The 104,836-nt window shown below is 47.7% G+C and carries 87 protein-coding genes and 2 tRNA genes; 41 read left to right on the top strand and 48 right to left on the bottom strand.

What is annotated here, in order from left to right; genetic code table 11:
• The 3 genes from ACR6Z4_RS18485 to ACR6Z4_RS18475 all read left to right on the top strand — a co-directional run.
• Positions 1–1,101, top strand: a 1,101-nt coding sequence (locus tag ACR6Z4_RS18485) for an ATP-binding protein (protein ID WP_479718781.1), incomplete at its 5' end; no start/stop codon positions are given.
• 194 nt (positions 1,102–1,295) lie between these two features.
• Positions 1,296–1,673 carry a response regulator gene (locus tag ACR6Z4_RS18480; protein WP_479718780.1) on the top strand — a complete coding sequence of 126 codons (378 nt, stop codon included), beginning with the start codon at positions 1,296–1,298 and terminating at the stop codon, positions 1,671–1,673.
• A complete protein-coding gene (locus ACR6Z4_RS18475) occupies positions 1,670–2,758 on the top strand; it encodes an adenylate/guanylate cyclase domain-containing protein (protein WP_479718779.1) in 1,089 nt (362 codons plus the stop codon). The genes ACR6Z4_RS18480 and ACR6Z4_RS18475 overlap by 4 nt, the downstream gene beginning before the upstream one ends.
• Positions 2,759–2,980: 222 nt before the next feature.
• Here the strand turns inward: ACR6Z4_RS18475 and ACR6Z4_RS18470 are convergent, their stop codons facing one another.
• The 10 genes from ACR6Z4_RS18470 to ACR6Z4_RS18425 form a co-directional block, all read right to left on the bottom strand.
• Positions 2,981–4,333, bottom strand: coding sequence for a sensor histidine kinase (locus ACR6Z4_RS18470; protein WP_479718778.1), 1,353 nt, complete (start codon positions 4,331–4,333; stop codon positions 2,981–2,983).
• Positions 4,334–4,355: 22 nt separating this feature from the next.
• Complete coding sequence (locus ACR6Z4_RS18465; RefSeq protein ID WP_479718777.1) at positions 4,356–7,010, bottom strand: ATP-binding protein; 2,655 nt, start codon at positions 7,008–7,010, stop codon at positions 4,356–4,358.
• Between the two features lie 504 nt (positions 7,011–7,514).
• On the bottom strand, positions 7,515–8,540 hold the full coding sequence (locus ACR6Z4_RS18460) for a BMP family protein (protein WP_479718776.1): 1,026 nt from the start codon (positions 8,538–8,540) through the stop codon (positions 7,515–7,517).
• Positions 8,541–8,765: 225 nt separating this feature from the next.
• On the bottom strand, positions 8,766–9,848 hold the full coding sequence (locus tag ACR6Z4_RS18455; RefSeq protein ID WP_479718775.1) for a class I fructose-bisphosphate aldolase: 1,083 nt from the start codon (positions 9,846–9,848) through the stop codon (positions 8,766–8,768).
• A gap of 390 nt (positions 9,849–10,238) precedes the next feature.
• Complete coding sequence (locus ACR6Z4_RS18450; RefSeq protein WP_479718774.1) at positions 10,239–10,919, bottom strand: GNAT family N-acetyltransferase; 681 nt, start codon at positions 10,917–10,919, stop codon at positions 10,239–10,241.
• A gap of 160 nt (positions 10,920–11,079) precedes the next feature.
• Positions 11,080–12,153, bottom strand: coding sequence for a class I SAM-dependent methyltransferase (locus ACR6Z4_RS18445; protein ID WP_479718773.1), 1,074 nt, complete (start codon positions 12,151–12,153; stop codon positions 11,080–11,082).
• A gap of 138 nt (positions 12,154–12,291) precedes the next feature.
• On the bottom strand, positions 12,292–12,822 hold the full coding sequence (locus ACR6Z4_RS18440) for a DUF4242 domain-containing protein (RefSeq protein WP_479718772.1): 531 nt from the start codon (positions 12,820–12,822) through the stop codon (positions 12,292–12,294).
• Positions 12,819–15,905 carry an ATP-binding protein gene (locus ACR6Z4_RS18435; protein ID WP_479718771.1) on the bottom strand — a complete coding sequence of 1,029 codons (3,087 nt, stop codon included), beginning with the start codon at positions 15,903–15,905 and terminating at the stop codon, positions 12,819–12,821. Before ACR6Z4_RS18435 ends, ACR6Z4_RS18440 begins: the two co-directional genes overlap by 4 nt.
• Before the next feature lie 340 nt (positions 15,906–16,245).
• Positions 16,246–16,345 (bottom strand) — tRNA-Arg (locus ACR6Z4_RS18430).
• A 52-nt stretch (positions 16,346–16,397) separates the two neighbouring features.
• The gene (locus ACR6Z4_RS18425; protein WP_479718770.1) at positions 16,398–16,616 is read right to left on the bottom strand and encodes a helix-turn-helix domain-containing protein; all 219 of its coding nucleotides are present in this window, start codon (positions 16,614–16,616) and stop codon (positions 16,398–16,400) included.
• A 187-nt stretch (positions 16,617–16,803) separates the two neighbouring features.
• On the opposite strand from ACR6Z4_RS18425, the gene ACR6Z4_RS18420 reads away from it, so the two are divergent.
• Both ACR6Z4_RS18420 and ACR6Z4_RS18415 read left to right on the top strand, forming a co-directional pair.
• Positions 16,804–17,088: a hypothetical protein gene (locus ACR6Z4_RS18420; RefSeq protein ID WP_479718769.1), complete on the top strand. Its 285-nt coding sequence runs from the start codon at positions 16,804–16,806 to the stop codon at positions 17,086–17,088.
• A gap of 15 nt (positions 17,089–17,103) precedes the next feature.
• Positions 17,104–17,331 (top strand): hypothetical protein, encoded by a 228-nt coding sequence (locus ACR6Z4_RS18415; protein ID WP_479718768.1) that lies wholly within the window; start codon positions 17,104–17,106, stop codon positions 17,329–17,331.
• A 165-nt stretch (positions 17,332–17,496) separates the two neighbouring features.
• On the opposite strand, the gene ACR6Z4_RS18410 is transcribed toward ACR6Z4_RS18415, so the two are convergent.
• From ACR6Z4_RS18410 to ACR6Z4_RS18390, 5 genes are all read right to left on the bottom strand, one after another.
• Positions 17,497–20,661 carry a type I restriction endonuclease subunit R gene (locus tag ACR6Z4_RS18410; RefSeq protein ID WP_479718767.1) on the bottom strand — a complete coding sequence of 1,055 codons (3,165 nt, stop codon included), beginning with the start codon at positions 20,659–20,661 and terminating at the stop codon, positions 17,497–17,499.
• A gap of 137 nt (positions 20,662–20,798) precedes the next feature.
• Positions 20,799–21,257, bottom strand: a complete 459-nt coding sequence (locus tag ACR6Z4_RS18405; RefSeq protein WP_479718766.1) for a hypothetical protein — start codon at positions 21,255–21,257, stop codon at positions 20,799–20,801.
• 12 nt (positions 21,258–21,269) lie between these two features.
• Positions 21,270–22,607: a DUF3696 domain-containing protein gene (locus ACR6Z4_RS18400; RefSeq protein WP_479718765.1), complete on the bottom strand. Its 1,338-nt coding sequence runs from the start codon at positions 22,605–22,607 to the stop codon at positions 21,270–21,272.
• A 69-nt stretch (positions 22,608–22,676) separates the two neighbouring features.
• Positions 22,677–23,978 carry a restriction endonuclease subunit S gene (locus ACR6Z4_RS18395; RefSeq protein WP_479718764.1) on the bottom strand — a complete coding sequence of 434 codons (1,302 nt, stop codon included), beginning with the start codon at positions 23,976–23,978 and terminating at the stop codon, positions 22,677–22,679.
• Positions 23,979–23,981: 3 nt separating this feature from the next.
• Positions 23,982–25,556 (bottom strand): type I restriction-modification system subunit M, encoded by a 1,575-nt coding sequence (locus ACR6Z4_RS18390; protein WP_479718763.1) that lies wholly within the window; start codon positions 25,554–25,556, stop codon positions 23,982–23,984.
• Between the two features lie 441 nt (positions 25,557–25,997).
• Between ACR6Z4_RS18390 and ACR6Z4_RS18385 the strand changes: the two genes are divergently transcribed.
• Positions 25,998–26,249 (top strand): hypothetical protein, encoded by a 252-nt coding sequence (locus ACR6Z4_RS18385; protein ID WP_479718762.1) that lies wholly within the window; start codon positions 25,998–26,000, stop codon positions 26,247–26,249.
• Positions 26,250–26,264: 15 nt separating this feature from the next.
• Here the strand turns inward: ACR6Z4_RS18385 and ACR6Z4_RS18380 are convergent, their stop codons facing one another.
• The 3 genes from ACR6Z4_RS18380 to ACR6Z4_RS18370 all read right to left on the bottom strand — a co-directional run bounded on the left by ACR6Z4_RS18380 (position 26,265) and on the right by ACR6Z4_RS18370 (position 27,750).
• Complete coding sequence (locus ACR6Z4_RS18380; protein WP_479718761.1) at positions 26,265–27,128, bottom strand: hypothetical protein; 864 nt, start codon at positions 27,126–27,128, stop codon at positions 26,265–26,267.
• Positions 27,129–27,389: 261 nt separating this feature from the next.
• The gene (locus ACR6Z4_RS18375; RefSeq protein WP_479718760.1) at positions 27,390–27,518 is read right to left on the bottom strand and encodes a hypothetical protein; all 129 of its coding nucleotides are present in this window, start codon (positions 27,516–27,518) and stop codon (positions 27,390–27,392) included.
• Positions 27,519–27,570: 52 nt separating this feature from the next.
• Positions 27,571–27,750 (bottom strand): hypothetical protein, encoded by a 180-nt coding sequence (locus ACR6Z4_RS18370; RefSeq protein WP_479718759.1) that lies wholly within the window; start codon positions 27,748–27,750, stop codon positions 27,571–27,573.
• 224 nt (positions 27,751–27,974) lie between these two features.
• On the opposite strand from ACR6Z4_RS18370, the gene ACR6Z4_RS18365 reads away from it, so the two are divergent.
• The 3 genes from ACR6Z4_RS18365 (at position 27,975) to ACR6Z4_RS18355 (ending at position 29,949) form a co-directional block, all read left to right on the top strand.
• Positions 27,975–28,181, top strand: coding sequence for a DUF2934 domain-containing protein (locus ACR6Z4_RS18365; protein ID WP_479718758.1), 207 nt, complete (start codon positions 27,975–27,977; stop codon positions 28,179–28,181).
• A 389-nt stretch (positions 28,182–28,570) separates the two neighbouring features.
• Positions 28,571–29,302, top strand: a complete 732-nt coding sequence (locus ACR6Z4_RS18360; RefSeq protein ID WP_479718757.1) for a pentapeptide repeat-containing protein — start codon at positions 28,571–28,573, stop codon at positions 29,300–29,302.
• 356 nt (positions 29,303–29,658) lie between these two features.
• Positions 29,659–29,949, top strand: a complete 291-nt coding sequence (locus ACR6Z4_RS18355; protein WP_479718756.1) for a hypothetical protein — start codon at positions 29,659–29,661, stop codon at positions 29,947–29,949.
• An 11-nt stretch (positions 29,950–29,960) separates the two neighbouring features.
• Here ACR6Z4_RS18355 and ACR6Z4_RS18350 read toward each other — a convergent pair whose 3' ends face one another.
• The 8 genes from ACR6Z4_RS18350 to ACR6Z4_RS18315 all read right to left on the bottom strand — a co-directional run bounded on the left by ACR6Z4_RS18350 (position 29,961) and on the right by ACR6Z4_RS18315 (position 38,020).
• A complete protein-coding gene (locus ACR6Z4_RS18350) occupies positions 29,961–30,899 on the bottom strand; it encodes a hypothetical protein (RefSeq protein WP_479718755.1) in 939 nt (312 codons plus the stop codon).
• Positions 30,900–30,999: 100 nt separating this feature from the next.
• A complete protein-coding gene (locus ACR6Z4_RS18345) occupies positions 31,000–31,221 on the bottom strand; it encodes a hypothetical protein (protein WP_479718754.1) in 222 nt (73 codons plus the stop codon).
• A 51-nt stretch (positions 31,222–31,272) separates the two neighbouring features.
• On the bottom strand, positions 31,273–34,119 hold the full coding sequence (locus tag ACR6Z4_RS18340; protein ID WP_479718753.1) for a DUF3987 domain-containing protein: 2,847 nt from the start codon (positions 34,117–34,119) through the stop codon (positions 31,273–31,275).
• Positions 34,116–34,514 carry a hypothetical protein gene (locus ACR6Z4_RS18335; RefSeq protein WP_479718752.1) on the bottom strand — a complete coding sequence of 133 codons (399 nt, stop codon included), beginning with the start codon at positions 34,512–34,514 and terminating at the stop codon, positions 34,116–34,118. The genes ACR6Z4_RS18340 and ACR6Z4_RS18335 overlap by 4 nt, the downstream gene beginning before the upstream one ends.
• A gap of 15 nt (positions 34,515–34,529) precedes the next feature.
• Entirely contained in the window at positions 34,530–34,898 is a 369-nt protein-coding gene (locus tag ACR6Z4_RS18330) for a hypothetical protein (protein WP_479718751.1), read from the bottom strand.
• 453 nt (positions 34,899–35,351) lie between these two features.
• Positions 35,352–36,539 (bottom strand): Arm DNA-binding domain-containing protein, encoded by a 1,188-nt coding sequence (locus ACR6Z4_RS18325; RefSeq protein ID WP_479718750.1) that lies wholly within the window; start codon positions 36,537–36,539, stop codon positions 35,352–35,354.
• 178 nt (positions 36,540–36,717) lie between these two features.
• Positions 36,718–36,791 (bottom strand) — tRNA-Arg (locus tag ACR6Z4_RS18320).
• A gap of 98 nt (positions 36,792–36,889) precedes the next feature.
• Positions 36,890–38,020, bottom strand: coding sequence for a tocopherol cyclase family protein (locus tag ACR6Z4_RS18315; RefSeq protein ID WP_479718749.1), 1,131 nt, complete (start codon positions 38,018–38,020; stop codon positions 36,890–36,892).
• 421 nt (positions 38,021–38,441) lie between these two features.
• On the opposite strand from ACR6Z4_RS18315, the gene ACR6Z4_RS18310 reads away from it, so the two are divergent.
• Together ACR6Z4_RS18310 and ACR6Z4_RS18305 are read left to right on the top strand one after the other, a co-directional pair.
• Complete coding sequence (locus ACR6Z4_RS18310; RefSeq protein ID WP_479718748.1) at positions 38,442–39,917, top strand: alpha-amylase; 1,476 nt, start codon at positions 38,442–38,444, stop codon at positions 39,915–39,917.
• Positions 39,918–40,038: 121 nt separating this feature from the next.
• Positions 40,039–41,217 (top strand): alpha/beta hydrolase, encoded by a 1,179-nt coding sequence (locus tag ACR6Z4_RS18305; protein ID WP_479718747.1) that lies wholly within the window; start codon positions 40,039–40,041, stop codon positions 41,215–41,217.
• Positions 41,218–41,532: 315 nt separating this feature from the next.
• On the opposite strand, the gene ACR6Z4_RS18300 is transcribed toward ACR6Z4_RS18305, so the two are convergent.
• Positions 41,533–42,405: an aldose epimerase family protein gene (locus ACR6Z4_RS18300; RefSeq protein ID WP_479718746.1), complete on the bottom strand. Its 873-nt coding sequence runs from the start codon at positions 42,403–42,405 to the stop codon at positions 41,533–41,535.
• Positions 42,406–42,698: 293 nt separating this feature from the next.
• On the opposite strand from ACR6Z4_RS18300, the gene ACR6Z4_RS18295 reads away from it, so the two are divergent.
• The 14 genes from ACR6Z4_RS18295 (at position 42,699) to ACR6Z4_RS18230 (ending at position 54,248) form a co-directional block, all read left to right on the top strand.
• Positions 42,699–42,917, top strand: coding sequence for a hypothetical protein (locus ACR6Z4_RS18295; protein ID WP_479718745.1), 219 nt, complete (start codon positions 42,699–42,701; stop codon positions 42,915–42,917).
• A gap of 22 nt (positions 42,918–42,939) precedes the next feature.
• Positions 42,940–43,080 (top strand): hypothetical protein, encoded by a 141-nt coding sequence (locus ACR6Z4_RS18290; protein ID WP_479718744.1) that lies wholly within the window; start codon positions 42,940–42,942, stop codon positions 43,078–43,080.
• 312 nt (positions 43,081–43,392) lie between these two features.
• Positions 43,393–44,070, top strand: coding sequence for a hypothetical protein (locus tag ACR6Z4_RS18285; RefSeq protein WP_479718743.1), 678 nt, complete (start codon positions 43,393–43,395; stop codon positions 44,068–44,070).
• 120 nt (positions 44,071–44,190) lie between these two features.
• Positions 44,191–44,727, top strand: coding sequence for a hypothetical protein (locus ACR6Z4_RS18280; protein WP_479718742.1), 537 nt, complete (start codon positions 44,191–44,193; stop codon positions 44,725–44,727).
• Positions 44,728–44,853: 126 nt separating this feature from the next.
• Positions 44,854–45,522 (top strand): hypothetical protein, encoded by a 669-nt coding sequence (locus ACR6Z4_RS18275; RefSeq protein WP_479718741.1) that lies wholly within the window; start codon positions 44,854–44,856, stop codon positions 45,520–45,522.
• Positions 45,523–45,766: 244 nt separating this feature from the next.
• Positions 45,767–46,939 (top strand): hypothetical protein, encoded by a 1,173-nt coding sequence (locus ACR6Z4_RS18270; protein WP_479718740.1) that lies wholly within the window; start codon positions 45,767–45,769, stop codon positions 46,937–46,939.
• A 273-nt stretch (positions 46,940–47,212) separates the two neighbouring features.
• Complete coding sequence (locus ACR6Z4_RS18265; protein WP_479718739.1) at positions 47,213–47,341, top strand: hypothetical protein; 129 nt, start codon at positions 47,213–47,215, stop codon at positions 47,339–47,341.
• 99 nt (positions 47,342–47,440) lie between these two features.
• Positions 47,441–48,529, top strand: coding sequence for a methyltransferase domain-containing protein (locus tag ACR6Z4_RS18260; protein WP_479718738.1), 1,089 nt, complete (start codon positions 47,441–47,443; stop codon positions 48,527–48,529).
• Between the two features lie 100 nt (positions 48,530–48,629).
• Positions 48,630–49,460 (top strand): nucleoside triphosphate pyrophosphohydrolase, encoded by an 831-nt coding sequence (mazG, locus tag ACR6Z4_RS18255; RefSeq protein WP_479718737.1) that lies wholly within the window; start codon positions 48,630–48,632, stop codon positions 49,458–49,460.
• 174 nt (positions 49,461–49,634) lie between these two features.
• Positions 49,635–50,375 carry a dienelactone hydrolase family protein gene (locus ACR6Z4_RS18250; protein ID WP_479718736.1) on the top strand — a complete coding sequence of 247 codons (741 nt, stop codon included), beginning with the start codon at positions 49,635–49,637 and terminating at the stop codon, positions 50,373–50,375.
• 201 nt (positions 50,376–50,576) lie between these two features.
• Positions 50,577–51,569, top strand: coding sequence for an RnfABCDGE type electron transport complex subunit D (locus ACR6Z4_RS18245; protein WP_479718735.1), 993 nt, complete (start codon positions 50,577–50,579; stop codon positions 51,567–51,569).
• A gap of 180 nt (positions 51,570–51,749) precedes the next feature.
• A complete protein-coding gene (locus ACR6Z4_RS18240; protein WP_479718734.1) occupies positions 51,750–53,114 on the top strand; it encodes a DUF2330 domain-containing protein in 1,365 nt (454 codons plus the stop codon).
• Positions 53,098–53,235, top strand: coding sequence for a hypothetical protein (locus tag ACR6Z4_RS18235; protein WP_479718733.1), 138 nt, complete (start codon positions 53,098–53,100; stop codon positions 53,233–53,235). The genes ACR6Z4_RS18240 and ACR6Z4_RS18235 overlap by 17 nt, the downstream gene beginning before the upstream one ends.
• 452 nt (positions 53,236–53,687) lie before the next feature.
• Positions 53,688–54,248: a hypothetical protein gene (locus ACR6Z4_RS18230; protein WP_479718732.1), complete on the top strand. Its 561-nt coding sequence runs from the start codon at positions 53,688–53,690 to the stop codon at positions 54,246–54,248.
• Between the two features lie 70 nt (positions 54,249–54,318).
• On the opposite strand, the gene ACR6Z4_RS18225 is transcribed toward ACR6Z4_RS18230, so the two are convergent.
• From ACR6Z4_RS18225 to ACR6Z4_RS18195, 7 genes are all read right to left on the bottom strand, one after another.
• A complete protein-coding gene (locus ACR6Z4_RS18225) occupies positions 54,319–55,332 on the bottom strand; it encodes a glycosyltransferase family 2 protein (protein WP_479718731.1) in 1,014 nt (337 codons plus the stop codon).
• A gap of 87 nt (positions 55,333–55,419) precedes the next feature.
• On the bottom strand, positions 55,420–56,370 hold the full coding sequence (locus ACR6Z4_RS18220; RefSeq protein WP_479718730.1) for a UPF0104 family protein: 951 nt from the start codon (positions 56,368–56,370) through the stop codon (positions 55,420–55,422).
• Between the two features lie 319 nt (positions 56,371–56,689).
• Positions 56,690–57,838 (bottom strand): sensor histidine kinase, encoded by a 1,149-nt coding sequence (locus ACR6Z4_RS18215; RefSeq protein ID WP_479718729.1) that lies wholly within the window; start codon positions 57,836–57,838, stop codon positions 56,690–56,692.
• Between the two features lie 1,250 nt (positions 57,839–59,088).
• Positions 59,089–60,357 carry a sensor histidine kinase gene (locus ACR6Z4_RS18210; RefSeq protein ID WP_479718728.1) on the bottom strand — a complete coding sequence of 423 codons (1,269 nt, stop codon included), beginning with the start codon at positions 60,355–60,357 and terminating at the stop codon, positions 59,089–59,091.
• 129 nt (positions 60,358–60,486) lie between these two features.
• Complete coding sequence (locus tag ACR6Z4_RS18205) at positions 60,487–60,918, bottom strand: response regulator (protein ID WP_479718727.1); 432 nt, start codon at positions 60,916–60,918, stop codon at positions 60,487–60,489.
• Between the two features lie 588 nt (positions 60,919–61,506).
• A complete protein-coding gene (locus ACR6Z4_RS18200) occupies positions 61,507–63,345 on the bottom strand; it encodes a sensor histidine kinase (protein ID WP_479718726.1) in 1,839 nt (612 codons plus the stop codon).
• 165 nt (positions 63,346–63,510) lie between these two features.
• Complete coding sequence (locus ACR6Z4_RS18195) at positions 63,511–65,634, bottom strand: PAS domain-containing sensor histidine kinase (RefSeq protein WP_479718725.1); 2,124 nt, start codon at positions 65,632–65,634, stop codon at positions 63,511–63,513.
• A gap of 155 nt (positions 65,635–65,789) precedes the next feature.
• On the opposite strand from ACR6Z4_RS18195, the gene ACR6Z4_RS18190 reads away from it, so the two are divergent.
• The 6 genes from ACR6Z4_RS18190 (at position 65,790) to ACR6Z4_RS18165 (ending at position 72,544) form a co-directional block, all read left to right on the top strand.
• A complete protein-coding gene (locus tag ACR6Z4_RS18190) occupies positions 65,790–65,915 on the top strand; it encodes a hypothetical protein (RefSeq protein WP_479718724.1) in 126 nt (41 codons plus the stop codon).
• Positions 65,916–66,445: 530 nt separating this feature from the next.
• Entirely contained in the window at positions 66,446–67,195 is a 750-nt protein-coding gene (locus ACR6Z4_RS18185; RefSeq protein WP_479718723.1) for a response regulator, read from the top strand.
• Positions 67,196–67,560: 365 nt separating this feature from the next.
• On the top strand, positions 67,561–68,640 hold the full coding sequence (locus ACR6Z4_RS18180) for a DUF3616 domain-containing protein (protein WP_479718722.1): 1,080 nt from the start codon (positions 67,561–67,563) through the stop codon (positions 68,638–68,640).
• A gap of 660 nt (positions 68,641–69,300) precedes the next feature.
• Positions 69,301–70,098, top strand: a complete 798-nt coding sequence (locus ACR6Z4_RS18175) for an SDR family NAD(P)-dependent oxidoreductase (RefSeq protein ID WP_479718721.1) — start codon at positions 69,301–69,303, stop codon at positions 70,096–70,098.
• Between the two features lie 10 nt (positions 70,099–70,108).
• Positions 70,109–71,689 carry a GMC oxidoreductase gene (locus ACR6Z4_RS18170; RefSeq protein WP_479718720.1) on the top strand — a complete coding sequence of 527 codons (1,581 nt, stop codon included), beginning with the start codon at positions 70,109–70,111 and terminating at the stop codon, positions 71,687–71,689.
• Between the two features lie 18 nt (positions 71,690–71,707).
• Complete coding sequence (locus tag ACR6Z4_RS18165) at positions 71,708–72,544, top strand: hypothetical protein (protein ID WP_479718719.1); 837 nt, start codon at positions 71,708–71,710, stop codon at positions 72,542–72,544.
• Positions 72,545–72,826: 282 nt separating this feature from the next.
• Here the strand turns inward: ACR6Z4_RS18165 and ACR6Z4_RS18160 are convergent, their stop codons facing one another.
• On the bottom strand, positions 72,827–74,509 hold the full coding sequence (locus ACR6Z4_RS18160; RefSeq protein WP_479718718.1) for an NAD(P)H-quinone oxidoreductase subunit 4: 1,683 nt from the start codon (positions 74,507–74,509) through the stop codon (positions 72,827–72,829).
• Between the two features lie 354 nt (positions 74,510–74,863).
• Between ACR6Z4_RS18160 and ACR6Z4_RS18155 the strand changes: the two genes are divergently transcribed.
• Together ACR6Z4_RS18155 and ACR6Z4_RS18150 are read left to right on the top strand one after the other, a co-directional pair.
• Complete coding sequence (locus ACR6Z4_RS18155) at positions 74,864–75,238, top strand: hypothetical protein (RefSeq protein ID WP_479718717.1); 375 nt, start codon at positions 74,864–74,866, stop codon at positions 75,236–75,238.
• A 204-nt stretch (positions 75,239–75,442) separates the two neighbouring features.
• Entirely contained in the window at positions 75,443–78,292 is a 2,850-nt protein-coding gene (locus tag ACR6Z4_RS18150; protein WP_479718716.1) for a GAF domain-containing protein, read from the top strand.
• A 263-nt stretch (positions 78,293–78,555) separates the two neighbouring features.
• Here the strand turns inward: ACR6Z4_RS18150 and purD are convergent, their stop codons facing one another.
• Positions 78,556–79,863, bottom strand: coding sequence for a phosphoribosylamine--glycine ligase (purD, locus tag ACR6Z4_RS18145; RefSeq protein ID WP_479718715.1), 1,308 nt, complete (start codon positions 79,861–79,863; stop codon positions 78,556–78,558).
• A gap of 709 nt (positions 79,864–80,572) precedes the next feature.
• On the opposite strand from purD, the gene ACR6Z4_RS18140 reads away from it, so the two are divergent.
• On the top strand, positions 80,573–81,832 hold the full coding sequence (locus ACR6Z4_RS18140) for a tetratricopeptide repeat protein (protein WP_479718714.1): 1,260 nt from the start codon (positions 80,573–80,575) through the stop codon (positions 81,830–81,832).
• Between the two features lie 394 nt (positions 81,833–82,226).
• Here the strand turns inward: ACR6Z4_RS18140 and ACR6Z4_RS18135 are convergent, their stop codons facing one another.
• A complete protein-coding gene (locus ACR6Z4_RS18135; RefSeq protein WP_479718713.1) occupies positions 82,227–83,726 on the bottom strand; it encodes a glycosyl hydrolase family 57 in 1,500 nt (499 codons plus the stop codon).
• A 541-nt stretch (positions 83,727–84,267) separates the two neighbouring features.
• Here ACR6Z4_RS18135 and ACR6Z4_RS18130 point away from each other — a divergent pair.
• The 4 genes from ACR6Z4_RS18130 to ACR6Z4_RS18115 all read left to right on the top strand — a co-directional run bounded on the left by ACR6Z4_RS18130 (position 84,268) and on the right by ACR6Z4_RS18115 (position 88,762).
• Positions 84,268–85,575, top strand: coding sequence for an iron uptake porin (locus ACR6Z4_RS18130; RefSeq protein WP_479718712.1), 1,308 nt, complete (start codon positions 84,268–84,270; stop codon positions 85,573–85,575).
• Between the two features lie 101 nt (positions 85,576–85,676).
• Entirely contained in the window at positions 85,677–86,375 is a 699-nt protein-coding gene (locus ACR6Z4_RS18125) for a response regulator transcription factor (RefSeq protein ID WP_479718711.1), read from the top strand.
• A 382-nt stretch (positions 86,376–86,757) separates the two neighbouring features.
• Positions 86,758–87,987, top strand: a complete 1,230-nt coding sequence (locus tag ACR6Z4_RS18120) for a sensor histidine kinase (protein WP_479718710.1) — start codon at positions 86,758–86,760, stop codon at positions 87,985–87,987.
• 91 nt (positions 87,988–88,078) lie between these two features.
• Positions 88,079–88,762 (top strand): PepSY domain-containing protein, encoded by a 684-nt coding sequence (locus ACR6Z4_RS18115; RefSeq protein ID WP_479718709.1) that lies wholly within the window; start codon positions 88,079–88,081, stop codon positions 88,760–88,762.
• 234 nt (positions 88,763–88,996) lie between these two features.
• On the opposite strand, the gene ACR6Z4_RS18110 is transcribed toward ACR6Z4_RS18115, so the two are convergent.
• The 3 genes from ACR6Z4_RS18110 to ACR6Z4_RS18100 all read right to left on the bottom strand — a co-directional run bounded on the left by ACR6Z4_RS18110 (position 88,997) and on the right by ACR6Z4_RS18100 (position 93,225).
• On the bottom strand, positions 88,997–89,557 hold the full coding sequence (locus ACR6Z4_RS18110; RefSeq protein WP_479718708.1) for a peroxiredoxin: 561 nt from the start codon (positions 89,555–89,557) through the stop codon (positions 88,997–88,999).
• A 277-nt stretch (positions 89,558–89,834) separates the two neighbouring features.
• Positions 89,835–91,064 carry an N-acetylglucosamine-6-phosphate deacetylase gene (gene nagA, locus ACR6Z4_RS18105; protein ID WP_479718783.1) on the bottom strand — a complete coding sequence of 410 codons (1,230 nt, stop codon included), beginning with the start codon at positions 91,062–91,064 and terminating at the stop codon, positions 89,835–89,837.
• A gap of 259 nt (positions 91,065–91,323) precedes the next feature.
• On the bottom strand, positions 91,324–93,225 hold the full coding sequence (locus ACR6Z4_RS18100) for a S9 family peptidase (protein WP_479718707.1): 1,902 nt from the start codon (positions 93,223–93,225) through the stop codon (positions 91,324–91,326).
• Between the two features lie 187 nt (positions 93,226–93,412).
• Here ACR6Z4_RS18100 and ACR6Z4_RS18095 point away from each other — a divergent pair, with 187 nt between their 5' ends.
• A complete protein-coding gene (locus ACR6Z4_RS18095) occupies positions 93,413–94,042 on the top strand; it encodes a pentapeptide repeat-containing protein (RefSeq protein WP_479718706.1) in 630 nt (209 codons plus the stop codon).
• Between the two features lie 167 nt (positions 94,043–94,209).
• Here ACR6Z4_RS18095 and ACR6Z4_RS18090 read toward each other — a convergent pair whose 3' ends face one another.
• Together ACR6Z4_RS18090 and psb28 are read right to left on the bottom strand one after the other, a co-directional pair.
• Entirely contained in the window at positions 94,210–94,716 is a 507-nt protein-coding gene (locus ACR6Z4_RS18090; protein WP_479718705.1) for a MogA/MoaB family molybdenum cofactor biosynthesis protein, read from the bottom strand.
• A gap of 178 nt (positions 94,717–94,894) precedes the next feature.
• The gene (gene psb28 / locus ACR6Z4_RS18085; protein ID WP_479718704.1) at positions 94,895–95,230 is read right to left on the bottom strand and encodes a photosystem II reaction center protein Psb28; all 336 of its coding nucleotides are present in this window, start codon (positions 95,228–95,230) and stop codon (positions 94,895–94,897) included.
• Positions 95,231–95,796: 566 nt separating this feature from the next.
• Between psb28 and ACR6Z4_RS18080 the strand changes: the two genes are divergently transcribed.
• Positions 95,797–96,981 carry an FtsW/RodA/SpoVE family cell cycle protein gene (locus ACR6Z4_RS18080; protein ID WP_479718782.1) on the top strand — a complete coding sequence of 395 codons (1,185 nt, stop codon included), beginning with the start codon at positions 95,797–95,799 and terminating at the stop codon, positions 96,979–96,981.
• Positions 96,982–97,158: 177 nt separating this feature from the next.
• On the opposite strand, the gene ACR6Z4_RS18075 is transcribed toward ACR6Z4_RS18080, so the two are convergent.
• The 4 genes from ACR6Z4_RS18075 to ACR6Z4_RS18060 form a co-directional block, all read right to left on the bottom strand.
• Positions 97,159–98,085, bottom strand: coding sequence for a bestrophin family protein (locus tag ACR6Z4_RS18075; protein ID WP_479718703.1), 927 nt, complete (start codon positions 98,083–98,085; stop codon positions 97,159–97,161).
• A gap of 319 nt (positions 98,086–98,404) precedes the next feature.
• Positions 98,405–98,851, bottom strand: coding sequence for a ferredoxin (locus ACR6Z4_RS18070; RefSeq protein WP_479718702.1), 447 nt, complete (start codon positions 98,849–98,851; stop codon positions 98,405–98,407).
• Positions 98,852–98,974: 123 nt separating this feature from the next.
• Positions 98,975–99,361, bottom strand: coding sequence for a DUF1257 domain-containing protein (locus ACR6Z4_RS18065; protein WP_479718701.1), 387 nt, complete (start codon positions 99,359–99,361; stop codon positions 98,975–98,977).
• A 131-nt stretch (positions 99,362–99,492) separates the two neighbouring features.
• On the bottom strand, positions 99,493–99,702 hold the full coding sequence (locus ACR6Z4_RS18060) for a DUF2997 domain-containing protein (RefSeq protein WP_479718700.1): 210 nt from the start codon (positions 99,700–99,702) through the stop codon (positions 99,493–99,495).
• Positions 99,703–100,264: 562 nt separating this feature from the next.
• Between ACR6Z4_RS18060 and ACR6Z4_RS18055 the strand changes: the two genes are divergently transcribed.
• On the top strand, positions 100,265–100,810 hold the full coding sequence (locus ACR6Z4_RS18055) for a hypothetical protein (protein ID WP_479718699.1): 546 nt from the start codon (positions 100,265–100,267) through the stop codon (positions 100,808–100,810).
• A 248-nt stretch (positions 100,811–101,058) separates the two neighbouring features.
• On the opposite strand, the gene carB is transcribed toward ACR6Z4_RS18055, so the two are convergent.
• The gene (gene carB, locus ACR6Z4_RS18050; RefSeq protein WP_479718698.1) at positions 101,059–104,367 is read right to left on the bottom strand and encodes a carbamoyl-phosphate synthase large subunit; all 3,309 of its coding nucleotides are present in this window, start codon (positions 104,365–104,367) and stop codon (positions 101,059–101,061) included.
• A 164-nt stretch (positions 104,368–104,531) separates the two neighbouring features.
• The coding region (locus tag ACR6Z4_RS18045; RefSeq protein ID WP_479718697.1) for a hypothetical protein at positions 104,532–104,836 on the bottom strand (305 nt) is incomplete at its 5' end.

The raw sequence follows: 104,836 nt of genomic DNA, 5'->3' as shown, positions 1-104,836 counted from the left end.
TCCCTCCACCCCTCTACCCCTTCATCCCCTCACTCCTCCATCCTTTTCCAGGTCTCCGATACGGGCATTGGGATGACGCCTGAACAAATGGAGAAAGTGTTTCAGGCATTTATTCAGGCAGATGCTTCGACCACTCGTAAATATGGGGGAACGGGTCTGGGGTTAGCCATTTCCCAAAAGTTCTGTCAGATGATGGGGGGCAGCATTACGGTAGAGAGTGAGGTGGCTCAAGGCTCGACGTTTAAGATGGTGCTGCCCACTGAGGTCACCCCTCCGACAACAGATGTGGCAGAAGCAGAGTCGTTACCGTGGGATGCGGCTGAACTGTCGGCCATTCCTACCCAAGGTAGCTCTTTACTGGTGATTGATGATGATATAACGGTGCATGATTTACTCCGCCGATTTTTATCTAAAGAAGGTTTTCGAATTCATAGTGCTTTTAATGCTGAGGAAGGGTTAAAACTGGCGAAAGAATTGCACCCCGACGCGATCGCCCTGGATGTGATGATGCCCGGTTTAGATGGTTGGGCAACTCTTTCTGCCCTCAAAAATGATCCGATGTTGTCAGATATTCCGGTAATTATGCTGACGATGGTGGATAACAAAAATATGGGCTATGCCCTGGGCGCATCCGATTATTTAACAAAACCCATTGATCGGGGGCGGTTGAGGGGAATTTTGCAGAAATATCAATGCGATCGCCCACCATGCTCGATTTTAGTAGTAGATGACGATCCGGTTAACCGGGATGTGTTGCGGCAGATGTTAGAAAAAGAAGGTTGGGTGGTGATCGAAGCAGAAAATGGCGTAGTTGCGTTGGAACGATTGGCAGAAAACCGTCCAGCATTAATGTTGTTGGATCTGATGATGCCGGAGCTAGATGGGTTTGGTGTGGTGGATGAGTTGCAGAAGCGAGAAGATTGGCGATCGCTTCCTGTGGTGGTGTTAACGGCAAAAGACATTACCCCAGACGATCGGCTGTGCTTAAATGGGCATGTCGAACGCATTCTTCAAAAAAGTGCTTACACCCGTGAGCAATTAATGGCAGAAATCCGCAATCTAATAACCGTTGCGTCTAGTGGTAATGTTTGTAAACATTAAAAATCAGGTATTGCTCAATATCGAGATGAATGTGAACGTGAAACCTTCGGTTTCACGTTCACATTCATCCCCAAAATCAGCAACGCCAAAAATCGCATAATTTTTTGAATCCTGCGCGCAGCCTCGGAGTCAAAAAATAACGGGATTTGATCCAACCGCAACGCACTGTATCTTTAAGGTCAGGGAAGAGGTCGATGCCTAAAATACTCTTAGTTGAAGATAACGAGATGAATCGAGACATGCTCTCTCGTCGTTTGGAACGCAAAGGGATGCAGGTCATTGTCGCGTTGGATGGGCAACAAGGGATTGACATCGCTCGCACAGAAGCCCCCGATTTAATTTTGATGGATATGAGTTTGCCCGTATTAGATGGTTGGGCGGCAACCCGCCAACTTAAATCTCAGGCGGAAACCCAAACCATTCCAATTATTGCGCTGACAGCTCATGCGATGGCAGGCGATCGCGAAAAGTGCATAGAGGCAGGCTGTGACGACTACGATACCAAGCCAATTGAATTTCCCCGTCTGCTGGGCAAAATTCAGGCGCTGTTGGGTGAAGGTGTAGCAACATGAAATCTGACGAAGGTCTTGTATTGGTGGTGGACGATAATGAAGTTAACCGCGACCTCCTATCTCGACGACTGCAACGCCAGGGGTTGGTGGTTGAGGTTGCCGAAAATGGACGAGAAGCTTTAGATAAGGCGCGATCGCAAGAATATGATTTGATTTTGCTCGATATTATGATGCCGGAAATGAACGGCTATGAAGTCCTGGAAGCGATCAAATTGGATGCCGACCTGCGCCATATTCCTATTATTATGATTTCTGCACTGGATGATATGGACAGCGTTGTGCGCTGCATTGAACTGGGTGCAGAGGATTATTTATCTAAACCATTTAATCCAACGTTATTAAAAGCCAGAATTGGGGCTTGTTTAGAAAAAAAAAGATTGCGCGATCAAGAAAAGGCATATCTAAAAAAATTACAAGAAGAACAAGAAAAATCAGAACGGCTTTTGCTGAATATTTTGCCAAAACCGATTGCAGAAAAACTGAAGCAAGAACAACAAATCATTGCCGATAACTTTGCGGATGTCACTGTTTTATTTGCCGATATTGTCAACTTCACAGCTCTGGCAGCCAGTTTATCGCCCTCTGGGTTAGTGGAATTGCTCAACACCATTTTTTCCACCTTCGACCAGCTGGCAGACCAACACCAGTTAGAGAAAATTAAAACCATTGGCGATTCCTATATGGTCGTCGGTGGGCTACCCTTGCCCCAGCCCAACCATGTTGAGGCGATCGCTGATATGGCACTGGATATGCAAGAGGCGATCGGCAAAATCGATTTAGCTCAGTTTCATATTGACGCCAGCCCTTTACAAATGCGGATCGGCATTAATACGGGTCCTGTAGGTGCAGGTGTTATTGGCACGAAAAAGTTTACCTACGACCTCTGGGGAGATACGGTGAATACCGCCAGCCGTATGGAGTCTTTGGGCTTACCCGGTACCATTCAAGTAACGTCGATTACCTACGAACGCCTCAAAGATAAATATCAATTTGAACAACGAGGTGCGATCGATGTCAAAGGTAAAGGCGAAATGGTGACGTATTTTCTTAAAGACAGATCTTATAGCGGTGTGCAAGTTTGTTAAGTACAGCAACGGTGTTGTGAGGCGCTCCGCGCCCCACAACACCGTACTGCATCAACCCGCACAGCGCTATATAGCAGTACATATTAAGGTTAGGACAGGGTGCAGGGTGAAACCCTTGTCCAGCGGCGGCACAGTCCCAGCGTCCCTGTCCTAACCAGCTCTTCGGTTGCTATACAAGTTGATGAGAGAGCCGCACTCTGTGCGGCTCTCTCATCAAACGTATTACTCGCGACTACTGGCAACTACTGCTTGATGGACGGGTAACTCAATCACAAACTGAGTGCCTTGATCGGGTTTAGAGTGGCAGGTGAGCATGCCATTGTGCTTTTCAACCAGAAGCTGATAGCTAATTGACAACCCTAAACCTGTTCCTTTACCCGCAGATTTGGTTGTAAAAAAAGCATCAAACACTTTGGCTTGAAGTGCTTCAGGAATACCCGAACCATTATCTGAAATGCGAATGGTGACCCAGTTTGGGCGTTGCTGTAACGTCTGAATTTGAATCGTGGGTGGATAGTCGGCGCTGTAGCGTGTGGGTTTAGAGGGCATTGCCCATTGATCGCGTTGGAGTTGTTCTTCCAGGGCATCAATTGCATTACTCAACAGGTTCATAAATACTTGATTGAGCTGACTGGGATAGCATTCAACCTGGGGCAATGTCCCATAGTCTTTGATGATTGTGATAGGCAGATTGCTGCTATCGTGTCGTTTGAGCCGATGTTGTAAAATCAGCAACGTGCTGTCCAGCCCTTCGTGAAGATCGACTGTTTTGAACTCTGACTCATCCAATCGGGAGAAATTGCGGAGCGATAATACAATCTGTCGGATGCGATCGGCTCCTATTTTCATAGACCGAATGAGTTGGGGCAAATCTTTTCGCAAAAATTCTAAGTCAATTCGTTCCATGCAATCTTGCACAGGCACGGGTACCTCGGGACTGTGGGTTTGATAGCAATCAATAAACTCCAGCAAATCCTTAACGTATTCTTCCGCCGGGTGCAAGTTGCCATAGATAAAATTGATTGGGTTATTGATTTCATGAGCAACGCCCGCAACCAGTTGCCCCAAACTCGCCATTTTTTCCCCCTGCACCAACTGAATTTGGGCAGCTTTTAGCTGGGTGATAGAGGCGGTTAATTCGGCAGTTCTTTCAGCAACTTGGGCTTCTAGAGTTTGGTTGAGATGACGTAATTGCAAATGAACATTGATCCGAGCCAGTACTTCTTCATGCTGAATGGGCTTGGTAATGTAATCGACGGCACCTAACTTGAGACCTTTGACCTTATCGACTGTATCGGATAATGCGGTCATAAAGATAATTGGAATATCGCGAAGATCGTCGCTAGCCTTGATCTGACGGCATGTTTCAAAGCCATCAATACCGGGCATCATGACATCCAGCAAAATCAGGTCAGGAATGCTGGTTTGCAAGCGTTTGAGAGCAACTTCACCACTTTTGGCGATCGCCACGCGATAGCCAACCGCATTCAATACGTCAAACAATACTTCAATATTGGTTGGGTTATCATCAACAATCAAGATCGTGCGTTGATACTCTTGTAAATGCATATCCATGCTTGTTTCCACCTGGTTTGAGCTAAATATATTGTTCGACTAATCGCAAAATGGCTTCATCATCAAACTGTTGAGTCAGTGTTAAGAGTTGATCGGCAAATGCGCCATAGTCGGGAGACAACGTACGAATTCGGTCTGCTTCCTGTTGAATGTCTTGGATAAAGCCACCCTGAGCTGCCCGATGCAGAATGCTAAGCTCTGCCGCAGGGGGTGCTGTCAATTGGGCAAGGCGGATGGGGGATGCTGCATTAGGCACTGTGGGGATGGACTGATCGGTGTTGTAGATCCACTCCACGGCTAAGAAGCGGGCAATCTCTGCCAGCAGTGCATCAATCTGAATCGGTTTTGGAAAAAAGCTGTTGCAACCTGCCTCCAGGCTGTCCTGTCGATCAACTTGAGACAAACTTGCTGGAGACGCAATGATTGGAGTATTGGCAAAGACGTTCATCTGCCGCAGTTTGCGGGTCATATCTAGCCCGTTGAGGGTGGGCATCACCACATCCGTAATGACCAGGTCGGGATGAACCTGGCAGGCTAGATCGTAGCCTTCTTGCCCGTTACTGGCTTCAATCACCGTAAACCCCAGCGGCTCTAGCATATTGACCAGCACCAGCCGATTTTCGGCATGATCGTCAACCGCCAGAATGGTATAAGGTTTGCCAAGATAGCCCACAATCATAGGAGCGCGATCGCGGGTGTTTGCCACCCAATCCCGAGCCAGAGGCAGGTCTAGTTCAAACCAAAATGTACTGCCTTGACCCACCCGGCTTTCTATATAAATTTCGCCGCCCATCATCTGCACAATTTGTCGGCTAATGGCTAAGCCTAACCCGGTGCCTTCTGCATTGCGATCGCGTCCAGCGGCTTGCTCAAATGCATTAAATATGGTTTCTAACCGCTCAGGGGGAATGCCAATTCCCGTGTCATCAATCGTAAACCGAATGCGCTGATAGGGCAGCGTTTCGTCTGGTGGAGCGAGTAAGGTTGAGTGTGGCGAACTCAACACATCCACTCGAAAGATTACCTGACCACAATCTGTAAACTTAATCGCATTGCTGATGAGGTTTAGCAAAACCTGGCGCAACCGTTTGTCATCCACATAAACAGCTGTGGGTAGCCCTTGTGGCTCAATGTATTCAAACGCGATTCCCTTTTGTTGAGCTTTGACGGCACAAATTTCCGCGGTACCCAGCAGAAAATTGGGGAAATGGAAATCTTGAGGATACAAGTCCATCTTGCGCGCCTCAATTTTTGCCAGATCTAAAATGTCGTTAATCAACGTCAACAGATGAGAACTGCACTGGTAGATGACTTCAATGCCTTTCATCTGTTTGGGCGTCAGCGTCGGATCGCGATCCAAAATTTGGGCGTAGCCCAAAATTCCATTCAGGGGAGTCCGCAACTCATGATTCATATTCGCCAAAAATTCGCTTTTGGCACGATTGGCTGTATCAGCAGCTTCCTTGGCGATTTGCAGTTCGGCGGTGCGGTGCGCCACTCGTTTTTCCAGGTCTTCGTTCGCCTCTGCCAGGGTGCGCACCGATGCCTGAACCTGAGCAGCCATGCGGTTAAATGTTTGCGCTAAAATTCCTAACTCGTTTTTATCCGTAATCGTGACGCGAGTGTTGAGGTTACCGTCGCTGAGCTGGATGGCGGCATCTGTCAGATGTTGCAGGGGTGACGACAACCGCCGAGAAAATGCCCAACCCATGGCGATCGCCACTGCCAACAACCCCAGTGTGCTACTGCCCATCACCAGCATGATACGATAGAGCGGTGCATAGGCTTCACGGGTCGGCAACTCGACGACGGCTTTCCAATTGACACTTATGATGGGCGATACGGCTCCCAACACAGGCACCTCGTCCAATCCGGGATATTGGAACACCTGCCCCGATCGCGCTTGTGCCAGAGAGCTTAGTAACGAGGTTTGACTGACGTTCTCAAATTCACGCCTGCGTACTGTTGTACCAGAGCGAGCAATTAAGTAGTTGCGCTCGTCTAGCACATACACGTAGCCCGTTTTGCCCACTACCGTTTGCGAAATCACATAGCTCAAAAAGTTGAGATTGATGCGTGCCAGCAGAACGCCGTCTACCTGGTCGGCATCATTTCGAATCGGCACTGCCAGCATCACCATGGGGATTTGTGTTTGGGCATCCAGTACGACAGGTCCCACATAGTCTTCTTGTTGCTTGTAGGTGTGTCGAAACAATGCTGAATCAGACCAATTAATTATTTTTGCATCTCCATAGGGCGAAGCAACGCTCACCATCTTGCCCTGGTTATCGAGGATTGCCACCATTTCGTAGGCATCATTATGGCGAGTGAGTCCTTCGATTAAATTTCTCTGAGCCTCTGGACTGAGGCTGCTCAGACCCCGCACCCGAGCAAGGTAGCTCAGTTTTCGCTGCAAATCATCTAAATAATTAGCAACGCGATTGGCAACAACCGAGCTACGCTCTTGTTGAAGTTCCAACAGTTGTGTTGCATTATTGCGGGCGCTCCAATATAACAGTGCAGACCCAATCGGCAGCGCACTCACGATCACTGCCAATACCAAGCCCCAACGAACCTGGTTGACAATGGATTGTAGTTGTAGCCAACGAGACGAAGGGCGATCGCTATGTTTTTGTAACTGAGAATCGCCTTGATTAGGGGGTGTAGCGTCTGTCATCTGTTTCCTAACGTTATACAATGCAGCACAAACCTAACGATTGAGAACGGACTGGATCTATGCCAACTTTTTTGCACCGGAGGCTGCGGATAGGGTCAAGCCGATCTGTTAGTCAACCCATGAAAAGTAAGGCAACCCGATGCCCCACCAGGCTTTACAAGAGTAGTTTTGGAAGAAGTGAAGGGGTGAAACCCCTGCGTGGGGGCACCGCCCCCACCCCCCCGATGTCCTAACTAGTACACCAACTTAAAAGTTTTACAGGGGGTGGAGGGGGTGAAACCCCCTCTTGGGGGCGCAGCCCCCAAACCCCCATGTTGCAAAATTTAGTGTTTGTAATACTAGATTGCGTAGAAGCATAACTCAGGGGACTTAGGCGATTTCTAGAAACGGTCATCCCAGCAAATCGTAAGAGCGAAGCATTTGGACAATGATTGTCGCCATTTACCAAAGACTATGGAACGAATGCTTTGCCCCTATGGGATAACATCTTTTTCAGAAATTTTCTTAAGAGGCAGAGCCATTTTCTGGCGCAATATCAATTTCACCCGTGACTACTTTGTCTTTAATTGCCATAAACGTTGCCTCTTCGTCAGGTGTCAACGCGCCTCTAAAGGGAGCAAAGTCGTAAATGCCTTCTCTTAACCCAAACTTGTAGAGTTTGCCTTCCCATTTACCCTGTTGCATCAGATCTGCCGTATTCAAAATCAGCTTCGGCATATCCTGTAACACGCTCGTCACGATATGGTCGGGTGCAAGATCATACTGATCTTTTGTCCAGCCAATAATATGAGTATTTTCGCGTTCGGCGACTGCTTTGAGAGCACCAATTCCTGCTTCATCAGCATTAATGGCAAAGTAGTCATATCCTTTATCTGCTAATGCCAGGGCAACCGTCCTGCCTTTTTCACCATCCGTCCAGGTTTGCAGAAATTCGGTTGCGACTTCAATATTGGGCTTTGTTGCCGCGACTCCGCGACGAAATAGTTCTGCTTCTTCTTTATAAACAGGGTAATCAGCCCCCACAATATAGGCGACTTTATTGGTTTTCGTTTTCATGGCAGCCAGCACACCCGATAGGTAGCCTACTTCACCGGATCGAAAGGCGGCGGCTCCTAAGTTGCGATTATTGCCGGGATAGGTTGTGACTAAAGCAAACTTTGTTCGGGGAAATTCATCGGCAACTTTTTCGGCGTTGTCAATATACCCACCGCTATGGGCAATGATAAAGTTGTAGCCCGCTTCCGCATACTCTCGGAGGGGCGCTTCGGCTTGACCATCAGCAACGGAACCTTTAAAGTCAACCGTGGCATTAAATTGTTGTTTGATTAACTGTAATCCTTCGTATCCGCCTTGACTCCAACTGCCATCGTCTTGGGTACCCGTAGAAATCAACGCAACCTTCAGGTTTGTTTGAGTGGCGGAGGTGGTGGCATCGGACGACGAACTGGGTACAGACTTTGAGCACCCAACGATCAAGGAAAATGAGGCGATCGCGAGTGCAACACTCAAGAGGAATGGCTTTAGGCGCATAGGAGTTTGCCAGAAATGTGAAATGCTGTATGTTAAGCAGCATTCCCTATTCACGAAGCGGACTCACACTGCATAAACTCGTAGAATTACGGATCTTTTACAAAAATAATATAAACAGATGAGCATAGCAGCATAGCTTTATCCAGATATGAAATGTTGAGAGAGAGTCGCGCTCCGCGCGACTCTCTCTCAACAACCCTTCCAATTCTCAAGTCAAAAAGTCTATCAGGCGATCGTCACATCGGGTGATAGATAGACATCCTGAATTGCATGAAACAGTTGTACACCTTCCTCAAACGGACGCTGGAACGTTTTGCGTCCCGAAATTAAACCGCTGCCGCCTGCGCGTTTGTTGATCACTGCCGTGCGAACGGCTTCAGCAAAGTCGTTTTTGCCCGTCGCGCCACCGGAGTTAATCAGACCGGCTCGTCCGGCATAGCAGTTCAGCACCTGGTAACGGGTCAGGTCAATGGGATGGTCGCTGGTTAGCTCGCTGTAAACCCGCTTATCCGTCTTGCCATAGCTGGTTCCCGTCGCCTGGGCAACGGCGGCGTAACCATTGTTGCACTCGGGCAGCTTTTGTTTGATGATATCGGCTTGGATGGTCACGCCCAGATGATTGGCTTGTCCGGTCAGGTCTGCGGCGAGGTGATAGTCTTTGTCTTGCTTAAAGGCATTGTTGCGCAGGTAGCACCAGAGAATTGTTGCCATTCCCAATTCGTGGGCGCGTTCAAATGCTTGGCTGATTTCTTGGATCTGGCGAGTCGATTCTTCAGAGCCAAAGTAAATGGTTGCGCCGATCGCCACTGCTCCCAGATTCCAGGCTTGCTCGACGGAGGCAAACAGAATTTGATCAAACTGATTGGGGGAGGTCAACAGTTCGTTGTGGTTAATTTTGACGATGAACGGAATTTTGTGGGCATATTTGCGGGAGACACTGCCCAATACGCCTAAGGTTGTGGCAACAGCATTACATCCAGCTGCGATCGCCAGTTTAACGATATTTTCACTATCAAAATAAATGGGATTGGGGGCAAACGAAGCGGCTGCCGAATGCTCGATCCCCTGGTCTACCGGCAAGATGGAAAGATAGCCTGTATTCGCCAGTCGTCCGGTGGAATAAAGCTGTTGTAAATTGCGCAGTACTTGAGGATTGCGATCGCTTTGGATGAATACCCGATCAATAAAATCTGGTCCCGGTAGGTGGAGCAAATCCTGGGAAACTTTGGCGTTGTAGTTCAATAAATACTCTGCCTCATCACCAAGCCATGCGGAAATTGATTGAGGAACCTTGAGAGTAGTAGTCATAGGAGTTTTCGGAACCTTACCGTAAGAGAAAAATGGAACGGACTCAGACTAGTACACCAACTTAAAAGTTTTAGAGGGGGTGGAGGGGGTGAAACCCCCTCTTGGGGGCGCAGCCCCCAAACCCCCATGTTGCAAAATTTAGTGTTTGTAATACTAGACTTCTCCATTCTAGAAATCCTCTTGCAGAATCCATCCATCTAAGAGACTTGTTAGGAAATAAAACTGGCTTGGGGCAAAAGTTTTCTCCGACGGCTGCGTAACGTTGCTTTTCGCCCACCGCCAACGAGCCGTTGGCGGTGAACATCCGGCTTGACTCGGCTTTGCTCACAGACTTGTGCAAAGCTGGGTCGCAGTACTTTAAATGCTTTGTGATTGTGGTGTTAACTCAGACTATTGATTTACAAGTATTGGAATCCGCCACATTCCGGTCATGAAATAGTCAGGACTAATTTGAATATTATCCCTTTTGCGGAACCCATGCCGTTCATAAAACGAGTGATTACGAATATTAGATGACACTAAGTAGGAGCCCAGACCTTGAGCATCGGCAGCATCCAGAGCTGGCTGCAATAAATGCCCACCCAACCCCTGTCCTCTCGCGTCGGGTAGAAGAGCAATCCACAGCACTTCACAACGTGGATCGATGGGTTCATAAGCCCCTACTTGATTTGCTAAATGCTCACAACGTTGCCCAGCTTCTGTGCCACCAAAATGAGTGCTGATTGCAACAACTTGGTTGACGATAGCCTCAAATTCATTGTCGAAGACGCATACCTCAGGAGGATACCAAATGCAGACTCCCTGGTTTGCTGGAGCAAGGAGAACCTCACCTCGATTGATGCCATCCGCCACAAAGGGTTGAAAAAATGCCATCAATGTTTGTAAGCGGATTGAATCATCTGGAAACAGAAACTCAAACATCGGATCATCCACAAAGGCTCTAGCCAGAATTTCTGCAACTGATTGAATTTTCTTGATGAAAACTGGCGATCGCTTATCTTCAAGCTTCAGATTGAGCTGTGTGACACCGTAATCCTGAACACAATTGATAGCAAGCTGTGTTTTAGACATTGTTTTTACTACTCCAAACGGGTATGGGTTGAGGCTGAGAGGGTTTAGTCACGGGTTTTGCTACAACGGCAGTTGCAAATTGGCTGAGATTCAAGACAAGCGAATCTTGGTGAACACGGGAATACCGGGCTGCGAAGGCACAAAGTTTGCACATGGTTGTTCACGATTTACGAATGATGTAGTAGTCGTTCTGAAAGTCGTGGGCAAGTTGTTTGATTTCCACTTGCTGAAATCCGGCATTTGCCAGCAGTTCCAGGGCTTTTTCTTTGCCCCACATTGCCCCCAAGCCCATACCGCCATAGGCTAACGAAACCGTCATGCAGTGCATACAGGAAATGGTGTAGAGCAATGAGCCAATGGGATGGTCGAGATTGCCACTCACATCGGTCGAGGCGTGAATGTCTTGCATCAGATAAACGCCATCCGGACGCAGGGCGCGGCAAATGTTGCGCAGCACCACATCGGGTTTTGCCTGATCGTGAACCGCATCAAACGTGGTGATGAAGTCGTAGCGATCGCACTCTTCAATCGTGGCGGCATCCTTCACCTGAAACTGAATGTTGCTGAGCTTGCGCAGTTGAGCATCGGCATTCGCATTGGCAACGGCTTCTCCAGAGAAGTCATAGCCGGTAAAGCAGCTATTAGGAAACGCGGCTGCCAGTGTGTTCAACGCCCGCCCACTGCCACAACCAACATCTAGAACGTCAATCCCCCGCTGCAATGCTTCGACCAGTCCAGGAATCAGGGGCAGTACATGCTCAAATAACGAAGAAACCACGCTTTGACCGCTATCTTCTGCCATTACCGCATGAAAGCGCTTGTACTCAGAATAGGGAACACCCCCACCGTTGTAAAAGCAATGAATGATCTGTTCTTCTACCGATCCCAGCAGCGGAATGTATTGGGCAAAGACGGCGATATTATCGGAAGCGACTGCTCTGGTCAACAGTGCGGCGTGTTCTGGAGGCAGGGTATAGGTTTGGGCGATCGGGTTATACTCCACCACACAACCTGTCACCATTGCGCCGAGCCATTCCCGCACATAGCGTTCATTGAGTCCGGCTTCATCGGCGATTTGCTGACTCGTGGCAGGTGGCAGTTCTGCCATCGTGTCAAACAGTTCGGTGCGATGCCCGATTGAAGTCATCAGGGCAAGTGCGCCACTATTGAGGATGGTCAACATTCGATCGGCGAATGCTTCGGTTTTAGCCGTATCGAGGGTTTGCGTAGTCATGATTGACTCCTTTGCTAACTTGATTTGTTGGATGCTGTCTTTGCATCTGAAATCAAGTTAGCAAGCCGATCGCTCTCAAACCGCTCTTAAACCGCTCCCAAATGGTTCTCTCCCTGAAACATAGAACCCAAGCGGATTTCAAGGAGCAAAAACTTGAGCTGACCAGACGCGATCGCAGGGAAAACCAAACCGATGATGGGCATGGCGAATTATTTCGGCATCGGGCGCATTCAGTTCACAAAGCACACGGCTTCTGTCGAGCGATACATAGGAGCGAATCCATTCAACGCCGTACTCTGCATAGCAGGGCAGTAAATGCTGTCGCTCTTTATGACATTGCTCATCAGTCAGCCCTGTTGGATAAGTGCTTTCCTGAATCTTGAGAGTGGATTCATTCCAGGTAGGTGGAGTCGCTTCTGGCTCAATAATATATCCTGCCCAGGCTCGACTGGAGGTAAACCCACCTCGACGATAGGCATCTCGGACTGATTCTGCATCGGGTGCATCGTATATACAAATCATGCGATGGCGATCGCCGGACAACAGTGAATAACGCCACGTCCCGTTGCGGGCTTGGATACAAGGAGTAATTTGCTGATCCGCAGACTTTAATATTTCGTCGGTTAAAGGTTGTTCAGTAACGGTTTCAACAATTACTAGTGACATCATTGTTCTCCTATAAGGATAGTGGAGTCAATAATTGCAGTTTGGGCACGAAAACAGAGATCATGGCGATCGATTTGTGCCAGTAGGGCAGCATACTGCGCTGCTCGTTCTGGTTGTCCCAATGCTAAAGTTGCCTGCGTTAACACTGCCCAAGCTAAAGCGATTTCATTAGACTGTTGCATGATCTGAGCAGCTTGTAGGGCAGTTTCGGCACGAGTCAATGCTAACTCCCAACGTCGTTGTTCCAAATCAACTTCAGCAGCTCCAATCAGTACGTAGGATAGCATTCGCTTGGCATCCATCTGTTGCAGTTGAACAACGACCTGTTGCAAGTGGGATTCGGTTTCAGGGTAGTGAAGCTTGTAGTGAATCAAAGCCTCCAGTGCGGCTGTAATTGCGCCTTCGCTGCCTTCACCTTGAATTTGAGCTGAAACAACTGCCATTTGCTGACAAGACGTTAATGCATCAGTCAAATTACCCGTTTCTATCTCCAGCATAACGAGATAGCTAAGACAATAAAACTCGCGCCAGTGGTCTTGCTCTACTAAGGCAAGTTGCCAGCCTTGCTTAAACCGCGATCGCGCTTCATCGTAACGCCCCCGGTAGAGGTACACAGATCCCAATCCACTGTAAAGATCACATAGCTCTAAGCCAACTCTGGCGGCTAGCGATTGTGCTTCTAGCAGTAATGCTTCTGCCCGAACAATGTCATGTCCTAGTTCAGCGAGACAAGAACCGCTATGAGCCAGCAAACGGGCTGCTGTTGCAGGGCTTGCTGACTGACTGATTTCAACTGCCCGCAGAGAGTGTTCTCGTGTATGGATGAAGTTGCCTTGACTGTAATACACGACCCCAACTGTTTCTAGACCGATTGCCTCTTCCTCCTTTAATCCCAATTGTCTAGCTTCATCCATCAACTGATTCACCTCGGCTTCTAGCTGAGCAGCGCGATCGCCGGTTACCCCCGACAGCGCAACCACTCGAAGTAACTGTAAGTGCCGCCGAATCCGGGTCTGAACATTGAGGTGTTGACAGTGCTGAATTCCCTGCGTCGCCAATTTTGCGGCTTCTGCATAAGCAAACAGTCTCAAACACCGTTCGGCGGCGGCTAAAGCAGCGGCTGTTGCTAACTCGTGGTCGCCCCCCAATGCCGCATGATGGGCTACATCACTCACCAATGCACTATCAGCGGTTAACTGTTGATTTAACGTGTGAGCAATTTGCCAATGCACCAACTGACGACGGGGTTCTGATAATTGTCGATAAACGGTTTGACGGACAATATCGTGAACAAAGTCATACCTCGGTTCATTATTCGCGGAAATACTGGGGCGAATAATCGTCTGTTGTTCAAGCTGATCGATCGCTGTTAGCAGTTGTGGCAGGGCATAGTCTGAAACCTGCGCCACTGCGGTCGGTTTAAAGCTCCGTCCTAATGCCGCTGCCCAGGGGAGAATCTCTCGTGCAGATGGATTTAGACGTTGCAGGCGATCGCGAATCAGTGCTTCTAAATTGTCTCCATGAGCCGCTCGATCTTGGGACAAAGCACGGGCAATTTCCAGGGCAAAGAGAGGATTACCGCCACTGTCGCTAAAGACTTGATCGACTAATTCAAGGGATACATCTGAAGACTTGATCGACTGAATACTGCGAATTAAATCTGCGGTTTGTCCGCGATCAAACGGCTGTAGCTCCAAGATTCGTAGCCGTTGCTCCCGCCTGAGTGCCTGTAACATGCGCTCGATCGCTGCATTTTCTTCCAACTCGCCAATTCGTGCCGTACACGCAAACTGAATGGGAAGATGGCTTAACAAGCGCACCGCATAATGAAACAATGCCGATGACGCTTCATCAATCCACTGAATATCATCCAAAACTACGACGAACGGGGCGTGATTTGCCTGTGCAGCAAACAGTTGCACCACCGCATCAAACAAATGGCTGCGGTCTGGGAGATCCTGACCGGCTGTACCCAGTTCCGGAAGCAACACGCCTAATTCAGGTGGAATCGCAACCCGCGACAATCGACCTTGCCCAATCCCAAACGATCGCAACGCATCCGTCCAGATGCCATAGGGTCGTACCATCTCTGCTGCAAACCCACGTCCCCAAAGCATTTGATTTTCTGCCAGGGTCGATCGCAATTCCTCTAGCAGCCGCGTTTTACCAATGCCAGGTTCACCCACCACCAGTAGTACTTCAGAGCAATCCGTTGCACTGGTCAACCATTGCTGAACTATTGCCCACTCCCGCTCTCGTCCAACCAGAGGTGATGCGGCGGCAATTGGAGCGATCGCCGGTAAACGCGTTGGCGCATTCGCTTTTGTTGGCGCGTCCTGTTCCGCGACGTCATCGTCTTGCAATAGTTGCTCATACAGCTTGCGCGTGCTGGCACTGGGGTCAACTCCCAACTCCTGCCGCAACAGGGTCATGCAGCGATGATAGGTTTGTAGTGCATTCGCGCGATCGCCACTCTGACTGTAAAGCCGCATCAATGTGCAGTAGGTCGCTTCGTTATAAGAATCGACACGTAGAAGCTGCTGAGCATGGCTAAGGGCAGCACGATAGTCCTGCTGTTGTTGTAAGTGGTCAACTAATTGTTCTAACGCACTAACGTAGAGTTGCTGAAGGCGATCGCGCTCGTCAACAATCCACTCATCCTCACAGCCCGGTAGCAAGTCGCCTCTGTAGAGGGCGATCGCTTTTTGCAGCAAGTCTGGTCTGGTCTGAGGTTCAGCTCCTTTTACGGCTGTTACAGCCTCTTCAAACTCCAGGATATCTAAGCTGCATGGAGCCGTAGGCAACCATTGCAGCGTTTTCGACTCAACTCGCAAAAATTGCTCAGGGTTGGGTAAAGCCCGACGCAAGTAGGTCAACTCTTTACGAAGATTGGATCTCGCCTGGGAATCTGTCGAACTCTCCCATAGATGAAAGGCAAGCCGCTGACGGGGTTGGGGCAACTGTCGATGGAGGATCAAATAAGCCAGTAATGCTTGCGATCGTGCTGAGCTAATACTTGCAACAGACCGATCGCCGTAGGTGATAGAAAACTCACCTAACAATTTGACTTGTAAGATTGAAGACATTGCGCCTAAGTCATAACGGATCCCTGAATTGCCTGCCCTTCTTCAGATTCTATAACTAGCTGGAAGAGAGTGCGTCAAATTTTCGTTATAAAAAATACCCTCAGCTTTTAATAGGATTGTATTTGGGTTCAAAGGCAAGCTCTGCAAAGCCTTTGATCCACACCAACAGGGATAATGCAGAATCCAGGAGTATTAGGATGACTACTCGCTTGCTGAAACCGTTGGTAAATCTTTTTTCCTCCCTAAACCTTTCCTAAATTTAGGAAAGCTATGGCATATTTTTCGACATTGCAACCCATGGGCAATATCCCAAATGCCCTAGAAAAGCCAACTTTATCAACGGGACTGGCGCGATTCGAACGCGCGACCTATCGCTTAGGAGGCGATGAAATATCCTTACATAGCAAGGGTTTCAGACTTTCAGGAGTATTTTTACACCCAAGTTACACCCAAAATGTCAACTTCATCATTCCTTAATAAGGGCGATCGCCATTATTCTTCAATTTCTTCTTCAGGGAGATAGCGCAAAAAATCTCCTGGTTGGGCATTAAAAGCTTTACAAATGGCGTTCTGATTATCTTTCGATGGATAAGCTTCTGGATCACCAAACAGCCTATAAGCGGTTGCTTGTGGCAGTCCGGTGATCTTCCAAAATTCGTAGGCGTTTTTACACCCTCTAACTTTTGCAAACTCAGCAATCGTATTGATCATAGCCATTCCATGAGAGTATCACTCTCACTACAAGGATACTCTCACTGAGCAAAAGTATCCATTGAGCAAGAGTTCTCATTCAATGGATATTCTCACTGAATGAGAGTACAATCGTAGGCACACTAAACCCAGTCCTCCGACTTCCGATCTTCAGGACTGGGTTAAACCCCTATGTAGGAGTACCCCTATGATGACAGATACACAACCGAATGATCGTTATCAATCCGCTAAGGATGCGGCAGGAGAAGCGATCGAGGCGTTGTTTACCCGCTATTGGGCAGACAGCTTTGATGCTGAACTATTGCAAAACCGTCTTGCTGAAACGATCCTATTCTTTACCCGCAATGCTCGGAGTTTGGAGGAACCCCACCCTTATCCTGAATTGCTGGATGCAGAAGATGAACAAGCGATCGCCCCTCAGATATCCTCTGATCTGAGGATTGAGGCTTCTAACTCTGCCCAGTCTAGTTGAGCAGGAGTAAAGCCAATGTCTTTTCAATCTCCTGAACAACCCCTGATTGATCTAAAAGATCGCCCCTCTCCTGAGATTTTGCGGGTATTGGCGATCGGTAGTCCTGAAGTGGTGAACTCGTTTGTAATGAGTCTGTTTCAGCTTGGGTATGCAAGACCAGATGAATGGTCTAGACAACTTCCAACGGTCAATCCTGGTGAGGTGATGCGGATATTGACCAAACGGATCAGCCTGACAGATTAGACGGTTACAACATCACTCGACAAATCTAAACCCGGTAGGCTCTACCGGGTTTTCTGTCTATTCAGGGCTATTTGCCCTCTCTTGCAATCTTAAAATTTCTTTACCAGTGAGAACTTGCTTGAATTTTCTAGAGAATAACGGGTTTTTACTTCCCCCAGTTGGAGCTTAAGCAGCAGAATTATAGAGGCTTCGTCCCTGTCCCTGATAGCACTCATAAACGTGCTGGTAAACTTGCTCACATTTCTGTTCATAGATTTCGGCTGAGTAAGTTTCTGGCAATTGGTCTAACGTCTCTTCGATCGCCAGTCTGACTGCTGCCCTTGATTGTTGCCGCTTACGCCAATCGAGAACTAGCTTTTCCCGCTTTAGTGTCTCTAGAAGTTTCTGAGCTACTTGCTTAACGGCTTGCTCTTCCTTCTTACTCAAGTCAATTTCTGGTTTAGCCAGTAGGTCAAAGATGGCTAGCTCTTCTTCGGTTAGGTTTTCGGCGATCGCTCGCTGATCCTCCGTTCCCAATTCCTGAGCAAAGTTGATTAAGTCGTTGAAGAATAGCTCAACGTTGCGAGAGTCGCTGTTGTAGTCCTCAATCATCTGCTGAAACCGTTCCAGGTAGTTCACACGGCTTCGATTGAGGCTCACCATCTGCTGAAGTTTGCGGTTAAGGGTGCCCTTGAGTTTTTCTGCTTGAGTACGCTGATAGCCTGTCTCAAATTCTGCTTTGAGGGCTTCAAAATCAAGCTGGCTGAGATCGATGTACTGCCCTTGAGTATCAGGGATTACAAATTCTCCTGCCAGAATTGAGTCATCTAGTAGGGCTTCTACCTCTGCTTTGACTTCGGAGATGTCTACATCAGGAACTTCGTTGCGGATTTCTTGACTGAGGCGACTGAAGAAGGCTTCGGTTGCAGTGAACTCGTTAGCATCAGGATCGGGCAAGATGGCTTTGTAGAGGCGAGTGATGTTTCCTGCCAGGGAGAAGTAGGTGCGTTTGGAGTCGTCGTTAATCAGAATGGCTTCAACGGCATCAGCCCAGAGCTTTGTGCGCTCAAATGCAGTCTGAGTTGTTTGGAATTTGGAGAGGTCAATGCCTTTAGCAGTGCAAAACTCGGTTGCTTCTGCGATCGCCCCTCTCAACTGTTCGAGCAAAGCTGCTTTCGGCTTAACGGGTACATCTCCTTCTTCAATGCCTCCACCCGAAGCAGAACCGTAGATCGCCAGCGCTTTTTTCAGGTTCTTGAAGACTCCGATGTAATCGACAATTAAGCCGTTAACTTTTTCCCTGAAAACCCGGTTTGCCCTGGCAATGGTCTGCATCAGGGTATGGTTTTGCATAGGTTTATCGAGGTAGATGGTGGAACAACTAGGAGCATCGAACCCTGTGATCCACATGGCGCAAACGAACACAATCCTGAGAGGGTTGTTTGCATCCTTAAATTTCTCGTCTAGACCGGGGGATTCATGCACTAGCCGCTTACGATGGGGCATGATGTCTAGCCCCTTCTTCTTAAAGTCGGCTTCCTCATTCTGAGAAGACGAGATTACGACTGCCATATCCGTTGATTCGAGGTAGGCAATCTGCTCCGAGAGCTGCTGTTGGTCTGCTTCGTTAGCGATCGCAAGTTGGGCTTTTAGGGCTTCGATGTGCTGTTTCCAGTAGTGCTGAACTTTGTCATACATTTTGACTGCGGTGAAGCGATCGATCGCAATCACCATTGCTTTGCCCCGATAGCCTCGTCCTAAGAAGTGGTTTACGAGGTCTTCTGCAATTTTTTCTAGGCGATCGTCACGGGTGATCAGGTGATATTCACGGCTGAATTCTCGCTCTAGTTTGCGTTCTTCCTCTTCATCCAGCGTGGCAGTTTCAACGATGCGGTAAACGTCTTCGTTAAGTTCTTCGTTGGTCAGTTGCAGTTCAGGGATACGGTTTTCGTAGAAGAGGGGAACGGTTGCCCCGTCTTCAATGGATTGGCGGAAGTTGTAAACGCTGATGTAGTCGCCAAACTCTTCTCGTGTTTTCTCTTCGCCTGCCAAGAGGGGAGTACCTGTAAAGCCAATAAATCCAGCATTGGGTAGAGCATTTCTCAGGTTTTGAGCGAAGGTGTCATACTGCGATCGGTGGGCTTCATCGGCAATCACAATGATGTCTGAGCGATCGCTCAACTTGGGATATACAGCCCCTTTCTCCGTTCGGAACTTCTGAATTAGGGTGAAGACGTAACGGTGATCTTCTCGCAGAAGTTGTTTTAAGTGTTCGGCGTTTTTAGCCCTGACTTCTTTTTCAGGTTCGGTAACGGCTCCCGCGTAGGCAAAATTTTTATAGATTTGGTCGTCCAAGTCTTCCCGATCGGTGAGGATCAGGAATGTCCAATTTCCGGGCTGTTTACGGAGAATTTTCTGGGAGAAGAAAACCATCGAGTAGCTTTTGCCGCTGCCCTGGGTATGCCAGAAGACTCCTAATTTGCCCCGGTTCTGTCCAATCTGCTGAACGGCAGCGACGGCATTATTTACCCCCAAGAACTGGTGATTTTTGCCCAGAATCTTGATCAACCGTCCCCCAGCCGTATAGAAGAAGGTGAAGTTTTCAGCCACATCTAGCAAACGGGTTTTGTCACAGATGCCCCGAATGATGGTTTCTAGGGAAATAATGCCAGTTTCGCCTTCATCGTTAATCTTTTTCCATTCAGAGAAATGCTCCCATTCTGCGGTGACTGCCCCAACTCTGCTTTTTTTGCCGTTGGAGAGGATCAAGAAGGCGTTGTACCAAAACAGGTGAGGAATTGTGTTTTTGTAATCGGTGAGGTTCTTTTGGTATGCCTGTTCTAGTCGCTGATGGTGGGCTTTGAGTTCGATGAAGACGAGGGGTAGACCGTTGACGAAGCCGATCAGGTCTGCCCGTCTGCTGTAAATTTCTCCGGTAACCCAGAACTGGGAGACAAGCAAAAATTGGTTATTGTCTGGGGTATTCCAGTCGATGAGTTTGACGGTTTCTTCCTGCTCCTCATCCTCATCTGTCTTGAAGCGAACTTTGACCCCATTTTTGAGCAGTTGGTAAATTTCGCGGTTGGTAGCTTCTAAGCTAGTGCTACGATCGCGTGTTAGTTCCTCAATAGCAAGCTGAAGGGCTTCGTTGGGTAAGTCTGGGTTGAGTTGCTGTAGGGCTGATCGTAATCGAGGAATCAGGACAACCTCACCTCTGGTTTCTCGTCCGAGAGTGCCAGTAGTGCCTAACGTCTCCTGATAGGCGTTGATAGTGTCCCAACCCAGTGTGGAGAAGAGGGCGATCGCTTCGTTTTCTAGGGCTTGCTCGGAATCTAGGTGAGGTTGGGGCATATGTATTCGTTGAGTCAGTTAGGTGATGACTTTATTTAGAGTTCTGGGATATCCATATGTTTCATCATCTACCTTAATAATTTGTTGGCATTTAACGTTTTTACCTGAAATTAATATCGCCGCTATCTATATTGTATTTACCTTCTTCTACGCGCTTGACCACAACTATTAGAATGTTTTAGCAAATGTGAGTGATCAGCACACACGAAAACTTTGCCACGAGGATTAGAAATCAAGTCCTTATTCTTAAAATCTGTTTGGAGAGCTTGATCGTGAGAGCAAAGTAGTCGTGCACCAGAAATACGAGCAAGGGCTATTACATGAGGATCATTAGATACACAAAAACCCGTATTGTTGACTCTTAATTCTTCTGAATCAACATTTTCTTTTTTGATTAAAATCGCTTTCCCGGCAGAAATAAGCTGTATTAAAAAACGCCTTGGCTTTTCCAACATAAAAAGTTCTTCAGCCAGCTTGCCTCCTAAGACGATTTTTCCATCTTTTTCTAACACCCACTCAATTACTTTAATAAAATCTTTATTACAGGGTTGAGAAAATACAGTCGAAGCAAGATTTGCGTCAATAATTACACACATTATTATTTTCAACTAAATTCCAAAAAATCTTCTCTCTTCATCTAGGAAAAACTTTCTATAGCCTGAAGGTGGGTTTTCAATATTTCCGTTCTTGTCAATTCTGATTCTGTGTATTTGAACATCATTTCCATCACGCTCAAAGTACAAAATTTCCACTTTGTTTGAAGTAATACCTTTTCCGTCCCTTATATCCATACGAATACGATCAATTAGGTAATCACTATGAGTCTCGATTATGAATTTTTTCTTGTGGTTCTGAACTAGCGTTGCAAGAAATGTTCCTAGCTCAGCTTGTGCTCTTGGGTGAAGATGAACTTCAGGTTGCTGCATAAGAAAAATGCGGTTATTCTGCTCTAGAATACTATCAACAAGAATGGGTAAGACTTGGCTAACTCCATATCCAACATCTACTAAGTTTCTTGGTGAGCCAGAGAGCTTAACACGAATCTGGAATGGGTCACCTTCTTTCTTTCCTAGTTGTTTAATATCTAAGCTAGTAAATAGTCCACATGCTTTACCAAATTGTTCTAAACCCTCTTTTAACACCTCCCATTTCTCCAAATCGCCACGAAATAACTTCGCCAGAACCATTGGTACATGCTCACCCTCGGGCTGAGGAATATCTCGAACAGGATTGTATGTACGCCTAGAGCGGGTTCTAATTGGAGCGAAAGCATATGGTCTTTTAGCTCTAGTAGATAATCGCAGATAGTCTAGTATTCTACGAATTACATTTGCATCTTTTTCCTCAAGTGGTTCGTTTTCATCCTGTGAGTTAGTTACTCCTCGAAGAAGCATTTGATTATCTAGAAGCAGAGGAATAATTTCCCATTGAAGAGGATTTACTCTATCTACTGAAGTTGTTGAATCTCTAAAAACAGGAAGCTTAAAACTTTTTCTGCCCGATGGGGCTTCAATAAGTATTTTTAAGTCATTTGGTTCCAGAGTAATTCGATAGTGAGAAGAGCTTATACAAAGTTCTCGTAAAGTAGGTTGTCCTCCTGCCTTATGGAAAAAACCTTCAACTTGTATAGGGTCAGTGAGAGCATTATCAGTATTTTTTTTAATAGAAGAGTTAAGTGACAATTCAAAACCAATAGTAAAAGTTGACGCTCGCCCACCTCTTCCACCAGAGTAATGAGCAATCTCATCAAATGTTCCAAGATTAAAAGGTTCTTCATTAAAGTCTGGACTTAATACTCCATAGCCTATATCCCAAGCAATTCGTGCAGCAGATAGGAAGGTTGATTTGCCAGTACTATTTTCACCAACTAATAGCGTTAGAGGAGCTAGAGAGATTAATTGTTTTTGGTGGAAGCAACGCAAATCTTTTAGTATCAGCTTGTCCATATACCTAGCTACTCACCCTTTTTAGTTAATAAAATTAATAGAGCTACCGCCAACCACCTTTATCATAATTTATGCAGCGATCGCCCCTTCCTCTCTCACTTCATCCAACTTCTCCACATCAATCTCACCTGAAATCAGCTTAGGCAACAGCAGATCACGAGTCTGTTTGAGGTTGTAATTCTTCAAAAGTAGATTCTTAATTTGCTGAAATATAGGGGTTGTATTTTTGGTAAAAGATTGCATTGTTGCTTTACTAGGAACCAGGAAATCAAAAATTCTAAGTTTTTCCTGGCTTAGATTGTCCTGAGTAGTGCCTTTTGAGACGTTCTGCATTCTCAGCTTGACTTGCTCAATAGAATATTTGATAAATTCAGCACTAACTTGTTCTGGGTCAGCAACAAAACCAATAATGCTATCTGGAAAGCAAGCTGGATATGTCAATATGGCTGTTTCAGCTATGTTAGCGGCGATCGTAATCAGCAAGGTTCCAGATTCCCATAGCTTACTTTGGGCTAAACCTATTTCATTGTAAGTTTGGCTATGACTTGTTATGTAAAGCGATTGAGAAGCTTCTTTAACTTCTCCTGTCTGGATGAATGGATAGTTACCGCCATAGAGAGAAGGATCGTTTCTTGGGCGATGCTTCGACTTCCCTCGTCCTAAAAAACCCAATTTCTCAAGTTTTCTAACGCTCCATCCTTCAGGAATTAACCCTAATTCTGAATCAACAAGTTTGATTTGTTCATGACCAGGAAAGCGGAACTTGACGAACCACTCATCGTAGAGCGATCGCGCCATCTCTTCCAGGATTTTGATGCGTCTTGTGTTGTTTTCAATGAGGCGATCGTAGGCAGAGAGGATATCAATAATTTGTTGTTGAGTAGGTAAGTTTGGATAACTTAAAGGTAAAGACCGTATCATCTCAAGGCTTACATAACTCTGTGCTACTCCTCCCTTTATCCCATACAAAGCATTTTGGAAAATATGACCTTGAATCCAGTAATAAAGGTATTCAGGCAATATCACTGCTTGATTTGGTCTTAAAATTGAAACACTGCTAGATAAACCAAAGTAATCGCTTAATTTGTATAAATAAGGCTCACCCATTGAGCCGATAATGCTAAACAAAACATCACCAGCTTGAGGTTTTGAAAGAGCTTTTGAATCTTCGCGGAAGTATTTGTCGTAATCCTTCTGAGAGATGTAATCAATCTTTGATAAATCTAATCTTCCATCCTTAAAGTTCTTAGACGTTAAGTACATAACGCCTGCGGAATGTCGCTTAATCGAGGCATGAGCACCATCGCCAACGATACAGCGATCTCCTATTCTTTCCTCCTTCCAATTGTGTTTGAAACTTTTAGAGTTCATTAGTCAACCCTCCAGCAACATTGCTACATTACTGGAAATTTGTTCTTCCAACTCTCTCGCCTCAGCATTCAGAAGTTCTAATTCCTCGTTCAACTCCTCCAACCGTTCCGCAAAATCAAAATCCTCAACCGCTCGTTCTGCCACTCCCACATAACGCCCCGGATTCAGGCTCCAACCCTGTGCCTCAATCTCTGCCAGTGTTGCCACTCGGCACAGTCCCGCCACATCCTGATATGCCCCATTCGGGAATTTCTCATCCAGTAAAGCTTGGCTCCCGTTGGTAATTTGTGGCAGTTCACCCCGATAGAGCCGCACAATATTTGCCAGAAACTCAATCTGCTCATCCGTAAAGTCTCGATGCGCCCGGTCTAACTGACGGTAAATGTGCCGTGCATCAATAAACAGCACCTTATCCTTCCGGGCAGTCCTCACCTTGCCCCGGTCTAAAAACCACAGCGTACAGGGCAACGTCACCGTATAGAAAAAGTTAGAGCCGATGGCAACCATCACATCCACTACCCCAGCCTGAATCAGCTTTTGCCGAATCTCCAGTTCGCTCCCCCTAGCATCACTGGCAGAATTCGCCATGACAAAGCCCGATCTGCCCGTCTCATTCAGCGCACTATAAAACAGTTGAATCCAGATGTAATTAGCGTTGTCAGCCTTCGGTAGCCCCAACTCCTTAAACCGAGCATCTGCCTTCATCTTCTCCTTATCCACCGCATTCACATTAAACGGTGGATTTGCCATCACAAAATCAAACTTGCCTAGAGACTGGTGAATGTCTTCGTAGTAGCTGTTCCCCTCTCGAATGCTGCCCAGCCCCGACAGCCCATGCACTGCCAAGTTCATCTTGCATAGTCGCAGCGTTTCCGCTACCCGTTCCTGACCATACAGGCTGATCTCACTGTTTGGGTCTACCTTCTTCCTCGTCTCCACCAATGCCGCACTCTGAACGAACATACCCCCCGACCCACACGCAGGATCGAAAATTCGCCCATGAAACGGCTCAATAATCTCCACAATCAACTTAACCAGAGCTAAAGGCGTAAAGAACTCACCTCCCTTCTGCCCCTCACTCCGGGCAAACTCACCCAAGAAATACTCGTAAATCTTGCCGAACACATCCCCTTCCAGCGTCTCTAGCTCTTGGGTGAAGTTCAGCGTCTTCAGCAACGATACCAGCAAGTCATTATCAAAGCGGTTGTAGGTTCTCGGTAAAACACCATCTAGCTCCGGGTTCTCCTCCCCGATCGCTTTCATTGCCTCATTGATCGCCTTACCGATATCTGCCCCTTCCGGCAAATTCAGCAAATTCGAGAACCGGGCAACATCCGGCAAATACAGTACGCCCCTCGCCTGATAGTCCAGCTTCCCTACCGTCCGGCGACGACGAGAACCCGTTTGTGCTACTGCCAGTTCCTTCTCGACCTGCGTAAATTTGTAATCCGCATAGCACAGAAAAATTAGCCCCAACACAGGCACCGAATACTCCGAAGACTTCAGCTTCGAGTTTGCCCGTAGCGAATCTGCTGCTTCCCAAAGGCGTTTTTCTATCACAGAATAATTCGCTGCCATCAACTCCTACCTAGTTATGCCCTAACTACCCCCACTGTTGCCAGTGCTGTTTAGGCATCGTACAGGAGTATTAGGGCAGTTTGAAGAGGCGATGACCGTCTATTCCATTTAAAACTCAGCCTTACCCAAACCTCAAGTACTCTCATCGATCAAGCTAAGAAAATAGTTTTATTTGATTACTGAGTAAATCTAACTATGCACTTTCATTCGTTACATTGATAAACAAAAATATTTATTTGAACAACAAAACTAATCACTACTTTGGGTACTGTTCTGGTTATCTTCCTATGCTAGGCTCAATAAGCGACTTCAAAAAGTGGGTATTCTGTATTACAGACTGCCAGAACGTTAAATTAACTGTGATTTAATGCCTTATACTCTCTATAGAGAGTGTTTAGGTTTTGTGTTGAATTTGAAACTTTTCTTAAAGTTGTTAAGCTAATGAATTTAGAAGAAGACAACTTGTCACTCGAAGACAATCAACGTCAGCTTACACAAGCTTCAGACGATTACGTTCTGGGCAAAGCAGACCGGGGAGAGTTAAAAAAAGCTGAATCGAAGTATAGGGTGGACTACACATCTGCAACACTTGAACTTGCAGGTATTAGGCAGCAAATTAAGTATGAGTTTAATCGCTTGAAAGTTCTTGCTACTAAAGCTTTACACTTAGGCAAAAAGCTCGAGCGTAAATGATAAAAATCATTAACTCTATTGATGATTACGAGTGATAATACACAGTGAAGCGATTCGATCTGCAATTGAAACGACTAAGCTTTGTACAACTTTAGAATCAAATACAGTTGAATTCATACTGTACATACATAAAACACCTAAACATTGATCGACTTGTCCAACTCTAGGAACAATGATTGGGACTGCAATTAGAGTTCTATAGGGAAACCAATTTGCTGTCTCTCTACCATTTATAAATAAGTACTCAGTCGAATCAGAAGTCCACTGCCCATTTTTGCGGGATATATGGATAACGCGAGGTTCTCGATCAATGTAGGTATATCCTGCAAGTCCACTTCTCGTGCGATCTGGTGCACCAACATAAAAGCGTGTCCTTGCCCTAGCAACATCGACTGAGTTTGCCTGTCCCCACAAAATTAGGAAATCAGAAGAAGACGGGTCAGGGTGCCACATCTCGATAGCGCACTCTTGGAATAGATAGAAAACATCGAGGGTCTTCTCTAATAACTCTTCTATCAAACGCTGAACAGCTTCATGGCTTGGCGGTCTAGATCCACCAAACATAATACCGCGTCCTGATGAATTGTAAGTTTGCTTAAACTCCCGAAGTAATCGCAATAAAGTATCGTCTAACTCAATGAGATTGATAGAAACTTTATGTGCTCTAAAAAATTTTAGTGCTGTAAAGGTAGAGGGTAGAAGTGCGACTATCATCAAGAGAGCAATCAGCCACAGCTTAATGGGTATGCTTTTACCCATTGTTTCAACAGTAATTAAAAATAGAGCATCTGCTCTATTCCCTAAAATCCCTGCAAGGGCTGCAATAAATATTGGAGCAAGAAAGGGAAACGCTCTCCCTAATCTTCTAAGTTCACCCATACCCTGAATCTATAGGCGTTACTGCCTCAAGTAATAAATATTACAAGACTTTCGTATCAGTCCGACTTAGTACAGTTCTTACTACAATTAAAACTCCCTAAGGTTTCTATTGATTTCTGTATGCTTGCCTTACTTATGAGAAGGATGTAGATGAGTTTACATTACTTTGACCAAAAAAATATCTTCAAGAGGTCTCTTAGTGTAACAGCATCTCAATCTGCTCATGAAATTCTTTCAGTTACCTTCAACAAGCGATCGCCCCTACACTTGAGCAAGCATTGCCTCAACCTTGTTAATCCGTTTCTGCAACACCTCAATCTGCCGATCCAGTTTCTTCAGTTGCTTACCACGAGCGATCGCATTCTCCATCGGACAAAATAAACTGAGCATCCCGACGCTCAATCAGATCACCTGCTCACGAGTTGCAGCATCACTCTTGCAACTACACCCGATCGCCCTTCACATCAGAAGGTGGTTGTAAGCATTGATCGCCTGTCAAAACCTGGGCTGAACCGTCTGGATGAAAGTCAACACAAGCGTATTGGGGTTCCTGAGTCAGAACTGCCCAAACAAAGCTGAGAGCTACGCCAAAAACAATCGTGAGCGGGATAACAACCCGCATTTTTGACCAACGGAATTCCATAAAAAAGCACCCGCCAACTATTTTTCAAGATGCCCTTTTAATAGTCATGCTGAACCCTATGGGTACGGCGGAAAGACCAGGCATCTAAAACGTATCCTGGCGATCGCTAAAAAGATTAGTTTTAGCAAGAGATTTTTTGATGCTTATGCCCCTTGAGTTAGCTGTAAGATTTTACTGACAAGGGGTTTCGACTCAGAATAGCTATGCAAAAAATTAGACGATTTATTCCAAAATCCAAACGTAAACCTTCCGATGCAGAGATCCAAGCAAAAGCCTATGAAATTTGGATAGCTAGGGGCAGATCTACTGGAGAAGATATAGACAACTGGCTAGAAGCCAAAAAACAGCTTGAAAATAAAGAGAAATGGTTAGCAGCTAAGGTAAAAGCCGGACTGAGTTTTTTTTTCTGATAGTTTCTTCTTTTATTTTTTGGAGAATCCCTCACTTCATATTTTGGAAGCTTCCAAAATGGTTCCTTCTCTCATTTCCAAAATTAGAGTGGGTAAAATTGCTCGCTGTTCCCCTTGTCCTTAGTGCAGCAGGTAGCATCATTACTGGACAGATTCAGAAAGAAGCAAATCAAGATAACGCACTCAATCAATACTTTGATCAGTTAGATAAGTTGGTTTTTGAGCGTAACCTTCTAGCTGGAGATTCAAACAGCGGAGCTAGAGTCATTGCTCACGCTAGAGTCCTAGCAACTTTACAAGTTCTCGATCTCAATCGTAAAAGACAACTTATTAAATCTTTGGAAGGCAGTGAGTTCTTAAATTCATCAGTGACTGTGGGATTACCTGCTGTGAGTCTTAAAAACGCAAATCTAGCACAAGTTGACCTCAGCAGAACCAACCTCATCGGTGCCGACCTTAGCAGTGCCGACCTTAGCAATGCCAACCTCAGCAATGCTGTCCTCAGCAATGCCAACCTCAGCAATGCTGTCCTCAGCAATGCCAACCTCAGTAATGCTGTCCTCTTCGATGCCAACCTTACGAGAGCCAACCTCAGCAGTGCCGACCTCAGCAATGCCGTCCTCAACAGTGCCGTCCTCAGCAGTGCCGTCCTCACTAGTGCCGACCTTAGAGGTGCCTTCCTCAACAATGCCTTCCTCAACAGTGCCGACCTCAAAGGTTCCGACCTCAGAGGTTCCGACCTCAGAGGTTCCGACTTTATAGGTACCGTCCTCAACGATGCCGATCTTAGCAATGCCAAACTTAGCAGTACCTTCTTTGGATATGCCTTCCTTGGCAATGCCAACCTTACGAGAGCCGATCTCAGAGGTGCCGATCTTAGCAGCAGTATTCTATTAGCTACAGATTTCCGGGGTGCCAACAATCTCACGACAGAACAATTCAAAGGGCAGTCCCCCCCCTATCTTTGTAATGTCGCGCTACCCGCTAACATCCTTACCGCAGGTATTGACCCCAATCGAGACTGCGACGATCTTCCGCAAGTGCTGAGCGATCGCTATCGATACTCACTCGACGAAGCAAAAAAAATGGTTGATGACGCTCGTCAACACTCATGGAACTAATCAAAAAACGCTTTCAAGTTTAGTCCTAATCCCCTCAACGAAAACGGAACTTGATCGCATTGTTTTGGTTAAGGATGGCGATCGCACCCTAATTTTACTTTCAAGGATATTTACCTTTCATACCAAAGGTAAACGAGAGAATCAAGGTTTGAGAGGGGTTAACCCGGTAAACTACCTTAATTAATCAGTCCTTATGGATGAGATGACAGGTACGATCGCTGAAACCCTGATTCTAGCGTCGATATATAAGTTTTACTTAATTCGTTAACGCAGTTAACCTGGTTTACAGCCTCAGATTTATCATTGACAAAAAACAGGTTTAGAATTGGGGTAACAGTGTTAACGAGGTTAACAAGATGGCAGAACCGAAAGAGACAATTGGGGTAAAGGTTCCCTCAGTGTGGAAAGCACAGATCAAAGAGATGGCTGATACATTGGGTGTCACTCCGTCTCAATGGCTCTATGAATTAATTGGCGAGGCACTGGGTCAACACGTCAACAAAGTTGCTTCTCTGCCTGAAAGGGTTGAGGCACTCGAAAAAAAAGTTAACCAGGTTGGTCAGTTAAAAGAAAAGGTTACTGAGCTAACGACTGCACTGGAACAGTTACAAGCGATCGCCCCAAAGCCAATAGAGAAAACGATCTAGAATCTGCCTGTTCAATGATCAAAAAGTGTTTCAGAGTCGCCAGAAGTGCCCATTGAACGAAACGAACCCATAGAACCCTGATTTATGCGTTGTTCCCTCATCTTCTCTAATCGCTCGATCGCCTCATAGAGATCTCGCTTCACATCTCTCTGATAGCGATTAAATAACTCTGGTTTCTGAACTCCCTTGGTTGCGATCTCTGCCTCTCTCAAGGTTGCCTCATGCTGCTCAATGGTTGCGATCGCTACTGCAATCTCTGCAATCCGTTGTTTAGCAAGCTTAATCAACTTCTTCGCTCGTTTCTCTACCTCATCCCATTGGGGATAGGGAGCAATCGGCTTCTCTTCTGCCCACCCCTCTAACCACTGATTCAGTTCATCCTGAAACTGCCAAACTACAGCCGAGCGATCTTCATGAAAATGGTTCAGATTCAGGGATGCCAGAAGCTCATTCATTCCCTTTCGTGGGGTGGCGCTATATTTTGCTAAATCATGCTCCACATCCAAAATCAAAGCGTTAAGGATCTGCTGTTCCTTTTGTAAAAGCTGCTTTCGTGGGGTACGCTTTGCTTCATAACAGGTCACTGTCTCGAACAGGTCTTGTTCAGCAGGAGTGATGTGATCCGGATAATGAAGGTGATGCTGTGCTTTGAGAATCTCGATATTGGCGATCGCCGCTTCTACTGTCCAGAGTCGATACTGTCTGAGCATTCCCATTGCCACTTGTTGAATCAGAAAATGCTCGATCGGGTTTTCTGGTTGGTAGTGATCAATCAATCCCTGAACCAATCCCTCAAATGTTGCCAGATCCTCTGTGACCAATAACGGGGGTTGTTGTGCTAGCAATCCGTGTTGGGTTGCATTACGAGAAGCGATCGCTTTTCCCCGTTCAGTCGTCGCACCTTTAGATTTTGCCCCATTCATACGGCTGATTTCAGGAGAGCAAACCATAGTCTTGAGTTGAGATGAGTTTGTCTCAAGCCTAACTCAAAATCACAAAATATTGCCTTTGAATGTTAGCATTTGTAGGCTATTGACCTGCTCAATAGAGTTAGACAGACAATCGATGTAACCGATGTTTTAGGGGCTTAGGGACTGGTTTCAGGTTCAGTTCTCCAGTCTCTAACCGCTGAAATGCATCCTTTAGTAAAACCCTCACCAACTCCGACTGATAGACATCTAAGTTTGCAGCAGTCGTATCAATCTGACGGATTAACTCTGGTGAGAGTTCGTAAGTTCTAAAGTTCACCTTGCGTTGCCAATAGGTATTCATTCGCTTTATTCAGGGGCTTCTCTCTTTGAAATAATTCAGGCGAAGCACCACTCAATTGATGGCTTCTAAATCGGACAGGTCTAACCAAGTCGTGAAGTTGCCATCTGGCATGGTACAGTTTACCTTTCCTTGCGTAAATCCATGTAGGATCAAATCCATGTCTTGATATTGCTGATATTTACCACGATAACGAACGCGATCGCCAACGTGTAAATCCTTTGTTTTAGAAGAAGTCGTGACAGTAGTAACAAATTGATTAGGATCTTTGCTAGAAAGGGGATTCAGCATTTTTTCTGTGGTGACAAAAGTAGTGACAGGAGTAGTGACGACTCCCTCTTTTGTCGTGGCAGATTGAACAGTCTCTTCATCAATGATGAGTTCATCTTGTGTCACTACTCCTGCTAGATGTGTCACTGCTTTGTCATCACCTGTCGTAACACGTTCAAACTCTTGAGGAAAAAGCTTTCCAGCTTCTTTGTCACTACTGTCACTACCCTCTAAAGATTTAGAGAGAATCAATAGTTTTCCATGTTTCGTTTCAGATTGTCTAACTAACCCCATTTGAACAAGTTCATTCATCCACTGCTCAAATTGTTGAGCAGTGGGCTTCTTGCGAGTAGTCCAACAACGGGACAAATCTCTAGCAGAAACCTGACCTTTTTGATCTGCTAGCATCAAGATCTTCCTCAGCATGGATGGTAATTCCCCATCATTTGCTCTTGCTTCTGAGTAAATTAGTTCAGTTTGTCGGAGCAATGCTTTTTTGATGGCGATCGCCGCTTTCAAAATTTCTATCGAAATAGTTTCAGTAGGTTCTACTTGATGGGTGGCTGCATGAATACAATGCAAAACCAAAGCAATCCGGTTGGTTTGCCCTGCTGATTTTCCCAATAAGGCTCGTTTTGCTGGATTTTCTTCTGTAATTCTGGCATCTTCTAAAAATTCATACCACTTCCTAAACAATGCTTGAGCCTCATAAGAATACCGATAAACATCCGCTGGAAAGCTTTGTAAATTTGTATAAATGTTCAGGAGTAAAGATGAAATATCGATTCTCACACCTTCAGGGTAAGGATACTTTTTGATCGGCAACACTACCCATTGAAAACGACTCCAGGTGCCATCTGGATCTGACAGATCACCCATGAGCTTGAGCAGAACTTGAGGTTGAATGCTACCCAAAATACTCACTGCCGTATGCTCAACAAACAAATGTTTGCCGATCCGATCAATTTTGAAAGACGCTCCATCATACAAAGATAAGAGCTTCTGCTGATCTGCTCCCTTGCCATTGCGGTAAGCATTTTGTAACCCAAATAGTCCACTTAATTCATCAAAGGAGGATAGTAACCCTGATGTTGGCTGTTCTGCCAAAATATGAGCTACAGATTCAGATGTGGCATCTTCAATGTAGATATGCTTACATTTGGGTTCTTCTGGCTTTCTTCCTTTCGTGTCACTTTGACGATAGACTTCCAACGCTTCCTGATATTGATGCAATTCCTCATCATAATGAATCTTGAATTTCGCCTGTAAGCTACGCAGTGGCTTTATGAAAAGGTTTAAGATACCGCTTTTTCGACTACTGGGTTCAGCCACTAGACCAGAGTAAAGAATTGCCCGTTCTTGATGATTGTCACTCTCAAACGGTTCGATCGCTGTACCTGTTTTAAGAAGAGAAGCGGCAACTGTTAAGAGAGTAAGTAAACCTGCTAGTGGTTCACCACCCGATCTCTCTAGTGCTGAAGTCAACGGTTTAGACAATGTCTCAGGTAAGCAATCAGCTAAATCAATATTATGAACCGTCAGATTAAGGAGTTCAGAGACTTCAACGGCTGTTTCATTTCTAAAGTTTTCTAGTTCCTCTTCTGTCCAAATTGCCTCAGCAATCCGCTCTAGCTCTCGTGTTGGTATTCTTGTATCTGTGGAAATGTTAGAGAGTGCCTGATAATAATCGGAAGGTGATAGGTTCCTCTGAAGAACAGCTTGAAGCTGAATTTTGGCAGGGATTACGGATCTTTCGTCTTCCATGCAGTCAAGATTAACTTCAGAGCGATCGCACTCCTCTTCAGATACAAGATCGGGAAATTGCCGTTTTTTTTCAATTGCTGCCAAGATGCAATCGTGGATCGCTGTTTGAGAGAGTTTTTGCCCTCTTAATTCAGCAATCCAATCAGCGATATCTAATCCCCCTGTATCGGGTAAGTAGTCCCATAGCACCGAATCAGGGAAAGCATATAACCATTGAGCATCAGGGAAATCTTGCTCAATATCGAGGCAATGTCTAAGCCCTGGTTTATCTTGGTCTGGACACAAGACTACCTTCGCTCCTAATAATTGCTCACGATAATTGGCATAGCCGTAACGTCTCCATTTATTAGCTCCTCCAATACAACAAGTTGCAGGAATATCAAGCTTCAAAAGCTGATTAACTTTGCCTTCTCCTTCAACAATGAATAGAAGTTGAGCTTCAGCCTTTGCTGTCTGGTTAATGGGGTCGAAAATGCGATAGAGAGGAATCTGAGAATGAATACCCTGAGCTAAACCCTTTTGCCACTCTCCATCAGCAAAAGATTCTTGCCAGATTTGTTTATTACTATCTCCTTTATCAATCCGATTAACCCTTACAATCGGATGTTTATTCAGATCATAATAAACGAATGTTTGCTTCGGAGATTTGGGTCTAATAGGTTTCTTTGCCTGTTTATCATCTGGGAAATATAGTCCCCAAATATCTCTTTTTCCTCGATATAGATAGCCTGCTTTGCCAATATCCTGATCTGCATGACTATGACAAAGGAAAATATCTGATTTCCAGCGACAATCTGCGTCTTTAGTCCTACCGCAAATGGGACAAGCATAATCTTTCCCTGAATAGGTAAAGTTATGATGACTCATGAAAAATCACCCCCTATTTTCTCGGAAAATTTGGACATTCGACTAAGACAAATCTGAAGTTCTCCCAAGCTTTTAGCTTGAGTGCTTAACCTATAATTTCGTCTGAGTGAACGAAGGGTGATGTAGCGTAAAGTAGGGAAAAGAAAAGCAGCATATTGATCCGAGCGATCGCCATTTTCTAGAAGGCGATCGCTTCTTCGGTACGGACTCTCTAACGGATCACAATACTGAAAAATTAATCCTGGCAGATCGCACCCTACCAGCTCTTTTGCTTCAGCCTTATCTGCTGAGAAGTGACCAGCTACAACAATTTGATCTGGAGTCAATCCAGATGATTGCAGATCTGCCAAATGCTTCTCAGTCAGGTAAGGCTTAGGAGGCTGATTGCTATCCATTGCCTTACCCCTTCGCTAAAGATTTTGAGCTTGAACGGAAGTACGCCGCTTCTTCTGCTGAGGAAGAACTTTGGCAAGATAGACTTCGATTGTCTGTCGATGTCTAGATGGGTTATTGCGATTCAACCCCCAATCTGCCAACAATTCTGGGTTATACCGAATTGTCCGACTGTTCCAGACATGATAATGAATTCCTTCGATCAGCGTTGATCCAGGCTGCAATCGATACTTCTTGAGCGTTTCAGGGCTTACCCCTAAGATTTCAGCGGCTCGATGCTTATCAACGAGCGTCAAACTTCTCGCTACACTGGATATAGACATCAATGTTTCAGAGTTGCCTGAATCAGGGATAGCCTTACGGTGGCTATGTTTTTGGATGTTCATTAAAATTGAAGAACCCCTCATACCTGTGGGGTATCAGGTCTGTCAGCAGAAGAGCCTGAGAAACTTATCCTGCTAGACAGAATTAACTTGTAATAGCAATGAACCCCTCACTCTCGTAGCACCAACTACGAGAGTGAGGGTTTTCACTATGGATAGAGTAAATGAAGCATCCATAAGAAATATCAATAGCTACCACTCTTTTAATATTAGATCATTGATCTCATTATTGGACTGATTTAGAGTTTTTTGAATACACATTTTGGAGGCGACTAACGTAATTTGAATTGTTGTAGATCTCATGGGCAACATATTTAGTGTGTCTCACCACAAGACAATAGCCGTCCAATACTAGCTATAAAAAATCTCACCTAATTTTTGCAGGCGAGATTTATGAAAAGTTATTAGTGGTTAAAGCGAATTCTGCAACGTGAGCGATCGCACTGTGAAGAGCAATCAAAATTCAGGAACAAACAATTCCCGTTTATTACCTGCATAGTGTTTGTAGATAATCTCTGGTGAATTACCGACTAACCGAGCAACATCCTTAGCATCTAATCCATTTTCCAGAGCCAGAGTAACAAAAGTATGTCGAGTTTGGTAGAGCTTGCGGTATTCAATCCGTAACTTCTCTAAAACGGGATGCCAAATACGGTTACGGAAATTATTGGAATCGATCCACTTGCCATTAGGACTGGGAAAAACTAGATCCTCTGATGCTGCTTTTTCAGATTTAATTGAGCGTAAAAATGTTTGCATCTTCACGTTGCAAGGAAATCTACGCTTTTCCTGCGTCTTTAAGCCTTGCTTACAAATAGCACCATTCTCAGATTCAACAACGGCTTGCTCAAACAAAATATATCGAAAATCATCAGAGACATGTTTCCATTGCAATGCAATCACCTCAGAAGGTCTAGCTCCAGTGTTGAACAAGAAAAATATAAAGGGATAGTAGTGAGAATGCTTCACCCTAGAATATTTGGGGCAGGCAGTATCTTGCATAAAAGCATTTAGAATCACATCACGTTCTTCTGCACTAAACGGATTAATGTCTTCCATTCCACTAAGGCTAGTGCCCTTGGGTAATTTAATCTCACTTGCCATCCCTTGAAAAGGATTCTGACTAATCCAACCTGACTTGATAGCCCAATCACAGCAAGCTGATAAACGAACGATGAACCTCTTAGCAGAATTAACGGGGATTGTTTTTAAGACATGATCACGGATGACTGCGGCATGATCTAAATCGTGAGTAGGCAACTTTTCAAGATATCGAGAAAAAGTCTGATATTGGTATTTCATCGTAGATGGACTACATTGAGGTCGTTTGTACACCAAAAATTTTTCCCATAGCTCAGCAAGTGTGGGTGTAATTTTGGGTGTAATGTCAGGTGACTCAACACTGAAACTTGAGTGAGGCTTATATTTTTGCAAGGTCTGGTCAAAGTGCCCAGAGAGCATATCTAACTCGATTTCTTTAGCTTTCATTTCTGCCAGTTTGCGGTTTTCGAACGTGTCGGAAAAACCTAGCGAGAGATAATGGCGCTTACTAGCAAACCGAAAACGCAGTTGCAAGCGACCGTTGGAAACTATGACCTGAACAGAACCCTTAGAAGCCTTACCTGTAGGAGTTTTTGAGAACATGGGAGCCGCCTTAGCAGTACGCTTGATCTTACACCCAGTTTACACCCAAATTACACCCAAATATGCCTAAGATTACCCAATTCATAGCAGTTTTGTAGTTCAGGAATACTAAATTTCAATCTGTTATAAAAAGCCGAAACCGCTTGAAAGTGACTGCCTTCAAGCGGTTTCAAGAGTACGGGACTGGCGCGATTCGAACGCGCGACCTATCGCTTAGGAGGCGATCGCTCTATCCTGCTGAGCTACAGCCCCAAATCATAGTCATGATAGCAAGGGAATGTGGGTTTTGGATTTTTTATTAGCAGAGTCAGAAGTTAGGAGTCGGTGGAAACGGCGGTGGGGGGTCGTCTTTATGGCGATCGCCATGCTGTATCCCAAGGGCTACCGCCTACTTCCAGTCCGCACAGATGGGTTTGGGCTTCTAGTATAAGTTTGTTGCTGCCATTATTGCGCTGGCGCAATCGTACGGTCAAGTGACCGTGGGTGGTATCGCGGCACGTTAACATAAGCCCAGTCTGGGTGGGGACGCGTACATAGGTGCCGGGGTGTTCGGTGCTGCCAATGATCTCAACTTGATAATCGTCCGTCTCGGCGATCATGTGCCAGTTGCCCCAGGGATGAACGGTCCAGTGAATATCCGCTGTCCAGGGCACAAATTCATAGAATTTGCCCTGGTGGTGGATGCCAATCATGCCAACCGATTCCATCCAGGTCAAGACCTGTCTGCGTCCACCGACGGCGGTTAGCGCTAAATCCGGTTGGTCGGCAAAGTAGTTGGCATTGATCCAAAACCATTTTTGAGGGAATGCGCCGCCCCAGTTTTTTTCGGCATAGGTGGGTACGTTGCTAAATTCGTAGCGTTGACCTTGCCACTCAATCCAGCCGGTTGCTCGTCCATGTGCCATGAGAATTTGCCAACCCGGTTCAAAAATTTGAAATTGGGATAGCCAACCTGCGGTTGATTGTTGAGGGCGATCGCACTCGCCCCACCCGTACACGGGGCGCACCTGATATTGCCATCTTACCCAGTGCCCCGACCCTGGATCTTGTAAATTCCCCTGGTGCCAGGTGGCTGTTACCTGATACCCTTCTATGCCTGCCTGGTCAAATACCTCTGGTTCTAGAAACCGAGCCGTGTGCCCGCTCAGATCGGCTCTGTCCCCTACTTTCTGCCCCCTGCTTTGTCGTCGGCGATGCCCTAACCCCAGGCGATCGCGCCATGCCCAAAATAGAGCGGGATCGGGGAATGTACGACAGAAATAGGTATCTCCTGGTCCTAAAATTTGTGCTGTTCCGCCGCTAAAAGGGCTACCTCCTAGCGGATCTTCAATGGAGTACATAAACGCAATCGTTTCTCCAGCAGTTTCTCCCCAATCAGGTAAAGTCAGCCGAAAATACCATCCTTCGAAAAAACGGCGATCGCTGCCATCCCAGTGATAGCCACTATGGGGCGTTTGCAGTTGCTTGAATGGCTCAATCATTGGCTTTTATCGCAAAAGATTACAAAATTTAGAATTTGATTGCTAAGGATCATGATTTAGTAACCCCGAAGATTTGATAGCTTCGCGTATTCACGCTCTATAGTTAGAAGCGCGGCGACGCCGCGCTTCTAACTATAAACGTCCGAATTTGTCATCCTTAAGACGTGAATGCGGATGGACTGGTTGAAGGGTTAATTTTTGAGTTTAGTAAAAAACTTGGGTGGGTTAGCAGGTTTAAACAGTTGAACTTGCTACTATGCAACTGGCTAGTGTCTTGATCTGTGGCATGGCTCAATAGAGGGATGGATTTGAACGTGAACCCAAAGGGTTCACGTTCAAATCCATCCTAACTGGATTGCGTAAAGCTAGCCTCCTTTATTCTGCGTACCTATCTACCCCTTTATTCCGTAACGGCGAACCTATGGCAGACCTCAACGGCACAATCATGCAATATTTTCATTGGTACACCCCCGATGACGGGACCCACTGGGATGAGCTAAAAAACAACGCCAAAGCGTTGGCGGATGCAGGCATTACAGCGTTGTGGCTCCCCCCTGCCTACAAAGCCAGTGGCGGAAAGAGCGACGTTGGCTATGCGGTCTATGATTTGTTTGATTTGGGCGAATTTGATCAAAAAGAGACAATTCGGACGAAATACGGTACGAAAGATCAATACCTTGCTGCCATTAAAACGGCTCACCAGTATGGGTTACAGGTGTATGCAGACACTGTTTTCAATCATAAAAATGGTGGGGATGCTGAAGAAGAAATTGAAGCCATTCCGGTTGCTTCCGGCGATCGCAATCACGCCATTGGTGGCGTCGAACGCATCAAAGCCTGGACACAGTTTAACTTTCCGGGTCGGGGCGACAAATACTCCAGCATGAAGTGGAATTGGCAACACTTTGACTCCGTCAATCACAATACTTACAAGCCAGGAGATAGCACCATCTACCACTTCAAAGACAAATCCTTTGAAACCAAAGTGGATCTGAGCCAGGGTAATTACGACTTTCTCATGGGTTGCGACCTGGATATGAATCATCCTGAGGTGAAAAATGAGTTAAATCGTTGGGGTGAATGGTTGTTGGATCTGACGAGTGTGGATGGGTTTCGCCTGGATGCGATTAAACATATCCAGGGTGACTTTTTCAACACCTGGTTGGATCAGATGGAACGCTACACAGCACGAAATTTATTTGCAGTCGGAGAGTATTGGAGCGAAGATCTATCAACCCTAAATTGGTATATCGGCAATACAGGGGGCAGGCTATCGTTGTTTGATGTGCCGTTGCACTATAACTTTCATCGAGCCAGTCGGGCTGGTGGATATTACGACATGAGCCAAATCTTGAACGGCACGTTGACGCAACAACAACCGACGCTATCGGTTACGTTTGTCGAAAACCACGATTCTCAACCGCTACAAGGGTTAGAGTCTGTGGTTGAAGCCTGGTTTAAGCCATTAGCGTATGCGTTAATTTTATTGCGTCGCGAAGGCTATCCTTGCGTTTTTTATGCAGATTACTATGGCGCACATTACAGCGATAAAGGGCGGGATGGAAACACGCACGAGATTTGGTTAGATTCTCACCGTTGTTTGCTCGACAAGTTTCTCTATGCGCGGCGACGGTATGCTTATGGCAATCAATATGACTATTTTGATCATCCGGATGTGGTGGGTTGGACTCGATTAGGCGATGCCAATCATCCCAAAGCGATGGCAGTGATTATGAGTGATGGGCCTGGCGGCAGCAAATGGATGGAAGTGGGCAAACCGGATGCGGTATTTCTCGATATTACCGAGCATGTGAAAGACTTTGTTTATACCAATGATCAAGGTTGGGGCGAATTTTATTGCAAAGGTGGGTCAGTTTCTGTCTGGATTGAGCAGTGATGCGACTGAAGCTATACACAGGTGATTTTTTGTTCTGCCTGCCGGATGAATTGTGTCCCGTTTATCCCGCTCAGATTTCAAAGTGTCATCGTCATTCTCACATTGGTGTATAGCTTAGCTTATGAGCACTTTAACGCTACCTAAAACCGTTGCCCCCACGGCTGACCAACTCAATCAAACCAAACAAGCGATCGCTGACCATATCCGCAGTATTGATACTCATCCCGATCGTCGAGAGGGCGCGTATCCCTATTACTTATTCCATGAACCAGATCAGCCGATTGCCGGAACGGTGCTGATGTTTCATGGATTTAGTGCTAAACCTCATCAGATGTGGCGCTTAGCCGATTACCTGTTTCGTAATGGCTTTAACGTTTATCAAGTGACGCTTGCAGGGCATAGCTATATTAAACCTGAAAAAAATTGGCCGCAAGTTGATCTGGTGCCTGCGATCGCAGAACCCCTCAAGGCAAAAATTGCTCAAGATCCAGTCTTGCAAAATTACATTAAAAATCTTAGTGGCGGTGAAGGGGTGGCTCGCCCCAGCTATATGCAGCGGCTGGCGTTGATGACCCGATTGCTCAAAATAGAACCCCGGTTAATTGATATTGTGCAGTCGATCGAACGTAACGATGATGATGATTTTGATCGGTACTTCGTTTCGTCGCATATGGACTATTTAACGACGGCAAAAAGTCGTTTGGCAGACCTGGATGCCATGCCGGGTCCCATTTACACGGTTGGCTTATCGGTTGGAGGAGCAACGGCTTTAGGGTTGGCAGCTGCCCGACCCGATCGAGTGCAAAAAGTGGTTGCCTATGCGCCCTTGCTGCGGGTCTATGGCGAAGATCGACGGAAGTATGTGAATTTGGCAGGGCCGCTCGATGTCAAGGAACTGGGTTGGGATCCCAATCTACGCTTCCCCGTCGGTGCGTTGACGGCTGCCGATCGCTTTGGAAGTGCCTATGTGCTCAAACAAAATAAAACCCTTCAGCAGATTCCTACATTTATGGTGCTAACCGAAAATGAAGATGCTGCCGATATTGAGACGAATCGAGACTTTTATAAAGCCATTGGCGGCGATCGCAATGGGCACCATTTTTACTTCTATCCAGCCGAAGATCTAGTTCCCCATCCCATGGTTGACCCCACGGAAGTTAGCCAGGGGATGAGCAATCGCTTCTGGCAAAGCTTGTATCAAGAAACCTATCGCTTCTTGAGCAGTGGTGATGTAGATATGGCTAACATGGGCAGTGTGTCTCAAAACTCTGACCTACCCATGGTTACACCCGTGTCTTAGGGGCTTCATATAGCAATTGAAGGGTTAATGAGGACGGGGTGCAGGGGTGGAACCCCTGTCCGGGGGCACAGCCCCCGCGCCCCTGTCCTAGCCAGCCCTTTGGCTGCCATAACACAACTTGAATCACTTTTTTGGGAGAGTGCGGCTCCGCCGCACTCTCCCAAAAAAGGGTAGTGGTATTCATGTCATGATGTTTTGTGGCGCGGGCGACGCCCGCGCCACAAAACATCATTATTTTTTTAGGACTACCCAAAAAAGTCGTGGATTTTTATGGTGTGAATGGATGCTCTTCAGACGAGTAGCACTTCCCCCAGGTCACATGGGCATGGCGCTAAGACGCACGAGTGTTTCCAGGCTGCTGCCGGGTTGTAGATGCGTCAGGCGATCGCCGGTATTCATCGAATTTCTAGGGGCGCTCCAGGGTTCCAGGCAGTAAAAATCTTTGCCTTTGACCGTCCAAAAAACCAGTTTGTTGTACGGCGACTCATACTCTAACTGAATTTTTAGTTGCCGACTGGGATCGGTAACACTGGCACTTTGCCGAGACGGTTCGTGGAAGATGGCATCAATCTCATCCAGCTCAAAGTCAAAACTGCCGGAGAAAAATTGGGTGGTTTGATCGCGCTGATTTTGCAACTCTGTTGCGGGGATATCGAAGCGGAGTTGGTTTTTATCAGCAACTTGAAAATAAGGATGCAACCCAATCGAAAAGGGCATGGGTTGATCGGCTGAGGTATTGGTGATGTGTTGGTGAATTTCTAAGGCGTTGCCTTGCAGCCGATAGGTAAACCTTAGCGTGAAGTCAAACGGATAAACGGCGCGGGTTTGGTCGTTGCTATCCAGGGTGAGCGTCAGAGCAACCGCCTCTTGCGTAATGCGATCGCTAACATTCCAGGGCAGATCGCGAGCAAACCCATGCTGCTTTAGCGTATACGTTTGACCGTTATGGGTATAGCTATTGTCCGGCAGATTACCGCAAATGGGAAACAGGATAGGAATGCCACCCCGCACACTTAACGCTGGATTAGCAAACCGTTCGGCGTCTAAATAAAGAATATCTTTGCCCCGCACCGACCACTGGGTAATGATGCCACCCCGTTCGGGCACCACTTCTAAGCGAGACTGCGCCAACTGGTCAGAGAGGATATAGGTTTTGTACTGCTCGTGCTTGAGGGCGATCGCAAACATAAAAAATTACTCCCACGGATAAACCACGACCAACACACCCCCTAATTTAAACTTAAAATCCCGGTTTTGTTACCGATCTGTTTGATTCGGGCTTCAACGCGGCATGGCGAACAGATGATCTTTAAACAGTGATAACTATCACGTTTTTAGGTGATAACTATCACGCCCCGGATGCCGTGAACGTCACAAAAAAGTATGTAGTAGATCACGTCTACCTAGAGGGTTCAGTCACTCAAGTTTTTGGGTCATCCATCGATAATTTAAGAATATCGAGTTCTTAAATCGTCACTTTTATGCTGTTTTACGTCAGTCTCTTACCTGGAGCGATCGCTGAGATTTTTGCACAGACCAGTGAGTTTGGCGTTCTTACAACTGCTGACCGCTACGGTTTAATGGCAGCTGTGATGGAAGAAGCACTCCCAGAGGAAGAGCGGTCGTCGGTCGATCGTATTTTGTATGCCGTTCATCGGGGGCGGTTAAAAGTAGTTGACGAACTCTCGTTTATTGCGTGAGTCCACCCTGGTGTTAAACGATATGGAAATTTCTTTAGGCGAAAAGATTTTAACGGCATTGCTGGCTCTGATTGTCATGACTTGCCTCGGCTCTTTGATCTACATGATGGTTTATTCCACAACATCCAACCCTTTTGAGCAGAGCAGTCAAGAGATTCAGTAAGTCTGAAAAGCTATGGCAATTTTAGAAAACTATAGCGGTGTGCCAGTTCGTTAAGGACGGAAACGGTGTTGTGGGGCGCGGAGCGCCCCACAACACCGTACTGAATCAACCTGCACAGGGGGAAATGAGGCGCAAAACGCCTCATTTTTGCTATCAAGGGTTGGGCATCGTTGCCTGTGCTTTATGTTTCTTTTCAAACACAGATGCACAGCAGAGAGAATCAGGGATATCCTTTAGTTGAAGGCATTCAAGATAGCAGGTATGAGAACATATCAGTGGGTTGCTGGTCTCGCTGGAGTTGCATTAATCTCCGTGAGCTGCACAAATCAAAACGTTGCGAATAACGCTGCCCCAACCGCGACAGCTACCCCTGGCAATACGGTGGCTGTTGCCCCTCTGCCAACGGCACCGCAACCGTTGCCCAATGTACCGAATGGTGTCGTTACCCCTCCTCAGACGCTACCTGTTCCTGAATTAATTCCCCCGACGACGTCGGCTAGTCATCTGCCCCAGGTTCCGGTTGGGCGCACTGACCCGTTTGCGGCGATCGCTACCGCCCCCATTGTGACACCGACGGTGCCTACAGCACCCCCTGCATCTACCACGTTACCGGCTGTGCCAACGGCGGCAAATTCACCCGGAACGCTTCCTAGTGTGACCGTTCCTGCACCCACATTGCTGCCTGCGCCCACGTTGTTGCCCGTGCCCACGAATCCGAATCAGATGCCCAATGCTCCTGTCCAGGGTGCTGCCCCCGTGCGACCTGCCGATGAGGTTTTGATCAGTGGTGTGGTTCAAATTGGCGATCGCCTCAGTGCTATCGTTGAGTTACCTGGAGACGGCACCAGTCGCTATGTCAGCGTTGGGGATACGTTGGCGAACGGTCGCATAGTAATACGGCGCATTGAAATGAATGAAAATCAAGAACCCCGCGTGATTTTGGTAAAAGACGGCGTTGAAATTGTTCGGACGGTGGGCAGTACCACCTGAACCGACGTGTTTTAATGGCATGAAGTACAAGTTATTAGGAGAGAGCCGCGCAGAGCGCGGCTCTCTCTCAATAACCGGAATCTATCCAGGCGCGAAGTACTATCAACTCAACGCAGGAGTATGACTCAACCGAGCCCAGAGTATCAACCGCATCAACACGCTAAAGGTTTATCAGCACTGACAACGCACACTACTCCCCTCGATTTTCAAGGAGCTTATATCTGTCCTGTTTGTCGGCATGGACAGATTACAGGGCTAACGCTGATGGATGCGTTTGCGTGTAGTTTCTGCCGTCATATTTTTACAGCAAATCTAAGCGAACAGTCGGTTCAGGTGGTCGATAGTTCTCAGCCTATGTCGTGGCGCTGGCATGGGCGTGGGTGGCGGGCGGCGTATCGCAATGATGCCAATCTGACACTGATCCTCTGGGGGGTTGGGCTAGCCATCATCATCCTGCCCTCTATCCTGGTTTGGGTATCAGCCTATATTTTTCCGCCCCTGCCGGGTAGCCGCTGGACGTGGTTTCCGCTGATCTGGGGAGGGTGTACGTTTTTAGCGCATTTTCTCATGGTGGCGTGGTTACTGGCAGAATATTATCAGCTGCCGCTCTATATTACGAGCCGAATTCGAGTTCGGGCTTTGTTTAATCAGCGCTAGGCAATTTCTAGAAAAGGTCATCCCAGCAAATCGTAGGGATTTAGAAATCTAGGGGATTGGGGACTGCGCCCCACCCCCCTCCTAACCTCTTAATTTGGTGTGCCAGGCTTTGAGGATGTCAACCCGATGAAACCCCGTCAAGCTATTCCGATCGCAAATGACTTTTTTTGTGATGGTCATTTTTATGTGTTGACCTCGTCAAGTTTAGGCGGGAGTAACCTGACACCCGCAGAACTGAGCAACACTCTGGCGATCGCCGATGAAGCCGCGATAGTAGATTTACTGCGGCGGGGAGTTTGTATCCCTCTATTTTTTGATGGCGACTGTGCCCTAGATGGTCAGACGCTATTTGTGTTAGGGGATTTAACTGAGCAAGAAGAACGGGACTGGATTGGATATTTTGCCTGGAAGCTTAATATTCCTTGCGGCAAGTTGGTCTTGCTGTGTGGCGGCGGTGATGCAGACGAATTAGCAACCGCGATATCGGGCGAGCCACCTCCCCCCAATTACCGGATTTTTCAAGTCATCGAAGTGCCACCGTCCGAGTATCGGGTTGAGATTTATGCGTATTTATCCAGCATGACAGTGCAGCTATCGCTTGAAGATTATGATGAAAACTGGAATTTGATAGAAAACGAGGCGTTGCAGCAGTGGTATCAGATTAACCGTCCGGGATTACCAGACATCAGTTACATCATCCGGCTGACGCCGCTAACCGTTGAACCCCCGCTGCCCAAACTGGTAGAAGAAATGGGCTGGTGTGGAGAATTTGAGTTTCGCCACCCCGATTTTTAGATCGATAGCGCAACGCGATTAGATTGATTACAGGTGTTGAGAGAGAGCCGCGCGGAGCGCGGCTCTCTCTCAACACCATGTCTTTCACACCCTTGAAAATTGCTATGTTCCAGAAGATTCTATTCCAGAGATAGAGTCAGATGATTTGGATGCCACCCCACTCCACCACATTTAGTGTAGATCGGCGATCGCATCGTCCTGAGATCATGCCATAATAAATCGGCAGTCGTTTGACATGTATGCAATGGTTCAGGCTCCTCAAATTTCTCAGACGCTCAATAGTTCGGAACTGAACGGCTTAACGAATGGTGCTGTGAATGGCTCCACGACCAACGGCTCCACAACCAATGGCTCCACAACCAATGGCTCCACAACCAACGGTGTCTATCCTCAGTTTGCACAAGATCTAGGGCAGGATATTGATCTGAATTTTGATCTGCCTGATCCGGAAGACGACCAGATTTCAGACTATGACTTTGGGCAACAGGTCGATCGGGCATGGCAGGTCTGCGATCGCTTTGATTTGCAAACCGATATTTGGCGAGGACGCATTCTCAGAACGGTGCGCGATCGCGAGAAACAGGGTGGAGATGGACGGGGCACGGGATTTCTTAAATGGCTGCAAGATCGAGAGATTAGCAAAAGCCAGGCCTATTCACTGATGGAACTCGCCAATAGTGCTGACACGTTGCTAGAGGGCGGGTTTCTCGAACCGGAAGACGTCAATCAATTTAGCAAACGTGCGTTTGTAGAAACGGCACAGGCTTCTCCAGAAGTGCAGCAACTGGTGAGTGAAGCGGCTCATCGGGGTGATAAGATTACGCGGCGGGAAGTTCGCCAACTGTCGGATGAGTGGACGGCGATGACCTCCGATCTGATCCCGGAAGCGGTGAAGGAAAAGGCAGCCAATAGCACGATTCCAACGCGGTACCTGGCTCCGCTGGTGCGAGAGATGGAAAAATTGCCTGAATCGCATCAAGTCGCCCTGAAGCAAGAAGTTACCGAAAACCCTGATTTAGAAACCCTCAAGCAGGTGACGGCTGAAGCACGCTATCTTGCCAAATATCTCAGCGCTGCCGCCCAGGTGCAAACCCTCAACCGAGATGCATCACTTGACTTAGAACAAGCTCTAGAAGAAGCGTTGCGGGTTGGATGTCTGAATGCAACGGCAGATCTCGTCAGTCAGGCTTCGCAGTTAGAACAAACGATCGCCAAACTTTATACCACCTGGAAGCGTCTCACCAGCTTGTCAGAACGGGTTTACCTGGATAGCGGAGCCAGCACCCCTCATTTGCGATCGCTCCTAGATAACCTCAGCCCATTGTCAGGTGACGTGTTGGAATTGCAATTGGGTGATCCCGATGGCGGCAGTTTTTCCCGGACTATTCGTCTGAAAATTCTTCCCGATATCGAGTAAGAGATCGGCTCTTGAATCAGATTCTAGTGTTGCAAACACTAAATTTTGCAACATGGGGGTTTGGGGACTGCGCCCCCAAGAGGGGGTAAAACCCCCTCCACCCCCTCTAAAACTTTTAAGTTGGTGTACTAGTTTTCGTGGGGTGCGGCTTCGCCGCGCCACACAAAAGCCGGGTATTGCCGGTTTTGGGTATGAATTTGCCGGTGAAACCGAAGGTTTCACCGGCAAATTCATACCCGGATGCAGCCATGCCCAAAACTAAATCTTTCCTTCGTGAATATTTTAATTGCCAAATTGGGTAAGGTATATAACGGTCGTCTGACATACAGGCGATCGCCATTTTTTGGTATTGCTGATTTTGAGGATGAATTAGACCGTGCAACCAAAGGGTTCACAGTCTAATTCATCCCGATATTAAGCCATGCCCCAATTTCTATATCTGCTTCAGTTCAGGGTTTAAGCATCTGGTTCAGTTGACTCAACCCTGATAAGGAGCCAAATATGCGCCCACAGCCCGTACAAGCCTTAGCGAACCTGCAAGGAGAAGTAGAGTTTCGTAAAAAACTAGCCGTGCAGCACGTCACTGGAGACGTATTGATTCCGGGTTATTACACCAAACCAGAGCACGATCAACTGTTGCGGCAACGCATGGCAGCCACGACTCAACACCTGCAACACTTGCGTGAGCAACAGGTTAGGCTTTCCCCCTTTATCGAGCTAGGTGCCGAACGTTGCCAGCGATCGCTTGTTTTAGTCAACGACTTTCAGGCTCAAGGGTTTGCGGTCGATATTTCGTTTCATCAACTCCGAGCCGCAGAGCATTTTGCGACCCAGTTTGGCAAACCCAAACTGCCTTATCGAGTGTGCTGTGATGTCAATCAGCTACCGTTTCGCAGTCAATCGTTCCCCTTTGTTTGCTGCTACCAATTTTTGCATCATTTTCCTGCACTATCACCCATCATCCAGCAGATTCATCGCATTTTGGCAGATGGATACTTCTTTTTTGCCGACGAACCGTTCAAAACCCCCAAATTCAATCTATACAAACGTGCCAGTCGGGTTGCTTCACCCTTCTGGAGGCAAGTATGGATGATGCAATTGATTGAACGATTCATTTCTGAAGAAGCTTGTGTCGAACGGCAATATAACATTATCGAAAAGGACGATATTACCATCTCAGAGTGGCTTGATGCTCTGGCTTTATTTGATGCTAAAACCCTTCATCTATCGAGTCTTCAGCAACGCATTCAATCAAAACTTGGCGATCGCCTTGCCGTAACCAATCTACTTAATTTGCTGTTGGGTGGAGAGATTTGGGGCACCTGCCAGAAGCGATCGCAGCAATCCATCAATCTTGATTCACTCCCTCTGATGCATGAGGGTGAAATTCAGGATTTCACCCAGTTTTTAGTCTGTCCCAATTGCGCCAGCACAGATCCAACCATTCGCGATCGCCCCACGACGTTGATTGAAACAGTGAATCAACTCAATTGCACAACCTGCGGTTCTCGCTATCCCGTTGTAGAAGGTGTGTTGATGCTGTTGCCCACCCCCCTGTTTCAAACCCTTTACCCTGAGAAGCAGTGTTAATTTCTGCATGAATGTGAGAGGTGCACCCCGAAGGGGTGCACCTCTCACAACCCATGAGGGATTGATATATGATTCAAAGGTAACTTGCTGTTGTGGCTCCATGTCTAATTCTTCGCTGAACTCTGCTGATGCGACGCTAAAAGCGTTGCAAACGTTAATTGAGGTGGTATCCAAATTGCGATCGCCTGAGGGTGGGTGTCCGTGGGATCTGGCTCAAACGCCTGAAACCTTGATTCCCTATGTGCTGGAAGAAGCCTATGAAGTCACTGATGCAATTCGCCAGGGTGATCCAGAGGCGATCGCTGATGAACTGGGAGATTTGCTATTGCAGGTGGTATTACAAACCCAGATTGCCAGTGAATCCGGTCAGTTTGACCTGGCAACCGTAGCCGAAAAAATTTCGACCAAACTGATCCGTCGTCATCCCCACGTTTTTGGTGATGTGGTTGTGGCAACGGTGGAGGAAGTTCACCAAAACTGGGAGCGAATTAAAGCCACTGAAGCGCAAAGTACCGATCCAGACACTACATTATCCGAACAGCTTCATCGCTATGCTCGCAGTTTGCCACCCCTAACCGCCGGTATGAAAATTTCTAAAAAAGCAGCGGCAGCAGGGTTTGAATGGGAAGATGCTGCCGGGGTTTGGGCAAAGTTCGATGAAGAATTAGCCGAGTTTCAGCACGCTTTAGCAGCAGAAGGAGCCGCTGAACAACAATCAGAATTGGGTGATGTATTGTTCACCTTAATCAATATTGCTCGGTGGTATCAGCTCGACCCGGTTGAAGCATTGAGCGGCACCAATCAACGGTTTGTGCAACGTTTGCGATTGATGGAAACAGTGGCAGATCGGCCCTTGACCGACTACACCCTGGCAGAGTTAGAGACGCTCTGGCAACAAGCAAAAGCTACATTGGCTGCACCTAAAGAATAAGGGCGATCGCCAAATTACCTGCCAGATCAGACGGGGCAAAATGCCAGGATTCCACCCCTAGCCGGTAGCGTACCCCCTACCCTGGCTTTTATTCTAATGGTATGTAGCCCATTGCCTTTCATCCCAGATTTAGTAGTACCGCCTGACTTGACCGCCCACTGCGAGGAAATAGAGATGACATCAGCAGAGATCCAGACCCACCCCGTTCACATTACCAATGGCGACTTGCAGATCGATGCGTATCTGGCACAGCCCGCCGCCACCGGGGTTTTTCCAGGAATTGTTGTGATTCAAGAAATTTTTGGGGTCAATGCTCATATCCGAGATGTCACCGAACGCCTTGCCAAAGCGGGTTATGTAGCGATCGCCCCTGCCATTTATCAACGCCTTGCTCCTGGCTTCGAAGCCGGGTATACACCAGAGGATATTAAGCTGGGACGGCAATACAAAGAACAAACTCGGGTAGATGAACTCTTGAGCGACGTGCAAGCCACGATCGACTACTTGAAAACCTTGCCGAATGTAAAACCGGATGGCATAGGCGCGATCGGGTTTTGTTTTGGTGGGCATGTGGTTTACCTGACAGCCACCTTACCGGATATCAAAGCCACCGCTTCTTTCTATGGCGCTGGAATTGTCAACTGGGCACCCGGTGGTGGCGACCCCACTATTACTTATACTCCCGATATTAAAGGTACTATATACGCCTTCTTTGGGGCACAAGATGCCAGCATTCCGCCAGAACACGTCAGTCAGATTGAAGCCGAACTGCAAAAAAATCAGATTCCTCACCGGATTTTTTCCTATCCAGAGGCTGAGCATGGTTTCTTTTGCGACCAGCGTGCCAGTTATACTGCCAATGCGGCTGCCGATGCCTGGATGCAAGTTCAGGTGCTATTTCAGACCACTTTATAACTTGATAGCGGTTCAATACAGAAATGGGGTTGTGGGGCGCTCCGCGCCCCACAACCCCATTTCTGTATTGAACCGCTCAGTGCACTGCCAAGATCTGGCTCAGCTCTGTCCATCTTGTTACCCAAAATGTAACAGTTCCATCTATTTAAATTGTCAGCAGACATAATAGCAGCACTCGCTTGTATTTGCGGAGTGCAGCCGATGCTATTGAACGATGCCCGAAGCTACCAAATTCTCTTCCTTGCCTTATTTTTGGTCATGGGGGTGGCAACCCGAGATTGGACTCTGAAGCCAGGAATGGTCGTCGTAGCGATCGCCACTTGCCTGATCACTCAGGGGATAGCCATTCAGTTTCAGAGGTGGTGGTCTAGTCGGGGACAGCGTGCGGCAGCGGCAGAGAGTAAGGTAGCGGCGGAGCCAATCTGCGATCGCCAACCGTCCCCCGATCAGCATGAATCTACGCGCTCATCCTTCATTCCTACGCTCCCATCCCTCATTCCTACAATTCAATCTCTCATCCCCAATGTCCTCAGTCCCCTGATCACCAGCTTAGGCATGAGCCTGTTGCTGCGCGCCGATCATTACAGCACGATGATGCTGGCAACGGCCTGTGCGATTTTGAGTAAGTTTTTATTGCGGGTGCAGGGCAAGCACATCTTCAATCCAGGGAATTTCGGGATTATTGTGGCATTGACCCTCACCTCAGATGCCTGGGTATCGCCCGGTCAGTGGGGTGAAGACGGTTGGTATGCGTTGATCTTCCTGGGGGCTGGAGGATTGGTATTGAACCGAGTCGGACGATGGGATACTACCGCTGCTTTTCTGGGTAGCTATGCCCTCTTAGAAGCTGCCCGAAATCTGTGGTTGGGCTGGACCTGGGATGTCTGGTTACACCGGCTGATGAGCGGCTCCTTATTATTATTTGCCCTATTTATGATTACCGACCCCCGCACCATCCCCAATGCCCGCATTGCGCGATTGCTATGGGCAGGTGCGATCGCTCTACTCACCTTCATTTTGCGCAATTACTTTTTCCTGTCTACAGCTGTTTTTTGGGCACTCTTCGCCCTGGCACCGCTGACAATTTTACTCGACTACCTGTGGAAAGCCCCCCGCTTTAACTGGAGTGACGTTTTCCCCAAATCAAGTACTTCAGAAGCATCTACCCAAACCAGTGCGATCGCCCACCCCTAAAAGAGTTTTCACACCCGATCACCCCGGAAGTTTCTGCAAAGCGAAGCGCGATCGCTGGCTCATCTACCATCCCTTGCGGAGGGGGTTTGGGGGACGTGCTTCGTCCCCCAATCGGGGGTTTGGGGGACGAGTCCCCCAAAAAACCTTAGCGACTAGCATTCTTTTTAATCGGAGCCATCCATGAACCCTCTATTATTACTCCAACCCTTAAAACCAACTATCCGTTTTCTGACGGCACTGATATTAATTTTACTCACCTGCTTTGGGGCTGCCTCGCCCGCCTGGAGCTTTTGCGGTTTCTACGTTGCCAAAGCCGACGCCAACCTGTATAACCAGGCATCTCAAGTGGCGATCGCCCGTCGTGGTGACCATACCGTGCTAACCATGGCAAACGACTACCAGGGCGACATCAAAGACTTTGCCATCGTGGTTCCGGTGCCCGTCGTCTTAGAAGAAGACCAGGTCGAAGTCAGTAACCCCCAGATTATCGAACGCCTCGACGCCTTTAGCGCCCCGCGCCTGGTCGAGTACTTTGACGAAGACCCTTGTATGCCCATGTTTTACGACCGAGGCATGGTTCCCGCCCCATCAGCCGCAAACGAAGCTGCCGCTGGCAGAGTCGGATCTGACGATGCTCTAGGAGTCACAGTTGAATCACAATTTACGGTCGGTGAATACGACATTTTGATTTTGAGTGCTAGAGAATCAAGCGGCTTAGAAACCTGGCTGATTCAAAATGGTTATCGCCTGCCACGGGGTACGCGACGCCTCCTGCGGCCCTACATCCGGCAAAATATGAAATTCTTCGTTGCCAAAGTCAATTTAGAAGAATTTGCATCCTCCGGCTATCAATCCTTGCGTCCGCTAAAAATGACCTTTGATTCACCCCGGTTTATGCTACCCATTCGGTTAGGCATGGTGAATGCCCAGCAGGCACAAGATTTGATTGTCTATATCTTGTCGCCCGAAGGGCAAGCCGAAGTGACCAACTACCGCACCGTCAAAATTCCCACGGACGCAGAAGTTCCACTGTTTGTAAAAGACGAATTTAGTAACTTTTACAAAGATATGTTTGCTACTGCCTATAACCGCGAAGGGCAAAACGTTGCCTTTATGGAATATGCCTGGAATATGGCAGGGTGTGACCCCTGCTCGGCAGAACCATTGAACCCAGATGAATTGCGGCAAGCCGGTGTTTTTTGGCAAAACCCCAATGAATACCAAAATGTATTTCTCACCCGCTTGCATGTCCGCTATACCCGCGACAAGTTTCCGGAAGACTTGATGTTCCATCAAACGGGCAACCAGGAATCCTTTCAAGGTCGGTATGTGATGCGCCATCCGTTTACCGGCGAGGCAAATTGTTCAGCAGGACGGCAGTATCGGCGATCGCTGCGGCAACGGTTTGAACAAGAAGCCCAAACCCTGGCACGGTTAACCGGGTGGAATATTCAAGACATTCGCAACCGACTGCCGCGATTGCCCCAACTGCAAAGCCAATGGCTACCCACCTGGGAACGATTCTGGAATGCGATCGCCCCATAAACCGCGATCGCTCTATATAGCGATTTTCAATCGCTTACAACCCGGTTATTTTTGTGAGAGCCACGCTCTGCATGGCTCTCACAAAAATAACTATGGCTTACTCAAGCGCAAGACGCTGTAATTTGAACAGATTTAAGCGTTGCTGATTTAGAGGATGAAGTTGAACGTGAAACCGAAGGTTTCACGTTCAACTTCATCCAGATATTAAATGATGTCGGAAAGATTTAAGTTTTCGTGCGTATTGCGTACGAAAACTTTGTTTTTTATCCCATCCTAGTGATTTCAGCTTAGATCTTCCCGTACTTTGTCGGATGAAAGAGCCTGAAAAAATGGGAAAGATGATAACTAGAGCGATCCTACAGCCGTTGCAAATGTTCCCATCCAGGGAAATACAGGGACATCTTCGCCAAATCGATTACATTTCAATCGCTGGATTCATTACGTTTCAGGGATAAGCACTCGCCATTCAGCATCATGGGTTAAGCAAATAGGATTGCTTTATTTTTAAACCCTAAACCTATCCCTAAATCGTTGGTTTGACCTATGCCAGCCGAAGCTTCAGCTTTCATCACAATGAATAACAGCTCAGGTACCGTCAAAATTCTTAGATCTCGTAGTCAGTATCAATGCTGTCATATTAAAGTGTCCGATACGCTGCAACAGTTACCCGCTGTTGTGGTCGAAGGAGCTTGCTATAGCTTCTTTAAAGTTGAGTTTGATGAACACCATGCTTTAAACGTCGCGGCAAAGCTGAGTTTGGCAGGCGATCGCGTGATTGTGACGCAAGCACCAAAGTGCTTTGTTATTTGGGTGTTTGAACCCGATGCAAAACCAACCCGATTGCTGCGGCAAACCAAATCGATGCGGACAGTACCCAACAGCAAGGCGTATAGAATCGTTGTTTCAACCGACAACTATCAAAATTGCCGGGTCAATGTTCCCGATTTAGCCAAACCCATCGCGGCGATCGCCTATGAAGGAAAGTACTATAGCCTGTTTAAGATGGTCGAAGATATTCAACACGCGACCCAACTGATTCGGCGACTGCGCTATCGGGGCGATGAAACAGTGATTACCAAAACGTCGAACGGATACGCAATCTGGTTGGTTGAACCCGACGCCCAATTAGTTTAGATCACCGATCAATCAATCTGTCCTTCTGTTTGAGAGGGCGACGGCAGAGCCGTCGCCCTCTCAGGCTTGCTCAGTTTAATGATTTGCCAGAATCTACCACTTCTCGTACTCGATAAATCGGTCTCCCTTGAGATTCGTGATAAGTTCGCATTGACATTTCTGCCAATAGCCCAAAGCTAAACAGTTGTACACCTGTGAGGAACAGCACCACCGATAAAATTAACAGTGGGCGATCGCCAATACTTTGCCCCAACCCCAGTTTCAAAAACGTGAGATATAGCCCCAAACCTAACCCCAGCAATAGCGCCAGTAGACCAAGTAAGCCAAAGACATGCATCGGTCGGGTGAGAAATTTTTTCATAAACGAGATGGTAAATAAATCCATCAACACCCGTAACGTCCGCCCCAACCCATACTTGCTTTGTCCATACTGACGGGCATGGTGACGTACAGGCACTTCCGTAATCCGGGCACCTTCGATAAAAGCTAACGCTGGCAAAAACCGATGCAATTCACCATACAAATTCAGATCTGCGACTAATTCAGAGCGATAGGCTTTTAACGAGCAGCCATAGTCGTGTAACCGAATTCCTGTTACCTGACCAATCAACCAATTGGCAATTTTAGAGGGCAACAATCGCGTCAGGGCGGCATCTTGCCGATCTTGCCGCCAACCGCTGACCAAATCGTAGCCTTGATTGAGCTTGTCTACCAGCATCGGAATATCGGCTGGATCGTTTTGCAAATCCCCATCCAGCGTGATCATGACCTGACCGATCGCATATTTAAACCCAGCCGCGATCGCCGCTGTTTGTCCGTAATTGCGGCGCAAAATCACAACCCGCAGATCCGATCGCTCATGGGCTAACTGTTGCAGTAATTCCGTTGAACCATCGGTCGAACCATCATCCACACAGACCATTTCATAGGTCAGTGGGGTAGGGCTGAGTGCCTCTGCAATGCGTCCAATCAGATGGGGAATGCTTTCCACTTCATTATGAATCGGCACAATCACGGAGATCTCCGGTTGAGAGGTGGAAACGAATTGTGCTTGATACCCTTCTGGAGACGTTGAGATACCCATGATTACCCTTAACCCTGTCTGAGCCGTAATAAGAAGCGTTGATAGTTGGTTCAAAACATCAACGTTCCGGATAGGCTCCAAGGTGCGCTATCCGGTTTTAGACCTGATTTGAAAATCATACAACCAGGCAACCCCCGCACCAACTGATTCGGCTAAGACACTAATCAGGCGATAGAAGGCAACGGCTCCCAGAACCAAAGCAACCGGAAATGATGAATTGAGCAGTGCCAGCATCGTTGCTTCAAACACACCCAACCCACCCGGTGCGCCGGGAATCACCAATCCGAGCAACCAGGCAAAACTAAAGGCACTAAAAACGGACGGAATCTGGGCTAGAGGGATCGGATGGATCGCCGTAAAAGCAATGAGAAAGCCTGCACCGCGCAAACTGACAAATCCCAATTCTCCCAAGAGAGGGATGAGGGGATAATGGCGAATGCGAACGCTAGACGCATCTTCTGCTGAAGAATTTGCCAGTTTTGCCTTCGCCTTGCCCAGATAATGCACTGCCCGATTCAACACCTGAGGATGAACCAGGAGCAAAATTAAACCCAGGCTGAATAATTGCAGCAGCAGATTAGTCGGTTGGTTACTCACCAGAGCGATGAATAAGGCAGCGGTTGCCATTAACAGGGGTTCTAAAACAACACTGAGGATGGCAACTGTTAGCGGAATGCCCGCCGCCTTCGCTGCCCAGATTCGACCATAAAAATGCCACACATTGCCGGGAAGATACTTGGCAATATTGGTTTTGAGGTAAACCCGAATGCTCCAGCCAATGCTGACCTGGGGTTGGTCAAACAACCGCAGTAGCCAACTCCAGACTAACCCCGTCCAGACATGCGCCAAAATCGTCACCAGCAAAGCGATCGCCAATAACAACCAACCCTGTGCTTCAATGCGGATCGTGGCAACTTCGTGCCAGTGATCTTTCAGCGCTTTCGCTAAGAAAAACAGCGTTCCCCCCAAAATCACCCAGCGCAAATAAGGCTTGAGCCTCTTGACAAGATTCTGGAGTGGCGCGGTTTTAGCTTGCATCAACTTGAAACAACTAGAAGGTCTTCCCTATTCTCTACGAAGATGCGTCTGACAGCATGGCTTAATCGGCGTTGCTGAATGGAGCGATATAGCAACCGTCTTGACGGTTGCTATATCGCTCCACTCGGACGGGATTCGGGGGCTGTGCCCCCGAACCCCTGCCCTAACCAGCCCTTTGGCTGCCATATGAGATTGGGCGCGAGTGTCCTTGCGGAGTATTGAAGACTCAATAGGGCAGGTATTGGTTGAGAGCCTCGCGAGGCGAGGCTCTCAACCAATACCTGCCCTGTAGCCAATTTAAATGGGGTTTAAATGGGGACTAATATTTTTGTTTTTTAGGGAAATAAACGCTGAATGTGCTGCCTTTGCCCAACTCAGACTCAACCTTGATGACACCTTTGTGTTTTTCAACAATACGCCGCGATAGGTGTAGCCCCAGACCACTGCCCGCGCGTCTGTGCTTGCCCTGGCGAAATCGTTCGAACAGCTTTTGCTGATCTTCGGTGCTGATGCCTGCCCCCGTATCGTGCACCTTTAGCACCACCCAATTGGGTGGTGCCGTACTGGTTTCTTCAAGGGATGGATCTGAGCATTCGCTGATATACAGGGTGATATTACCGTTGTCTGTGAATTTAATCGCATTGCCCACCAAGTTGGTAAAAACACGCCGTAGTTCCAGGCGATCGCCTTCTACGACAGCAAAGGTTTTATTAGAGGTTTCTAAAAAGTCAATATCAATTCGCAGAGTCAGTTCTTTTTCGTCAATTAACGGTTTCAGTTCTTGAACCACTTCTTCCACAATTTCTACCAAATTGCAGGGTGAAAACGTCAGCGTTTTTTGACCTGCCTCATACCGTTGTACCTCCAGCAAGGTATTGACCATTTGCAACAAATGGGTATTGCTGCGAATCATGGTGGTAATGGCGTCTTTCATGGGCTCTGGAATTTCACCAAATGCCTCTTGCTGAAATAAATTTAGCATTCGGTCGGCAGCCACTAGCGGGGTGCGCAGATCGTGGGTCAGACGCGAGACAAAGTCTTGACGCTGACGTGACATCTCTTCTTGCTCATCAATGCTGTGTTTGAGCCGCAAGAGCGATCGCAGACGTGCCAATAACTCATCGGGATCAAACGGCTTCCGCACGAAGTCGTCGGCTCCCGCATCCAGTCCTTCGACCACACTAGACCGTTCATGAGCCGTAATCAGCAAGATTGGGATGTAGGGTAAATCTGGGTTGCTGCGAATTCGGCGAGCCACTTCATAGCCATCCATCTCCGGCATCATTACATCCAGCAGGATCAAATCGGGCGGCGATCGCTTTACCTGTTTTAGGGCAGCAAAGCCATCTGACGCCAGACTGATTTCATACCCTTCGTCTTCTAAAATTGCTTTTACTAAAAAAAGATTATCAGGGGTGTCATCCACAGCCAGGATGCGGTCAATCCTCGAAGGTTCCACAAGAGACATGGCTTAATTTAGCTCAATATACTGCATGGTTTCTCTAGGCTTGCCTTGATGCGTTATTCCACTGCACTGGCTTAGGTGGGGCAGCCCACTAAACCGTCGCTCAAGAGACCAATGACCGTTCAACGTCGAACCATTTAGTATATCTTGTCAGAGATTAAGGTCAGAACTCAGGGATATGGGAATTTCACCTTAACGTGAGGGGGCAAATCACATCTATCCTTCATTGCCAAGCCTACCTTCGCGGCGTTGCTAACGGTGGGGTAAACTCTAAAATTTACACCGACAAATCAGCAATGCCATCTTTACTGAGAAAGAGTAGTTCGGAGAAGCTCAGATATTGTCTTAATACTAATTCTCTCAAATTCCACTACAAACCTTGAAAGCAGGAAGATAGAAGACATAGCCTTCTTGGAGAGTTCTCTGAAGGTTAGCTCAGAAAACCTCTGCCTATCGCTGGTACCCAATTCGACGAAGGTCAATATTTAGGGTTGCTAGTTTTTGGATTTGAAGTGAATAGGACCTGTCCGGTAACCTATTCAACATTTATGCCAAAATTTAGCAATACCTATAGTCAGGGTGTGAGGAAAACAACCCCAATAATGGAGTGCTAACCCTGTTACCCCTTCTGTTACTTTTGCTTCCATGGAGTATGGATAATAGGGAATTATGGGTTTGGCAATTCTGAGTATCAATTGAATAGGAGACAAGAACGTTCATATTCAACTAATGGGTCTGTTAAAAGCCGCATATTCAATAGAAATCAAGCGTTAAGATTTGGCAAGACGACAGTGCCGGCCGACCCAATATCAACCTCCAATTTTATAGAATCTATGACTCTCAACCGATGACGGAATTGGTGTAAGTGAGTTGAGTAGAGGGATCAAGACAAATACGAGAGGATTGGAGGAATCATTATTGTTGCTTTAACATTTTTTAATTCCGTCCAACATAAAGCTTAAAGGATTGTAGGCAAATAGTCCTCTCTCGAAGGTATGAAATACTACCTCAATCTACGCACCTAAAACCCAGAAGGTAACGTGTTGAAAAATTGAACGGTTAATTTATGGCGGGGTACAAGTTTGTTAAGTCCAGCAACAGTGTTGTGGGGCGCGGAGCGCCCCACAACACTGCACTGGGTCAACGCTAAATCAACCCGCACAGCGCCATAACTCGTGGTCTGAACAAGTTATGAAAGCGTCTACCTAGACGGCAGGCGCTTTCATAACCTGTTTAGGTTCAGCATAAATAGTTTATCCGACATGAATAGAATCTAATTGGTTATTAGAAGTTCCGGGCTTGGATTTAGAGTCCAGTTCTTTAGAAACATAGCGAGGGATCTGGATGTGAAAGGTTGAGCCTCGTTCGATTTTACTTTCGACCGTCACTTGCCCTGACATCATTTGCACCAGGGAATCAGTAATGGCTAACCCCAAACCCGTACCTGCATGTCGGCGAGTAATAGTTTGGTCAACCTGACGAAAGGCTTCGAAAATAGTTTCTAGGTCGGTAGCAGCAATGCCGATGCCCGTGTCGCGAACGGCGATCGCAACTTGGTCGGGTGCAGGTTCGCTCACGATCACCCGGACACTGCCCTCATCCGTAAATTTAATCGCATTTGAGAGCAAATTGATTAATGCCTGACGCAATCGAGCCGGATCATTATTAACAAAGGGGTCGGAGAGATTTAGCTCGACCCCTAGAGACAGATTTTTTTGCTCGGCTAGCGATCGCATTTCTGCCACTGTTTCCGTCACTAAATGTTCTAAATTAAAGGGTTCTAGATTTAATTCCAGACGTCCCGCTTCGATTTTAGAGAAATCCAGGATTTCATTGAGCAACGTCAGCAAATTTTTGCCGTTGTTAAGAATCCGCTCGACCATATCCCGCTGTTGCAGGGTCAGCGGTCCTTTTGTGGAACGCAAGAGCATTTGCGAAAAACCAATGATCGCGTTCATCGGTGTGCGCAACTCGTGCGACATCGTGGCTAAAAACTGGGATTTGAGATTAGAGGCTTCTGATAACTTCAAGTTTTGCACCTGAATTTGTTGCCGTTGCTTTTCTAAAATTTGGTTTTTACGTAGCAATAACTCATTACTTTTACGTAATTGTTGATTGGCTAATTCCACCTGCATTTCAGCTCGATAAATCCGAATCGAATTGCGCAGCACTCGTGACAAAATGCTCGATGAAATTCTGGATTTTGAAAGATAGTCAGACGCTCCAGCTTTCATCAGTTCCACAGCGATCTCTTCGTCTCCCTGCCCGGTTAACACCACTAGAGGACTTTTAAACCCTCGGCGGCGCAGTTCTTGCACCAGCGAGAGACCATCTTTATCGGGAAGGCGATAGTCCAGAAAGACACAATCTGGAGGTAGACTCTCGGCAGAGGCGATCGCCTCTGCATAATTGCTTGCCTCAGAAAGTTCGATCTGGATATTTGCCTTAAGCAAGGCACGGCGTACCGCCATCCGGTCTACTTCGTCGTCATCGACTACGAGAATCTTGTAGATTTCTTCCATAACACTGTTTTATCAGCGAACGTTCATAACCGACTTGATTGGCGTTTAGTCTTATTCAGTCTTATTTAGTCTTAAATTAGCGTTGGTTAAAGTTTATGAGTAGATTAAGCAGATCATGACAGGATAAGATTAAGGCATTTCACACAACGCCCAATATCGGTTGAGAGTCGCCATTAATTCCGCAAACGTGACAAAGGTGACAGGTTTGAGCAAATACCCAGCAACATTCAGGTTATACGCTTCAACCCGGTCTCGGTCTTCGTTTGAAGTAGTTAATACGACGACCGGAGTAAACTGAAGTGCCGAATCGGTGCGTAATTCTCTCAAAAACTCAATTCCGCCCATTTTGGGCATATTCAAGTCAAGCAGAATTAATCGCCGAGACTGAGGCACAACAGGGGGGACATCCTCTGTGCCTCTGAGCATAATTAGCGCTTCCACACCATTAGGTGCCACATAGAGCGGATTGGTGATGTGATTTTTTTTGAATGCCCTTTTTACATTCATCACATCAACTTCGTCATCCTCCACCAATAAAACGTTGACGATCCTATCCTGCATTTCTTATGAATTGAACTCTGTCTTAAAAATGATAGGCTGGCGCTTAAACAGGATCTAGTTTGGTAAACAAACTTTTCTTTAGGTAAAGAAAAGCTTGGTTGCCAACCTGACACAATTAGATTAACTCGATTGGGCTGAATAGCCGCATACATTGCCATATTAGCCCCCCTTATACTTTACTCAATTTCAAATCGTTATCGTAAACATTTGAACAATAATCTTAAACTTTGTTTATTGTTATCGTCATCCTAATGGGATTGTGTCAAGCTTGCCTTCATCCTGAAGTTGTAACCTACTTTTATCAGTATGATCTGGATGATGTGGCAGATAGTTTGGAGAAATAAAAAGAGTAGTTTCTATACGAAAAAAATATTGCTTAGTGCCATCCTTTTATAGGCTTTATTTTTTCTAAACCTCTTTCATTTCGGATGTTGTAAGTGCCTTGCTATAGCAATTCTAGGGTTTGAATATTGGTGGGGTTAAGCACCTTAAGAAGCAATCTGTTAAACAGACTTGAAGCCTTACGCTCTTCCTAAAAGTACAGCTTCAACTGTATCCATCTCTACCTTGAGTAACTGGGGATCAAGGTTATTTCAACCACGTGAAATAAAAGGTTGTGCCTTTACCTGGTTGCGATTCCAGACGGATTTTGCCTCCTTCGGTCTCAACAATTTTTTTGACAATTGATAATCCCACGCCTGTATTTTCAAACGTGTCGCGTGCTTCTAAGGTCTGAAAAATCGTGAAAATTTTGTTGTGATATTTCGTCTCAATACCTTTGCCATCGTCGGCAACTGAAAATTCGTAGCAATCTCCTAAATCAGTTGCGCCAATCGTAATCTGCCCGTCGGGACGGGGGTGATGTTTGATGGCATTGCTGATCAAATTGGTAAAGACCTGCTGAAGCAACATGCGTCTAGCTTTCAGTTGGGGCAGAGGAGGCGTCAGGGTGAGACAAACGCTGGATGGAGGAGCCAGAGAATCAATAACCTCTGCTAATAATTCACTGACCTCTACTATTTCTGTTTTAGTTTGAGTTCGACCGATGCGCGAGTAATCTAACAAGCCATTGATTAATGCCTCCATGCGATGCACACGTTGGCGCAGGAGTTGCATATGGAGTAGATTTTCTTCGGGAAGTTGCCCCTGGAGGTCTTCTTCAATCCATTCAGACAAATTGGCGATCGCCCTCAAGGGTGCTTTGAGGTCATGGGATGCCACATAGGCAAACTGATCAAGTTCCTGGTTGCGGTTTTCTAAATTGCTATTGGTGCTTGCCAGCAGCAGATTGAGCCGAGCCAGTTCATTCGCGTGGGCTTGCAGCCGATCTTCAGCCTGTTTGCGTTCTGTAATATCTCGAATAATCGCAATCATGCGATCGTCTTGCTTCATATCGCTGATTGAAATTTCAATAGGAAAGGTTGTTCCCTTTTGGTGATAACCAGTTCCCTGCCAGGGACGCCCCATCTGAAAATTGGGATTTTGCCAGAACTGTGGGGTTTTTTGGATATTTCGCTCACTGCCGTCTAGCGATGAGTGGCGAGTCAAAGGATTTTCGAGCAAATCGGATAAATTTTTGCCCACCAGATTGTCAGGGTCATAGCCAAACATATCCGCAGTAGCAGGGTTGAGAATTTCAATTCTGCCTTTTTTATCCAGCGTCACCACGCCATCAACCACATTGGTCACAATCGCCTGGATCAAGCTTTTGCTCTCACTCAACTGAAAATCACGCTCCTGAATTTCCCAATCCAGCTGACTGAAGAGATAGACGGCAACTAAGTAGCCGAGCAAGCTGACACTCACGGTCAACCAGAGCAGTGCCGTTGTGATATTTCGCAGTCGGGCAGCACTCCTCTTATACCGAGTGAGAGAGTCTTGCTCTTGCTGTTGCAGGGTACTTAAGACCTGTTTCAGCGCTTCCATAATATCTTCGCCTTTATACAACAGGTTGATCTGCTGCGACGACTCACCTGGCAGATCCTGATTGTCGTTAATCAGTCGCAGGCGTTCTGCCAATACATCCACCCGTTGCTGCGTCAATGTTTTCAGGCTTTGCAGATTTTGGCGTTGCTGTGGCGTATTGCGCAGGGCATTGTCGAGATGTCTGAGATATTTAGGAATGTCGGTAAAGGATTGGTTGTAAGGGTCTAAAAAGCGCTCGTTGGAGGTTGAGGCATATCCCCGCACTGCACTTTCTGCCTGCAATAAGGCTGTGAATAGATTGTCACTCTCTTCGATGATGTTTTCGGTGTAGTCAATTTTGTTTTGCAAGTCAATGGCAACTTTACGAGACCATGCCCACGATCCCAGGGTAACGACCAGAAACGTGGCAGGAATGGCAAGGACAACAGCTCCCTTATGGCGAGTCGGCAGGGTAGCCCACCAGTCTCTAATTTGTTGTAGATAAAAAGTATGGTTGAACATGGTGCTGTTATTCCTGAATCTCATGTCCATTTCCGATACGCCTAAGAGGATGTTTGAAAACTAGTACACCAACTTAAAAGTTTTACAGCGGGGTGCGGGGGTTTCACATCCTCTTGGGGGTGCAGCCCCCAAACCTTCATGTTGCAAAATTTAGTGTTCGTAATACTAGTAGGATTTCACCCGCTTACGCCAGGTGAACCGAAACGTAGAACCTTTACCGAGGCAAGACTCGACTCGGATAGTGCCCCCTTCGACTTCCACAATTTTTTTGACAATGGTTAGACCAATCCCTGTGTTATCCGTGTTTTCGCTGGGTTTAAGGGTTTGAAAGATAACAAAAATTTTGTGGTAGTTTTCAGCCGCAATACCGGGACCGTCATCCGTCACTGAAAATTCGTAACTTTCGCCTTGATCGACCACAGAGATAAGAATATGCCCATCTGGGCGATCGCGATGTTTGATAGCGTTGCTGATCAGGTTAGCAAACACTTGACTGAGCAGTAATACTTTTGTTGTCAAGGTGGGCATACCGGGCGCAATTTCAATCGTCAAGGAGGGGGGTGGGCTGAGGGAGTCAATCACATCGGCAAGCAGATTGCCAACCTGAACCGTTTCTAAGGAGGTCTGGGTGCGCCCAATGCGAGAGTAAGCCAGCAATCCATTAATTAACATTTCCATGCGAAATACTCGCTGGCGCAGCAGTTTCAGCTGACGGCAATTTTCTTCGGGAAGTTGGTTGCTCAGATCTTCTTCGATCCACTCAGACAGATTGGCGATCGCCCTTAAGGGTGCCTTGAGATCATGGGATGCCACATAGGCAAACTCATCCAGTTCTTTATTGCGATGTTGCAACAGCGAGGTTGTATGTGCCAGCGTTGCATTCAGTTGCATCAGCTCTTTGGTGCGTTCTTGCAGCGTTAGTCCGGCTAGTTTGCGGTGTGTAATATCATCAAACGCTATCCCTACACAACGATTGGGTAAGGCAAATGCCTTGATGCTAAAAAAGCGGTCTTGCACTCGCTCATCGTTGTAGTGCATTTCGTATTGCTCAATTCCCTTACCCGACAATGCCACCTGGGCGTAGCGCTCCAAATCGGTTCGATAGGCCGTCGCCAGATTGGGAAAGCAATCTACCATGCGTTTGCCCACATACGGTGCCAGAGAAATGCCCAGTAACTGAGAGGCTGCCGGATTGGTTGCCACGAGTTGCAAAGAGGTTGGGTCTGTTGTGTTTTCTAATCGCCAGACCGATAGACCCACCTGCATATGTTTAACAATATCGGCATAAATTTGTAAGGTGGCAGTTGCCGTTTCCAGTTGGGCTTTAGCATCTCGTTCTCGTAGCAACAGTTCTTCTTTGTGTTGATTGGAGGCTTCCAGTTGGGCAGTGCGCTCGGCAACCCGTTGTTCCAGGTCGGCATTTAACTGGTGAAAGTCTGCTTCAATTTTTTTTCGTTCTGTAATATCCCGTCCTTCGGGAATCAATAGAATCACGTGTCCGTTTTGATCAAACACGGGTTTGATGGAAAAATCGAGGGTGGCGACCGTCTCTCCGGCACCCAAGACGTTGACCTCATAACGAATAAATTTGCCCGTTGCTGCCGTGGCGATCGCCTGTTGAAGTTGCGCTTGACTCTCTTTAGAAAGACTCCACCAGCGGGTCTGCCAGAACGGACGACCAATGACATCGCTTGCCGCTAACCCCGCAAACTGGAGTGCAGTTTGGTTGACTTCGATTAACCGACCGTCGGGTGCCATTAGCCCGATAAACTGAAACGTCTGGTCAAAAATGGCACGAAAACGGCGATCGCGTTCCTGTAGCTCTGCTTCTGTTTGGCTGAGTTTGTTGATATTGGTGTAGGTGCCGACCCACTCTAAGATCTGCCCCGATTCATCAACCACCGGACGACCCCGCACCCAAAATAGGTGATAGCTGCCGTCCGTGCGGCGAAGATGCAACTCGATCTCAAACGGTTGATCTGAATTGACTGCGTGTCGCCATTGCCGTAAGGTGCGATCGCGATCGCTGGGACGAATGCCTTTGAGAAAGTCGAACCCCAAAGACTCCAATACAGGCAACCCTGTCCAGGTTTCCCATTGCGGATTGATATAGGTCACAGCACCCGTCAGATCTGCCACCCAAACAATCTGCGGCATCGCTTTGATACAACGATGCCAACGCGATTCTTGGCTATTTAAGCGATCGCATAGGGCAGCAACTTCTTGCTGGAGAAGTTGGATGTTTTCGTCAACCGACTGGCAGTCAGTGAATTCAAGATGTTGGCTCATATCTTCGCTCACTGGGGATCTGGAGGTATCCCAGTGGGATCAGTCCAGTTCTCGCAATAAATTGGGTTGATACAGGTGTCGGGTATCAACTTAACCTCAATTTATAGTAACTTTCAACAGGATGAAGCCCACGATGGGCATTCCTGAAGCTGAGTATGGATGTGCCAGTGTTCCTGAATCAACATCAGCGTTTGCCCGACCAGGAGTTTGTCAACCGTCATTTGTCAACCGTCATTTGTCAACCGTCAGATGTGGGGTGGCAGCAAGACATTCAACCCTGAAGATTCTGGCAACCTTCGAGGTTTCAGGGAGCGCCATCAGAGATGGCGCATCTCAAAACTTGTTGTTAATTTTTGGAAAGGCACGCGGAGCGTGCCTTTCCAAAAATTAACAATAGGTCTAACTATCGCCGAACAGCCCTCAATTCGGTAGGATAGGGGTAAGATCGAGTCCTAGCCAATTTCATACCCTAAACTTAACAACGCCAACGGATCTCATTGGGCAGGAGTGCATCCGAAACAGCCCATCTGTGAAAGGCTATCGACAGAGAACCCAATTCAGCAATGTCTGAATTTCAAACCTGTCTCATCTTAAATCTCAAATCGATTTAGACTGTCATAGTGACTGAACGTTTGCCATCTACCAATAGCCATACTTTTTTAGACTCAACCTCCTTCATCGGACGTAAGCCGGGTTCTTTCCACTGATAGATGGAAGACCCATGAGTCTCTCCTTAAAGTCTTTGTATATAGAAATTCTTCTGTCCAAAGAGATTTGTAAGAATTTTTAGAACGGCTACTGCAAACAACCTATGAGTACAACAGTGGAAAAAATAGCAGGCGACATTAGCATTATTTTGATTGAAGATCACGATTTAACTCGTGTGGGTCTGCGAACGGCACTGCAATCAAAACCAGGAATTCAGGTTTTAGGCGAAGCCGCTAATGGCACACGGGGGCTGCAACTTCTTGAAACAGACAAGCCAGATGTCGCCATTGTTGATATTGGTTTGCCTGATATCGATGGTATTGAGCTGACTCGTAAGTTCAGACAAATGACTGAAGCTGCGGTAGAAGCAGGAGAACCCATTACCAAGGTTCTCATTCTCACCATGCACGATTCGGAAGATGCTGTGCTGGCGGCATTTGCTGCCGGTGCAGATTCCTATTGCATGAAAGATATTAGTGTGGATAAGCTGGCAGAAGCGATTCAGGCAACGTATTCAGGTAATTCTTGGATTGATCCGGCGATCGCCAATTTAGTATTACGTCAAGTCCGACAAAGTACACCTGAAGGGTCTGCCGATCATAAGAAGACCGTTGCGATCGAAGCCATTACTCCCGAATACGAACAGGTTCTGGAAAACTACCCGTTGACAGAACGGGAACTCGAAATCTTAGAACTGATTGTTGCCGGATGCAGCAATGCTGAAATTGCAGAAAAGCTTTACATTACAGTGGGCACCGTCAAAACGCATGTTCGGAATATTCTCAACAAGCTATGTGCCGACGATCGCACTCAAGCCGCTGTCCGTGCCTTGCGTTCGGGGTTGGTTGCTTAATTTCATCAACCTTGTTGGGTCGTCGTGCCGATCTAATGCGTTGCCGGTAAATCTCTTACCGTATGGCTGGGTTTGGGCACGAAGTTAAACGGGAAACCAGGGGTTTCCCGTTTAACTTCGTGTCAAGATTTAGCGCTACTCTGTCTGAACAACCCGATGACCGGGGGATGTGTCCAAAACCATAAATTCATCTCGATATGAGGCAATACCCGCGCGACAGGGGATGAAAAGCGGCGCAGAGCGCCGCTTTTCATCCCCTGCTGGTTTCAAGTGCGTAGCACTTCAATGGGATTTAGGGGCACTGTTTCCGGCAGGAGAAATAACCCCAGACCGCTGATTAAAAGCAATAGACAGGATTTGCTCGTATGATTGCTCCCTTTTTGCTCAGTCGAGTGCTGTTACAATTCAAAACTAAATCAGACGATTTACTCAATCAGTTATCTGCTGTTGCTGTGACGCCAGACGGTAGCCTCTGGATCGGTTCCGATGAATTCAACACGATCGAGCGACTCTCACCGACGGAACCCTATATCTTCGCTGACCATCGGCAGTTTGATCTGCACAATTTCATTGAACTAGACGACAGCGGCGACGAAATTGATATCGAAGGGATCGACTATGCCAACTCCTATTTGTGGATCACAGGTTCCCACAGCAAAAAACGGCGCAAACCCAAAGGCAAAAATGCAGACAAAGATATTGAGCGCCTGGGCAAAATTGAAACCGAGTCTAACCGTTTTCTCATCGCCCGTATTCCTGTAGTCAATGGCGAACTCTTTCGGTCTTGCCCAGATCCCGATGATCCTAACCAAATGCTCACAGCTGCCTGGTTAGAAAAAACAGAACAGGGAAGCAATTCATTGATTGATGCATTGAAACAAGATGACCACCTTGGCGATTTCCTTTCTATGCCGCTGCCCAGCAAAGAGAATGGGTTCGACATCGAAGGCTTAGCCGTTCACGGTAACAAGCTATTTCTGGGGCTGCGGGGTCCTGTATTGCGCGGATGGGCAATTATTTTAGAAATTGAGGTCAAAGCGTCTGCGACCAATGGGTTGACGTTAACACCTCTGGGTAAAGATCAGCGGTTATATCGCAAACATTTTGTTGAACTCAATGGTTTAGGTATCCGAGAGCTTTGCTTTCAGGCAGATGATCTGATTGTTCTAGCGGGACCGACCATGCAACTTGAGGGCGCAATGCAAGTTTTTCGGGTGCGAGGTATTGTCGATCGCGATAAAGATTCACTATTTGAGCAAGATTCTAATTCGCTAAACATATTGTTTGATCTACCGTTTACCATCGGCGCAGATCATGCTGAAGGGATGGCACTCTTTCCCAGTTTAGGTCAAAAAGATGCCGTCCTGGTGGTCTACGACGCACCTGACCCAATTCGGCGGATCAAAGCAAACGAAATTTTTGCCGATGTGTTTAAGCTGACATAATTTATGGCATTGCTGATTTTGGGATGAAGCTGAACGGGACACCTTTGGTGTCCCGTTCAGCTTCATCCCAAAATCAGCCATACTCCTCACTCAGGATCACAAATTAATTAAAACCCGGACGTTTATAGCGGTGTGCAAGTTCGTTAAGTACAGAAACGGTGTTGTGGGGCGCGGAGCGCCCCACAACACCGTACTGAATCAACCTGCACAGCGCTATATTTTTGGAAGCGCGGCGGAGCCGCGCTTCCAAAAATAAATCTTCGGTTTTATTAAATCCACGATTCTGAGGCTTGCCATAGCCGTCCCAAATCAGGTGTGGAGTCAGCAGATTGTGTAGAAGCGCATCCCAGAGGGGTGCACTTTTACACATCTATTGGGGATTGCTATATGAGTATTTTCTGAGAATGCGATCGCCACCATCATCAAACTATTAGCAATTTCCCGCAAACTCCTCAGCGAAAAATCATTTAACTCTACTTTAGGCAGGTCAGAATCTCTAATCAGAAACGATAGATTGAGCGGAACTGGTGTTGCAAACACGAGATTTTGCACCATAGGGGTTTGGGGGCTCGCCCCCAAGAGGGGGTTTTACCCCCTCCACCCCCTCTAAAACTTTTAAGTTGGTGTACTAGACAATCTGAATCTGATAGGAGACATGTCATGAAGCTCGAAGGAAAAGTAGCTCTCGTTACGGGTAGCAGTCAAGGCATCGGACAGGAAGTAGTGCTGCGTCTGGCTCAAGAAGGAGCCAATGTTGTGATTAACTACCGTTCCCATCCCGAAGGGGCAGAAGAAACCTTGTCAAAGGTAGAAGCGATCGGGGGTAAGTGCTATATGGCGCAGTGCCCACATCCTCACGGTCATACGATCCAGGCAGATCTGGGTAATGTCGAGGACGTGCGCCAACTCATTAGCGAAAGTGTGCAACACTTTGGCAAATTAGATATTTTGGTCAACAACGCCGGGATCGAAAAACACGCGCCATTTTGGGAGGTAACAGAAGCCGACTATGACGCTGTCATGAACGTCAATTTAAAGGGCGTTTTCTTCGCAACCCAAACGTTTGTGCAACACCTGATGGCAACGCAACGAACCGGCAAAATTATCAACATCAGTTCTGTGCATGAAGAGTTGCCGTTCCCTAACTTCACTGCTTATTGTGCCAGTAAGGGAGGCATGAAAATGATGACCCGCAACTTAGCCGTTGAGCTAGGAGCATTGGGAATCACCATTAATAACGTTGCCCCCGGTGCGATCGAAACCCCCATCAATACCAAGCTACTCAACGATCCTGTCAAATTAGGAGCATTGCTCAAAAATATTCCCCTCGGACGATTGGGGCAACCTGGGGATGTCGCTTCCTTAGTCGCATTTTTGGCGTCTGCGGATGCCGATTATGTGACGGGAAGTACTTTCGTTGTGGATGGAGGCTTGCTCTGGAACTATCAGGAGCAATAGGAAACCTATTATGGCTGAACAGTATGATGTGATTATTATTGGCACGGGTGCAGGTGGCGGCACATTAGCTTATCGGTTGGCAAGCAGTGGCAAGCGCATTCTTGTCCTAGAGCGAGGTCCTTTTCTACCCCGAGAAAAGCAAAACTGGGATACAAAGACGGTATTTAATAGCGATCGCTACCACAACTCTGAAGTCTGGTATGACAAGGATGGAGGCGAACTTCATCCCGGCATGAGTTATTTTGTCGGTGGTAATACCAAACTCTATGGAGCTGCCCTATTTCGCTTGCGGGAAAAGGATTTTGAAAAGTTTCATCATCGCGACGGTATATCACCGGAATGGGCGTTGAAGTATCGGGATTTTGAACCCTATTACGTCCAAGCCGAAAAACTATACCAAGTTCACGGCAAAGGCGGACAAGATCCGACTGACCCATTTCGCAGTGAAGACTATGCCTATCCGGCGATCAGCCACGAACCTCGCATTCAAGAAATTAGTGATACGTTAACTGCCAAGGGTCTACATCCGTACCATACCCCTGTAGGCATTCACTTGAATGAAGCTCAACGCTACTTGAGTGATTGCATTCGATGTAATACGTGCGATGGTTATCCCTGTTTGGTGCAAGCCAAGTCAGATGCTGAAATCAGCGCCGTCCGTCCGGTCATGGCTCAAGACAACATCACGCTATTGACAGAAGCTAAGGTGTTACGCCTGCATACCAGCGCATCTGGGCGAGCCATCACGGGTGTAGAAGTAGAAGTTCAATCATCCAGCACCACTCACCCAACTGAAATTCGAATGTTTTCGGCAGATATCGTGGTGATTGCCTGCGGTGCGATCAATTCCGCTGTGTTGATGTTGCGATCGTCAAATGATGCTCATCCCAAAGGGTTAGCCAATCGTTCTGGTTTAGTTGGACGTAATTTGATGAAGCATGTGTTGGGTTCTATCATCGGGGTAACCAAAAAGCCAAATCCAACGCTGTTTCAAAAAACACTATCCATCAATGATTTCTACTGGGGTGAAGCAGGCTATGACTATCCGATGGGACAAATTCAAACCCTTGGAAAAGTCAGTAAAGAAGCACTAGAAGGGAATGCAACTGCCTATGCTCCGCTAACACCCGAGCAAGTTGCATCCTACTCGGTGGATTGGTGGTTGACAACTGAAGATCTGCCAGATCCCAATAATCGGGTATTGGTGGACGGCGATCGCATCATTCTCGACTATACAGAAAACAACTCCGAACCTTATGCTCGTTTGGAACACCGCTGGATTGAAGTTCTTAAATCCATTGATTGTGGTGAAGCAATACTGCCCAATTGTTCGTACTTCGTCAAGGGCAGCAAAACATATTTCACGGGCAAATTGCCGTTAGATGGGGTGGGGCATCAATTGGGTACGTGTCGGTTTGGCGACGATCCCACCACTTCGGTGTTAGATCTGGATTGTCGCACCCATGATATTGACAATCTCTATGTGGTAGATGGCAGTTTCTTTCCCTCCAGTGGAGCTGTGAATCCTACTCTGACCATCATTGCGAACTCGCTACGAGTGGGCGATCGCTTAACTGAACGTATGAAATAATCGTAAGGAGGATCAATCATGTTATCGTCTCCACCATTGCTCGATCTAACTGAAAGTCGAGTGCAATTACACTATGCCATCCAATTCATCGCGGCTACCGGAGCTGCCCTGGCAACCCCGAAACCTGACTTTAGCCATACCAGCTTGACGTGGCATCCAGACCTAAAGCTATTTGTGGGCGAGCGAATTGCCACAGATCAACCGTTTCAAGTGGCTCTAGAACCGATTCATTTAACGTCTCTGCTCCTCGATCAAAACGGTGTCAAGATTGCCGAATTATCCTTGCATCAAAAGACCCTGGCAGAAGGGCTAACCTGGCTGCGGTCTGAGATTGCCAAGCGAGGTGCCGATGCCAATCAAGTGATGCTATTAGAGTATCCCCCCAATGACTTTCCCGATCATGCGATCGCCCAGGGTGCACCATTTGATGCAAGCAATGAAACCAGCCGTCAAATTTTAGTGAATGACTACGACCTGACGTACACCCTTCTCCACGATATCGTCGCAACCACCCCAGGCGCATCCCCCATTCACATCTGGCCGCACCATTTTGATATGGCAACGCTGATTACCCTACCGGGCACTCCGCCAGATGAAGCCAAGAGTATTGGCATGGGGCTATCCCCCGGAGACGACAGCTACACCGAACCCTATTGGTATGTCAGCCCCTATCCCTATCCCGATACCAGCCATCTTCCGGCACTGGAAGGCAACGGCTTTTGGCATACATCTCATTGGGTGGGTGCTGTATTAACCGCTTCTCGGCTAGAACAGGGGGACGGCGAAAGGCGATCGCAACTTCAACACTTCTTAAACGCGGCTTTGGCGATCGCACAAAACTTCCTACAAGGATAATGCCTTGAAAAGCGTTACAGAGTGCCGCTTTTCAGTACGTCAATTGTCTTAACATAGTCCAGCGATGAAATTTGGAGTGAGTGCCGCGCTTCGCGCGGCACTCACTCCAAATTTCATAGATTAAATTAGCAACGCCTAAATGTGCAAACAAAAAGTGGGATAGAAACAAGCAAAGCTTGTTTCTATCCCACGCAATCGATCGGAGATCATCGAGTGAGGCGCTAGAACCCAAGATTGAGAGTAGAGATGGGTCTGGCTACAACATGAAGGAAGGCAATCCGACTAGTCTAAAACGTCCACAGCGGTTGCCAGATTTGAGGTTGGCATTTGTGGGAAAACCAATCCTCTCGCATAGATTTGAGGCTGCGACTGAGCAAACTCAGTATAAGATTGCCGCACCTGCGCATTGACCGCAACTGTTTTGACATCGTAGATCTGGGTGGCAAATTTGGGATAAAACCCAATTCCCACAATCAGCAATAAGAAACAAGCCGCAATAAAGACTTCACGCGGTTTGGCATCGCTATACACAGCATCCGCAGGCAAGACGCAACTGTTACCAAAACAAGCTGCTTCCTGATCGCCCAGTTGCTCAGCCGTGTCATTGGTTAAATCACAGGAAAGATTTTCGCCCGTTCCATAAAACACCTGTCTCAACATCGAGAGCAGATAGACGGGGGTCAAAATCAACCCAACGGCAGCCAGCAGAACTGTAACGGCACGGAAAGTCGAACTATAAATGTCGCTGGTTGCCACTCCTACAAACACGGCTAACTCACCGACAAATCCACTCATACCAGGAAGTGCCAGCGATGCCATCGAACCCATTGTGAACAGAGCAAAGACTTTGGGCATTGCCTGACCCAGTCCGCCCATTTCATTCATTGCCATCGTATGGGTGCGATCGTAGGTTACCCCTGCCAGGAAGAACAACACTGCCGCAATCAAGCCATGAGACACCATCTGCAACAGCGCACCACTCACCCCTAAATCGGTGAATGAAGCAATGCCCAGTAACACAAACCCCATGTGAGAAATAGATGAATATGCCAGCCGCCGCTTCATATTGGGCTGAGCAAACGAGTTAAAGGCACCGTAAATAATGTTGACAACGCCTAAAACTGCCAGGATCGGCGCGAAATACACATGGGCATCCGATAATAATTCCAGGTTGAACCGAATCAACCCATAGCCACCCATTTTTAGCAGAACCCCTGCCAAAATCATTGATACCGGAGCCGAAGCTTCACCGTGAGCATCCGGCAACCAGGTATGCAGTGGGAAGATTGCCAGCTTCACCCCAAAGGCAACCAACAAGCCCGCATATAGCAGCAATTCCAGTCCTAAAGGATAGTCTTTGGCACCCAGCTCAATCAGGTCAAAGGTAACGGCACCTCCTGAGAAAGCCATTGCCAAGCCAGCAACTAGAATAAAAATCGAAGCGGCTGCGGTGTAGATCAAAAACTTGGTTGCCGCATAGCGTCGTCGCTGTCCACCCCAAATACATACGAGCAGGTAAACAGGGACAAGCTCCACTTCCCACATAATGAACAGCAGCAGCACATCTTGCGCAACAAACACCCCAATTTGAGCGGCATACAGCACCAGCATCAGGGCATAAAAAAGGCGAGGTCTACGATCAACCCGCCAGGCTGCAAAAATCGAGAGCGTGGTTACCAACCCTGCCAACAGCACCAGCGGCACAGACAACCCATCCACGGAAACTGCCCAGTTTAGCCCTAACTGAGGCACCCAGGCATACTTCTCAACCAGCTGAAAAGTTGCACTGCTAGCGTCGTAATGCTTCCAAAAGGTGTAACACATCAAAACAAAATCTGCGATGCCTACACCCAGGGCATACCATCGCACGAGCTTGCCTTCTTTATCAGGCAGCACAGGAATAGCAAGCGCAGCAACGAGTGGAAACAGGACGATCGCAGTCAGCCAAGGGAAGTGGTCAAACATATAGCGTTAATAGGAAAAAATACTTACCTCCGAATGAGTTCCATCTTACTAAGGTTTGTAATGTTTTGTTCATGATTCTTCATCTTGTATGGATATAAAAAAATCTATGGCAACTCGCTTTGGCATTTAATTTAGGCTGACAAATTAATGAACCTGTAATTCTTTTTGAGAGAGCGACGGCTCCGCCGTCGCTCTCTCAAAAAGAATTGCGTTGTATTAAATTCACGATCTTTAAGGAATATCTAGGGTTGTAACCGCTAAATTTTGCACTATGGGCTGATAGTGGCGGTGCCCCCACGCAGGGATGAAACCCCCTGCACCCCTTGGTAAAACTTTTAATTGTGTCTGGTAGCCATGCTCAGTGGCGCAAAACCCGTGATTGATCTGAGTGCGAAGCATTGTGAGGTTACTCCCGTTGCCATCGTTCACCGTTTATCCCCGTATTCAGCAATACCGTTTTTATATGAGGCTGCGCCTGATTTTACCCCCGGCTGTCGCCGTCCCCCTTGGCAAGAGGGACTACAGGGGGTCACAGGTTTAGCGCGTCTTCATAAAAAATTGGTACAACGTCCTTTCATAACGGATCCTATTCAGGAATCAAATCGGATCGCTATGTATAAGATTTATGCCTATATGAGAGAATATTGTTTTCTCTACAACTTCCTCTATCCTGAGCAGCGCTCATTTTTCTTTAAGCAAGAAAGGTTAAGCTATTGGCAGAAGTTGTAAAACTTTTGTTAGACAATTTCCTCAATCCGGTGTGTGTGTTCCTGGAGTGATAAGACATTAAGTTAAGGCAGGGTGTGTTGAGTCGTAGGGTGTAGCGCATTCAGTGATTGGTGAAGGTAGGTTGAACCTGCTCAACTAAGGCTAATCAATCGATCGTTGATCAAAACTTGACTTAAAAACTTTGCTTCTCCAGCAGAAATGAGCATGATCCCTTCTTCTACTAGTATGTTGGCGACCCTGTCGCGGGGCGATCGCAAAGGTGATCTAACTCGCCGCGTCAAAGACTTACCAGTGCCTCAATTTGCTGATCTGCTTGATCAAATTACCCGAGAGTTTGAACATTTCCTCCGGGCGATCGAAATGATCAACAACGAAGCTCTGGAAACGTTGCTAGAGCAAATTCTAGAAGCCTTTACGCTGAAAATCGGGCAGATTTTACACGCCGATCGCACCACAATCTTTTTAGTCGATTTAGAAAAGCAACAGCTCTGGTCTAAAGTGGCGCAGGCAGAAGGGGAAAAACCCCTGGAAATCCGATTGCCTCTGACGATGGGCATTGCAGGGCATGTTGCCAGCACCGGGGAATGCCTCAATATCCCTGATGCCTATCAACATCCTTTATTTAATCCAGAAGTCGATCGGCAAACGGGATACCACACCTACAACATCCTCTGTATGCCCATCCTCAGCACCAAAGATCAGGTGATTGCGGTGGTGCAGTTGCTCAACAAAAAAATGGGCGATGTTCCCTTTACCCATGAAGACGAGCAACTCTTCAGGCAGTTTGCCAATTCTATGGGGATCATTCTAGAAAGCTGCAACTCGTTTTATATTGCAGCCCGCAACCAGCGAGGGGTTGCCGCCTTACTGAAAGCAACGTCTTGCCTGGCACAAAGTCTTGATTTAGATAAAACATTGCGATCGGTTATGCGCGAAGCGCGGGCACTGATGAAAGCAGATCGCAGCACCCTATTTTTGATTGACCACGAACGCAACGAACTCTGGTCTAAAGTGGCGTCGTCTGAAGGCGGCAAGACTGTTGAGATCCGAATTCCGGCAAATCGTGGTATTGCTGGCTATGTTGCATCGACAGGTCAAGCCCTCAATATTCCCAACGCTTACGAAGATCCCCGCTTTGATCCCACGATCGATAAACGGACAGGCTACCGGACGCGCAATGTCCTTTGTATGCCCGTATACAACTCGGAAAGCCGACTGATGGGTGTGACCCAGCTGATCAATAAAGAGCAGGGGAGTTTCACCAGTTCTGATGAAGAATTTATGCGAGCGTTCAATATTCAGGCAGGTATTGCCCTGGAAAATGCTCAATTGTTTGAAAGTGTGTTGCTGGAAAAGCAATACCAAAAAGATATTTTGCAAAGCCTTTCCGATGCGGTGATTTCCACCGATATGCACGGCAGGATCGTCACTATCAACGATGCGGCATTGGCATTGTTGGGCTGCCCGATCAAGGCAGAAACAGGACGGCACTTGCCCGATAGTTGGGCAGATAAGCTCATCGGTCGCCTGGTTTGGGAAGTGGTGCCGATTGAGCATTTGCAAATGCGCCTGCAAGACAGCCTTAAATGTGGCGCGAAACACTATGTGCCGGAGCAAAGCTTGACCATCGGGTTATATGCGATCGCCCCTGACGCTGACCCACATGACGGTGATACCAACAATGGCAATGGTCACAGTCATAACAGTAGCCCCAGTCATAGCAGTAACGGTGATCTGATCAAGGGCAGTGATTCAGTCAATGGCAATGAGTCAACCTCAGCCGTTGAACCGGAGCCAATTGATCCGGCGCTCTATGCCCTGGCAATCTGCGATCGCACGAATCCTAAGCAATACTATCTCTGGGGTGAGATGGGAGAAGCGACCGGGAATCAAGACCTCGATGATAGCCCTCAACCGCATGGAGCTAATGGAATTGAGTTAGGGGCTGAAGCAGCCGGTTCAGAAAGTTTTGTAGACGTGAATCAGGAAGATGCGAACCTCAAAAAATTCACCCATGCCTCTGCAAAAGTTACCTTTCACAATGCCCCCATCGCTGCCAGTCAGGTGCGGGAACTGGAACGCAGTGTTAATTTAACGGTCAACCCGTTGACCAATCCAGAAGGGCGGGTGCGAGGTGGGTTGGTCGTCCTCGAAGATATCAGTCAAGAAAAACGGATGAAGACGACCATGTATCGCTACATGACACCGGGTGTGGCAGAGCGAGTCATGGCGCTGGGTGAAGATGCCCTGATGGTCGGTGAACGTAAGGATGTCACGATTCTATTTTCTGACATTCGGGGTTACACCACGCTGACAGAAAAGCTGGAAGCATCTGAAGTCGTGTCTCTGCTCAACGACTATTTTGAGACGATGGTCGAAGCCGTATTCAATTTTGAAGGCACCCTGGATAAATTCATTGGCGATGCCTTGATGGCAGTGTTTGGCGCACCCCTGCCGCTGGAGAATCACGGCTGGATGGCAGTGCAAGCTGCGCTGGATATGCGGCGACGGTTGGCAGAGTTTAACTATATCCGCCGCGATACAGCTCAGCCGCAAATTAAGATTGGCATTGGGATCAGCTCTGGAGAGGTGGTTTCAGGCAATATCGGTTCGCAAAAACGCATGGACTATACCGTGATTGGAGATGGCGTGAATGTCAGCTCGCGGTTGGAGGGTGTTACCAAAGAGTATGGTTGCGACATTGTGTTGAGCGAGTTTACCTATAATCTCTGTCACGATCGCATTTGGGTGAGAGAGCTGGATCGGATTCGGGTCAAAGGCAAGGTGGAACCCATTGGTATTTATGAATTGCTGGGCGATCGCACCCACCCGCTTGATCCCCAGACGGAAAACTTTCTGGAACTCTATCAAATGGGACGATCTGCCTATACAAATGCTGACTTCAAACGAGCGATTCACTATTTTGCCGAAGCTCAACGGGTACGCCAAACAGACGATCGGGCGATTGAGGTACATTTAGAGCGATCGCACGCCTATTTACGCTATCCACCCGCAGACGACTGGGATGGAGTCCACACGATGACCACCAAATGAATCCTGGCTAATCTTAGGAGCGTGGATTTAAGAAAACCGAAGATCTATTTTTGGAAGCGCGGCGGAGCCGCGCTTCCAAAAATAGATCTTCGGTTTTAATTAATTTGTGATTCTTGGCTAAAATGACGCCCCAGGCTGTATACAACCTGAGGCATCGGAGGATATAGGTTAGCCGTATTATGAATCGGGGTGGCTAACGGTTTTAATCTGTAGTTTCAATGTATCCTGCTGGTACAAGGAAATCATACAAACTAGACCTTTGTTTATAATTCAACACCTTTGTTGATAGAAGGTTCACCATCCAGCACCTGATGCCCAATATCTCGACGGTAATATTTCGCCTCGAATTGAATGCTATCAACCGCTGCATAAGCCTGGGCGATCGCCTGTGAGAACGTATCTCCTATGGCAATGACATTTAGAACCCGCCCACCATCGCTGACCAGTTGTTGCTGTTTAAGTTTTGTACCCGCATGAAATACGACGGCACCTTGCATCTCAGCGTCATCGATGCCGCTAATCGGTTGCCCCTTGGGATATTTACCGGGATAACCTTCAGATGCCAGCACCACACAGCCTGCAAAACCGGGCTTCCAGTTAATCTCGGGGAATTGTTCTAACCGTTTTTGGGCACAGGCTAATAGCAACAAATCCAGCGGCGTTTCTAACAGCGGCAAGATGACTTGAGTTTCGGGATCACCAAAACGACAGTTGAACTCGATCACCTTGGGATCACCCTCTGGCGTGATGATCAAGCCCGCATAGAGAATGCCGCAGTAGTCAATGCCTCGGTTTTGAAGAGTGGCGATCGCCGGTTCCAAAATTTCGGTTTGAATCCGTTGCATCAACGCTGGCGTGACAATGGGAGTCGGTGCGTAAGCCCCCATGCCCCCGGTATTAGGTCCGGTATCCCCGTCGCCCAGACGCTTGTGATCTTGCGCTGCCAGCAACGGACGAATGGTTACACCATCGGTAACGGCTAAGACCGATGCCTCTTGACCCGTGAGATAGTCTTCGATCACCAGAATGTGGCCGGCTTTGCCAAACTGCCCCGCAAACGCAGCATCGATCGCCGCGATCGCATCGGCAACCGTCATGGCAACCGTGACACCTTTACCTGCCGCCAGCCCATCGGCTTTGACGACAATTGGCGCGCCCTGCGCTTCGACATAGGCGATCGCGGTTTCTCGATCGGTAAACACCTTTGCTTGAGCCGTGGGAATGCCAGCTTCAGCCATTAGCGCCTTTGCCCATGCTTTACTGGCTTCGATCTGCGCCCCCGCCTGATTGGGTCCAAAAACATTCAAACCCTGACCTTGCAGGTAATCTGTAATCCCTCCAGCCAGCGGAACTTCAGGCCCCACCACAATCAGCCCAATATTATTCACCAGGGCAAAGCGCCCAATCCCCTCAAAATCTGTTGCAGAGAGGGGTAAATTGCGACATCGCTTCAGCGTTGCTGTACCACCATTTCCAGGAACACAAATGACTTCCTGCACTCGATCTGACTGCAACAATTTCCAGGCGAGGGCGTGCTCACGACCTCCGTTCCCAACCACCAAAATTTTCACACTCTACCCACCATCGCCGGTAACTTAAGATGAAGCGCTCCCTATTATGCCATGTTCTTGAATCAGGTCAAGCGATCGCGGATTTAGCTTCCAAAAAATAAAGATCAGGCATAATTTCTCAGGATCACAAATTAAATAAAACCCAGACGTTCAGTTTGGGAGCATGGCAATGCCGCACTCTCAAAATAACTCTTTGATTTTATTCAATCCACATCCGTACACTCTCATCCTAAGTCGTCGGACAGAGAAATATACGGTTTCAGCCATCGATAAACCATTAGAAAAACATCTCAATCGATAGGGTTTTAGTTATGGCTTAGATTCCAATCCATCACATTAAAAGTCTCGGAGGGGTTGGGGTACAACCCTTAACCCCATGCTGCAAACGTTAGCGGTTTCTAATTGCGCTCCCTGAGACCTTGGAGGTTTTCCAACCTTCGGTCTAAACGTCTTGCTGTCTAGATCCGGATCTGGAACTTCAATTTGAGAAAATAGTTCAACCTATTCATTGAGCTTACTCAGTGTGGGGATCACCGTCGCATAGGATCACGGATTAAAGTGGGCTTCCCCTGCAAATTCATCGCAGGATGCAGCCATGCCGAATGATTTAGGGCTATTCTGGGTGGGGTTATGGAAAGCGGCACTCTGTGCTGGGCAATTTTCAGCGAATTCGGTGAAAATTGGAAAAGAGGGATAAAGGGAGTTTGTCATGGATAGGTTTTCAGCTCAACCAATTCAACCCGCTCAACCGCCGTTAGAGTGCCCGCAGCCGGGTTGGTTGACGTGGGGAGCGATCGCATTACTGCATGTATCAGCGGGTCTGGTGCTGAGCTGCACGGTGGGGCTGACTGCGGCGATCGCGGATGAAGTGCCTGCTTTTCCGCCCAATCCTCTCGAAATGACAGAACCAGACCCACTCTTGCCCCAACTCGCCGTCGATCGTCCCCTCAGTCCGCAAGAACGCCGTGAATTGACCTCCGCAACCAACGAAATTCAGCGGCAGGCAGAACGCAAGTTTCAGGGGGGTGACATTGTCGGTGCGATTGAACTTTGGAACCGTGAACTACGGTTACGGCGGGTATTAGGAATTCAAGAAGAAGTTCCGGCACTCGGTCGGGTTGGAGAAGTGGCATGGCAGGAAAGCCAAACTACCGAAGTCCGGCTGATTACAGAACGGTTGCAACAGATTGAGCTAGAAGTACAAGCCCAAACACCTACCAACTACGACCTGCTGCTGACGATCGCCCAATCCTACGAAAAAATGCGGGCGTTTGACTCAGCGATCACCCTCTACAACCAAATTTTGGTGCAAGCTCGACAACGGCAAGACCATGTTTTAGAAGAAACCACGCTGGCATCTCTTGCCCAACTCAATCTTGCCTGGTTTAACTATGGAGAAGCCGCCGCTGCTTACCTGCAATTGATCGAGCTGACTCCTGATCCAGACAAACGGCTGGAGTATATGAATCAACTCGCCTATGCCTATCAGCAAGATAATCAATTAGAACAAGCGATCGCCGTTCAGCAACAGTTGGTCAGGATCTACGATTCTGCTCAGGACTACATGCAAATTCCGCCCTTGAAGTTGATCATTGGCGACAATTATCAAGCACTCAATCGTCCTGATCGGGCGGCACCCAGCTACCAAGAAGCCTATGCAGTATCGCGTTCGACGCAGCAATATGGCTATGCCGGAGATGCACTCAATCGTCTGGCAATGCTTTATCGATCAATCAATCGCCCCAATGATGCGCTGGTAGTCTATCAACTGGTGATTGATGTTGCCCAGCAGTCCTATGACAACATGGGCATCATGGAAGCCTATGATCACATCGGACAGGTTCATCGCGAAATGGGAAACAACGGTCAAGCGATCGCGTCATTCCGTCGGGGCTTACAAATTGCCCAGCAATTGAACTATAAAGTCGGCTACTTCAATACCCAAATTCAACAGCTGAGTCAGCAATAGGGCTAACTTATGTAATAGCGATCGCTTTCCTCTCTATCGATCGATATAGCGGTACCCACTTGGGTTGAGTACGGGGTGTGGGGGTGGAACCCCCACGCAAGGGGCACCGCCCCCTGCACCCCCTGTACTTAATCAACCTGCATATTGCTATATAGCGGTGTACACGTTCGTTAAGTACAGAAACGGTGTTTGTGGGGCGCGGAGCGCCCCACAAACACCGTCCTGAATCAACCTGCACAGCGCTATAGGCTGCATTCTGCTTCCATGTCCACCAGACAAGCTACATCAAACCTAAAGCATACTGTTTCCACAAAGAGAAATTTTTAACAGCCATCTCAATGGTATTGGTCTTGAACCCAAAGGGTTCAAGACCAATACTGTTACAGCCTGGGTTTTAATGGGTCAGCAATGCTTCGCCCCGGCGATACAATTCACGAGCATAGTCTGTCCAGGTGCCTTGCCCCCAATAACGAAAACAACTAGTTTGCACTAACAAGTTGTAAAGCAGTGCTTCTTGATAGTCCGGTTGCTTGGTGACAGCTGGGTCTTGCTGCACCAAAGCATCATATTTGGCATGAAATTTAGCACTGAGTTGATTCATGGGTTCTAAAACATTCTCATAGCCATGCACCCAGCTCAGGTTATCTGTCCAGGAGGCACCATCCATATGAAAACGATGGTCGGTAGCTTTCAGATTGGCGATCGCGTTTTCCACGGCTTCAGATGTTGCGGCATCAGGATTAACCTGGTGCCAAATCTTATGCTGTTGCACGGCTTGAATCTCTGGATAGTCGGTTGGGTTGACCCCGGCGGCTTCTAACAATTCAATATATTCCGTGCCATTGACCCCAGCAACACCGGCTGTACCTCGTCCATTGTCTTTGATGGTATGCCAGAGGGGCGGAAAATCGCGAGGAAACTCATTCATCATCACGCCACCATTTTCACCATCGGCAATTTGGGTGACGCAACCGGGCAGCGATTGATTGCCAATCGATTGTCTACCTCGACTTTTTGCCTCGTGGTAAGGCTGCATTTGGGCAACCAGTTTGGTATCTGATCCTTGAGTTTTGATCAAGGCAGTGATGCTAATCACGTCGCCTTGAGAATTGCGTGCAACCAGACGATTGGGGATATATTTCTGGTCGTGTGATAAGCCAGAACCATCCAACTGTTCAACCGAATGTTCCTGCACCATCAGCCAGCGATAGCCGCAGTCTTTCAAGGCTTTGATGTAGTGATAGAGGGTGTCCGGATGGTTGGGCAAGTGCATTTCGGGTGGTGAAAAGCCTTTCACTCGCTTCAGGGCATCATACCCAAACACGCTGGCAAAATATTGCTGCCATGCTTGAATGTGCAGCTTTAAGTCAGGAATCGGGGTAGATGGTGCAACTGCATGACTCCACATGGTTCCCAACCATTCTACATAGGGTTGATAGTGGCGATCGCAGGTAATGCGTTTCAACTGATTGATGACATCATGTCGCCCCATCTGCTGCAAGCCCCACAACAGATTGCCAGAATAATCCAACATGATGCGAGGATTACATCCCTGGTTCACCAGGTCGGGAATGAAATCTCCCATGCGGGAATAGCACCAGGCAAACACACTGGCATTGTGGTTGTCGCCCTCGCCTGAATGCTCAAACATGTGCTGGAGGTTGCAAATCAATTCGCCATTGGCACCTGCGGGAATTGTCGGTTGATGCATATGCAAGGCACACGCAAACCCTGCCGTGATGTGTTCTAGACGAAGATTAGTGGTCGGTAAAAAGATGGGATCGGTGTGATTGACGACTGAACTGATTTCGGTTTCCCAACCGCAAATACTGGGCAAACCAGACGATGTATCTTCTAAAATCGGCAGATTAGGAGACGGTGCTGATGCAATCATGAAACTTTTCCTCGGTAATCATTGTGATGCAAACACTCCTCATACATTCATTTATATTCCTAAAATTAACAGCCCCAAAAAATAACCCTAATCGATTCCAGCCCAAAACGCTATATCGTGTCCTCTAAAAAAAGGCGTTAGTGATTTTGGGCATGAATTTGAGCGTGAAACCAAAGGTTTCACGCTCAAATTCATGCCGCTATTAAACCAATGCCAAAGAAATGATCAATCTATCTAGGGGTGCAAACACTAAATTTTGCAACATAGGGGGTGGGATCTACGCTTCAAATCGAGAGTTTCACTGCCTCCAGCCCCTACAAAACTTGGCGTGCTTTGCTAAAAAATTAGTAGTCCTAATAAAAGTACTGATGTTTTGTGGCGCGGGCGTTGCCCGCGCCACAAAACATCAGTACCACTACTAAAAAATTAACACCCGATCTATAGCGATCCGATTTGATTCGTGACCATGATCAGGTGTGACAGCGATCGCCCTTCGGTTGGTTGCACATCTGATTTAGCCTCGCGATAGAACATCATCGATATGCTTGGACTCTTTGCCACTCCACCTGTTCCGGAAACGTGGGTTATGGCGCAACAGGTACCTCTGTCAGCGATTCGTTCCGCAGATGACTTACAGGACGTTTTGCCGTTTACGTCGGGGACAATGACGCAGATTGTGCCAGTTTACCAACTTGAGCAGTATGCTGCTTCTCAAAACCTTACGGCTGAAGGCTATCAACCCCGGCAACCCCCAGATCCCTTAGAAACTCCTGTTTCCGATTTAGCCGCACCCTCGTTTTCTCCAACGGTTTCTGTGCACGGCGAAGCGGTTATGGGAATGAGTGGGGCGTCTGGACGAGATCTAGAAGACAACATGGTGTTGCAGTCGAGTGTTGAGCTGATGCTTCAAGTCAGCTTTGCGGGCGACGATCAACTCCAGGTAGGGCTTGAAAGTGGCAACGCCACCGAGTTTCCCTGGGTGGATGAACTTACCTTTGAAGGGCAACTGACAGATCCTGCCAGTACAGATAGCGATCGCGTTGAACTGAGTGAGCTGTCTTATGAATTTCCCATTGGCGATCGCGCCAGTCTCTATCTTTCAACGACAGGTGATGATCTGGACGATTTCAATCCTGTTTTAACCGATGAGGTTATTTCGGAATTTGGTACAGAAAATCCGATCAACAACCTGGTTGAAGATACGGGGCTACAACTCAACTACGACTTAAGCGATCGCCTCAACCTCAGCCTGGGCTATTTCACAGGTGCATCAGATACGTCTGAAGCCGTTGGCTTGTTTAATGGCAACCAAAGTGCCTTTATTCAACTAGGGGTTGCAGCCAGTGATGATGTTTTGCTGGGTCTTACATATATTCACAACGATAATGATGCCAGCCTGGAAACCGAAACCGGGAGTGGGCGATCGCAAATTGATTTAGAACGTCCCGTTATCGGCAATTCCTACGGGTTGTCTGCATCGTTTTCACCCAGTGCTCAAGTTGCGATTGGCGGTTGGGTTGGGTTTACCCATGCAACGGTGCTCGGGTTAGGAACTGCTGATATTTGGAACTATGCCCTTACCCTGGCAGTTCTGGATGTTGGGCAACCCGAGAATCTGTTGGGACTCGTCATCGGTCAAGAACCTCGATTAACCGGAACCAGCGGATTTAGGGTAGATGACCTCAGCCATGACCCAGATACTTCTTTTCATATTGAGCTATTCTATCGCTATTACCTATCAGACCCAATCTCCGTCACCCCTGGTTTGATCTGGATTACAGCCCCCAACCACGACAATACCAATCCCGATCTTGTTATCTTTACCGTCAGAACAAAATTTGAATTTTAGGATTACGCCTGACATAAAACCCGGAAGTTTTTTGAACGTGCGGCAACACTCCAATTCCAAAAAACTTCGCTTGATTAAATTCCCACAGGAGATCAAACACCGTGAGAATCTTATTAGTAGAGGACGACGATCGCATTGCCAAACCCCTGGCAGAAGATTTGCGGTACCAGCATTATGTAATAGACCTTGCCAAAGATGGTTTAGAAGGGTGGGACTATGCCCAGGCGGTTGCTTATGATCTAATTTTGCTGGATATTATGCTACCCAAATTAGATGGCATCAGTTTGTGTAAGCGGCTGCGGAGCCATCAATATCAGGGGTTTGTATTAATGCTAACGGCAAAAGATACAACATCAGATAAAGTCATCGGGTTAGATGCCGGAGCCGATGATTATCTAGTGAAACCGTTTGAGTTAGAAGAATTGTCGGCTCGGATTCGTGCCCTTTCTCGCCGCCCAACCGATCTCCAAACTCCTATCTTGCAGTATGAACAACTCGCATTAAATCCCAACTTACACATTGCCACCTATGGCGAGCATACGCTGACTCTCACCCCCAAAGAATATTTAATTTTAGAGTGCTTGATGCGAAATCCCAGCCAAGTTTTCACCCGAGCCATGTTAATGGAAAAATTATGGGAATGCGATCAAGTGTCGGGAGAAGACACGGTCAAAACCCACATTACCAATCTGCGTCGTAAGCTAAAAGCGGCTGGCTCTCAGCAGGAATTGATTGAAACTGTGTATGGGGTGGGGTATCGGCTGTACCAGAGATTAGGGAAAGATTCAGAGTCAGTTTAGGATGACAAATTACATCAAACCCCAGAATTTATTTTTAGCAAGCGCGGCGTCGCCGCGCTTGCTAAAAATAAATTCTAGTAGTGTAGGTACTAAATTTTGCAACATGGGGTGGGGTGGGGGCTGCGCCCCCACGCAGGGGTTCCACCCCTGCACCCCGTTACAAAACATTTAATTGGGTCTATTAGTACACCAACTTAAAAGTTTTAGAGGGGGTGGAGGGGGTTTTACCCCCTCTTGGGGGCGCAGCCCCCAAACCCCCACGTTGCAAAATTTTGTGTTTGCAACACTAGGTTTACTTAATCCAGGATTCTTAGCTATTTAGAGAGTGGATTGTGGGTTAAGTTCTTAAAACTTAAAACTTGAAACATCTATCTTTTTCTCCATGTTTCAAAGCCTTCGCTATCGATTGTTGATGTCTTATTTGATCGTGCTAACAGTGATTTTGGCAGTATTTGCGATCGCCGTGCGGATCACATTTGCGCGCAGTTTAAACCGACAATTGATCGATCGCCTGGAAACCCTCGCCAGAGCAGCTAACCTTGATTTGGAACTGGATAAAGGAGAGATTCAAGTCGATAATGAACACATAGTAAGCCCTAATCAAGCGATTCAATGGTTTGATCGAGAAGGCAGACTGCTGGCAGAACAGGGCGACTATCCGTTAATGGTTCCCTTTGACCCCAGCCAAATCCTTCAAACCCAGGTCACGCCCTATCCAGCCAGAGGCTTCACTGTTCCAGTGCATGACTATGATACGGGCATTTTTATTGGCTATACCCGCGTTAGTGAGTCTACTCAGGTGCTCAACACAACCTTACATAGTCTGGATATAGGGTTAAGCGTAGGGGTGATCATGGCGTTACTGTTTAGTGGATTAGGAGGGATCTGGTTAACGCATCAAGCGATGCAACCGATTGAACAAAGTTTTCGACAGTTACAACGCTTCACCTCAGACGCTGCCCACGAACTTCGCAGTCCCTTAGCAGCGATCAAAATGAATGCAGCCGTTGCGTTGAAATATCCAGACGGCATGAGAGTGTTAGACGCAGAAAAGTTTCAGGCGATCGCCAGTGCCTCTACTCAATTGACCGCATTAACTGAAAATCTGCTGTTATTAGCCCGCACCGATCAAGCCTCATTGTCAGCCCCCCACATCATTGATCTCACCCTCCTTCTCCAATCTTTGCTTCAGCTCTATCAACCTCTATTTGAGCAGCAACAGCTTCATTTAAGCGCTCAGCTACAGGATGGCTTAAAAGTTGTGGGAGATGAAATTCAGCTCACCCGGTTATTCACCAACCTCATCGACAATGCTTTGCGCTATACGGCGGCTGGTAGTGTCGCAATTCAAGCCGAGCGAAACGGCGATCGCCTTGCCATTAGCGTCAAGGATACTGGAATTGGCATTGCCCCAGAACACCTTAATTTCATTTTTGAGCGGTTTTGGCAGGCAGATCCAGCACGTTCCTATCAATCGGGTAGTTTTGGTTTGGGGTTGGCGATCGCCCAAAGTATTGCCCAACAGCATGGAGGAACTATTATAGTTACGAGTGACGTCGGTCAGGGGAGTTGTTTTACCCTTTGCTTACCCGCGTATCGCGTTCAACATTAGCAGGGCGCTAAAACATGATCCGTCCCAGAGTCGAGTTAAATTGGTAGAAGTCCAGGTCACAATAACTCACTCTAGAGGGGGTGCTGTTGTGATGAGATCGAAACAGCGTCTATTTATCATCGGATTCCTAGTTGCCATAGCTGTCGGGGCTTTAGCAAAATGGGCGATCGCTCCGATGTTCTCGCAACAATCGACTAAAACGAGCAGTGCTATCACCAATGCCGACGCTACGGAAACCGCGATCGCCATGGATGACGTGAATGCAGACGTCGCTGAAAAGCAACACCAGTTTAAAATCACATTTCCAGATGCATTAGCGATCGCTGAAACAACCGTTGATGGCAAAGCGTATAGCATGGAACGAGAAACTGAAGCCGGTCAACCTGTGATTGAAGTTGGGATTGCCGGAAAAGAAGTATTTGTTCATGCCGAAAATGGCGAGATCGTTGCCATCGATGATGCTCAACAAAAAGGCGATCGCGAAGATATTGAAGAAATCACGGAATTCCTGAACCTACAATCACTTGCTACTATCACCCTTGAACAAGCCTTGCACTCGGTTGAAGCAGCGGTTGGGGGTGAGATTCATACGATTGAACTAGAAAATGAAGATGGCAATCTTGTGTATAAAGTAGTGATTGAATTGCAAGAGATTTACGTGGATGCAGGCAACGGGCAGATTCTCTATACAGCATCGGTCGAGTCAGAAGATGACCATGATGCAATCCGCCCTGCCAGCAGCATTCAGGTTCCCTCAAGCGATGAAGAACCGTAGGCATGAGAGATTTTAGGAATAGATTTGAACGTGAAACCAAGAGTTTTACGTTCAAATCTATCTCTCGATGAAACAATGCCGAACCGTAATGGGTTGATTCAGTACGGTGTTGTGGGGTGCAGAGTGCCCCACAACACCGTTTCTGTACTGAACGACCTTGCACACCGCCATGTAGCGCCTTGTGCCTGAATAGATTACGGTTATTGTGAGAGAGCCATTGAGAATTGCTGTAGTTTACAGATCGCTCAGGGCTTGCAGTTCGTCTAGCTTGGCTAATACTTCTTGACTGTGAACCGCAGGGCGAACCCCCAAGAAAATGTCGCGCAAGCGTCCTGCCGGGTCAATGATATAGGTATGGCGTAGCGATCGATATCCCATCCAGGAACCGTATGCTTTGCTGACTGCCCCATCGACGTCTGCCAGTAAGGGAAATCTCAACCCTTCTGAATCACAGAATTCGGTATGAGACACCACATCATCGGCACTGATGCCTAAGATTTGGGTATTTCTAGCTTGGTATTTGGGCAAATCTTGTTGAAACCGTCGGGCTTCTAATGTGCAGCCTGATGTGAAGTCCTGGGGATAAAAATAAACAACGACCCACTGCCCTTGATAGTCTGAGAGGGCAATTTCTCCGTCGCCAATATTGGTCGGCAAGCTAAATTCTGGTGCAGGTTGATCGATCGCAGGTTGTGGACCACCTAACGCACTAGCAGGAGCTATGAGGTTGAGCCAGAGCGTGAGGATTAGCCCAATCAGTCCAACCCACTTCAATTGAGGTAAGCGCAAAAGCATCGCACGATATTGTTAACTTAAGTTAAGAATACCGTGTATTTCCTCCTATCAACCCCCCTTCTTTAGCAACTGTCGAAACGGTTAAATCAGGAGGGTGTGAGAACCCGCGCTCCGCGCGGGTTCTCACACCAAATTTTATAGCCCAAATCAGCAGCACTAGTGTTGCAAACACGAAATTTTGCAGTATGGGGGTTTGGGGGCGTAGCCCCCAAGAGGGGGTTTTACCCCCTCCACCCCCTCTAAAACTCTTAAGTTATGTACTAGATCTTTATTATCTTTATGAGCGGGGTTCAAATAGTAACCGTCGCCAACTGAGACTTCCGGTGCTGTAATCCATCTGCCAATGCAACAGGTTGGCAACTTGACCTACGCCTAACCCGGCTATTCCGATCGCTTTACGAGGGGCTTCTGTCGCAAGGGCGATCGCTTCGGCAGGGGCACAAATTCCCCACTTGACGAGATTGTGAACCCCAATTAACAACGGCAATGTGGTGCCCGACAAGGTTCCATCTAACAAACGCGCCGTTCCGTTTTTGATCTGGATTTGCCGGGTATCCCAGGGATAAACTCCATCCGATAACCCCAGGGGTGCCAGGGCATCGCTGACCAAAAAGATGCCGCGTGGATAGGGGGGATGGGGCAATTTGCCCCGACCTGCCCGCAACAAAATATCCATCATTAAGGGAGCAACGTGTTGACCATCGGCAATCAGACCTGAAAATACTCCCCGTCGGACTAACGCAGCTCCCAATAGCCCCGGTTCACGATGATGCAGTCCCGGCATGGCATTAAAGGCATGGGTGACCATAGTGGCTCCCTTGGAAAATGCTGCCTGAGCCTGGACAGAGGTTGCCTGGGTATGCCCCAAACTGACGATGATGCCTAGCGATCGCAAGTAAGGAATCACTTCATCGGTAGTATCGAGTTCGGGAGCGAGGGTCATCACCTTAACGATGGAGGCATAATTGCCCAAAACCCGTTTGACATTGTCTAGAGTAAGGGGCAGCAGATGCTCTTGCGGATGTGCGCCGCGTTTTTCTGGATTGAGAAACGGACCTTCTAAATGCACTCCCAAAATCTGCGCCGCATGGGGTGGTGAGAGGGTCTGAGTTTGAAAATGAGCCAGAGTTTGCAGCGATCGCTGAATATTTTCGATCGAGGTCGTTACCAGGGTGGGTAAAAACGCATCAATCCCCACCGTCCAGAGATATTGCGTGATGTCGCTCAGCCGACTCTCTTGCTCGGGGTGCAAATCGGGAAAGGCTAACCCCAATGCCCCGTTAATTTGGAGATCGACTCCACCCAACGAGAGCCAATCTCCGTGCAGATCTAAAACTTGTTGATCGGGAACGTCAACGCTTCGTTCCATCACGTCCATGGGCACGATCGCTGCAATGATACCGCGTTGATCGATGTGCAATTGATACAGACCCACATATCCGGGGAGTCTGATATTGGCGATCGCCAACGGAAGGGTCAATGGGGTTGATTCGGTTAACACGTTTATAACAGAGTTACACTTCAGTAACCTACAAAGCTTGCTGATCGAGAATGATTCCTGATCTAAATATAGCCTTGACCCATTGGTTGTAAAGATACCCAAACGTGGAGAGGGGATTGAGGGAAACTCCCGCAAAGCGGGAGTTTCCCTCAATCCACTAAAACCCAGATAGGCGATACTGGACAGTCTTTAATTCTGTAGTGAGAGTGCCGCGCTGTGCGCGGCACTCTCACTACAGCTCAAAACGGGATTAAGCAATACCCGTCTACTTGACGATGCCGGAATGACCGGGGATATCGCCAACGGGTTCGCAACGACCACCCAGATATTTCGCCAGAAATTCTTCGGCGATCGCATAGAAGTGCAAGCGGTTTTCAGGACGCGCAAACCCATGACCTTCATCGGGATAGAGGACATATTCAACAGGTTTACCGTTGCTGCGCATGGCTTCAACAATCTGGTCGCTTTCGGCTTGTTTCACGCGAGGGTCGTTGGCACCTTGTCCGATTAACAAAGGCTTTTCGATGCGATCGCAATAAAAGAAGGGCGATCGCGACTTGAGAAAATCGGCTTCGGTTTCTAGATTACCAACCCGATGATAAAACTGGGCTTTCAGAGGTTCCCAATAGGGTGGGATGCTCTGCAATAACGTGATGATATTACTGGGACCCACAATATCGACACCCGCCGCAAAAACGTCGGGGGTAAAGGTCAAACCCACTAATGTGGCATAACCACCATAAGAACCGCCCATAATGGCGACTTTAGACGCATCGGCTATACCCTGACCGACCAACCAGTTGACGGCATCCAGTAAATCATCATGCATTTTGGCTGCCCATTCCCGGTTGCCCGCATTGATAAACGCTTTGCCGTACCCCGTGGAGCCTCGGAAGTTGACTTGCAGCACGGCATATCCCCGGTTTGCCAGCCATTGCGCTTCTGGGTCATAGCCCCAGGTATCGCGTGCCCAGGGTCCCCCATGCACCAGGAGTATGGTGGGTAGCTGGTGAGCTGGAATGCCGACCGGGGTAGTGAGATAGCCATGAAGCGTCAGACCATCCCTGGCATCAAAGGCAATCGGCTGCATGGCAGAAAGGGCGACCTGTTCCAGTTTGGGTTGATTGCTAAACAGCAACGTACTGGTTTTGGACGCGCGATCGTAGGTGTAATAGTAGATGGGACCATCATCCGTAAGATATGCCACCAACCAGCGATCGTCGGCTAGGGTGCGGCTGGTCACCATATACTCGCCGGGACGGATCTGGGCGATCGCTTCAAAGTCAGGGGCAATGCTGGGATCGAGAATCGTCCATTCCAGCTTGTCTTTGTAAAAACCAACGGCTTGCAGAGTGCGGTTGGTCGGATGCACCACAACATTGCCAATATCATATTGGTCATCAGCGGCGATCGCCGTTTCCTGGCGAGTCGTCAGGTCTAACGCAATCAATTGCTGAGCATTGACACCATGATTGCCAACCACATACAACGTCTTGCCATCGGCTGAAAAACTGACCGGATAACCTTCGTCGTCCGCACCCCAGTGCAACAACAGCTCCCAATCGTGGTCAACCGTTTCCCGATAGAGTAAATCAGATCCCCCATCGGCAGTGGTGGCGATCGCTGCCCGAATCTGAAACTGAGCATCTGCTGTCCAGGCAACAATATTACCGGGATTCTCTGCATCAAATTCCACCGCACCTGTTTTCAAGCTGATGCGATAAACATCAAAAATTTGCGGATTCTTCAGATTTAGCCCCACCAATAGTTCATGGGGAAAGTCTGGGTCGAGGTCAATTACCTCAGCTTTAACGCCCTGAAAAGGGGTCAGATCCCGCACAATATTGGATTGAATATTGACCGAATACAGGTGAAAATTTTCGTCGCCATCGGCATCCTGGCTGTAGATTAATTGCTCACCGTCATAGGTCCAGAAATAGGAACGAATGCCCCGTTTTTGGTCGTGAGTCAATTGTCGATCATCAGTTTGACCCACTGTTTTTAGCCATACCTGCAACACATTGCGGTCATCCGGGGCAATGTATGCCATGTAGGTGCCATCGGGTGAAAGCTGGGGGCGGGCGCGTTCTGGGTTGTCAAACAGGATCTGACGCGGAATCAGGGGGGGGAGTTGAGTGGATGCAGAGTTCACGGTCGTTTGTGTCATGGGAATTTTCTTCAGGTCTGGTTTTATAACCCTATCCTTCTTACTCTAGCGAACCTGGATACCTGAATCACCGAGTTGACAGGGTTGGGGTTCGACGGTGTCGATAGACGTGACGTTTTATCCGGATGGGAGCGATCGCCACGGAACATCTTGAGTAGTCCTTCTGTCTAGATCCGCAAGCATCATTATGAAACTTCATAAACTGCTGGCTGTTGCCTCGCTCCTCTCCCCGTTACTACTGGCAAGCCCTGCAAAAGCATTCCAACCTGATCACCTCGCTCGTCTCTGGAACACCAATAACTGCACCAGTTGTGACCTCAGAGGCGCATATCTGAGGCAAGCCAATCTGGTAGGTGTATTTTTGCTACGAGCAAATTTATTTTCTGCGGATCTGATCGGGGCAGATTTGCGCGATGCCTATTTTGCTGAAGCTATGCTGGAGTCAGCTGATTTCCGCAGTGCCAATCTCCAGGGCGCAATTTTTGAACAAGCCGATCTCTGGGGCGCAAGTTTTGCCGGAGCAAACCTGGAAGCGGCAGCGTTGGGTGGGGCAGATTTACAATTTGCCAACCTGAGTCAGGCAACCCTCAGCAATGCTGATTTACGCGAAACGGTGATGCGACGCGCTGTTCTGAGAAATGCGGTATTGACAGGTGCCGATTTGCGCGATGCCGATCTCCGAGGGGTCGATTTTTATGGCGCGGATCTGAATGGCGCGAACCTTGCAGGTGCAGATGTGCGCGACAGCAACATTGATCAGGCGCGGCTGTGCAATACCCGAATGCCTGATGGAGATATTGAAAATACCCGGTGTTAACCCATCTGGTTAACCCAGCAGTTGAGTCATGGGCATCGCGTGACGTACAAGGTATTGAGAGCGCCGCACGGAGCGCGGCTCTCTCAATACCGATAATCATGTTTACGGCTAGTCGTAGTTTTCATGTCATGGCTTTGATGGCGCGGGCGTTGCCCGCGCCATCAAAATCATGGCGTTTTAAGTTGGCTGATGAGATGAGTCAGTTCAGGAAGAATCAGGTTCTCTACGGCAAGCCGCACAGCATTACTGGAACCGGGAACGGAAAATATCAATTTGCCTTGCACCACACCGGCGATCGCCCGTGACGCGATCGCCCGTGAGCCAATCTCTTGATAGCTCAATGCCCGAAAAATTTCACCAAACCCCGGCAACGTTTTTTCCAGTAACCGTTCGATCGCATCGTAGGTCGTATCTCTGGGCGCAATGCCCGTCCCCCCGTTTAAGATCACCACGTCTAAATCAGTCCGTTGGCACAGGGTTTGGACGTGCGTTTGGATGGCGAGTGGCTCGTCTTTTAAAATGACGTAGTCAACCAACTGATGCCCCTGTGGTGAGAATAGTTGCTGGATTAACTGCCCACTGCGATCGGTGGCAATGGTGCGGGTATCACTCACCGTAATCACAGCATAGCGAGCTGCGATCGCCTGGGTATCTGGATGGGGTTGATGCGCCATAAAATCGTCCTACATAAGCTACTAATGGATCTTTACAAAATTAAAACCCACAACTTTTTTGGGAGAGTGCGGCTCCGCCGCACTCTCCCAAAAAAGTTATTCAAGGTATTTTTATGAGGATCCTTTAAGCGAGAAGGAGGGCGATCGCCCTCCTTCTCTCTGCTTTCTATCTCAGTGCCTAAGCTTTATTGAAACCTAGTCCATGAGTTTCCGCATAGCGATTCATAAACCGCATAAAGCGTTCCCATTCACTCGTACTTTTGATCACATAAAGGGCTTCTAACGCTTCTGGCTGACCATTGACAAATTTTGCTTTGACTTCGCGGGTGACCAGTTCACCTTCTTCATCAATCAGGTACATACCTGTAATATCTTCAGTACTTTCGTTACTCAGCGCTTTGGGTTTTTCGAAATAAAACGTCGCTGTGCCATTGGTGCCATCTTTAGAGCGTGTCAACCGAACATCGGGAACAACGTCTTCCGAGATACCTTTAGAAAATTGAATTTCAGCCATTAATCTCCCCTTAACCTTGACAGTCTTCTCTAAGTTTGCTGCTGATATCGCAGTGCTGCTTGATTGGTCGGCAATACTAGATCGAGAGATAAATTGTAACGGCAGATGAAATCCTCCTGTAACAATTTATCTATAGTGATTGGCAATACCGATACGGATCGCGATGAGGGCTAAGTGGGTCAGTGCAACCGTTAGTTGCTCCATCCATTTACCTAGCTCGTCAGCCATGACTGAGTGTTCACACCCAGATTCTTAAAATTAGCAATCTCTCTTAATCTTTTATTTAAACTATCATCCCATTTCTTTAGGAAATGAGACTCAAATAAACCACCAAAACTTTGGTTATGGCGATTTTCAATCGAGTGAAGTCCAGATTATTTTGTGAAAACCAGGCGGAGCCTGGTTTTCACAAAATAATCGGATTCTAGCCGAGCGCGACGCGCTAGATTCCAGATTGGTGTTGCTGGGTTTGGGGCGTTGCCCCCTGAAAAGATGGCACGGTTCGGCTAAATCTGCGCTACTGTTAGTATCTAAGTTTGCCGTCTCAAATTTTTACTCGCCTGGTTGTGAAGCTTCGTTATCTGGTTCCCTTCTTTGATCCATCGGTGCAAAATTGGGCAATAGAAGCCCGTTTATTGCGATGGTTGACGTTTCTCTGGCTGTTTGTCGGATTGGTTGCCCTGTTTTCCGCCTCTTATCCTGTTGCCGAAGCAGATTTTGGCGATGGTTTGTATTACTTCGAACGGCAACTGGTCTGGGTCTTAGTCGGCTTGGTGGGTTTCAGTATTCTGGTTCATTCCCCGATTCGATACATTTTGGGGGTGGCGGATTGGTTTATGGTGATCTGCCTGGGGCTAATTTTATTGACACTGGTGCCCGGAATGGGAACGACGGTCAACGGTGCGACCCGGTGGCTTTCCCTGGGGCCCTTACCCATTTTGCAACCGTCTGAATTGATCAAGCCTTTTCTGATTCTTCAAAGTGCTCGGGTTTTTGGGCAATGGGAGCGCTTATCGATCGCAGCCCGTGCCACCTGGTTAGGTGTTTTTGTCGTCCTGATCGTCAGCATTTTGCTCCAGCCCAATCTCAGTACGGCGGCACTGTGCGGCATGATCTTGTGGCTGATTGGCTTAGCCTCGGGGTTGCCCTATGTGTATGTGTTTGGTACAGCGATCGCCGGATTTGGGGCGGCGGTTCTCAGTATTAGCCTGCGATCGTACCAATTTGAACGAATTAAGTCTTTTCTCAATCCCTGGCATGACCCAATGCAAAATGGCTATCAGCTCATCCAAAGCCTCATTGCTGTTGGGTCAGGCGGGTTTCTTGGCAAGGGATATGGCATGTCTCAGCAAAAGCTGTTTTACTTGCCCATTCAGTTTACCGATTTCATTTTTTCGGTGTTTGCAGAAGAGTTTGGCTTTATGGGTGGCTTGTTGTTGCTTTCTCTCCTGGGTGCCTATGCCACCGTGGGTTTGAGAGTCGCACTCAAAGCTCGCAACGCTGTTCATCAACTGGTGGCGATCGGGATCGTTGTTCTCATGGTAGGGCAATCGATTTTGAATATTGGCGTTGCCACAGGTGCATTGCCGACCACGGGCTTACCCCTGCCTCTCTTTAGTTATGGGGGTAGTTCTATGATTGCCAGCCTGTTTGCGACAGGCTTACTGATTCGAGTAGCACGTGAGGGTAGCGAAGCAACCGTCGTACCTATGCAAGACCGGCGTCGGGGTTCTCTACCCAGTTCCTCTTGAGATCGCGTTTTAACGTCGGTAACTGTCCATCTGAGACCCGCTAGGATCATAGATTCATTAACCTGAAATTCGTTTATGAGAGAGCGACGGCTTGCCGTCGCTCTCTCAATGCTTTGTACGTCTCAAGGATGAATGGAGTTGCGAACCCTTCGGGTTCACAACTCCATTCATTTCGCATCAGGCGATGTCGGGATATTCGGTTGGGCTAAAGCGGATTGGCTCAGACCCCGGCGTCAGGGTCATGAGGTCTTCAATATTGCGTCGAATGGTGGCACAGATCGTGTCGAGAGGTAAATCGTTGGCGTCATGACCAAAGGGATTTTCAATTTCGATACCAATTTCTTCAATGCCAAACAGCGTAAAGCTAATCATGCCCACTAATAAAGGAGTCCACCACCCCGACTGATCGACCACCTGGAAGGGCAAGCTGAGGCAATAGAGCAATAGCAATTGTTTTAAATGAATGGCATATGCCAGGGGAATGGGGGTTTTAAGAATACGCTCGCACCCACCCAACCCATCGACGATCAGATTTAATAAATCTTGCATTGCTGCCAGTTGGTAAGCGCTCAGGCGATCGCATTGATAGTGTTGTTGGAGATAATCACTAATCCAAAAGGCAATTTCTAGCGGCGGATTGTTCATATCTTTGAGCTTGAGATATCGCGATCGCGGTAACAAGACTTCTAATTCTTCATTGACCGTTTCTGCTCGCAAGTGCAGCTTTGTGGCAACGGCAAAGGCAACCAATAGATACAGAGCTTGTTTTTTATCTTCCGTTGCCTGGGGGGTTTCGGCTGGAATTGCCACCCAAATTTGTCGCGCCAGGTTGCGGATAGAATTATTCATCCCACCCCAGAGTTTTCGTCCTTCCCAAAAGCGCTCATAGGCAGTATTGGTTCGAAAAACCAACATCAAACCTAAAACGATGTTGGGAATCAGGCTTGCCAAAATATCGGTGGAAACGGGTAACCCAAGGGCATAAAAAATTGCAATCAGTAACCCAAAGGCAGCGCAAATCAGGGTGCGGGGCATGATTGCCGGGATGACGGAACCCTGAATTCTAAAGACGAATCGAAACCAATGTCGTTGATAGAGAGCCATGCCTAGTATGTGTTGCAACGGTGGGGTTATTTTGGAAGACGATCCATACGCGCTCAAACCACTCGGCTGGGACGTTCAAAAATGGTTGGCAGGGAGGGTTTGCGGCGACTCCAAGACAGCCGTTACCCCCACGACAACCTTCCTCGCGCGATCCTGCGAGTTAATTCGTGCGCACTGGGTATATTTTGCCCCACTATCGTCTGCACTGTCGCCAGGGTTCTGATTCTCTGGACGGTGTTTCAAATTTGTAGTTAGTGTTTTGGAAAAGCGCGCTCTGCGCGCTTTTCCAAAACACTAACTACAGATCTAGACTATAGGCTTAAGGCTGTTCAGTCTGGGCAGCGGCGTTGCGGCGCTTTTTGCGTAGCTTTGCCCGAATCATGGCACGATCGACAGGAAAACCTGCAATCGGGACTACCTGATATTTACGCTCTTCTTCTAATTTTTTTAATTCGGTGTAATCCACCCACTGGATGCAATCAACGGGGCAGGTATCAATGGCTTCCTGGATCACCTCTTCGGTGTCGCCATCCTGCCGAACGACTCGCGATCGCCCATAATCTGGCTCAATATAAAATGTGTTGCGGGCAACATGGGCGCAGTGCTTACAACCAATGCAAGTCACTTCATCGACATAAACGCCCTTTTGCCGAACAAAACCTCCCAATTCAGGCTCAAAGCCCGTACGTTCTGGTACTGCGCGCAGCCATCCTCCCAATTCAGGCTCTAAGCCCGAAGCAACCCCTTCTTGCTGAATCGAACTCATCTGTGCCGAGCCCTCAAGCGATGTGGAACAATTAGTAACGATGCTACCAGCAACCTTGCCGGGTTGAATTGGGAACGTGGAGATTTCTCTAAAGAAATCTCCACGGTTTAGACTGTATACGGTTTAAGCGCTCCAGCGCTGCAATACCAGACGAATTGAGCCATCAGCTTGTTGGTTTTGCTCAGCCACCTGAAACCCCTGGTTAGCCGTTTCTTTAACGACCGTGTGGTAGGCATAACGCTGAGTAATCTGGTTGAGGAATCCTTCAACCGAAAGAGGCTGCTGCCAGTATTGCAAGTCTGCAACTAGCTCATATTCCTCACCGTTCCAGCGAAAACCGATATCGTAGCCGTTGTCTTGTTCAATCGCAACTTCTGCCGTTTGCGTCTGTCCGCGATATCCTTTGACAGCCTGGGGCCCTGCCTTCCAATCGACACCAACATCCGTCAAAGCAGCTTGTAAAGACGTCAGGTCGCGAATTTGAGTTTTAATCTGGCTAAAGTGTGACATGGGTCAAATAAACCAAAACTGGACTGAAAGAACAATTAAAAGTAGGAATGCATCGAATTTAAGGTGGTACTGGCGGTTTGCCTGCGGCAAACTTCCGGCATCTCAATTCGATGGTTGGTTAACCTTGCGGATTACCAGTGGCTAAAAGTTGCCTGGGTTTTCACCGCAGCAGCCTCTTGCACAGATTGCGTAAAATATTCTGAAGTTGTCTCCTGGCTTAGCACACGTCCCAATTTGGCTTCAATAGCAGCCGTTACTTCGGCACAGGAAGACCCTGTGATACCCGTAACTTTTTCTTGGACGCGACCATCTGGATAAATAATGAATTCCAGCGTTTCCATGTGCTTTAAAAACCCTCGGAGAAATAGTGTTAGAAAATCTGCGAATCGTCGAAGGCGGCGATTCTCTTCTGGCAAATGTTCCGTTCCCGTAAAGTTCTATAAGAGTAGCTAAACTAATTTTGAACAATAGAATTAATTCAGCTCAAATATTTATCAAACTTAGCAAAAGCGAGAGGCTTTACATCAGTTGTTAGTAAGTTTCGCTTAACTTGCCGATGCAGTCAAGAATATATCGATCTCGATCAGTAAAAAATTAGATTAAATTTTGCGATCGCTCGGCAAACTGGCACAGTACCGGCTGCCGACTCGCGTCGTTCCGATTGTCGGCGAACTAACTCCATTTCATCAGGGTTTCAAGGCATAGATCGTCCTCTTTCTAAAGACGGATTTGATCGGGTTGCCTATAAGGATTTACGCCAATTAAGGAACTGCCACAGAAATTAAGGAAACCTATAGTTCTCTCTGTAGTTTCTTCCTGACGAGCGAATTCAGTGTGGATACACACCTGACAGACTCGACTCGGTTGCTCCCACTGTTGTGCATCTCCTTGGCGTTATAGATTATGGTTTCTGCCCCCCAACCCCATTTCGATCCGTTTGACCAACTGCCTGCTCGCCCTTTGGCGCATCAGTTTTCTCCAGACTCAGCGACCCCTGCTCCGCTGGCTCCGATACAACCACTGGTGCGTCTGACTTTTGAAAATGTGGCTGTGTTTGAACCTGTACGAGATCAATATTGGGATTTAGGCGTTCGATTTGAAGGAGCGATCGCACTTCAACCCTCTAATCCAGCGTTTTCGCATGATACGGAAGCCATTGCCCTGTTGCCCATTGCTGGTCGCTCGAATGTGATGGCGTATTTTCGCTCTCCCCGCAAACAGATCAGTGCGTCGCTGACGGGATCGCGGCAAGTGCGCGTGGTTGCCTATGATTGCAATAATGCCGTGTTGATGCAGCAATCCGTAGGAGACCCTCAATACGTGCGATCGCACGCTGAGCACAACACCAAGTTTCCTCGCCATGAGATGACTTTGAAGGGCGAAGGCATTGCCAAAGTGATGATCGATTCCGATGCACCGTTTCTGCTCAACAGTCTGGCATACAGCTAGCTACGCTTTGCCTTAAAGATGAGAGAGCCGCGCTCCGCGCGGCTCTCTCATTAGTTTATACGTCACGCCTATCACAACCGCAGGGCTGGTTAGAACAGGGGTGCGGGGGCTGTGCCCCCGGACAGTGATGTTCTAGATATGTTGTTAATTTTTTGGGAACGCTCGCGGAGCGAGCGTTCCCAAAAAATTAACAACACATTTGAAACACTACCCACCCCGTTCTCACTCACCATTCGCTGGAGAGAGTCCTAATGCAGAATCGGGGTTGGGTAATCTTGGATGGCTTTGACATCCAACGGTTGTGACTGAAGTGCCCGGATAGCGGCGGCGGTGGCTTTGGCTCCGGCGATCGTGGTGATCGTCGGGATTTTGTAAGACAGTGCGGCTCGCCGGATAGCATGATCATCCACCTGAGCGGTTTCTCCCAGCGGAGTATTCAAAATCAGTTGAATCTGGTGATTTTTGATCCAATCAAGCACATGGGGACGCCCTTCATGGACTTTCAGCACCAACTCTACCTCTAACCCATTTTCGCGTAACACTTTGCGGGTACCTTCGGTGGCAACTACCTTTAACCCCAGGCTGATCAAGTCTTTGACTACAGGAACCGCATTTTTTTTGTCGCGATCGTTCATCGATACAAACACTGTTCCGGTCAGTGGCAACCGCTGAGAGGCAGCCAGTTCTGCCTTAGCGTAGGCTTTACCAAAGTCGGTATCAATGCCCATGACTTCACCCGTCGAGCGCATTTCAGGCCCCAGCACCGTATCGGTACCGGGGAATTTCTCAAACGGCAGGACGGCTTCTTTAACCGAAATGTGCGTGGGAATGACTTCTTCCGTAAAGCTGAGCGATTTTAGGGTTTCGCCCGACATCACCCGCACTGCCATTTTTGCCAGGGGCACCCCGATCGCCTTGGAGACAAACGGAACGGTACGAGATGCACGCGGGTTGGCTTCGAGAATGTAGACCTGCTCACCCTGAATGGCAAACTGGATATTCATCAAGCCGATGACCTTGAGTGCTTTTGCCAGTTGCACCGTCCAGGTTCGCACGGTATCCAGAGCTGCCGCTGTCAGCGTTACCGTGGGAATGGAGCAGGCAGAGTCACCCGAATGAATCCCGGCTTGTTCGATATGCTCCATGATGCCGCCAATCACCACTTCACCCGTTTGATCGGCGATCGCATCGACATCCACTTCCACCGCATTTTCCAGGAACTTGTCGATCAAGATCGGGTGATCGGGTTCGACCTGCACAGCATAGGTCATATACCGCTCTAGATCGCTGTCGGAGTAGACGATTTCCATTGCCCGACCCCCCAGAACATAACTGGGACGAACTACCACCGGGTAATCGATCCGCTGGGCAACTCGCAATGCCTCTTCATAACTGCGGGCAATGCCATTGGGCGGCTGACGAATGTCTAATTGGCGCAACACCTTTTCAAACCGCTCCCGGTCTTCGGCAATGTCAATCGAGTCGGGTGAGGTGCCCCAAATTTGCGGAATTGAGCTGGGTGCTGGCTCAGCGTTCTGGAGGTCTTCCAGATATTTTTGCAAGGGCACTGCCAACTTCAAGGGGGTCTGTCCGCCAAATTGAATGATGATGCCTTCGGGATGTTCGGCTTCGATAATATTCAGCACATCCTCTTTGGTCAGGGGTTCAAAATACAGGCGATCGCTGGTGTCATAGTCGGTCGAAACCGTCTCCGGGTTGGAGTTGACCATGATCGTCTCAAAATCGTCAGCCCGTAAGGCATAGGAAGCATGGCAGCAGCAATAGTCGAACTCAATTCCCTGACCAATGCGGTTGGGACCACCCCCCAAAATCATCACCTTGCGTTTGTCTGATGGCAACACTTCCGATTCGGTTGTGGCACTCGAACCATCAGCACGAACCGTTTCGTAGCTATTTTCGTAGGTGGAATAGTAGTAAGGGGTCAGGGCTTCAAACTCCGCTGCGCAGGTATCTACAGTTTTATAAACCGGGATCACACCCAGGCTTTTGCGATAGCTGCGAACTTCGTCTTCCGTGGTTTTGGTAGCATAGGCAATCTGGCGATCGCTGAAGCCTTGCCGCTTAATTGCCAATGCCTGTTCGTAGGTCAAACTGGTCAATGGCGTGCGTTTTAGAAACTTTTCGGTTTCTAAAATTTCCTGCAATTTATCCAAAAACCAGGGGTCAATCGCCGTGAGTTCGTAAATTTCTTCGACACTCATGCCCATTTGCATGGCATGGCGCACGGTGAAAATTCGATCGGGGTTGGGGGTGCGTAATCCGGCGCGAATTTGCTCCAGACTTGGCAACTTTTCAACGCGATCGCAACCCCAGCCTGCTCGTCCCGTTTCCAGCGATCGCAAGGCTTTTTGAAACGATTCCTGAAACGTGCGACCAATTGCCATTGCCTCGCCCACCGATTTCATCTGGGTTGTCAGCACGGGTTCTGACCCGGCAAACTTTTCAAAGGCAAACCGAGGAATCTTGGTTACTACATAATCAATCGTCGGTTCGAAGCTCGCAGGCGTTTTCTTGGTAATGTCGTTGGGGATCTCGTCCAGCGTGTAACCCACTGCCAGTTTGGCTGCCATTTTGGCGATCGGGAAACCCGTCGCCTTTGATGCCAGCGCAGAACTGCGCGAAACTCTGGGGTTCATCTCAATCACGATGACATCCCCAGTATCGGGATTGACGGCAAATTGAATGTTAGAGCCACCCGTTTCGACCCCGATCTCCCGAATAATTTTGATCGAGGCATCGCGCAGCCGTTGATATTCCTTATCGGTTAGCGTCTGGGCAGGGGCAACGGTGATCGAATCTCCGGTATGAATGCCCATGGGGTCAAGGTTTTCGATCGAGCAGATAATCACCACGTTATCTGCCAGGTCGCGCATGACTTCTAGTTCATATTCCTTCCAGCCCAACAAAGACTGCTCAACCAGAATCTGGGAGACAGGGCTGGCATCAAGACCCGATTGGGAGATTTCTTCAAATTCTTCCTGGTTGTAGGCAATGCCGCCGCCAGTGCCGCCCATCGTAAATGCCGGACGGATAATCAGCGGATAAGTGCCAATCTGGATGGCGATCGCCCGCGCCTCTTCCATGGTTTCTGCCAGACCCGACGGACAGACCCCAACCCCGATCCGTTCCATCGCTTGCTTAAACAGCTTGCGGTCTTCTGCCATCTCGATCGCAGGCAACTTGGCACCAATCAGTTCGACGTTATAGCGCTCTAACACTCCATTTTTTGCCAGCGCGACCGCCAGATTGAGTGCCGTCTGTCCACCCATCGTCGGCAACAAGGCATCGGGTCGTTCTTTATCAATAATTTTTTCCAGAATATCGGGTGTCAATGGCTCAATGTACGTCCGGTCGGCGGTCTCAGGGTCGGTCATGATGGTTGCCGGATTGGAATTGACCAATACCACCTCATAGCCTTCGTCGCGTAATGCTTTACAGGCTTGAGTACCGGAGTAGTCAAATTCACAGGCTTGTCCGATGACAATCGGACCGGAGCCAATCAACAGGATTTTATGAAGATCGTTTCGACGGGGCATAGGCTTACTGCCAAAGTCAAGGGTTCGCAAATCCCAACTATTTTAGAGGCATTCCTGAAATAGAAATGAATTATCTGACTCAAGTTTTTAGAATCCTATGGCAATTTTGCGGATTGCTGGACAGGAATACCTGTACTGCTCCGCTCCGTAATTCTCAAAATTGCCTAACTTTGGGCGATCGCATCCATTTCTGCCGATGTCATCGGTTCTTCAGTTAATCGATACACGGTTCCACCATCTAACGTCGAAATCAGCGCCAGATAATATTGCACCTCACCAGCCTGAGTGACCTGATACACCTTTCTGCCGGTGTCATTGTCGAGGGGCAGCTCTGTTAGCTCATACCCCTGAGCTAGTAGAGCTTGATACAGGGTTTGTTCGACGGTGCGCCAGCGAGTATTGGGCGATCGCCAACAGTGTTCTAAGGTGCCGCAGCCTGTCTCTACACCGTCGATATGGGGAAACTCGG

The sequence above is a fragment of the Calyptranema fuscum S582 genome (assembly GCF_055793305.1).
Note: the sequence above shows the minus strand (reverse complement) of the source record. Positions and strands in the feature narration are given on the sequence as shown.

Excerpts from the sequence above, each read along its gene's own strand:
- ACR6Z4_RS18480 (WP_479718780.1), top strand. The coding sequence starts at position 1,296 with ATGCCTAAAATACTCTTAGTTGAAGATAACGAGATGAATCGAGACATG.
- ACR6Z4_RS18475 (WP_479718779.1), top strand. The coding sequence starts at position 1,670 with ATGAAATCTGACGAAGGTCTTGTATTGGTGGTGGACGATAATGAAGTT.
- ACR6Z4_RS18470 (WP_479718778.1), bottom strand. The coding sequence starts at position 4,333 with ATGGATATGCATTTACAAGAGTATCAACGCACGATCTTGATTGTTGAT.
- ACR6Z4_RS18465 (WP_479718777.1), bottom strand. The coding sequence starts at position 7,010 with ATGACAGACGCTACACCCCCTAATCAAGGCGATTCTCAGTTACAAAAA.
- ACR6Z4_RS18460 (WP_479718776.1), bottom strand. The coding sequence starts at position 8,540 with ATGCGCCTAAAGCCATTCCTCTTGAGTGTTGCACTCGCGATCGCCTCA.
- ACR6Z4_RS18455 (WP_479718775.1), bottom strand. The coding sequence starts at position 9,848 with ATGACTACTACTCTCAAGGTTCCTCAATCAATTTCCGCATGGCTTGGT.
- ACR6Z4_RS18450 (WP_479718774.1), bottom strand. The coding sequence starts at position 10,919 with ATGTCTAAAACACAGCTTGCTATCAATTGTGTTCAGGATTACGGTGTC.
- ACR6Z4_RS18445 (WP_479718773.1), bottom strand. The coding sequence starts at position 12,153 with ATGACTACGCAAACCCTCGATACGGCTAAAACCGAAGCATTCGCCGAT.
- ACR6Z4_RS18440 (WP_479718772.1), bottom strand. The coding sequence starts at position 12,822 with ATGATGTCACTAGTAATTGTTGAAACCGTTACTGAACAACCTTTAACC.
- ACR6Z4_RS18435 (WP_479718771.1), bottom strand. The coding sequence starts at position 15,905 with ATGTCTTCAATCTTACAAGTCAAATTGTTAGGTGAGTTTTCTATCACC.
- ACR6Z4_RS18425 (WP_479718770.1), bottom strand. The coding sequence starts at position 16,616 with ATGATCAATACGATTGCTGAGTTTGCAAAAGTTAGAGGGTGTAAAAAC.
- ACR6Z4_RS18420 (WP_479718769.1), top strand. The coding sequence starts at position 16,804 with ATGATGACAGATACACAACCGAATGATCGTTATCAATCCGCTAAGGAT.
- ACR6Z4_RS18415 (WP_479718768.1), top strand. The coding sequence starts at position 17,104 with ATGTCTTTTCAATCTCCTGAACAACCCCTGATTGATCTAAAAGATCGC.
- ACR6Z4_RS18410 (WP_479718767.1), bottom strand. The coding sequence starts at position 20,661 with ATGCCCCAACCTCACCTAGATTCCGAGCAAGCCCTAGAAAACGAAGCG.
- ACR6Z4_RS18405 (WP_479718766.1), bottom strand. The coding sequence starts at position 21,257 with ATGTGTGTAATTATTGACGCAAATCTTGCTTCGACTGTATTTTCTCAA.
- ACR6Z4_RS18400 (WP_479718765.1), bottom strand. The coding sequence starts at position 22,607 with ATGGACAAGCTGATACTAAAAGATTTGCGTTGCTTCCACCAAAAACAA.
- ACR6Z4_RS18395 (WP_479718764.1), bottom strand. The coding sequence starts at position 23,978 with ATGAACTCTAAAAGTTTCAAACACAATTGGAAGGAGGAAAGAATAGGA.
- ACR6Z4_RS18390 (WP_479718763.1), bottom strand. The coding sequence starts at position 25,556 with ATGGCAGCGAATTATTCTGTGATAGAAAAACGCCTTTGGGAAGCAGCA.
- ACR6Z4_RS18385 (WP_479718762.1), top strand. The coding sequence starts at position 25,998 with ATGAATTTAGAAGAAGACAACTTGTCACTCGAAGACAATCAACGTCAG.
- ACR6Z4_RS18380 (WP_479718761.1), bottom strand. The coding sequence starts at position 27,128 with ATGGGTGAACTTAGAAGATTAGGGAGAGCGTTTCCCTTTCTTGCTCCA.
- ACR6Z4_RS18375 (WP_479718760.1), bottom strand. The coding sequence starts at position 27,518 with ATGCTCAGTTTATTTTGTCCGATGGAGAATGCGATCGCTCGTGGTAAG.
- ACR6Z4_RS18370 (WP_479718759.1), bottom strand. The coding sequence starts at position 27,750 with ATGCGGGTTGTTATCCCGCTCACGATTGTTTTTGGCGTAGCTCTCAGC.
- ACR6Z4_RS18365 (WP_479718758.1), top strand. The coding sequence starts at position 27,975 with ATGCAAAAAATTAGACGATTTATTCCAAAATCCAAACGTAAACCTTCC.
- ACR6Z4_RS18355 (WP_479718756.1), top strand. The coding sequence starts at position 29,659 with ATGGCAGAACCGAAAGAGACAATTGGGGTAAAGGTTCCCTCAGTGTGG.
- ACR6Z4_RS18350 (WP_479718755.1), bottom strand. The coding sequence starts at position 30,899 with ATGGTTTGCTCTCCTGAAATCAGCCGTATGAATGGGGCAAAATCTAAA.
- ACR6Z4_RS18345 (WP_479718754.1), bottom strand. The coding sequence starts at position 31,221 with ATGAATACCTATTGGCAACGCAAGGTGAACTTTAGAACTTACGAACTC.
- ACR6Z4_RS18340 (WP_479718753.1), bottom strand. The coding sequence starts at position 34,119 with ATGAGTCATCATAACTTTACCTATTCAGGGAAAGATTATGCTTGTCCC.
- ACR6Z4_RS18335 (WP_479718752.1), bottom strand. The coding sequence starts at position 34,514 with ATGGATAGCAATCAGCCTCCTAAGCCTTACCTGACTGAGAAGCATTTG.
- ACR6Z4_RS18330 (WP_479718751.1), bottom strand. The coding sequence starts at position 34,898 with ATGAACATCCAAAAACATAGCCACCGTAAGGCTATCCCTGATTCAGGC.
- ACR6Z4_RS18325 (WP_479718750.1), bottom strand. The coding sequence starts at position 36,539 with ATGTTCTCAAAAACTCCTACAGGTAAGGCTTCTAAGGGTTCTGTTCAG.
- ACR6Z4_RS18315 (WP_479718749.1), bottom strand. The coding sequence starts at position 38,020 with ATGATTGAGCCATTCAAGCAACTGCAAACGCCCCATAGTGGCTATCAC.
- ACR6Z4_RS18310 (WP_479718748.1), top strand. The coding sequence starts at position 38,442 with ATGGCAGACCTCAACGGCACAATCATGCAATATTTTCATTGGTACACC.
- ACR6Z4_RS18305 (WP_479718747.1), top strand. The coding sequence starts at position 40,039 with ATGAGCACTTTAACGCTACCTAAAACCGTTGCCCCCACGGCTGACCAA.
- ACR6Z4_RS18300 (WP_479718746.1), bottom strand. The coding sequence starts at position 42,405 with ATGTTTGCGATCGCCCTCAAGCACGAGCAGTACAAAACCTATATCCTC.
- ACR6Z4_RS18295 (WP_479718745.1), top strand. The coding sequence starts at position 42,699 with ATGCTGTTTTACGTCAGTCTCTTACCTGGAGCGATCGCTGAGATTTTT.
- ACR6Z4_RS18290 (WP_479718744.1), top strand. The coding sequence starts at position 42,940 with ATGGAAATTTCTTTAGGCGAAAAGATTTTAACGGCATTGCTGGCTCTG.
- ACR6Z4_RS18280 (WP_479718742.1), top strand. The coding sequence starts at position 44,191 with ATGACTCAACCGAGCCCAGAGTATCAACCGCATCAACACGCTAAAGGT.
- ACR6Z4_RS18275 (WP_479718741.1), top strand. The coding sequence starts at position 44,854 with ATGAAACCCCGTCAAGCTATTCCGATCGCAAATGACTTTTTTTGTGAT.
- ACR6Z4_RS18270 (WP_479718740.1), top strand. The coding sequence starts at position 45,767 with ATGGTTCAGGCTCCTCAAATTTCTCAGACGCTCAATAGTTCGGAACTG.
- ACR6Z4_RS18260 (WP_479718738.1), top strand. The coding sequence starts at position 47,441 with ATGCGCCCACAGCCCGTACAAGCCTTAGCGAACCTGCAAGGAGAAGTA.
- mazG (WP_479718737.1), top strand. The coding sequence starts at position 48,630 with ATGTCTAATTCTTCGCTGAACTCTGCTGATGCGACGCTAAAAGCGTTG.
- ACR6Z4_RS18250 (WP_479718736.1), top strand. The coding sequence starts at position 49,635 with ATGACATCAGCAGAGATCCAGACCCACCCCGTTCACATTACCAATGGC.
- ACR6Z4_RS18245 (WP_479718735.1), top strand. The coding sequence starts at position 50,577 with ATGCTATTGAACGATGCCCGAAGCTACCAAATTCTCTTCCTTGCCTTA.
- ACR6Z4_RS18240 (WP_479718734.1), top strand. The coding sequence starts at position 51,750 with ATGAACCCTCTATTATTACTCCAACCCTTAAAACCAACTATCCGTTTT.
- ACR6Z4_RS18235 (WP_479718733.1), top strand. The coding sequence starts at position 53,098 with ATGCGATCGCCCCATAAACCGCGATCGCTCTATATAGCGATTTTCAAT.
- ACR6Z4_RS18230 (WP_479718732.1), top strand. The coding sequence starts at position 53,688 with ATGAATAACAGCTCAGGTACCGTCAAAATTCTTAGATCTCGTAGTCAG.
- ACR6Z4_RS18225 (WP_479718731.1), bottom strand. The coding sequence starts at position 55,332 with ATGGGTATCTCAACGTCTCCAGAAGGGTATCAAGCACAATTCGTTTCC.
- ACR6Z4_RS18220 (WP_479718730.1), bottom strand. The coding sequence starts at position 56,370 with ATGCAAGCTAAAACCGCGCCACTCCAGAATCTTGTCAAGAGGCTCAAG.
- ACR6Z4_RS18215 (WP_479718729.1), bottom strand. The coding sequence starts at position 57,838 with ATGTCTCTTGTGGAACCTTCGAGGATTGACCGCATCCTGGCTGTGGAT.
- ACR6Z4_RS18210 (WP_479718728.1), bottom strand. The coding sequence starts at position 60,357 with ATGGAAGAAATCTACAAGATTCTCGTAGTCGATGACGACGAAGTAGAC.
- ACR6Z4_RS18205 (WP_479718727.1), bottom strand. The coding sequence starts at position 60,918 with ATGCAGGATAGGATCGTCAACGTTTTATTGGTGGAGGATGACGAAGTT.
- ACR6Z4_RS18200 (WP_479718726.1), bottom strand. The coding sequence starts at position 63,345 with ATGTTCAACCATACTTTTTATCTACAACAAATTAGAGACTGGTGGGCT.
- ACR6Z4_RS18195 (WP_479718725.1), bottom strand. The coding sequence starts at position 65,634 with ATGAGCCAACATCTTGAATTCACTGACTGCCAGTCGGTTGACGAAAAC.
- ACR6Z4_RS18190 (WP_479718724.1), top strand. The coding sequence starts at position 65,790 with ATGGATGTGCCAGTGTTCCTGAATCAACATCAGCGTTTGCCCGACCAG.
- ACR6Z4_RS18185 (WP_479718723.1), top strand. The coding sequence starts at position 66,446 with ATGAGTACAACAGTGGAAAAAATAGCAGGCGACATTAGCATTATTTTG.
- ACR6Z4_RS18180 (WP_479718722.1), top strand. The coding sequence starts at position 67,561 with ATGATTGCTCCCTTTTTGCTCAGTCGAGTGCTGTTACAATTCAAAACT.
- ACR6Z4_RS18175 (WP_479718721.1), top strand. The coding sequence starts at position 69,301 with ATGAAGCTCGAAGGAAAAGTAGCTCTCGTTACGGGTAGCAGTCAAGGC.
- ACR6Z4_RS18170 (WP_479718720.1), top strand. The coding sequence starts at position 70,109 with ATGGCTGAACAGTATGATGTGATTATTATTGGCACGGGTGCAGGTGGC.
- ACR6Z4_RS18165 (WP_479718719.1), top strand. The coding sequence starts at position 71,708 with ATGTTATCGTCTCCACCATTGCTCGATCTAACTGAAAGTCGAGTGCAA.
- ACR6Z4_RS18160 (WP_479718718.1), bottom strand. The coding sequence starts at position 74,509 with ATGTTTGACCACTTCCCTTGGCTGACTGCGATCGTCCTGTTTCCACTC.
- ACR6Z4_RS18155 (WP_479718717.1), top strand. The coding sequence starts at position 74,864 with ATGCTCAGTGGCGCAAAACCCGTGATTGATCTGAGTGCGAAGCATTGT.
- ACR6Z4_RS18150 (WP_479718716.1), top strand. The coding sequence starts at position 75,443 with ATGATCCCTTCTTCTACTAGTATGTTGGCGACCCTGTCGCGGGGCGAT.
- ACR6Z4_RS18140 (WP_479718714.1), top strand. The coding sequence starts at position 80,573 with ATGGATAGGTTTTCAGCTCAACCAATTCAACCCGCTCAACCGCCGTTA.
- ACR6Z4_RS18135 (WP_479718713.1), bottom strand. The coding sequence starts at position 83,726 with ATGATTGCATCAGCACCGTCTCCTAATCTGCCGATTTTAGAAGATACA.
- ACR6Z4_RS18130 (WP_479718712.1), top strand. The coding sequence starts at position 84,268 with ATGCTTGGACTCTTTGCCACTCCACCTGTTCCGGAAACGTGGGTTATG.
- ACR6Z4_RS18120 (WP_479718710.1), top strand. The coding sequence starts at position 86,758 with ATGTTTCAAAGCCTTCGCTATCGATTGTTGATGTCTTATTTGATCGTG.
- ACR6Z4_RS18115 (WP_479718709.1), top strand. The coding sequence starts at position 88,079 with ATGAGATCGAAACAGCGTCTATTTATCATCGGATTCCTAGTTGCCATA.
- ACR6Z4_RS18110 (WP_479718708.1), bottom strand. The coding sequence starts at position 89,557 with ATGCTTTTGCGCTTACCTCAATTGAAGTGGGTTGGACTGATTGGGCTA.
- ACR6Z4_RS18100 (WP_479718707.1), bottom strand. The coding sequence starts at position 93,225 with ATGACACAAACGACCGTGAACTCTGCATCCACTCAACTCCCCCCCCTG.
- ACR6Z4_RS18095 (WP_479718706.1), top strand. The coding sequence starts at position 93,413 with ATGAAACTTCATAAACTGCTGGCTGTTGCCTCGCTCCTCTCCCCGTTA.
- ACR6Z4_RS18090 (WP_479718705.1), bottom strand. The coding sequence starts at position 94,716 with ATGGCGCATCAACCCCATCCAGATACCCAGGCGATCGCAGCTCGCTAT.
- psb28 (WP_479718704.1), bottom strand. The coding sequence starts at position 95,230 with ATGGCTGAAATTCAATTTTCTAAAGGTATCTCGGAAGACGTTGTTCCC.
- ACR6Z4_RS18075 (WP_479718703.1), bottom strand. The coding sequence starts at position 98,085 with ATGGCTCTCTATCAACGACATTGGTTTCGATTCGTCTTTAGAATTCAG.
- ACR6Z4_RS18070 (WP_479718702.1), bottom strand. The coding sequence starts at position 98,851 with ATGAGTTCGATTCAGCAAGAAGGGGTTGCTTCGGGCTTAGAGCCTGAA.
- ACR6Z4_RS18065 (WP_479718701.1), bottom strand. The coding sequence starts at position 99,361 with ATGTCACACTTTAGCCAGATTAAAACTCAAATTCGCGACCTGACGTCT.
- ACR6Z4_RS18060 (WP_479718700.1), bottom strand. The coding sequence starts at position 99,702 with ATGGAAACGCTGGAATTCATTATTTATCCAGATGGTCGCGTCCAAGAA.
- ACR6Z4_RS18055 (WP_479718699.1), top strand. The coding sequence starts at position 100,265 with ATGGTTTCTGCCCCCCAACCCCATTTCGATCCGTTTGACCAACTGCCT.
- carB (WP_479718698.1), bottom strand. The coding sequence starts at position 104,367 with ATGCCCCGTCGAAACGATCTTCATAAAATCCTGTTGATTGGCTCCGGT.